Here is a 115,343-nt window from a genome sequence, read left to right as displayed (position 1 = left end):
CTCGACGGTCTCCTTCTTCCGGTCGCTGGGCGGGACGGTGGGTGTGTCCGTGCTGGGAGCCGTGCTCGCCGCGCGAGTGACCGACCTGACCGTGCTCGGCATCACCACGGCCGGCGTACCGGTCCCAGCCGGTGGCGACGCCGGCAGCGTCGGGATCGGGAGCCTCAACGAACTGCCCGACGCCCTCGCCGACATCGTCAGGGCCGCCTACGGCGATGCCACCTCGCAGATCTTCCTGGTCGCAGCCGTCCTGTCGGTGTTCACCCTGATTGCGGTACTCGCCATCAAGGAGGTCCCGCTGCGGACGAAGACCGGCATCGAGATGCAGCGCGAGGCCGTCCGCGAGGCCGGGGCCGCGTAGGCCGGGCGCTTGGCTGCGCCGGCAGGCCCACGAGCCTCGATCGAAATCGGCGGACCGGCCGCGTAACGGTCTCGGCGTCCACGGCGCTGAGGGGGCGGACGGTCAGCGGTTGCGCTCCCCCATTGCTCCGCACCTTCCGTCCCCGACCGACGTGGAGGACGCGTGCGCGCTGCCGCGGGCGAAATGGCCCCGCCCGGGCCCCAACCGGACCCTGCCGATCCCGACCTGGACGAGGCACTGTGTGCGGCCCGTCGCGGCGACGAGGCGGGGTTCGTGGTTCTGTACCGGGATCTCCAGCCTCGGCTGCTGCGCTACGCCACCGTGCTGGTGGGCGGCGAGGCCGAGGACGTGACGGCCGAGACATGGCTGCAGGTCACGCGCGACCTGCGAGGCTTCGTCGGTGATCTCGACGGGTTCCGCGGCTGGGTGAGCACGATCTGCCGCAACCGGGCGATGGATGCGACGCGCACGCGAACCAGGCGTCCTGCGTCGCCGGCCGATATCGCCGTTCTCGCCGCCGTGCCCGAACCGCGACAACCGTACGACGCGGGGATGGAGGCGCTGTCCACCCGTTGGGCGATGGAGCACATTCTGGCTCTGCCACAGGCCGAGGCCGAGGCCGTCCTGCTGCGCGCGGTCGTCGGGCTCGACGCCCCGGCGGCGGCCCGGGTGCTCGGCAAGCGCCCCGGCACCGTAAGGGTCGCTGCGCACCGCGGCCTCCGGCGGCTCGCGCGCCGGTTGGAGAACGACCGGTGGTCAGCAGGTGACGAGCATGCGTAACGGTTCAGGAGGCGACGGCGCTGGACGGGACGAGGTGCGTACCTCCGATCCGGTCCGGCTGACCCGCACCGCCACCGAACGACTGCTCGACGGCGGCGACGGGCCTGCCGACCTCCGTCACCTGCTCGACGTCGCCGCGGGCCCCGGCACGTCGAGTGAGCTTGCAGGCGAAAGCGCCGCACTGGCGGCCTTCGTCGACGCACCGAGAACCGCGTCGCTTCCCCGCCACCCGCCTCGCAGAGCATCGATGCTCAGCACAGTCGTGTCCAAGATCCTGGCAGCCAAGGCCATCGCCGCGATCGCCTTGGTGGCCGGCGCGACAGGGGGTATTGCGCTCGCCGCGCAGTCGACGGGAGTTCCCGAAGACCGACCCGTCACCGGCGCGCACACCAGCACCGAGGGACGCCCGTCCGTGCCTGCCGAGCCGGCCCGGCCGGACGGCTCCGACCGGCCGGCGGGCGCAGCCGGACAAGCGGGCGGACAGAGCAATCCCGCAACCGGGCCATCCCTGGCCGGCCTCTGCCACGCCTGGACCACCGCCGCAGCCGACGACGCCGGCAAGGCCGCGGAGAGCCAAGCGTTCACCGCGCTGGTCGCCGCCGCGGGAGACCCCGACGCGGTTGCGGCCTACTGCGCCGACATGCACGGCACTTCAGCGTCCGGGCAGTCCGGCAACGCTCCGGGCAGATCCGAATCGGCGCCAGGCCATACGGGCACCGCATCCGACGCCACCGCATCCGACGGCTCCGGTGCGGCACCGGGCCACTCCGGAAGCGCTCCCGGGCAGGCACACGACCCCTCGCGGCCGGACCACTCCGCCGGGGCTCCCGGGAGGGCGGACGACAAGGGCGACAAGATCGACAAGGAGCAGAAGCCGGACCCGTCGGAGCGCGACGCCCCGAACGGGGCGAAGTCATCACAGCAGTGACGTGCTGCTGACCGGCTCGGCCGTCGGCGCGGAGCACGATCAGCCGACCCACCACCGAGTACGTGCGAGGAGTCATAGAACCCGCGCCCGGCACGCACCCGGGCGGGGCGCAGTGTCACCGGGTGGGCGTCACCCACCGAGCGTCGAGGTCTCCACGACTCGGCATCGGGTGACCCCGATGACCGACTCGGCCACGCGAACCGCCGCGTTCCGGTCGGAGGGGTCCCTGCGCTCGTCGAAGATCGTCACCTCGCCGTCCCGCACCGTCGCCCGCCAGCGGCCCACCCCTCCACACAGATTGAGCCTGCGTCGCACGTCGGCCTCGATCAGGCCGTCGTCACGGGCGAGGGCGTGCACGAGGTCCCGGTAGGTGATCACGCCGATCACCACGCCGTCCTCGACGACGGGGAGGGACCTGATGTTCGCCGAACGGAGCACGGTCAGCAGATCCGCGACGCCCTCCTGCGGATGCGCGGTGAGCACGTCGCGCTCCATCACATCCGCAACCGCGTCGCCGGGATCCCGGTCCTCACGCTCGTCCAGGGGAAGCCGCGGGTCGGGCGGGAAGCGATCCTCCAGAAGTTCCGCTTCGCCCACGACGCCGACCAGGCGACCATCCCCGGCCACCACCGGCAGGCACGTGAAGCTGTGCGAGGCGAGCAGGGCCGCGGCGTCCTTCACCGGCATCTCCGGTGGGACGACGACGGCTGGGCTGGACATGATCTCGCGAATGCGCATTGTCGCCTCCTGGGAATCGCCTCGATCCGGACGCTAGGCGCGACTCGCCCTGCCCACACGGAGGCGTGAGGCTCCCGGGTACACGGACCAAGGACCCGGCTCCACCAGGTCGTTCGCCGACCCCACACACCGAGCGGTCCCGGCACACGCGTTCGGCCATGTGTGCGGAAGCCCCACCGTGTGTGCCGTCGATCATGCTTCTGCTGTTGCGGGCTCGTGCGCGCGTTCGGCTGCGCGCCCGCCGTAGCGGCGGTCCAGCAGCAGCACCGCCAGCCCGGCCGCGAGCACCGGGACGGCCATCGCGTAGAAGACCGCACCTGCCGACCATTCGGCCGAGAGCGCCGCGCCGATGATGATCGGGCCGAGGATCCCCCCGATGCGGCCGATCCCGAGCGCCCAGCCGACCCCGGTGGACCGCATCGAGGCCGGGTAGAACACCGCGGCGAGCGCGATCAGGCTCTTCTGCCCACCGCTGATCGCGCAGCCGGCGAGGAAGTTCGCGATCATCAGCACCCATAGCGGGGCGCCGAACGCGATACCGGTGGCGGCGACGAACACGGCTCCCGCAAGGTAGAACACGCCCAGCGCGCGGTAGGCACCGATCCTGTCCATCGCAGGCCCGGTGATGAACGCCGCGGCGATGCCGCCCACGGTGGTGAGCGTCGTGGTGGTGACCACCACGCTCATGTCGTAGTCGAGCCCCTGAAGGATCGTCGGCAGCCAGCTCTGCAGTGCGTAGAACTCGGCGAGGTTGATCGCGAAGACGAACCAGAGCAGGGCGGTGCCGAGCACACGGTCCCGGGTGAACAGGCTGCTCAGAGCGGCGCGCTTCCCGGAGTCCTCACCGGCGACGTCGAACCGCGGTGCTGCTGTCGGCGCGAGCGTCGGATCGATGCGCCGAAAGATCCGGTGGACGCGCTGTGGGTCCTGGCCGCGGCGGAGCATGAAGACCGGCGACTCGGGCAGGAAGCGCAGCAGCAGCGGCAGGAGGACGAGCGGGGCGATCGCTCCGACCCAGAACACCGAGCGCCAACCATGGACCGGGATCAGCCAGCCCGCGACCAGACCGGCGACGACGAAGCCGAGCGAGAACCCGCAGTAGATGGCCAGGACGAAGGTCGCGCGCAGGCGCTTCGGGCTGAACTCGCCGGTCATCGCGACACAGCTCGGCGCTGCGGCGCCGAGACCGAGACCGGTGAGGAACCGCAGGACGACCAGTTCGGTGACGCCCGCGGACCAGACCGCCGCGAGCGTGCACACCGCGAACCCGGCCACGGCGACGACGATGACGCGCTTGTGGCCGAACCGGTCCGACAGCGGCGACAGCACGAGGTAGCCGATCATCAGCCCGACCAGGGCGGAGGAGAAGATCGGGCCGAGCACCGCGGTGGGTAGGCCCCACTCCTTGGCGATGTGCGGCGCCATGTAGCTGATGGCCTGGGTGTCGAACCCGTCGAGGAACATGACCAACCCGCACAAGCTGATCACTGCGTACTGGAACCGGCTCACGCGGCGCTCGTCGACGAAGCCGGGCAGCCGCAGGGTGGATGGGTCGAGGGACATCGTTGACCTCGCTCCGGGGTCATGGCGGACCCCTGGATGTGGTGGGAACGGGAAATCAGCCGGCGACGGGCTGGGCGTCGCCGGAGGCGACGAACGCGTCGCAGAAGAAGCGATCGGGATCGAGCCCGGCAGCGGCGAAATCCGCACGTGCTGCGGCCGTCATATCGGGGTTGCCGCACGCGTAGACGTCGTGGGATCCGAGGTCGGCGTGGTCGGCGAGCACCGCGCGGTGCACGTACCCGGACCGCCCGGGCCATGCCGGATCGGGCCGCGAGAGCACCGGGGTGAAGGAGAACCAGTCGTGCTTCTCCGCCCACCGGCCTGGCAGCTCGGCGAGGTAGAGGTCCTCGCGGGATCGGGCGCCCCAGTAGAGGTGCAGGCGCCGGTCGCCGCTCCGCTTGATCTGGTCCTCGACCATCGACTTCACCGGAGCGAATCCGGTGCCGGTCGCGACGAGCACCACCGGCCGGTCGGAGTCGTGGTCGAGGGCGAACTCGCCGAACGGCAACTCGACGGTGAGGGTGTCGCCCTTCGTGAGCCCGTCGAGCAATTCGCCGGAGAACCGGCCGCCCGGCACGCGACGGACGTGCAGCAGTGCCCCGTCGTTCTGGTGGGGCGGGTTCGCCATCGAGTAGTTGCGGGTGTCGCCGCCGGGCAGGCGCACGGTCAGGTACTGCCCCGCCCGGAACTTGACGCGGATTCCCGCCGGAAAGCGCAGGGCCACCGCGGCGACGTCGGGCGCGGCCGTCGTGATCTTGTGGACCTTGGCCTCGACGACCCGCCGGGCCGGGGGCTCGCTACTGACGATGCGCTGCGGGGCGATCTCGACGCTCGAGACCGGCCGGGCCTGGCACAGGAGCACGCCCGTCGCGGGGCCCTCGACGGTGCCACGGCCCCTGACCTCGCACGTACCTGCGGTGACACCGCCCACGCACGTCGAGCACACACCCTTGCGGCAGGAGTAGGGCATTGCGTAGCCCGCGCGCTCGGCCGCGTCGAGCACGGTCTCGCCGGGCTCACACTCGAAGACGATCTCGCTTCCGGCGACCCGGACGTCGTTGCTCACGCCGGGACCTCCACGTGGCGGCCTCCGACCAGCCGCACAGCGCACAGCACGGCATCGGGATCGGCGACGCCCCTGCCCGCGATGTCGAACGCGGCACCGTGCCCGACGCTCGAGAAGATGAGACCGGCGCCGACGGTCAGCGCCGACGCGGTGCGGCCCGCCAGGAGCTTGATGGGGACATGGCCCTGGTCGTGGTACATCGCGACGAAGGCGTCGAACTCGGAGCGTCGGTCGGGACCGAGCATCAGGTCGGCTCCGAGCGGCCCCGCCGCGTCGGTCCCCCGCTCGCGCAGCGCAGCCACCGCCGGGACCGTGACGCGGTCGTCGTCGCGGCCGAAGAGGCCACCCTCTCCGGCATGGGGATTGATGCCGAAGACGCCGATCCGCGGGCTGACGACGCCGGCCCCCTCCAGGTAGGCGGCAGCGGCGCTCGCGGCAGCCGCGACCAGCTCAGGAGTGAGTCGAGCGATCGCGTCGCCCAGCCGCTCGTGCAGGGTCGCGTGCACGATCCGCAGACCACCGCCGACCAGCATCAGGAAGACGTGGTCCCTCGGCACGCACGCCAGGTCGGCCGAGGAGACCCGGGTAGCCCCCGAAGGGGATGCCCGCCGCGTTCACCGCGGTCTCCGAGTGCGGGCAGGCCACGATCGCCCGCCCGATCCTCGCCTGCACCGCGCCGACGGCCGCGCGGAGATACGCGACGGTTGCGGCGCCCGCTTCCGCGCTGACCGTGCCGGGGAGCAGTTCACCGTCAGGAAGCGCCTCGACCGCCAGGACGTCCACCGCGTCGGCGACGGGGACGGCCGGAGCATCGATCTCGCGCAGCCGCAGCTCGGACTGCTGCACCCACGGTGCGACGACGTACGGGTCCGCGACGAGCACGGGTGCGAGGTGCGGCTCACCCGCAAGCGCGACGGCGGCCTTCACCGCGATCTCCGGACCGATCCCGTTCGGGTCGCCGACGCTGAGCAGCACGCGGCTCACAGCGGGAGTGCCAGGAGGGTGTCGATGCGCGAGCTGTCGCAGACCACCACCCGCTCGGACAGCGCCGGCCGATCACCGTCGAACGCGTACCGGTCGAGGTAGCGACCGGAGGCGAAGAGGTCGGTGGCGCCGTCACGCATGATCCGCACGACGAGGAACGGTGTCTCGCTGCGCACCTCGCCTGCGGCGTCGGGGCCGTCGTCGAGGAGGAAGGGCTGGCCGAGGATGTGGCGGTAGGAGTGCCGCTCGTAGATGTTCGCCTCGCGCAGCGCCGTGACGCGGTCGACGAGCATGCCGCGGCTGTCGGCCCAGATCAGCCCCGCCGGAAGCCCTTCGCGGTGATTGTCCGCGGTGGTGACGGTGTAGAAGCACTTCTCCGTGAAGAAGTCAGGCCATTCCTCGAGACGGTCGGAGTCGATGCAGCGGGCGTAGGCGGCCTGCGCCTGCGCGATGGCCCGGAAGGCGTCGGTCATGCCGGCACTCCTTCGCGGCGGATCCCGGTGCCGATCCCGGCGCCGATTTCCATGGCCGCCAGGTAGGCCTTCCAGAACCCCCGGATAGACGCCTCGGTCACCCGGCTCTCGCTCGACGTCGCCGACGCCCCGCCCATCTCGACGACGGCGGCCTGGTCGCTCGCGCCGGCCACCCCGCGTTGCACGAAGCCGCCCACACAGCCGTCCTCCATGGACACGTAGCCTGCGGATCCGACGAGGTTCGACTGCTTGAGGCGCGCGGTGCGCTGCTCGGGCGTGTCCTCGGCGAATCCGAGCAGGGTCCAGTTCAGCTCGGTCCGGTCGACGGCGCGCGGCAGGATCTGGCGCACCGCCACCGAGTTCTGGATCTGCTGCAGAACGAACGCCGGGAACGTCGACAAGATCTGGAGAGTGGTGTCGTCGCCGACCTCGCTGAAGCCGTCCAGCAACGAAGGATCGGCCAGCCGGAAGCCGCTCTCGGAGCGGATGTTCTGCTCGGCGTAGGAGGCGTCGCGCTCGGCGTCGCGGTCGACCGCCGAATAGCTGACGTGGTGGCCGCCGTTCTCGCTGACGATGATCCCGCCACGCTGCGAGAGCCGGTTGAGCTCGAACGTCGTGAAGAACAGATGCAGGATGCTCGCGTGGTAGGAGTCCTTGACGTTCTCCACGTAGAGCTTCCAGTTGTTGGGCAGCATCTGGGTGTAGCGCCCGATCACCACGGGCGTGCGCCCGCCCAGCACCCGCTCGATCCGATCCATGATCTCGTCACCGAGGTAGTCCTCGATGTCGTCCACGTCGTCGGAGAGGCTGCCGAAGACGAGTCCGTGCACCACGGCCAGGCGCAGCTTGCGCGGTGCGTGGTCGGACTTGCAGAACGACTCCGGCATCCCGCCTTTGCCCTTGATGCCGCCCTCGAACGCGACGCCGGTGAGATCGCCCTGCAGGTTGTAGGTCCACGCGTGGTAGACGCAGGTGAAGTCCTTGGCCGTGCCCCGGTTGTCGAGGGCGAGCAGAGCCCCGCGGTGCGCACAGCGGTTCTCGAAGGCGTAGAGCTCGCCGTCCTGGTCGCGAGCGACGATCACCGGCAGGTCACCGAGGTAGCTCGTGCGGTACTGCCCGGGTGAGGCGACCTCCGCCTCGAGACAGAGGTAGTTCCAGCACGGCCCGCGGAACAGCTTCTCCTGCTCCGCCGCGTAGACGTCCTCGCGCTGGAAGACCCAGTACGGAACCCGGGTAAGGGTCTCGGGCCAGTCCGGCAGCGCTGCGGTGGTGGGCACAGCGCACCTCCTCTTCAAGGCGCGGCGCCTTGACCGGCGCCTTCCATGTTCGTATAACGAACACTGTGGTGGTTTCTCGAACAGTAGAGGCAAGCGACTCCGGCGATGTCAAGGACGCCGGAGCCGGGCGAGCACCCGAGGGAATGGCAGGCCTCGCCAAGGGGCTCGCCGTGATCGAAGCGTTCGGGAGGACGTCCTCGCAGCTCACGGTGGCCGATGCAGCGCGGCTGACCGGCGTGACGCGCGCCGCGGCACGGCGCTGCCTGCTCACGCTGACCGATCTCGGTTATCTGGATCACGACGGCAAGTACTTCCGTCCGACCCCACGCATGCTGCGGCTCGGCAGCGCCTACCTCGACACCGCGTCCCTTCCGGCGCTGGCCAACCCCCACCTCGTGGCCGCGCGCGACACGCTGAACGAGTCGGTGTCCCTCGCGGTGTGGGAGGACGGCTGGTCCGTCTTCGTCGCGCGTGCCGAGGTGGAGCGGATCGTCTCGACCGGCGTCCGCATCGGCGCCCGGCTTCCCGCCCACTGCTCGGCCACCGGCCGGGTGCTGCTCGCCGGCCTCGGCGACGAGGAGGTGGCGAGCTACCTCGCCCGCGGGGGCCGGGAGCGGCGCACGATCCGCACCGTCATCGACCCGGACGAGCTCACCCGCCTGGTGCGCTCGGCCCGGGTCGACGGCTATGGCACGAGCGACGAGGAGCTCGAACTGGGGATGCGCGCGGTCGCCGTCCCGGTTCACGACGCACGCGGGCGGACGGTTGCCGCGATCAGCGTCAGCGCGTCCAGCGCCCGGGTGAGCGCCGAGGAGATGCACCGCGACTTCGTGCCGGTACTCGCCGCGCACTCGGCGCGTCTCGGCCGGATGCTCTGACGCCCCAGCCCGTCCGCGAGCCTGTTGCGCAGGTTGATCAGCACAGCGCGGGCCACGAGACCCGGGGCGAGCAGGGCCGCGGGGTGCTCGAGCATGACCGTGACCGCACGGAAGCGCCGCGCGACCACCACGTCGGTCGCCGACGCGGTCTGCACCTCGGCCCGGATCCAGCGTCCGAGCCGCTCCCGCCATGACGGCGAGCCGTCGGGGTGGTGGCGGGCTTTGTCCGCGGCGGTCGAGATCTCCCACGCCGCATCGACGACCACCCTCTGCATCGCGAAGAACGACCGCGCCGGCGCGGTCAGGTGCGGGCTCGACTGGAGGTACGCCGCCAGACAGGACGCGTGCAACGCCGCCGACGACAGCCCCTGCCCGTAGACCGGGTTGAACGAGGCCACGGCGTCTCCGACGGCGATCAGCCGGGCCGGCACGGAGTCGGCACAGAAGTCGCGACGGCGGCTGTCCGCCTGGTGAAAGGTCTCGATCGGCCCGACCGGATCACCATCCACGGCATCGCCGAAGAACGACGGCAGTTCCGACCTGCAGAGCGCCATGAACTCGTCGACGTCGCTTCCGGTCGGGTCCTCGCCGGAGCAGGCGAGCGTGATCTGCCACCGGTCGTCCTCGATCGCCTTGAGCGAGGCGACACCGACCCGCGACACGGGGCTGCCGGGGCGGTGGCGGGCGACCACGTTGGCGACGTCCGGCAGGCCGGGCTCCCTGCGGAAGAATCCGGTGGCGTAGTTGACGTCGGTCGGCACCCGCCGCAGCGGTGGGCGTTTCCATCCGGCGTGCTCCAGCCAGTCGCTGAGCCTGCTGGATCGGCCCATCGCGTCCACCACCAGATCTGCCGACTGGACGTGCTGGACCCCGTCCCGCCGGTACCGCACGCCGGTCACGGCGGTGGCGTCGATGTCCAGCCCGCAGGCCTGGCCGGTGAGGAACCGGACGGTGGGCAGCGCCAGTACACGATCGCGGAGCTGCTTCTCCAGGAACGGCCGGCTGCAGCTCAGGACCACGTCCTCCTGAACGTTGACCCGGCGCAGACCGTCCGAGAAGGCGGCGGAGTGCGCCGGATCGACGAGCACCGCACCCAGCGCGGCGGCCTGCTCACCGAAACCCGGGAACCACCGCTCGAGCTGGACCCGGCCACCCGCGAGCACGAGGTGGATCTGCAATCCGTGCGGCACGCCCCGGCGTCCGCCACCGGCCGGTGCGTCGCGTTCGATGATCAGCACCGACCGCGCGTGATCGGCCAGCACACGCGCAGCGAGCAGCCCCGCCACGCTCCCCCCGAGGACCACGGCGGTGTCGACCAACCGGACGGGGTGCGCCGGTGGAGACGTGGAGCTGAGCTGCGCGAACACCCGCCGCGGTCCTGTGCGCATTCCGGCCTCCGGACGAGGACGACAAACAATTCGCCCGGGATCACTGCGCCGACAGAACCATTTCCCACCGCAGCCGCAATTCGCGCGCCCGAGATATCTCAGGGTAGGTGAGGATCAGGGCGTGCACCGCTGTGACTGTTCACACGCAGGCCCCATTTCGTCCGCCTATATCCGGAATGGAACCCACCCGCAGCCGGTCGGATCGCCGGGGCCGATCACCAGCTCACCGGCAGCTCGTAGACGCCGTAGACGAAACCGTCGGTCTTGAACCGGAGCTGCTCGCGCTCCACGGCCAGGCGCAGCGTGGGAATGCGCCGGTAGAGGGTGCTGTAGACGACCTGCAGCTCCATCCGGGCGAGCGGCTGGCCGAGGCACTGGTGCACCCCGAACCCGAACGCCACGTGGTGGCGCGCGTCGCGGCGGATGTCCAGCCGGTCGGGGTCGGCGAAGGCCTCCGGGTCCCGGTTGCCGATGTCGTTCGGCATGATCAGGCCCGTGCCGGCCGGGATGTGCTGCCCGGCCACCTCGATGTCCTCCAGAGCCACACGGCGGCGACCGCCGTGGGTGATGTTGAGGTAGCGCAGCAGCTCCTCGACCGCGCTCGCCACGACCTTCGGGTCATCGGTCTCACGGAGGATGTCGAGCTGGTCGGGGTGTTCCAGCAGGGCGATCGTGCTGAGAGCGATCATGTTCGCGGTGGTCTCGTGGCCGGCGATCAGCAGGAGCACCGCCGTCGCGGTCGCTTCCTGCCTGGTCAGCTCGCCCGACTCGATCCGCGCCGCGAGACCGGACAGCAGGTCGTCTCCACGATCGGCGAGCTTCGCGCCCACCAGCGCGTCCAGGTAGCCGGCGAGCTGCCCGTGCGCGGCCGCCCGCTGCTCGGGCGTGGAGCCCCGGTTCACCAGGGTCCGGGTGATGCTCTGGAAGAAGTCGTGGTCGTCGTAGGGCACGTCGAGGAGATCGCAGATCACCAGCGAGGGCACCGGGAGCGCGAACGCCTCGACCAGGTCGACGGGCGTGGGGCCGGCGAGCATCGTGTCGATCGCCTCGTCCACGATCTTCTGCACCGCAGGCCGCATCGCCGCCACCCGCTTGACGGAGAACGCCGCACTCACCATCCATCGCAGCCGCGCGTGCTCGGGGTCGTCCATCCCGATGAAGCTGAGGGTGCCGTTACCGGGAGCCTGGCGCGGGTAGCCCGGCCGATCCATCTCGGCACTGACCTTGCGGTTGGCCAGCACCGTCCGCTGGTCGGCGTACCTGGTGACCAGCCACGGCGTGCTGCCGTCCCACAGCCGCACCCTCGCCATCGGACACTCCTGCTGCAGTGCCTTCAGCGTGGGCGGTGGGTCGAACGGGCACTCGGCCGCCCTGGTCATGGGGTAGTCGGGAATCTCGGCAAGGTTCTTCTCGACCGAGCTCACTGCGCCGCTCATCGCTGCTCCTCCAGGCCTCTCCATGCACCACCGGCTCGACGCCGATCGATATGTGCACCGTACACATGTTATGCATCGTGCATAAGGAGTGCGTGATGCATAAGGTTTTGCTATGCATCACGCACCCGTCGCGACGGGAGAGCTGACGGCGGGAGGACCGGACGTGACACCTGAGATCGACAGACCGGCGCACCTGGTGGAGTACGAGACCATGCTGCTCGGGAGGCACCTGCACCTGTCGGCCCCGCCCACCCGAGAGGGCGGCCGAACCATGGAGCGCAGCGCGTACATCCTGCTCAGCCGCATCCGGGTGGAAGGCCCGATGTCCATCGGGCAGCTCAGCGACGCGTTCGGGCTGGATCCCTCGACGCTCAACCGCCAGACCTCCGCCGTGCTGCGTGCCGGGCTGGTGGAACGCATCCCCGACCCGGACGGCGGGATGGCCCGCAAGTTCCGCATCACCGCCGAGGGCGAGCGCCGGCTCGATCAGGAGCGCGGTGCGCTCGTGCGACGGATGGAGGAGGTGATGTCCGACTGGGACCCCGAGGACATCGCCACCTTCGCCGCCTGCCTGAAGCGGTTCAACACCGGCATCGAGCGCGTCAACGGGCGACCGTGGCCACGCCCCGCGCTGAGCGAACCCGACCCCGCCGCACGGTGAGGCGTCAGACGACCGCGGATGGCCCGATGCGCAGCCGGATGCCGTTACCGGCCAGCGCCCGGCGGAACCACCACACCGACAACGCGATGCCCATCGCCACCACCGAGTACGAGCCTGCGGTCGACACGAGCAGGAAGTTCCCGACGGTCTGCGTGGCCAGCACGACGATCGTGGTCACGCCGTTGATCAGGAACACCAGCGCCCACAGCAACGAGACGCGCTTGAAGAACCGCTTGATCCCCGGATGCCCGCTGATGCCCTTCGGCAGGGCACAGAAGTCGTCGGCCAGCTTCGCCAGCAACGGACGGTCGAGCCCGATCGTCACCAGCAGCATCAGCGAGAAGACGAAGTTCTGCACCGTGGGCTGCAGGAAGTAGAGGAACGCGCTGCCCGTCTCCAGCCCGACCACCGTACGCACCACCAGCAACGCCGTGGTGATCAACAGGATCGTCGGCAGCTTCTGGCCCGCGACCAACCGCCTGCCGATCGCCAGCCCCGCCCACCCCAAGCCCGCGATCAACCCCGCGTTGAACCCGACCTCGTTGAGCAGCACCCAGAACAGGGCCAGCGGCACCAGCGTGAATTCCAGCAGCGGCCGCCCCGCCTGCCTGAGCATCTCCCTGATCGGAGGAAGGTGAATCGTCGTGCGGTGCTCCACCATCCGGCTGCACTCCTCTGATCGCAACGGGCCGCCCTCGTAGTACACGGACCGCTGCGAGTTTCGGTTGCACCTCCGACGACACATTTTCGACGCTGCACGTGCCACCAGCGGCGATCGCGGAGACACGGCTCGCTTCGCACCCTGAACCGGGTGTCGCATTCGGCGCGATCGGTGATGAGCCGGACTAATCCGCGGGACGGAAACGGGGGACGAAAGGGGCCACTCTCACCCGGTTGCGGAGAGCCGGGGAAGCAGCGCCTGTCACGCCCCGTTCTGCCTCGCCGCCGATTCGGTGATCCGGCACAGCAGGGCGGGTGTGTCGAAACGATCGAGTACGACCTCGACGAAGGCGAGAGCGCCGGCGGCGCCCTCGCAGGCGGCCAAGGCCTTGTCGAGCTCCGACGTGGTCTCGACCCGATGCACAGATGTCCCGTCCGGGGCACCGAGCGCCGCGGGCAGGGCCGTCCAGTTCCAGTGGGCCACGTCGTTGTACGGAGCCTTCGGTCCGCGGATGGCACGCTCGACCGTGTAGCCGTCGTTGTTGAGCACGATCACCACCGGATCCAGGCCTCGCCGGAAGAACGCGCCGAGTTCCTGGATGGTCATCTGCGCCGCGCCGTCACCGGTCACGAGCACGAGGCGCCGTTTCCCGCCTGCAGCGAGCTGAGCGCCCAAGGCGGCGGGCAGGGCATACCCGATCGATGCCCACAGCGACTGCGCGATCACGTCGACACCGGACGGGAGGCGCAACGGCGCCAGCCCGTAGGACGAGGTTCCCTGGTCGACCACGACGATGTCGCCCGGACGCAGGAACCGCTGAACTCGTTCCCAGAACACCGACTGTGTGAGAGCACCGCACGGCGACGGCTCCTCCACGAACGGGGCCGGGAGCGCCTCCCGCACGGGCAGCGGGGCACGGTCGGTCAGGATCTTCCCGAGCGTGACGAGCGCGTTCGCCATCGGGAGCCCGTCGACGATCTCACCGGCGACGTCGACCCGGGCAGGCTGCACGTCGATCAGCCGTGCCGGATCCAGCTTCACGGTGAACCCGCCCGAGCTCAGATCGGCCCACCACAGCCCCACGCCGATGACGACGTCGGCGTCCTCCACTGCGGAGCGCACGGCCTCGTCGCTGACCCCTCCGACGTAGACCCCCAGAAAGCCCGGCGCGCTCTCGTCGATCAGGCCCTTGGCCGCCACGGTGACCGCCGAGGCCACGTTCTTGACGCCCACCAGCGCATCGAGTTCGGCGGTGACACCGTGGCGCGCGAGGTGGTCCACCAGCACGACCACGCTCCTCGCCGATTCGAGCATCGCGGTCGCGGACTCCGCGAGAGCGGACACGGGCGCCGCCAGGTGCGCACCCGCGGACGGGGTGCTCGCGGTGAGCGTGATCGGGGTGTCGACGAGATCAGCGGGCACGCTGATGCTGCCCGGGCGCTTCCGCTCGAGCACCACGGAGAGCACCCGGTCGATCTCCATGGCGGCGGTCTCCTCGGTCAGCACTGCCGAAGCACACGTCACCTCGTCGAGGGCCCGGACGAAATGGTCCATGTCCCCGTCGAGGAGGCTGTGGTGCACCGGCGCGCCGGCCTGCCGCACCGCCGTGGCCGGTGATCCGACGATGTGCAGGACCGGCACAGCTTCGGCGAAGCTCCCGGCCAGGCCGTTGAGAGCGGAGAGCTCGCCGACCCCGTAGGTCGTCAGCACGACGCCGAAACCGCCGACGCGGGCGTACCCGTCGGCCGCATAGGCCCCGTTGAGCTCGTTGGCCGTGCCCACCCACTCCAGATCCGGGTGATCCACGACGGCGTCGAGCAAACGGAGGTTGTAGTCGCCGGGGACGCCGAAGACGTGCCTGGCACCCGCAGCCGCGAGCCGGGACAGCAGGTACTCGGCCACGGTCGGCGCATTCGTCGCCCGGGCAGAAGGTTCCGTGGTCACACTCGCTCCTCGAGGCCCCCTCTCGGGCGGCCGATCAGCAGGCGCCTGCGGGCATGTTCTCATTATTTGATGAAATGGCTCCAAATCCTGATGGTAGGCGGGCACAGGGCGGCCAGCAAGACACCGCCGGCAATGGCGGTTCGGAATCAGATAGAAACGGCGAAACGCGGCGGATTCCCGATTGCTGCGCCTCTGCGAATTACGCGGACACTGCCGCGATCCTGCTCACCGGCCGTGGTGCAGGGCGTCCTCGAGTTGTGCCGCCGCCGCCACTACGGCATCCCCGAACCGGGCTCCGGGTCCCTCGGCGGCTCGGGCTATCGGCGCGGACACACAGACGGCGGCGAGCACCTCGCCGTTCTGCCGCACGGGGGCGCTCACCGAACACAAGCCCGCTATCCGTCCGGCCACCGACTCGAACCACCCGGGGTGATCCGGCTCCGGAGCAGGCGCTTCGAGGGCGAAAGCTGCCGATCCCCCCACGGAAATGGGCAGAAGTGCCGAAACAGGCAATGACGCCCGCAGTTCCTTGTCGGCCTCGATCGACACCACGCACAGCCGTCGAACTCCACGCCGCACCCACAACTGGCACGATTCACCGGTCTGTCGAGCCAGCGCGACCAGAACGGGTTCGGCCGTGCGCACCAGCGGTGACGAGGGGAACCGCTGGCCCAGCCAATGCCGCCCCTCGGCATCGCGCCGCAAAAGCCCGTGTACGACCATGGCGCGCACCAGCCGATGCGCCGTCGGAACCGACAGCCCCACGTGCCGCGCCAGCTCACTCGACCTCAAAGGCGTGGTCTCGACCGCGTCCAGGATCGCCACCACGCGATCCAGCACCCCGACTCCGGTTCCCCGCGCTTCGGCCGGCGAGCCAGACGATGCGCTCATCCCGTCGAGCAGGAAATCGTTGGTCACATTGTGATAATAATGCGGCTGCTCCCCTACCCTGCGCACGCGCAGCATGGCGCCATCCGCCACCGGCTGCACCGCACCCCGGTTGATCCCGTTCGCCCGAATGCCCCGGTAATTCGGTTCGACGTCCTCGCCGCCTCCGCTACAGTCCCGGCCGTGATCCAGAAGCAGCTGTACGGCTGAACGGGCTTCCCGCCGCACCCGCCCGCACGCCGGGCGGGTCCGCGTCCTGCCTTCGTCCGAACAGCAGACCTGGAGAATCCTCGTGTCCCACATCCTGATGGTGAGCGTCGGCGCCCACGGCCACGTGAACCCGAACCTGCCGGTGATCGCCGAGCTCGTCGACCGCGGCCACCGCGTCACCTACGCGATCCCCGAGTCCTTCGCCGCCACCGTCCGCTCCACGGGCGCCACCCCACTCGTCTACACCTCGGGCCTGCCCGACGAGACGCGCGGCGAGCAGTGGCCCAGCGACCCCATCGAGGGCATGTCGATCTTCTTCGACGATGCGGTTCGCGTCTTGCCGCAGCTGGAGGCGGCGCTCACCGACGACCGGCCGGACGTCGTCCTCTATGACATCGCGGGCTACCCGGGCCGGGCCCTGGCTCACTGCTGGGGCCTCCCGCTCGTGCAGCTCTCCCCCACGCTCGTGGCCTGGCGGGGCTACGAGGAGGACATGGCCGACGTGCTGACGTTCCTGGGCGAGCCGGAGTACGAGCGCTACCAGGCGCGGTTCGCGCACTGGCTCGCCGAGCTGGGGATCGACCTCGACGTCGACACGTTCAGCGGTCGCCCGCCGCGCTGCATCGTGTTGATCCCGCGGGCGATGCAGCCCAACGCCGACCGCGTCGACGACGACGTCTACACCTTCGTCGGGCCTTCGCTGGACCGGCGCCCGCACCAGGAGGAGTGGCCGGAGTCGGAAAAGCCCGTCCTGCTGGTCTCGCTCGGCTCCGCCTACACGGACCGAGCGGCGTTCTACCGCGACTGCGTGGCGGCGTTCGGTCCGCTGCCCTGGCAGGTCGTGATCGCGATCGGCTCTCATGTCGACCCGGCCACGATCGGCCCGCTGCCTCCGAACGTCGAGTTGCATCGCTGGGTCCCGCAGGTCGCAATACTCGCCCGCGCGCAGGCCTTCGTGACGCACGCGGGGATGGGTGGGTGTTCCGAAGGGCTCTACCACGGAGTTCCGATGATCGCCGTACCGCAGGCCGTCGACCAGTTCGGGAACGCGGCAATGCTGGAACAGCTCGGGGTCGGCGTGTCCATCCCGGCGGAGTCCGCCACTCCCGAGGCACTGCGAGAGGCGCTGCTCTCACTCGTGGGTTCGATCGACGTCTGGGATCGCCTCACGGTGCTCCGCGACGAGTTGCGCGCGGCGGGCGGTGCCGGCGCCGCGGCCGACATCGTGGAGGCGGAGTTGGCGAAGGCCCGGATCTGATCTCACGCCGCGGCCGGCCGGCCGCGACAACGCTCGTGCCCTGACCATGCTCGACGGTCAGGGCACGTGCCGTTGAGCGTGCATACGGCCGTCAGCCGACCGGCGGCAGCGCTGCCGCCCCGGCGTCCGCCGCAACTCACCATGACCGGCGTGTGAGGCCGGCCCCTCCGCGCCTCGCGACCCGAGAACGGCACGGCGCACTCTGCGCGAGGCCGCCCCGACCAGCCATTCCAGCGGGCCCTGCTGCTGCCTCGCCAACGCCCGCCACAGCACCTCGAACAGGAGCCCTCCGGCGATCAGCGACAGGAACAGCACGACGGGTTCGTGCTCCAGCACACCCGCGACCAGCACCAGCACATGTGCCGAGTAGAGCGTCAGCGGCATGGCTCCCGCCGTCCTCACCGGCCACAGCAGGCGTGCCAGCACCGGGACGTGCACCACGAGCAGCGACGCCCCGAGGACCGCGATCGCCGCACCGAGGGCGTGGACGTCATGGATGAGAACCATCCAGCTCTGCCGATGCGGCAGCGGCAGCATCGACCACAACATCCCCGCGGCCGCGGTTGCGAGCCCTGCGAGAAGCAGCCGGTACGCGACCTGGACGGACAACAGATCCAAACGGCCGATGACGAGCCCGGCACAGATATAGGCGAGGTAGGCGATCACCGGGTAGAAGCCGGTCAGGAACAACCCGATGACCAGCCCGTCCGGATCCGTGACCAGGGTGGCGAATGTGGGGTTGTCGACCGGCCTCGGCACGGCGCCTGCGATCGTCGCGGTGATCATCGGCGCAGCGACGAGCAACAAAACGGCCGCGATGCGCGTCAGCATCCATGGCCGCAACCCGAGTAGCGGAATCGAGAGCAGGAAGAGCACCGCGAAGCAGGGAAGGACGATGTCCGCACGACCGGTGAACCCGAGCCCCAGACCGATCACGGCGACCAGCACGGCGTGTACCGCGACGCCGGCCGATCGCGGCCCTCAGCCCGCGGCCACCGGCTCGGCGTTCGCGTTCACCGGGCGATAGGCGAGCACGACGCCTCCGCTGCGGAACTGGGTCGACCCGGCCAGCTCGAGAGTGGCGGCGATGCCGTCGCGGAACAAGCGCTGCCCCTCGCCGCGGATGACGGGAGAGACCCAGAGCCGGTACTCGTCGAGCAGGCCGTGCTCCATGAGCGCATCGGTGAGCCGCCCGCAGCCCCAGATCAGGATGTTCTTGCCGGGCTGCTCCTTCAGCTTCGTCACCTCGGCGACGAGGTCGTCGCCCGGGATGAGGGTCGAGTTGTCCCATGCGGTCAGAGCCGAGGGGTCCAGGGTCGAGGAGACCGCGTACTTGGCGATGCTGTTGACGTGGTCGGCGAAGGGGTTGCCGCCCATCGCCGGCCAGGCCTGCGCCATGCCCTCGTACGTGACCCGCCCGAGTAGCAGGGCGTCGGCACCGAGGGTGAGCTCCATCGCGTAGGCCTGGGCCTCGTCGTTCATGTACTGCATCGACCACAGGTGCGGGTTGTCGATGTAGCCGTCGAGGGTGGTGTGGGTCGAAGCGATGATCTTTCGCATTGTCGTGCTCCTGTCGGTTGGTGTGCGGCTCACTCTGCCGACGATCGCTTACGGAAACCTTCTCGCCGGTTTACGGCCCGCGTGAGCAGGCGGTTACGGTGGCCGCCGTGCGATTCGGGGTACTCGGGCCCGTGGCGGCGTGGACGGCCGATGGCCTGCCCGTCGCGGTTCCGGGGCTGAAGGTCCGCGCCCTGCTGGCCGACCTGCTCGTCCACGAGGGGCGGCCGGTGCCCGCCGACCGGTTGATCGACGATCTGTGGGGCGATCGACCGCCCTCCAACCCCGCTGCTGCCCTGTCGGTGAAGGTCTCCCAGCTCAGAAGGGCACTGGAGGACGCCGAGCCCGGCTGCCGGGACCTGGTCGTCCACACTCCTGCCGGATACCTGATCCGGGGCACGACCGACACCGGCACGTTCCGGTCGTTGCTCGCGGAAGCCGCAGGCACGTCCGACCAGCGGACGAGGGCAACTGTGCTGGCGGACGCGCTGGCGATCTGGCGCGGGCCCGCGTTCGCCGACTTCGCGGACGAGCCGTTCGTCGCGGCGACGGTCGCGGGCCTGGCCGAGCAGCGACTCACGACACAGGAGGAGTGGGCGGAGGCCCGGCTCGATCTGGGCGAGCACGCCGCGATGGTGGCTGAGCTCAGCGCGCTGCTGGCCGAGCATCCCATGCGGGAGCGGCTGCGCTCGGCACACATGCGCGCCCTCTACCGCGCGGGACGGCCGGGCGAAGCCCTCGCGAGCTACGACGAGCTGCGGGTGTTGCTCGCCGACGAGCTGGGGCTCGACCCCGGCGCCGAGCTGACCGCCCTGCAACGCGCGATCCTGAGCCAGGATCCGGCGCTCGCCGCGCCCGCCACCCAGGCGCCGCCATCCCCTCACCCGGGAACGAGGCTGCCCGAACCTCTCACCGACCTGATCGGGCGCGAGGCCGCCGTCGCCGACGTGTGCGGCCGGATCGAGTCCGACCGGCTGGTGACGCTCACCGGCCCGGGCGGAGTGGGCAAGACCCGGCTCGCGATCCAGGCGGCACGACGGCTGAACGACGCGTTCCCGGACGGAGCGTGGCTCGTCGAACTGGCCGCGCTCGACCCGGTCGCGGACCAGGACGCGGTGCCGCTGGTCGCCGAGACGATCATGACCGCGCTGGATGTCCGGGCCGGGATCGAGTCGGGCGCGCCGGTGTCCGCCGTCGAGCGGCTCACGGAGGCATTGCGTCCCCGCAGGCTGCTGATGGTGCTGGACAACTGCGAGCACCTCGTCGAACCGGTCGCCACGCTGGCCGAGCAGCTGCTGCGCACCGTTCCAGGGCTACGGCTGCTGACGACGAGCCAGGAGCCGCTCGCGCTCGCCGGTGAAGTCGTGTGGAACGTTCCCCCGCTCGACGTGCCCGACCGCGCTGCGAAGCTCCCGGAACTCGGGCGGACCGGCGCCGTACAGCTGTTCGTCGCCCGTGCATCCGCCGCGACCAGGGGGTTCACGCTCGATGCGGAGACCGCTCCCGCCGTCGGGGTGCTCTGCCGCAGACTCGACGGCATCCCCCTCGCCCTCGAACTGGCGGCGACGCGCGTGCGGGCGCTCGGCGTCCAGGGGCTCGTGGACCGCCTCGACGACCGGTTCCGGCTGCTGGCCACGGGTCACCGCGGCGCGCCGCCGCGCCAGCAGACCCTGCTGGCGATGATCGACTGGAGCTGGGACCTCCTGACCGCTCCCGAGCAGACCGTGCTGCGCCGCCTGGCGGTGCATGCCGACGGCTGCACGCTGGAGGCCGCCGAGTATGTCTGCGCAGACGTCGAGCTGAGCGTGCTCGACCAGCTCGTCCGCCTCGTCGACCGGTCGCTGGTGGTCGTCGCCTCCGGCCCGGACGGGCCGCGGTACAGGCTGCTGGAGTCGGTGGCTGCCTACTGCCTCGACCGACTGCGGGATGCGGAGGAGACCCAGCACGTCCGGCTGCGCCATCAGCACTTCTACACCGATCTCGTCGAGCGGGCGGAGCCCGAGCTGTACGGCTCCGACCAGCGGCGGTGGCTCCGGCGCCTGGATGCCGAGACGGCCAACCTGCGGTCCGCTCTCACCACAGCTGTCCGGGACGGCGACGCCGAGGGCGCTCTGCGGCTCGTCAACGCGTTGACCTGGTACTGGTTCCTCCGTGGAAGGGTCCCGGAGGCCCGGCGGTGGCTGGCCGCGGCGCTGGGCGTAGCCGGCGCGGACTCCACGGCCACAGCACTGCGAGCCAGGGCCATGGCCTGGCACACCGGTATCGGATTTCTCCACGGCGACCTCGCCGACCGGGACGAGCGCCGCCGCGCCGCGCTGGAGCTGTACGAAGACGCCGGGGATCCGGCAGGCCGGGCCCGTGTCGAGTGGTTCCTGGCCTACGCCGGCATCGACCTCGGCGACCTGGCCGTGGCCGAGGAGCTGGTGGAGCGGGCGCTGCCCGTCTTCGAGGAGCTCGGCGACCGGTGGGGAACGGCGGCGGCGCTCGCCTGCCGGGCGAAGCTCGCACACATCCGCGCCGACGTGGTGGCCCTCGAACGCGAGGCCGGGCGGAGCGCCGAGCTGTTCGGGGAGGTCGGCGACCGCTGGGGGAGGCTGGAGGCCACCAGCTGGCTCGGTGCGCTGGCCGAGATGACCGGCGACCATGATCGGGCGGAGCGGGAGCACCGCGAGGGACTGCGACTGGCCGAGGAACTGGGTCTGCAGGCGGAGGTCGCCGGCCGGTTGGGCTGGCTCGGCTGGATCGCGCTGCAACGGGGAGACCACGCGACGGCAGTGGTGCATTGCGAGCAGGCGCTGCGGCTGGCCGTCGCACAGGGGCACCGGCCCGGGCGGATCTTCGCCATGCTCGGGCTCGCCTTCGCCGCTCGCCGGGACGGCCGCCTCGATCTCGCGGAGACCCACCTGCTGGGCCTGCTGAGCCTGACCCCGCGAGAGGACGCCGAGCAGACCCCACCCCCGCACCTGCCCATGGTCATGGCCGAACTCGGTTTCGTCGCCGAGCAGCGTGGCGACGCGGCAGGCGCCGTCGCATCGCACCTCGAGGTCCTCGACCTGGCGGCGCGATTCACGACGGGCCGCGACTTCACGATCGCGGTGGACGGGCTGGCGGGCGCGATGGCCGTCGCCGGGCACCACGACCGGGCCGCTCGGCTCCTGGGCACGGCCGACGCGATGCGTGGCGCGAACGGCCAGTCCGCATCGCCCACCGAACGCGCCGACATCGATCGGATCACCACACTCGTGCGGGCGGCGCTGGGTGAGCAACGTTTCGCTGCCGAACACGCCCGCGGAGCCCGGCTCAGACGTGACGACGTGCGGGCCCTGGTCGCCGTGTCACCACTGCCCGCTGGGAGGGCGTGAGGCGCGGCGCGCGGCGGGAACCATTAGTCCGGACGGAGACGCGGAAGGTGCACCGCCGCAATGTCGCCGCTGTGGTTGCGAGGATCGCGACATTGCGCGAATACGGTCGCAGACTCGACGAACCGCCCTCGACACGCCCACGTGGACGGCTGATTTTGTCGATATCTTGCCTTCGGAATGACCGCACGGAAGCGGCGGGTCAGTAACGTCGTCTTCGTGCAGATCCTCCTCGCGGTCGCCCTCGCCTTGGCCTCCGCCGTCTGCTATTCCGCATCCGCGGTGCTCCAGCACCGGGAGGTCGCCGACCATCAGTCGGGAGGTCTCCATCTGGTGGCCCGGCTGGTGCGGCGGCGCGGGTGGTGGACTGCGATCGCGGCGAGCTGCCTCGGGGCCCTTCTGCACCTCGCCGCGCTGGGTTCGGGCGCTCTACTCCTGGTGCAGCCGCTCGGGGTCACGGCGCTGGTGTTCGCCCTGGTGATCCACGCCCGGATGACCAGAACGACCCCCGACCGCCCGACGTTGCTCGGCGCCGCATGCATCGTGTTCGGTCTACCTGCGGCGCTGTCGGCCATCCCCCGCCACTCAGCATCGGTCTCGCCGGTGCTGGGGTACTGGGTCGTCGCGGCGGTCGTGGCAGTGCTGGCCGTCGTACTGGCCACGGGTGCCATCGCGATCAGGCACAGGTTGCCTCGTGCGGCGCCGGTCCTCTATGCGGTGGCCGCCGCGCTGTGCTTCGGATTCACCTCGGGCACGGCGAAGGCCGTGTGGCTCGGCCATACCGCGCCGACCGTCATCGGCGCGGGCCTGTTGGCGGCCGCCGCCGGAGTCGTCCTCACCCAGCACGCGTACCGCGACGGCGGTCTCGGCGCTCCGCTCGCCACGCTGACGCTCGTCGATCCGCTGGCCGCAGGCATGGTGGCCGTTCTGGCGCTCGGCGAGCCGATCTCCACCACGCCGCTCCATCTCGTGATCGGCCTCGCGGGAGTCCTCGCCACGGCCGTCGGCGTCGTCCTGCTGTCCCCGCGGAGCGTGATCGCGCCGCACGCGACCGCAGCACGCGCGTCCCTCGCGGGCCCGGAAACCGCCCGTTCAGCGGCATGACCGCCACGCCGAACAGGTGCACGGGTCACTGGTGCACCGGCGGCGAGATCACAGGCGGCGACTCGGGCTCCTTCGGCGCGCGCACTCGGATCGCCTGCTGCTCACGACTGTGGCCGGCCAGCCGGGCCGCCGTGCGCAGCGACCGGCGCGGTAGCTCGAGCAGGTTCACAGCGGTGCGATACGTCGCGCCCGGGACGCTGAGCGAGCGCTGCTTACGCAGGTCGCTCAGGCAGCGGTCGACGACGTCGGCCGGCTCCAGCCAGAGCGGCGACTTCGCGGATCCGACCGGCCGTCCCGCCTGGATGTGCCGGCCGGTGCGCATCTGACCGGCGCAGATCGCAATCGCCTGGACGCCGGTACCGACCAGCGACGCGGCAATGGAGTCCGTGAAGCTCATGACCCATGCCTTGCTGGCGCTGTAGGCCGAACCAGGGTTACCCAGATAGCCCGCGAAACTGCCGACGTTGATGACAATGCCCTGGCCACGGCTGAGCATGCCGGGTAGCGCGGCGCGGGTGAGCTGCAGTACCGCGGTGATGTTGACGTCGATCTCGGATTGGAGCCCAGCGGGAGTGGCGCGGTCGAACAATTCGTGGGTGCTCACACCGGCGTTGTTGACCAGAACATCCACCGGGCCACCCACTTCGCCGTTCAACCTCCTCTCCACGATCGCACGCTCGGCCGGCACCGCCAGGTCCATGGACAGCACCTCGACCTCGACCCGGTGTTCAGCGCGGATTCGGCCCGCCACGCCCTCCAGCCGCTCTCGGTTCCGCGCGACCAGGACGAGGTTGTGGTCTTGGGCCGCCAGCCGCTGAGCGAACGCCGCGCCGAGCCCTGTATTGCCACCTGTTATGAGTGCAGTGGACATGGCCGGGGACCGTATTGAAAACGTCCTGAATGGAAGCTGAGAACTGAAAGGACGCTGAGAATCGACAGATCTTCGACGTATTCACCCGTTGGCGACGACATCAACCACCACCCGGTCCCGATGACACCGACCGAGACCGAATTCCTCGATTCGGTCGACCCGCCTCGCACTCGAACGGCTCGGGCCGGCGCACCGCGCTGACGGTGCGTATCCCACAGGCCGCTTCTTCTCGGCGGAGCGACACGTCCGGCTCATGCACCGACGGGGCCCGAGCGGCCCGCGAGCGTCGTCGACAGCGTGCCCCACCTGCGTCGCTGTCAACGTCGTTGAAGATTGTTGACCTTCATTGAAGCCGTCCTTAAGGTCCGTGGGGTGGCCGGGGCCGGGTACCCGGTGGCGAGGAGAAGCCGGATGACCGCGACCGAGCACCACGGATCACCGGACGACGACGCCGGCACGCACCGGCCGCACACCGGTCGACCACGGTCTCACGTCCACGAAGGCCGGGCCGTGGAATCAGGACGCAATGGCTGAGCCCGACGGCGTCACGACAGGCGCCACCGAGCACCAGTTGCATCGTCGGCTGACCGGGCGGCAGCTGACGATGATCGGGCTCGGAGGAGCGATCGGCACGGGCCTCTTCCTCGGGTCCGCACTGGCGATCTCGCAGGCGGGACCGGCGACGATCATCGCCTTCGTCGTCGTGGCGCTGGTTGCGCTGGTGATCGCCTGGGCGTTGGCCGAGATGGTCACGGTGCACCCCACGGCGGGGGCTTTCGGCACCATCGCGCATTCCTACATGGGCCGATGGGCCGGCTTCGTCACCCGCTGGACGTACTGGACGATCCAGGTGATCGCCGTGGGCGGTGAGGTGATCGCCGCCGGGATCTACGTGCAGTACTGGTGGCCGACAGTGCCCCTGTGGCTCGCCGTCGTCGTGTTCTCCGTAGCGCTGATCGTCGTCAACGCCGCCACTGTGCGCTTCTTCGGTGAGTTCGAGTACTGGCTGTCGATGATCAAGGTCTCGGCGATCGTCGTGTTCATCCTGCTCGGCATCCTGCTCATCACCGTCGGCCTGCCGGGTGCGCCCGCGACCGGGGTGGACAACCTCACCTCCGACGGCGGGTTCTTCCCCATGGGCCTCAGCGGGGTCTTCCTCGCAATGGTGTTCGTCGTCTTCAGCTTCATCGGCACGGAGGTCGTGTCCGTCACCGCGGCCGAGGCGGAGAACCCGACCCGGGACGTCCCGCGAGCCGCACGTCAGATGGTGGTCCGGCTCGCCATCTTCTACGTCCTCGCCATCGCCGTGGTGCTGACCATCGCGCCGTGGTCGCAGACAGCGCAGGGCGGCAGTCTCGATGCCAGCCCGTTCGTCCGGGTACTCGACGCAGCCCAGGTGCCCGGCGGCGCCTCGCTGATGAACTTCGTGATCCTGACCGCCGCCCTGTCCAGCGCCAACACCAACCTCTATCTGACCACACGCATGCTCCACAGCCTGGCCGGGCACGGCTACGCACCCGCCGCGCTCGGAAAGGTCAGCCGATCGGGAGCACCTCGAAACGCCCTCGTGCTGTCCACGGCAGGCCTCGCGATCGCCGCCGCGCTCTCGGTCAACCAGGGAGCTGACGCCTACCTCGCCCTCTTCGGCATCTCGGTGTTCGGTGCGCTGGTCGTGTGGATGATGATCCTGGCGTCCCACGCGCGGTTCCGGCTGCTGCGCCGACAGCACGGACTGCCCGACTCTCCCGCCCGCATGTGGGGAGCGCCCGTCACCACCGGCCTCGCGTTCCTGTTCCTCGGCGCGGTACTCGTCTCCACCGCGTTCATCGACGGCCTGCAGATCGCCTGGAAGGTCGGGATTCCGTTCTTCGCCCTGCTCGTCATCGCCTACTTCGTCACGGCCTCCCGCCGCGGCGACTCCGCGAGCAACGACCCGCTGCGCGACGAGCTCGCGCTTTCGGGACGCGGCGCATCCCGCGGTGGCGCCGGCGAGCCCGAGGCAGCGACCGGTCGTCCGGACGACGCATGACGATGCGCAGGTCGTGATCGGCCCGGCGTCCCACTAGCGCCCGCGTAGAGGCCAGGATACGTAGGTCTCGTGCCGCGCTGTGCCGCCCGGACCGGCGCCCAGGTGGCTGCAGACCAGATGCAACTCGTCGACGGTCCACGCCCGACCCTCGAACTCACCCAGCGCCGCAACGGCGGGCTGCAGGTCAGCCCCGTCCCGCGCCCGGGCAAGCGTGAGGTGCGGCCGATACGGCCGGTCCTCGACGGACAATCGAGCACGCCGGGCCGACGCGCGCACGGATGCGGCCAGGCAGCGCAGCCGGTCGGTGTCTCCCCGCACCCTGATCCAGAGGACCCGATTCCCGAAGCGCCCCGCGCCACCCAGTGACAACACGAGCGGAGGGTGTCGAGCGGCAACGCGCCCCAGCCGCTGCGCCAGGTCCGCCGTCGCCACATCTGCGACCTCTCCGAGGAAAGCCAGGGTGAGGTGCCACTGGTCCGGGAGAGCCCATCGCAGCCCTGGCTGTTCAGCACGCAGGGCCTCGCTCGCGGTCCACAACTCGGTGACCGCGGCGGCCGACGGCGTCAGTGCGACGAACAAGCGCACGGCCTCATCCTCGCAGCTGCTCGGCGAAAGCTGTCGCCGCGCTCACAGGTTTTAAACGATCAGCATCGTCTATATTCAAGATCGTGCCCGAGCAGACGCCCTCAGCCCCGCCGACCGCCCATGACGCGCTCGCGGTGGCGAGCCGACGCCAGTTGCTGGCGGCGCTGCGGGAGTCCGCGACACCGGTGGACGCGCGGATGCTGGCCCAGCGCACCGGTCTGCACGTCAACACGGTGCGGTTCCACCTCAACGTGCTCATCGAGGCCGGGTTCGTGGCCCAGCACACCGGGACCCGTTCGGGCCCGGGACGCCCCCAGGCGTTGTACGCGTCCGTGACCCCGGGCGTGCAAACCGGTGGCTACCAGTTGCTGGCCGAGATCCTGGCCGGGCGACTAGAGCAGGAGGGCGGGCACGACAACCTGCCTGAGCAGGCCGGGCGCGCGTGGGCCACAACGGTGTCCGACCCCGCTGCTCCCGAGGTGCCCGACTCTCCCGCCCCTGAGGCGTCCGCGGTGTCGTCCTCGTTGTCGGTGGCGACGGATCGGGCGGTGGCGCTGTTCACCGAACTGGGCTTCGAACCCGTCGCCGTCCCCACCGCCACCGGTAGCCGGATCGAACTGCACGCCTGCCCGTTCCTCGACGTCGCCCGCCGTCACCCCGGCGTGGTCTGCGGCGTGCACCGCGGCCTACTCGACGCCACTGTCGAGGGCGCCGCCGACGGTGGCCTCACGACCACCCTCACACCTTTCGCCCGACCCGGGATCTGCATCGCCGACCTGATCCCCCGCAACTAACCCGCTCTTCTCGTTCCAGAACGGTCCGCCGGACGCCCGAGGCGAACCGGTGATCCCCCCTGCGTTCTCATGGAGGAAGTCATGTTGTCCCCGGCCAACGAAGAAATCGTGCGGGCCACCCTGCCCGTCGTGCGCCAGCACCTGGAGACCATCACCGGTGTCTTCTACGACACCATGCTCGCCGAACACCCCGAACTGCTCGATGTGTTCTCCCGCAGCGCCCAAGCCACCGGCGCCCAACGCCAAGCCCTCGCCGGCGCCGTCGCCGCATTCGCCGCCACCCAGATCGGAGCCGGGGCAGGCCTCCCGATCGACGTCATGGTCGAACGCATCGCCCAGCGTCACGCCTCTCTGGGCATCCGGCCGGAGCAGTACACCATCGTCGGCCACTACCTTCTCCACGCCGTCGCCACCGTCCTCGGCGACGCGGTCACCCCCGCCGTCGCCGCCGCCTGGGACGAGCTCTACTGGCTGTTCGCCGTCCGCCTCATCGGGCGCGAAGCCCGCCTCTACGCAGAAGCCGGGGTCACCTCGGAGCAGCCCTGGCGGGAGTTCACCGTGGCGCACCGCCGCGACGAGGCCGACGACACCGTCTCGTTCGTCCTCACACCCACCGACGACCAGCCCGCACCCGCCTTCACTCCCGGCCAGTACGTCACCCTGGCCGTGGACCTGCCCGGGATCGGGCGCCAACTGCGCCAGTACTCACTCTCCCAAGCCCCAGCGGGTGGAGCGCTGCGTATCACCGTCCGCCGCGCCCGCCCCGCCACTCCCGACACCCCCGCCGGCCTGGTCTCGTGCTTCCTGCACGACCACGTCCGCGAGGGCGACCACCTGCAACTCAGCGCCCCCTACGGCGACCTGACCCTGCGCCCGGGCACCCACCCGCTGGTCCTGATCAGCGCCGGGGTCGGCATCACCCCCATCGCCGCGATCCTCGACCACATCGCGCGTACCCAACCCACGCGCGACGTCGTCGCCGTTCACGCCGAGAACGACGCCACCCGCCACCCCCTGCGCGCCGACATCATCACCAGCGGCTCCCGCCTGCGGTCTTTCCGCCACCTCGTCTGGTACGCCCACCCCACCAGCACCGAGCCCGCACCCGCCGGCATCGAACTCCACACCGGCCACGTCCAACCCGACGACATCCCCATCCACCCCGACACCGAGGCCTACCTCTGCGGACCCGTTCCTTTCATGCAAACCATCCGCAGCAACCTGCGCCAACGCGGCCTGCCCACCGAACAGATCCGCTACGAAGTCTTCGGCGCCGACCAATGGACACCCACCCAGGCGGCCTAACCGGAGCCCGGCGCAGCCGCCTCTGCCCGACCTGGCCGGCGCCGAGGCTCACTCGCCGGCTTTGCGCACCCGCGTGTCGCTCGCACGCACCCGGGACCCGTCGGGTGCGGTGTACACAAGCCTCGGCACCGGCTCGTCGGTCGCCACGTCGACCAGCCGGGCGTGCTTCTCCCCCGGCTCGTAGGCGTGGTCCTGACCCCACTGACGCAGGCTGATCACGAGATCGAACAGATCCTGCCCCTTCTCGGTCAGCACGTACTCCCGGTAACTGCTGCCGTCCGACGCCGGCTGCACGCTCAGCACACCCGCCTCCACCAAGTTCTGCAGACGCCCGCTGAGGATGTTCCTCGCCACTCCCAGGTTTCGCTGGAACTGGCTGAAGCGCCGGATGCCGTCGAAGGCGTCACGGATGATCAACAGCGACCACTTGTCGCCCACGATGTCGACCGCCCGCGCCACCGGACAGCCCGGGCTCGTCCACGTCTTCGCGCTCACCGGTGGCGTCTCCCCCTCATCCTGGTTGCGAATCAAGACCACCTTGCCCTAACCTGGTTTCAGTTTACTACCACCTGGACGGTCGTGACGATCTCCTCATCCCGGCCAGGCCAGGCAGGAAGGAGATCGATGAGTCCACACGCCGTCGAATGCGCGAGGGCGATGTGAGGCTCAGCCGAGCATGTGATCGAGGTCAGCTTTCAGAAAACCCCACCCCTCACGGAAAGGAGTACTTGGTGACAAGTGCGAAACCACGGATTCTGGTAACCGGAGCGACCGGGCGCGTGGGCGGCACCGGCCGCCACGTCACCGCCGAACTGCTCAGCCGAGGAATACCCGTCAGGGCCATGGTTCGCCGGCTCGATGAGCGATCCGAAGAACTGCTCGGCATGGGAGTCGAGATCGCGATCGGCGACCTCGCCGACTACCCCAGCATCCTCGCAGCGCTGGAGGGAATCGAGGCCGCTTACTTCTCTTACCCGGTTCGCGCGGGAATCACCGAAGCCGCCGGGCTTTTCGCAGCCGCCGGGCACGAGCAGGGTCTGCAGCGAATCGTCGATCTGTCCTTGGACGCAGCCTTCCCGGCCAGCCGCAGCCCACAGGGACGGGCCCAATGGGTGACCGAACGGATCTTCGAGTGGGCGGGATATGGAGGCACCCATCTGCGGGTCGCGGCCTTCTTCATGGAGAACCTGCTCTCCCTGCACGGGAGCCAGATCCGCGAGCTCGGCCAGATCCGCAATTCGTTCGGTGACTTCGAACCCTCCTGGATCGCCGCGTCGGACGTCGGCGCGATGGCTGCAACACTCCTGGCCGATCCGGGTGTGGTCACCGACCGCACCACCGTGGTGGGCGCAGCGGAGCGCGCCAGTCACGCCGCCATCGCCGGGATCATCAGCAAGGCGACCGGCCGTCCCGTCCACTACCAGCCCATCCCGCCGGAGGAATGGCGCGAGCTGATCGCGAGCACCACGGCGGGACAGGCGGATCCCACAGCCGCCGCGCACCTGTCCGCCCAGAGCATCACGCTGCGCCGGCACAACACCCACCTGGTGACGGACGACATCCAGCGACTGACAGGACGTCCCGCCGTCACGCTCGACGACTTCGTCGAGCGAAACCGTCAGAAATTCATGCCTGACCCCGGCGCCGAAAAATAGACATGGGAAATCTTCTCGCGAATTCCAGCGGCTCGCGAGCATATCGAGGGGTGGCGGCATGGACGGAATTGCCGACATGGGGGGTACCCCGGGCTGGGGGCCGACTCGTCCGCCCGACCGTGACGAGCCGCTCTTCGCCGAGCGCTGGCAGGGCAGGGCGTTCGCGTTGGCGCTGCTGTCGCAGCACCTGGCCGGATTCAACGTCGACGCCTTCCGGCACGCGATCGAGCGTCTGAACCGTTCCGCCTACCTGGACCAGGGCTACTTCGGTCGCTGGCTCAACGCCTCGGAGTTGATGCTCACCGACAGCGCGATCCTCGCCCCCGGCGCGGTCGACGCCCGCGCCCGCAACCTACGCGGCGAGCACGCCGAGGAACCGCCGATTCCCCGGCCGGCCAAACCCGACTACGCACCCACCGCCCCGGGCGCGCTGCGCCCCGTGGACGCTCCGCCGGCCTTCACGGTGGGCGAGCGGGTGCGCGCCAAGAACATCTCACCCGCCGGGCACACCAGGCTGGCCGGCTACGTCCGCGGGCACACCGGAACCGTCCAGCTCATCCAGCCCAGCGCACTGCTGCCCGACACGAACGCGCACTTCATGGGCGAGAACCCCCAGCACGTCTACACGGTGCGGTTCGACTCCCACGAGCTGTGGGGCGGCGGCGCCGAACCCTTCGCCGTCACGATCGAGCTCTACGAAAGCTATCTGGAGAAGACCCCATGACCACCGGAACCAGCGCGCCCATTCCCGCGGCGTTGCGCACCGAGGCCCTCGAGCAACTGCTCACCGAACGCGGCCTGATCGACCCGGTCGTGATGGACGGACTCATCACCGAGTACGAGGTCAACATCGGCCCACTCAACGGGGCCAAGGTCGTCGCGAAGGCCTGGACCGACCCGGTCTACCGGCAGTGGCTGCTCGACGACAGCACCGCCGCTATCGACGAACTCGGCTTCATCGGGCGCCAGGGTGAGCACATCGTCGTCGTCGAGAACACACCGACCGTCCACAACGTCGTGGTCTGCACGCTCTGCTCCTGCTACCCCTGGTCGGTGCTCGGCCTGCCCCCGAGCTGGTACAAGGACCCCGCCTACCGCGCACGCGTCGTCAAGGAACCACGCACCGTGCTCTCGGAGATGGGCCTCGACCTCGCCGACGGCGTCCGGATCACCGTCCACGACTCCAGCAGTGAAGTGCGCTGGCTGGTGCTGCCCGAACGACCCGCCGGCACCGAGAACCTCTCCGAGGAACAGCTCGCCCGGCTCGTCACGCGGGACGCCATGGTCGGCGTCGCCAAGGTGGAAGCGCCGTGAGCACCCGCTGGACGTCGACGGCCCCGCCGCGCCACCGCGCGCCAACGGCGAACTGGTCTTACTCGCCGACTCCGGCACCGTGCACGCCGACGACGTGACCACACGCGCGCACACGCCGGCCCAGCGCCCCAGCGGTCACGACCACCCACACATGCACTGACGACTGCTCACGCCCGACAGATCACCATCGACGCGTCATTTGACCTATCCACCTGGAGATGCACTGTGAACGCTGCCGTCGCAACCAGCATGCTGATCACCGAGACACCCGAGGAAGGCCGCGAGCTGGCGATCAAGCTGGCACGGTCCTCGATCAAGGCCCTGCAACCCGACGCCGAGGTGCGGAAGGCCCTGCGTCCGGTCTACGCCAACAATGCGAGCGACCTGATCGCCGCCTCGCAGGTCATCGCCACCGAGTTCGCCACGATTGCCGCGGCCAACCAGTACTGGCGACGATGACCAGCGATTCAGCGGAGTGCAGGTAGCGATTCCGTCAGGCTGATCGGCCGGCTCTGTCGATCGCTGCGTGCAACTCCTCGTCGTAGAGCTGCGCCAACCCCGTCAACGCCGCCGGGGCATCACCGGAGAAGGCCGGACCGTGCATCAGCGCCAGCGTCGAGGGCGCCATGTCGGCGAGTCGTCGGACCGTCGGGGCGGTATTCGGGGTGAGGGCGGTGTAGTGGTACTTCGCCTCGGCAGCCATCGCGGGTTCGACGACGTCCGATTCGGACAACGCCGGTTGCCTGCCGGAGGCCGTGAAGAGATCGCCGCACAAGAGGGTTTCGCTGCGTTCCTCGAACAGGAGGCCCGCCTCCCAGCCGTGGGGCACGTGCGACGTGTCGATCCATCGGACGCTCTTGCCGCCCAGGTCGACCGACTCGCCGTCGGCCACGACTCGCGGTGGCCTGTCGGCGAGATCGTTGAGCGACAGCATCACACCGAGACGCCCGTACATGACCTCGGCGTGAGGCGCCACCGCCAGCCACTCGTTCATCGAACCGCATTCGTCGGACTCGACATGACCGAAGCTGATCCACCGCAGACTCTCGGCCGGGATCACACGATCGACCGCCGAGCGGACCAGCGGAAAGAGCTGCCGCGCTCCACAATGGAACAGCAGCGGCTCCTCGGCAACCAGCAGGTACTGGTTGAACACGAGGTTTGCCTGCTCGACATAGGTGGAGATTCGGTAGACATCAGGGCCGATTTCGTCGACGAGCGTCTCCATCACAACACCGCCGATACAGTGCAGGGTCCGTTCACTTCCCCAGTATGACCGAAGAACGAGATTTTGTCATAGGAACTTGGGGCAGTCAGCGACCCTCTGCACGCTTTGCTGACCCTTGTCATGATTTGTCGTGGCGGCTTGCGGCGGAGCGACATGCAGTTGCAGGACAACGTCATATGCCTTCTGAAGGGATGCCGAAACCCGACGGCGAGCGGCCGCCATCGGCTACGGTGCCGAAGAGGTGACCGAATCTCGACACCACGAGGAAGAATTCGACGCGGCGCTGAACATCACGCTCGTCGTCGCGGTTTCGCTCATCCGATCTGCGCATCGTCAGCCGATCCCAACGACCGTCCGGCTACGGGGCACTGCCGGAAGATCCTTCGAGACCCGAGGAGCAACTGATGAAGATCGCCGGCGCGACGGCGCTCGTCACGGGTGCCAACCACGGTCCGAGGAGGCATCCGAACTGGTCCCGGCGGAGGTGATCCATGAAAGAGCTCGCCGGCGACCGCTTGATACTCGCATTTGACATGTGGCCCCGGTGGTCCGAACCATGGTCTGGCGCACGATGACCAGCACCGCGTGACCCGACCTCTGCGCCGTCTCGCAGGTAGGGCGCATGACACCCACGGCATGCAGGGAAGCCAGAGCGCCTTTCGGGCGGTGGGCTCATGATTCCGAACAAGGACGTCGACTCCGCACTGTCCGAGTAGACCGCCCGCCGCCGAGGCGGCTCTCGTAAGCTGCCTCACGGCCCGAGCGGGACATCGCCTGTGCAGTGATCACACCGGCCGCCGAACCACCGGTCAAGCTCCGGTCGCACCTGCTGGACCGGGGAATGACCGACTGTTACCTGCGCACCCGCCTGAAATGCGTCCGCCGCGATGCGAGAAGTTACTGACTGACCGGTCCAGTCTATTCATTCCAGTTTGCCCGAATAGAGACCGATTTTCTCAAGAAGTAGTGCCATGAGTCACTGCCCGAAAGTGGACCGACTGGTTCGGACTAGCTAGCATGCGATCAACGCATAGAGATGCATGCATGCCTGAGACGACGCTCCACTGCGGGCTCACCGGGTCGATCAGCATGGGAGTGCTGCAAGAGCACCGGCAAGCTCCGCAAGGAACTGGTCGGCCGCCACGTGCCGGGACGGCACCAAAGGGACCGACGCGCAGAATTAACCACTCCCGCCATTCCCATCTCGAAACCGCGAGCCCGTGCCGGACCCGGGTGGGACTCGCAGAAACATCACGAGATACATTGGAGGTTTGCAGAGATGCCCGAACCGACAAGTACGGCGTTGCGCCCGGCGGCATCGACGGATGCCGGGAGCAACCGTTCAACCTTCGGCCCGCGCCGCGGCTCGACCGTTGACGTCGAGCGGAAGCTTGCGGACCTGCTTGCAAATATCGTGAGTGCGGATCAGGTACCGGTCGACTGTCACTTTTTCGACAATCTGGGTGCCGACTCCCTGCTGATGGCTCAGTTCTGCGCCCGGGTTCGGAAGCGGCCAGATCTTCCGGATGTGTCGATGACGGATGTTTATCGCCACCCGACGATCAGCAGCCTGGCGACGGCATTGACCGGTGCGACGCCGGACGCCGTCGAGAAATCTGTGCCGACGACCGCCGACCGGGCGACTGCGCGGCTACGGGCCGGTCCTGCGAAGGTTCTTCTGTGCGGCACCCTCCAACTCGTGATCTTCGTCGCGTACTCCTGGGGCGTCGAGTACGTGGCGGAAGTGGGCTATGAGTGGATCTCCACCGGCGCGGGCCTGGTTCAGGTCTATGTGCGAGCCATCGCGTTCGGCGACGTCAGCATCCTCGCCCTCTGCGTTCTTCCGATTGTGATGAAGTGGGTACTGATCGGACGGTGGAAGCCTCAAGAGATTCAGATCTGGAGCCTGACATATGTCCGTTTCTGGATCGTCAAGACGCTGATTCGGGCGAATCCGCTGCTGCTGATAATCGGCGGAAGATCACGTTCCAGCACGACTTCGCCAATCCTGAACTTCTATCTCAGAGCACTCGGCGCGAAGATCGGCCCCGGTGTCGCGATCTTCACCAGAACCCTGCCGGTATGCACCGACCTGCTCACGATCGGACAGAACACGGTCATCCGCAAGGACTCGTTCGTCTCCTGCTACCGGGCCCAGAGCGGAGTGATCCAGACGGGTCCGGTGACGTTCGGGAAGGACGTTTTCGTCGGTGAGACCTCGGTCATCGACATCGGCGTCTCGATGGGCGACGGAGCGCAGCTCGGCCATTCCTCCTCGCTACACACGGGGCAGTCGGTGCCGGCTGGAGAGAGTTGGCACGGCTCACCGGCTCGGCAGACCTCGGTGGACTATCGCGTGGTGAATCAGGTGAACGGAGGTAGGGCGAGAAGCGCTCTCTTCGGCGTCTCGCAGGTCGTAACCACGTTAGTGGTGGCCATGCCGGTAATGGTCGGGCTCGTGGTCCTCGCTCTCGCCGAGATCCCGGAGCTCAACAGACTCCTGGGTCCTGAGCCGTCGGCATTCATGGGATTGACCCTCTACCACGACATACTCTGGGCTTCGCTGGTGCTTTTTGGCGGTTACTTGATCATTGGTCTACTGGTCGCCGGCACGCTTCCGCGTGCGCTGAACCGCCTGATCAAACCAGACACGATCTATCCCCTCTACGGCTTCCACTACGGCATCCACAAGGCGATCGCGCGAATGACAAACAACAGGTTCTTGACGATGCTCTTCGGTGACAGCTCCTATATCGTCCACTATCTGAAGTGGGTCGGGTACGATCTGTCCACCGTTGTTCAGACCGGGTCGAATTTCGGCGCAGAACTCAAGCACGAGAACCCGTATCTGACAACCATCGGGAGCGGAACGATGGTGGCCGACACCCTGTCCATCATCAATGCAGACTTCTCGTCGAACTCATTTCAACTGTCCCGCGTTTCGATCGGAGCCCACAATTTCATCGGAAACATCGTGACCTACCCGGCTCAGAGCCGAGCCTGCGACAACTGTCTCATCGCCACGAAAGCAATGGTCCCGCTCGATGGTCCGTTTCGGGAAGGCATCGGACTACTGGGCGCACCCGCCTTTCAGATTCCGCGATCAGTGGACCGGGATACGAATGTGAATCACCTGGGGCGCGCCGAGCAGCGACACCGTCTGGCCGCCAAGAACAGGCACAACATCGGAACCATGGCGCTGTATCTGCTCGTGCGCTGGCTCTACGTCATCGGAATCCTGCTTCTCGGCTCGGTCGCGACGGCGTCTAGCGCTCACTGGGAGGACCAAGTAGCGACTGCACTGTTCGGCGTCGTTACTGTGCTGTTCACGATCCTCTACTGGGTGCTGGTGGAGCGCCTTGTCATGAGCTTCCGAGACCTCCAGCCGCGGTTCTGCTCGATCTACGACCGCGCGTTCTGGCGCCACGAGCGGTACTGGAAGGTGCCCGCCCAAACCTGGATCCAGTTGTTCAACGGCACTCCGTTCAAGGGCATGGTCTGGCGCATGCTGGGCGTGAAGGTCGGCCGCCGCCTCTTCGACGACGGCCTCACCATGACCGAACGCACGCTCGTCACCATCGGCGACGACTGCACCCTCAACCTGACCAGCAACTTCCAGTGCCATTCACAGGAGGACGGCGCGTTCAAGTCCGACCGCTCCACCATCGGCGACCGGGTCACCCTCGGGATCAACACGTTCATCCACTACGGCACCAACGTGGGCGACGGCGCCGTGATCGAAGCGCACTCGTTCCTCATGAAGGGCGAGGAGGTCCCTCCGGGTGCCCGATGGCACGGCAACCCCGCAGCGCATCATCAGGACGATCGTGACATGGCCGGCGCGGCGGCCACGGTCCATGCGGAGGGCTGAGCGGGTGTCCCGTTCGGAACGCGGTGTGCCCACGCGGCGGACCCGAATCGAAGGCATGGACCTGGCAAGGGGAATCGCGCTGCTCGCCATGATGGCGGCCGACGTGTTCGATCAGGTCGACGACAAGCCCCCGCCCGGTGCGCTCGCACAGACGGTCAGGTCTGACGCCGCGGCTGCCTTCGTGGTGGTCGCGGGGATCAGCCTCGCGCTCAGCTTCGGTGGCGATCAGCCGTTGCACGGGCGCGGCAGAACTGTCATCCGCGCGGTGATCGCTGTGCAGGCCGTACTGATCGTGGTGATCGGCCTCGTGCTCGGGTTCAGCAACCACACGACCGTCATCCTCACCTCCTACGGCCTCCTCTGCCTGCTCACGATCCCGCTACTCGGTTGCCGCCCCAACCTGCTGGCGCGCATCGCGGCGCTGGTGATGGTCATTGCGCCGCTCATCGCGACCGCCACGCTGGACAGCGGCGCTGCGGGATCCGAAGGTAATCTCACATTCACAAGCCTGATCGTCGGCCCGTCCGGGTGGATCACCGGCCTGTTCGTCACGGGTTCCTATCCCGTTCTGTCCTATCTCGCTTTCATCATCGCCGGAATGGCCATAGGCCGGCTGGACCTGTCATCGGTACAGGCCGTCGCCCGTCTGTTTGTCGGCGGGCTCGCGCTCGTGGTCGTCGGGTTGGTGTGCCGACTTGCCTTGCCGCCAGACCCACCGGTCTGGCACAGCTTCGTGCACAACCTCGAAAGCCTCGGTTCTGGCGTTGGTCTGGTCGGTGTCGTTCTTCTCCTGGTGCGCATTCCGGCGATGACGTGTCTGCTGCGGCCGATCACAGCAGCCGGGACGATGGCGCTCACGCTCTACAGCGGCTACGTTCTGATCCTCGCCACAGGCGTGCTGGAGAACATGCGCGTCGAGCAGTATCTCGTGCTGCTTGTCGGCGCGTTGCTCTTCGCGGTGTCGTGGCGACGGTTCGTGGGGGAAGGGCCGCTGGAGACGCTGGTGTTGGAACTGACACACTGCGTTCGCCGTGTCCTCGTCACACAGAATCGCCCGAATCGTATGGAGTAGACGTCGAATTGCTGGCGCTCTCCGAGAAACCCACGGAGCTCTCCGCCGGGCCGGCCGAGCCTGCTTGTGTGAGCATTCGATCGGCTCCATGATTCTTCGGCGGTTCCTGGCGGGCGGATCATGACGACACCCCATGAATCCGACATCGAGGAGCACCCGATGCGCTGGAGCAGCTACGCCGGGGCCGACGGCCTCGTCCGTACCGCCGTCCGGCACGAGGACCGCCTTCATCCCGCGCCGACCGGCACGAGCCTGGTCGAGCTGCTCGGCGACGACGGCATTCGGCTCCGTGAAGCCGCGGAGGCGGCGCTACGGGAGCCGGACGTCGACCCCGCGACGGTCACGCTGCTGCCGCCCGTCCCGCGTCCGCCGTCGATCCGCGACTTCATGGGGTTCGAGGAACACGTCGTCACGGCCAGTGCCGCGATCTGCCTGCAGGTCGACCCGCTCTGGTACTCCCAGCCGGTCTTCTACTTCACCAACTCGGCCGCTCTGCGCGGTGCCTACGACCCAGTCGCGATCTCACCGGGCAGCCGGGCGTTCGACTACGAGCTGGAGGCGGCCGCCGTCATCGGGCAGGAGGGCTCGGACCTCACGCCGGACGCGGCCGCCCTGCACATCGCGGGATACGTGCTCTTCTGCGACTGGAGCGCCCGCGACCTGCATGGCGAGGAGATGAAGCTGAACCTCGGGCCGGCGAAGGGCAAGAACTCGGCGTCGAGCTGCGGACCCTGGATGCTCACCCGGACGAACTTCCCGCAGCGGCCGAGATGACAGCGTCGGTGAACGGGAAGCCGTACAGCGCCGGCCGTCTCGACGCCGTGTACTGGTCCTTCGGCGAAATGATCGCCTATGCCTCGCGCGGCACCCGCGTGGTGCCCGGTGACCTGATAGGCAGCGGTACGGTCGGCACCGATCACATCCTCGAACTCTCTCTCGTGCACGGCGCCGACGCCTGTCCCTACCTGGTGCCGGGCGACCGCGTCCGTCTCGAGGTCGACGGGCTCGGCGCGATCGACGCTCCGGTGGTCGAGGGAGCACCCGTCCACCCGCTCCGGAAGGAGGGCCCATGAGTTCCCAGACGCACGACATCACCGTCCCCGCTCCGCCCCAGTTGCAGGAGGTGTCGGACGGGATCTATGCCTACGTCCAGCCCGACGGCACCTGGTGGATCAACAACACGGGGTTCGCCGTGGGTCCGCAGGGCGTGGTGGCGGTCGACTCCTGCTCCACCGAACGGCGCACCCGCGCGCTCGTCGACACGATCTCCTCGGTGACCTCGGCCCCCGTTCGCACGCTGGTCAACACCCACCACCACGGCGACCACACCTGGGGCAACGCGCTGTTCGGCTCCGCCACGATCGTCGCTCACGAGCGCGCCCGGGAGGAGATGATCGCGTTCGGCCCGCCCCGCGAGCTGCCGTTCTGGGAGAACCCCGACTGGGGCTCGTTGCCGCTCGACCCGCCGTTCCTCACCTTCACCGATGGCGTCACGCTGCACGTCGGCGACCTGCGCGCGGAGGTCCGGCATGTCGGCACGCCCGCGCACACCACCAACGACTCGCTGGTCTGGTTCCCCGAGCGCTCCACGCTGTTCTGCGGCGATCTGATCTTCAACGGCGGCACGCCGTTCCTGCTGATGGGCTCGGTGGCCGGCGCGATCGACGTTCTGGAGACCGTCGTCGCCCCGCTCGGTGCAACCACGACGATCCCCGGTCACGGCCCGGTCTTCCACGACCGGGCACCGCTCGACGCGAGTCTCGACTATCTGCGGTTCGTGCTCGACATCGCCGAGCGCGGCCGGGCCGCGGGCGTCACCCCGCTCCGGGCGGCACAGGACACCGACCTCGGCCGCTTCGCCGACTGGCCGGACGCGGAGCGGATCGTCGGCAACCTGCACCGCGCATACGCCGAGCTCGCGGGAGTGGAGCGCGGCGGACCGATCGACGTCATCGCCGCTCTGTCCGACATGGTCACCTACAACGGCGGGAAGCCCTTGACCTGCAGGGCCTGAGCCGAACACGGACGGGAACGAACCCCGCTTCCCGCGGGTTACTCACTGACGAGCGACTCATCCGAGTCCTCCCGGCTCCCGACGAATCGAAGGCCCGACTGATGCCCGTGACGCTCTCCATCCTCGATCTTGCACCCGTTGCGCCCGGGCAGACGGCGCGGGAGAGCTTCGAGGGGAGCGTGCGGCTGGCCCAGGCCGCTGAGCGGTTGGGCTACCGCCGAGTCTGGTACGCCGAGCACCACAACATGCCCACGATCGCGTCGTCGGCCACGAGTGTCCTGATCGGGTACGTGGCCGCGCACACGTCCACGATCCGGCTCGGCGCGGGCGGCGTGATGCTGCCGAACCACGCTCCGCTGACGATCGCCGAACAGTTCGGCACCCTGGCCACGATCTATCCGGGCCGCATCGACCTCGGCCTCGGCCGTGCTCCGGGTAGCGACCAGGTGACCATGCGTGCGATGCGGCGCGACGTGACGTCGTCCGACCGTTTCCCCCAGGACGTGGTGGAGCTGCAGGGCTACCTGCAGGGCCAGTCCCGTGTGCCGGGGGTGCAGGCCGTGCCCGGGGCGGGCACGAACGTGCCGTTGTACATCCTGGGGTCGTCGCTCTTCGGAGCTCAGCTCGCTGCCGCATTGGGCCTGCCGTACGCCTTCGCCTCGCATTTCGCGCCCGACGCGCTGTTCGACGCCGTCGCCACCTACCGGCGGGAGTTCCAGCCGTCGGAGCAGCTCGCCGAGCCCTACGTCATGGTCGGTGCGAACGTCATCGCCGCCGACGACGAGGACGACGCGCAGAAGCAGTTCGAGACGGTGCGCCGCGCACGCGTGCGGGGGATGCTCTCGCGCGCACCGGGCACCCCGGACTACACCGACGCCCAGATCGACGCCTTTCTGACCACGCCCAACGGGCAGCAGATCGCGAACATGATGAAGTACACCGTGGCAGGCACCGCGCCGCAGGTCTGCCGCTTCCTCGAGAACTTCGCCGAGTCGACGCAGGCCGACGAGCTGATCATCGCGCACCATTCGCAGGACATCGACAACCGGCTTCGCTCGGCCGAGTTGACGGCCGGCGTGATGCAGGGCACGGGCGCCTGAGCACCGACTCCGGGTCGGGCAGCTACCGGGCTGCCGCGTTCTTCTTGCGCTGCCGGTAGCCGCGCATCGACGCCTGCGAGGCACACCCCGGGCTGCAGAAGCCGGCCGAGGAGTTGCGGGTGCGGTCGAAGAACCCGAAGTGACACGGCGGGTTGCGGCACGCCTTGACCCGGGGCCAGGCCCCGGATTGGGCGAGCTCGGTGATCCCGGCCAGCACCGAGGCGAGCACCCCGGGCACGCCGGTCTGACCGGCCCGCAACGTGACCCCCTCGGCGCCGATCACGCTTGTCAGCGGATAACGACTCGCCACCCGCTGCAGGTAGCTCTCGGCCTCGGCGAGCGGCTCGCCGAGGCTGCCCGCCTCCCCGGAGTGCGCGAGAAGCAGCGTCACCAGTGCGTCCCGCAGCTCATTTTGGGTGGATCTCCCGGGCGAAGAATGCCGCGGCCCGGCGCAGGATCTCGTTCTCGGTCTCCAGCCGGAACTTCTCCCGCCGCAACTCGGCCAGCTCGGAGCGGTCCTGGCTGCTCAGTCCGGGTTTGCGGCCCTCGTCGATGTCGGACTGGGTGATCCAGTTCCGCAGTGCCGAGGGGGAGACCCCCAGCTCCCGGGCCACCTCGGTCACCGACTTGTCGCTCTCCCGAGCCATCTGAACGGCACGGCGCTTGAACTCCGGCGGGAACGGTGCAGGCATCCGAACTCCTTCCGTGCTGACCATCGTCAGCCACAGACAGGTGTCCGCGAAACCGAGGCAACCCCATTCGGCCATGTGTGCGGTGGCCACCGGATGTGTGCGGTCGAGGTCAGTAGGCGCGGCCGATCAGCACGGTGTGCTTTGCCGGCATGCCGGTCATGAGGCAGGTGGGTGCCGGCGGGTCGGCGTCGACGATGCAGCGGATCGTGGCGCTGGTGGCCTCGCCGAGCGCCTGCTCCGACTCCTCGGTGCCCGACCAGGCGGCGAGGAAGAGCCCGCCGTCGCCGACGCGCTGCGTGAACTCGTCGAAGTCGGTGACCGGGTAGGTGTGCTCCTCGCGGAACGCGCGCGATTCCGCGAACAGCGTCCGCTGGATCTCGTCGAGGAGGCTCGCGGCGGCGCGCGCGGCGCCGTCCAGCGGAACGGAGCTCTTGCTGCGGTTGTCGCGGCGGACCAGCGTGGCCTGGCCGGAGGCCAGCTCCCGCGCGCCCAGCTCGATCCGGACGGGCACGCCCTTCAGCTCCCAGTCGACGGAGCGGCGTCCGAACGAGGTGTGGGTGCGGGCGTCGAGATGCGCGCGGACGCCGGCGGCACGCAGCGCCGCCTCGACACGCGTGGCCGCCTCCGCGACCTCGCTCCCCTCGTCCAACTGCATGACCACCACCTGGTGCGGCGCGATCGCCGGGGGCAGGCGCAGCCCGTGGTCGTCGCCATGGACCATGATCATTCCGCCGATCATCCGGGTGGACGTTCCCCACGAGGTGGTGGCGGCGTAGCGGCGCTCGCCGTCCGCGTCCAGGTACTGGATGTCGAAGGCGCGCGCGAAGTTGTGGCCCAGATTGTGGCTCGTCCCCATCTGCAGCGCCTTGCCGTCGCGCATCAGCGCCTCGCAGGTGAAGGTGTGCTCGGCGCCGGCGAAGCGCTCCCCCGGCGATTTCTCTCCCACCACGAGCGAGATCGCCAGCGACTCCTCCATGAACCGCCGGTAGACCTCCAGCATGCGCTCGGTCTCCTCCACCGCGTCCTCATAGGTGGCATGGGCGGTGTGTCCCTCCTGCCACAGGAACTCGGTGGTGCGCAGGAACAGGCGCGGCCGAAGCTCCCACCGGACCACGTTGTTCCAGAGGTTGAGCATCAGCGGAAGGTCCCGGTGGGACTGGATCCACTTGGCGAAGTAGTGGTTGATGACCGTCTCGGACGTGGGACGCACCACCAGCGGCTCGGCGAGCTGCTCCCCGCCACCGTGGGTGACCACGGCCAGCTCCGGGGAGAAGCCCTCGACGTGCTGCTTCTCCTTCTCCAGGAAGCTCATGGGGATGAACAGCGGAAACGCGGCGTTCTGGGCGCCGGTTTCCTTGATCCGCCGGTCCATATCGGCCTGCATGAGCTCCCAGATCGCGTAGCCCCACGGTCGAATCACCATGGTCCCCCGCGCCGGACCGTTCTCGGCCAACTCGGCGCGAGCAACGACGTCCTGATACCAGGCGGGGAAGTTCTCCGCCTGCGGGGTGAGTACGGCTTTGGCCACGGTGCTGCCTCTTCTTGCGTGCCGATTGGCACGTCGTGGAATGCGGGCTGACGGACAGCAGCGACGCTAGCCGAGCGGGGCAACCCCTTATCCGACGACGACCCGCAGGGGCCCGGACGTTCGCCCGACCGGCGGCGCAGCGCAGCCGGTCGAGGTCCGCCGAGGGGGCGTCACCGCACCTTTTCGACCCCACCTGCCGACGTCATGGAAATTCGCCAATAATCCGCGTAACGGCCGCCCCGGACCAACAACTCGTCGTGGCTGCCTTCCTCGACGATCCGGCCGCCATCCAGAAAGACGACGCGATCGGCGCGGCGGACGGTGCGCATCCGATGCGCCACCATCACCACCGTCCGGCCCGCCATCAGTCGCTCGATACCGTCGTGGACGGCCGACTCGTTCACCGGATCCAGCGCGGAGGTCACCTCGTCCAAGAGCACGATGGGCGCATTCTTCAAGAGCGCTCGCGCGATCGAGACACGCTGGCGCTCACCTCCCGACAACAGCGCTCCGCCCTCGCCGACATTCGTCGCCCATCCGCCGGGCAGTCGCTCGATGACCTCGTCCAACCGCGCCGCGGTGGCCGCCGCCCGCACCTCGGATTCCTCGGCATCGGGACGACCGAGACGCACGTTCTCCTCGATCGTGCCCTCGAAGAGATAGACGTCCTGGAAGACGATCGCAATCTGCGCCATCAACACTTCGGTGTCGATCGCGCGCACGTCCACACCGCCCACACGCACCACGCCCGCGTCCACGTCGTAGAACCGCGCGAGCAACTGAAGCAATGTGCTCTTACCCGCACCCGACGGTCCGACAACGGCAAGCCGCTGTCCCTCCGGCACGGACAACGACACGCCGTCCATCACCATGCGGTCGCCGTGCCGGAAAGCGACGGACTCGAACTCCAGGTCATGGCCGACCGGGTGGATCGGTTCGCGAGCCTCCGGCAGCGGCTCGGTGCGCAACACCGTGTCGAGCCTCGTCAACTCCGAACGTGCGCCGCGGAGTTGGCCGCCGATATCCGACAGCGACAACAGTGGATCAGCGCAGCGGGCGGCCAGAACCAGGATCGCCAAGACCTCCGCCACACCGACGTTCCCGCCGAGCGCGAGGTAGGCGCCCAGCACCAACAACACGGTGAATACCGCCTGCACCGTGAGTGCCAAGCCGAGTACGCCGGGCAGCGCCGACACGGTGGAACGGCGGGACGCCCGCTGGATTTCCCGCAACGAGTCGTCGAGGAACCGGAAGCGTTCGACGGTCCGGCCGCCGGCTCGCAGCACCGGCTGGGCCTGGAGATACTCGATGACTCGCCCGGTGGCCTCATGGCCGCGTTCGGCGCGATCGGCGTCGGCGGCGTCCATCGAGCGTCCCGCCCAGATCTGGATCGCCGCCACGACCGGTACGGCGACCAGGGCGGCCAGCCCCATCTGCCAGTTGAAGGCGAGCATCACGACGACGATCGTCAGGGGCGTCACGCCTGCGGAGATCAGCGGTGCGAGCAGATGCGCGATCGCGCTCATCGCCTGCAGGACACCGGTGCTGGCCAGGACGGACACCTCCCCGACGCGGCCTGCGCTGTACCAGCCGATGGGGAGTCGGGCCAGATGATTGCCGAGACGCTGATACATGCCGTGCAACAGCGTGGTCCCGACTCGGAATCCGGACAGATCGCTGACATAGCGCAGCACCGCGTACACCGCGACCACGGCCCCGAACGCGATCAGCCAGGGCTGCGCATCCGCGGGATTGCTCCCGAACAGTGCCCGCAGCACCGGAACCAGCAATGCATAGGACAGACCCTCGACCACCGCGGTCGTCGTCATCAGGACCACGGTGCGACGGACCGGCGGGGCGTATTCGTGTCCCAGCACGCGCAGCAGCATGCGAATCATCGGAGTTCGTCTCCTTGCAGTGCGCCGACGCGGGTCTCGATCTCGGCGGCGACCGCGGATCGGTGGGATCGCCAGAACGCGGCGAACTTTCCGTTCTGTTCCAGCAGCTCGGCGGGCTTGCCACGCTCGACGATCGACCCGTTCTCCAGCACCACGACGGTGTCGGCGTCGGCGACCGTCTCCAGACGATGGGCGATGACCAGAACCGTCCGGTCGCCGTCCAGCGTCGTCAGGGCCCGGCGCACCGCCTGTTCGGTCTCGGGGTCGGCGAAAGCGGTCGCCTCGTCGAGCACGAGAACGGGTGTGTCGGCGAGCAGTGCGCGTGCGATCGAGATCCGCTGTGCCTCGCCACCGGACAGCCCGACCTCCTCACCGATCACCGTCTCGTATCCGCGCGGCAGCTCGAGAACTCGGTCGTGAATGTTCGCCTGCCGGGCGGCGCGAACCACATCGTCGAGATCGGCATGCGGTACCGCCAGCGCGATGTTGTCCGCGACCGACGCGCGCAGCAGGCGAACGTCCTGGAAGACGAAGGACACCATCCGGTAGAGATCCCGGCCGGCGAGCTCCCGCAGATCGACACCGCCGAGCGCGATCGAACCGTGGGTCGGGTCGAAGAACCGCGGCAACAGCTGAACCAGCGTGGACTTTCCGCTTCCCGACGGCCCGACGACCGCGGTGACCGTGCCGGGCTCGAGCACCAGGTCGATCCCGCGCAGCACCTCGTGATCGGCGACGTAGCCGAATCGAACGTCACGCAGTTCCACCCGGTGACCCTGTGGCGCGACCGGGTGCGCGGGCTCCGGCAGCGAGGGCACCCCGAGCACGTCGCGGATCCGGCCGACCGCCCGCCGGGCGTTCTGCAGATCGTCGAAGCCGTGCCCGAGGACCTCCACCGGAGCGGTCAGCCCCAGTCCGAGCAGCAGGAAGGGCAGCAGGTCGGCCGGCGCCATGCCACCGGTCGTGATCAGAGCCGCGCCGCCGATCAGCACGACGAGCAGAACGAACGGCGGCGACAGCACCGTCTGCATTCCCGCGGCGATCCCGGCAAGACCGTGCACCATCCGGTAGAACGAGCCGACGAAGTCGTCGACGGCCGTGCGGAATTTACGGTGGGCACGCTCGCCTCCGCCGAACGCCTTGACCACCGCGATGCCCTGAACGAACTCGACAACTGAATTCGCAATCCGTGCCATGGCGCCGTCGAACTCCGTCTGCTCGCGCAGCCGGGTCGGGGTCATCATCAGAGGGACCAGCGCCACTGCCAGCACCACCGGAATCAGCGTGATCAGCGTGAGCCGCCAGTCGATGGTGAACAGATAGATCAGCGATACCAGCGGCACCACGAAGGCGGAGACGAGCTCGCCCGGCGTGTGGGCGATGAACGGGTGCACAGCACTCACATCCTCGCCCACGACCTTCGCCAGCTCGCCCGTCCGGCGCCGGGAGAACCAGCCGATCGGCACACGCCCGAGCCGGACGGCGAGTTGCCGGCGGAACGACAGTTGCGCCCGGCCGTCGAGAAGATGGCCGATCCCCGACGATGCGGCCGTGAACAGCAGCCGGACGAACAGGCCGACCACACCCGCGATCACGACGAACCGGACGTGAGCGTGATCGACCGGGCCGGGTGACAACAGGGTACGACCCAGTTCGACCACCGCCAGCAATGGCGCCAGCCCCGCGATTGCACCGATGATCTGCAGGATGACAACGGCGGCGAGATTCGGGAGATAGGGGCGCAGCAGCGCTCCCATGCTCTGCACCGCGGGAGAATGGGAATCCGATGGGGATGTGGACTGCTCCCTCGCCTCGGCAAGGTCGGTGGCGTTCATCGCTCTCTCGTCTTCGTCGATCTCGGCACGACCAGGCACCCGACCACGCCGATGGTGAATGAGGACAGGGCGTCGCCGTCGTCCAGCGGGATCGTCATGAGCCCACTGTCGCGGCCGGTGCGCGCCGATCGCTTGGACAAATGTTCCGGTCAGCCGCAGCGCGTAGCCCCGTGACCGACGACCTCACACGGCCAGCGCACGGCGCAGGGCTGCGGCGAGTTCGGCGTTCTGTCGCTGAGACACCTCGGCGGACAGGATCGCCTGCGACCCGTGGAAGGTGCCGGGCCACTGGTGCAGCTCGACCGACACGCCCGCCTGGAGCAGGCGCACCGCGTAGGTGATGTCCTCGTCGCGGTTCGGGCAGAACTCCGCGGTGGCGATGTGGGCGGGCGGCAGGCCGGACAGGTCGTCGGCGCGGGCCGCCGCCGCGTACGGCGATGCGGGCGCGGAGCCCAGGTAGTGCCGCCACCCATCGGCGACCTTGTCGCGGGTCAGCCAGGGCGTCTCGGTGAAGGTGCGCGCCGACCACGTCTCCTGCCGGTCGTCGAGCCCCGGCTGGTTGAGCAGTTGGAAGCAGATCGGCGGCCCGTGCTGGTCACCCGCCCGCAGCGCCACCGCGGCCGCGAGACCCGCGCCGGAGCTGTGGCCGCCGACCGCGATCCGCGCCGGGTCGATGCCGAGCTCGGCGGCGTGCTCGGCCGCCCAGACCAGCACGGCGTAGGCGTCGTCCAGTGCAGCAGGGAACGGATGCTCGGGAGCCAGCCGGTAGCCCACCGAGATCACGATGACGCCGGACAGGCCGGCGATGCGGGCGGCCCACGGGTGCTCGGTGTCCACATCACCCATGACGAATCCGCCGCCGTGCAGCCAGACGATGGCGGCCTGGGCGCCGTGCGGGCGATAGATCCGAACCGGGACACCCGGATCGGCGGGCACCGTGCGGTCCTCGATCTCCATCCCCGCGGTGTCGGGCGCCGGCACCGCGGCGGCCAGACCGGCGAAGCTCTTACGCGCCGTGACCGGGTCGGTCAGGTCGGCGCGGGGGAACAACGGGATGAAAGCTTCCAGTTCGGGATCCATGCCGACAATCGTCGCGATCGATCATCAGAAGATCACCCGCCATCCGTCGGGCAAATCGCCTGGATCACGCACCAGGCGGCGCATAGCCTCCTGCCATGGAGGCACTGGCCGAACGGCTGTCGCAGCTGGATTCGCAGGTCGAAGGTGCGATCCGGGTCGTGATGTTCTACGACACGCTGATGCGCCGGCGGGTGGATCTCCCCGCGCTCGCCCGCGCCTCGGCGGGCCTTGCCGAGTGCGTGGCCGGGATTCGGCTCCGCGGCACGGGACGCGCGATCCGCGTCTCGCCCGAGGGCACGGAAACGTCGGCGCCGGCGGCACCGGCGTCCACCTCCGCGCCGATCACACTCGACGAGGAGGAGATCGGCACGGTGTGGCTGGAACGCCCCGGTCCGCCCAGCCCGCTCGACGAGGTGGTGCTGGACCGGCTCGCGATCGCCGCCGCGGCGGTCATCGAGAAGTACGGCCCGGCCCGCACCACAATGGCCGACCCCGCGCTCGTCGAGCTGGTGATCAGCTCCGAGAGCGACGAGGCGGCCAGAGCCCGGGCGCTGCGGCTACTGGGTTTCGCCGCCGACCTTCCCGTCCACGTCGTCGCCGTGCGGTCGCAGCTTCCACTCGAACAGGTCGGCCGCCTGGTCTGCCCGAACCGCCCGGTGAAAGCGGCACCGCTTGCCGACGTGGGCGTCCTCCTGGCCACCACAACGGACGCGACCGGGTTTCCGGTGGGTGTGCGCGCAGGCATCGGCGCCGCCGAGAGCCCCGACCGCTCGTGGCGGGAAGCCCGGATCGCGCTGCGCTTCACCACCCCGAGACAGCCGATCGTCCACTTCGACGGGCTGGGGGCGTTGGCGCTGCTCGCGCACGTGCCTCCGGACGCCGTGCGGAACAACGCGGACGTGGCGGCGATCGCCCGCATGGCCGTCAACGCGGAAGATCTGGACACCTTGGACGCCTATTGCGCGACCGGCTCGCAACGCCAAGCCGCCGACCTTCTGCACCTGCACCACAGCAGCGTCGCCCGCCGGCTGGAACAGATCGGAAAGACGCTGGGCATCGACCTCGCCGAGCCCACCGGACTGACACGGGCCCGGCTCGCCCTCACCGCATGGCGGCTGCTCGACGACTGCTGAGGTACCGATTCGTCAGCCCGTCCGGCGATCAGAGATCGATGGTGGCGATGAGGGGGCGGTGGTCGGAGGCCGGCGTGTCACGGCGGCTGTTGGGGTCGTCGTCGATGGAGTCCGGAGCGGGGCCGGCGGTCAGGTCGCCGTCGTCGACGTGATGGGCGACGAGGTGGCTGGCCAGGACGTGGTCGATCAGCTCCTTGGTGCCGCGGTAGATACGCGAGTAGCGGTTGTCCGCGGGTCGGATGCGCGCCGCGAGGTTCCACAGCCGCGCACCGTCGCCCTGGTCCGGGGTGTCATAGCCGCGAGTGCCGATCTCCGAGCCGGGCGGCCCGTACAGGATCTGTGTGGTGGCGGCACCGGGCTCGTCGTTGAGGTCACCCAGCACCAGCACTGCCCGCTCCTTGCCCTTCCCGTCGAGAAGCTGAGTGGCCGCGTCGCGAACGGTGGTGGCTTCCGCGGCGCGGCGACCCAGGGCGTAAGCGCCGTAGCGGGCGCGCAGCCCTTCGTCCCGGGTGGAGAAGGCACCGCCGGGGAAGGTGAGCAGCTTCGACTTCAGGTGGCAGGTGATGAGGGTGATGGATGTGCCCGCAGCGGTGGTGACCGTGCCGACGAGGGCGGGTCGGCCCATCGCGTCCACCGCGTCTGCGGTGTCGTCGACCTGGATCGGGCGCAGCGGTGCGGGGAACGTGGACACCTGGTGGGTGTCGCGGAGCTCGAGCTTCGAGAGGAACCCGACACGGATCCCGCGCTCGTCCGGGTCGGCGGTGGCCAGGTGGGCGTACCCGGCGAGCTTGTCGGCCAGATCCTGCAGGGCGGCCGGCTCACCGACCTCCTGGACGGCGAGCACATCGGGTGCCAGCTCGGTGATGGTCTGTGCCAGCGCCGAGAGTTTGGCGTCGTAGGCATCCTGTGTCGTCGGGCCGGCAGGACCGCCGGGGCGGAAGAAGTTCTCGAGGTTCCAGGTCCCGATCCGCACCATGAGCGCGCCCCCATCACTCCGCCAGCCCTGATCGCTACTGACGAGAGTGCCGCGCGCCGCCCCGACACCGGCTGAACGCGGCATGAACACCCTGCCTGCCGTGCTCCTCCCCCTCGGCGCCGGTCAGTGGCCGACGGCGACGGGAAGCCCGGCGCGTCTCCACTCGGGAAACCCGTCCTCCAGTCGTGCAGCGCGATATCCGCGCTCGCGCAACGCGCGCACCGCCTCGTCCGCGTAGACGCAGTACGGGCCCCGGCAGTAGGCGACGATCTCCAGGTCATCGGGCAGGCCGCGCAGCCAGCGATGCAGCTCGTCGACCGGCACGGAGCAGGCGCCCGCGATGTGGCCCGCGGTGTACTCGGCGGCCGGGCGGACGTCCAGCACGAGCACGCCGCCGTGGTTCATCCGCTCGACCAGCGTGGCCCGGTCCACGGCCTCGAGCTCGCTGCGATCACCCAGGTAGGCCAGCGCGAGCCGGTCCAGCCCCGCCGTCCGTTCCTCCGCGACGGCACGGACGGCCGCCCACATGTGCTGTACGTGCTCTCCACCCAGCGCGTAGTAGATGCGCGTGCCGTCCCTGCGCGTGTCGACGAGCCCGGCGCGAGCCAAGGTGCGCAGGTGGTGGGAGGTGTTCGCGACGCTCTGGCCGATCTCGCCTGCGATCTCCTCGACCGAGCGCTCGCCCTGAGCCAAGAGGTCGACGATCTCTGCCCGCCTGCCGGACCCCAGCGCAGCGGCCACCTCAGCGAACGCGGCGAACAGTGCGTCCTTCGCCAAGCGGTCGCCCATGCCGCGATCGTCGATCCCGGCATGGCTTCCTGTCAAGTTCACACGATTACTTGACAACGCCGCCGCCAGCCGCGCATTCTCAAACAATCGCTTGAAGATCCGAGAGGTAGGGCATCGATGGGGGACACACCGGTCGGTCCCGGCGTGCTGTGCAAGCAGGTCCCGATGCCGGTCGAGGCGATGCGCGACATCGACCTCTGGACCGGTTGAATCGCTAGTGGGCTGCCCCGTGCGGGCCGGCAGGCGATTCCCGAACAAGCACGTTTCACCGATGTGCACGTAGGTGCCGCGTGGGACACCTCCGTGGCCACCCGCGGAGAGGCGAACGCCCGGGCGTTCGACGTCCACGGATTCCCCTTCCTCCCCCACGCTCCGAGGTGATCGCATGCGTGACTCGAACGACGTGACTGTGGCGGCTTCCTCGGAGGCGGTGCTCCCGCTCGTCGACACCGGGTTGGGCAACTCGACCTACGTGGTGGACCTCGGCGACGGCGGCGCGCTCGTGGTGGATCCGCCGCGTGATCTGCGTGCGGTCCGGGCGGCGATCGGCAAGGCGGGCTTGCGCATCCGGTTCGCCGCCGACACTCACCTGCACGCCGATTTTCTCTCGGGCGCCCGGCAACTGGCCCACGACGACGGCGCGCAGGTGCTGGCGTCGGCAGCCGGAGGCCGCCAGTTCGGCCACCGCGGCCTGACGGACGGGGACGAGGTCGATCTCGGCGGGCTGGTGCTGAGCGCCATGGGCACCCCCGGGCACACCGACGAGCACCTCTCGTTCCTCGTCAGCGACAGCGGCTCTCCGGTCGGGGTGTTCACCGGCGGATCGCTGATCGTGGGCTCCGCAGCCCGCACCGACCTGCTCGGACCCGAGCGGACCGAAGAGCTGGCCCGGGCCCAGTTCCGCTCGCTGCAGCGGCTGGCGCGGCTACCGGACCCGACAGCGGTGTGGCCGACGCATGGCGCCGGTTCGTTCTGCTCCGCGCCGCCGGGCGCCGAGCGGACCTCCACGATCGGGCGCGAGCTGGCGAGCAACCCGCTGCTGCGGATCGACGACGAGGACCGGTTCGTCGAGCAGTTGCTCGGATCGCTGGGCAGCCACCCCCCGTACTTCCTGCGGCTGGCCGAGGTCAACCGGCGCGGGCCCACGCTGCTGGACGCCACCACGGCAGGCCGGCTCCCCCAGCTCCCGGTATCGGACGTGCGACGGCGGCGCGCCGCTGGTGCGGTGCTGGTCGACGTTCGGCCCGTTGCCCACTACGCACGCGCCCACATCCAGGGGGCGGTGTCGATCCCGCTGCGCGCCCAGTTCGCGACCTGGCTGGGCTGGATGGTCGCCGCCGACGTCCCCATCGTCGTGGTGCGCGACCCCGACCAGGACCTCGTCGAGCTGATCTGGCAGGCCCTCAACATCGGCGTCGAGCGGCTCGTCGGAGAGCTGGCGGGCGGCACCGACGCCTGGGCCGCCGCCGGACTCCCCACCACTGGCATCCGCCTGCTCGGCCCCGCCGAGATCGACCAGCAGCACCGGGTGCTCGACGTCCGCCAGGAGGCGGAGTTCACCTCCGGGCACCTGCCCGGCGCCGTGCACGTCGAACTCGGCTCGCTCACCCACGTCACGGCCGCACTGACCGACGTGCCGACCGTGGTGATGTGTGGACACGGCGAACGCGCGGCCGGCGCGGCGAGCCTGCTCGAACGCGCCGGGCACCACGAGGTGGCCGTGCTCCGGGGCGGGCCCGACGACTGGGCCGCCGCCACTGGCGGTGAGCTCGTCCCGGGCCCGTGAACGAGCTCGCCACGGGTCGCGACCGCGCCACCCACGGGCCGGTCCGGCTCGGGCTTCGCGAGAACCTGCCCCAGTTCGCACTGCTCGCGCTGGTCAACCTGCTGGTCGGCGGCATGGTCGGGCTCGAACGCACCGTCACCCCGCTCGTCGGATCGCAGGCGTTCGGGCTCGGCGACCTCAGCATCGCCCTGTTCGTGGTGGCCTTCGGGGTCACCAAGGCGATCACGAACCTCGTCGGCGGCGCGATCGTCGGCCGCTACACCCGCAAGACCGTGCTCGTCGCCGGTTGGGTCGTCGGGCTGCCCGTCCCCCTCATGCTCGCCTACGCCCCGTCGTGGGGATGGGTGATCGGCGCGAACATCCTGCTCGGCATCAACCAGGGCCTGACCTGGTCGATGACCGTCAACATGAAGATCGATCTCATCGGCCCCGCGCGGCGCGGCCTCGCCCTGGGCATCAACGAGACGGCCGGTTACCTCGGCGTGGCGATCACCGCCCTCGCCACCGGCTACCTCGCCACCGCCTACGGCCTGCGACCCGCTCCCGAACTGCTCGGCGTCGCCTACGCCGTCGCCGGGCTCGCCCTGTCGATCACGCTGGTCCGTGACACCGCGGCACACGCCCGTCTCGAGGCAGCCCATCACCACCCGTCCGACGAGACGGCTCCGGCCCCGGGCATGCGGCAGATGTTCGCCGAGGTCACCTGGCGCAACCGCAGCCTCGCCTCGATCAGCCAGGCCGGGCTGGTCAACAACCTCAACGACGGGCTCGTCTGGGTGCTGCTCCCCGTCCTGCTCATCCAGTCCGGTGTCTCGCTCAGCGGAGTCGGCGTCATCAAGGCCGTCTACCCGTTCATGTGGGCCGCCGGCATGATCGCCACCGGGCTGCTCGCCGATCGCATCGGACGCAAGCCACCGATCGTCGCAGGCATGCTGATCCAGGCGATCGGCCTCGTCGTCATCGTCGTCGGGCTCTCCGAGGCGTTCCTCGCCGGGATCGCCGGTTCGTTCCTTCTCGGCGTCGGCACAGCTCTGGTCTATCCCGCCCTGCTCGCCGCGATCAGCGACAGCGTCGACCCCAGGGCCCGTTCTGCGGCGCTGGGCGGCTACCGCTTCTGGCGAGACCTCGGCTACGCCGTCGGCGCGCTGGTCGGCGGCATCACGGCCACCTTCACCTCGCTCGGCACGGCTGTCCTCGTCGCCGCGGGACTCACCGCCGCCTCGGGCCTGTGGTGCCAGATCGGCACACGCGAGACCCATCCGCGACGGGCGCCGAAACCCGTGGGCCTTCGGCACTGACCGCTCGTGCTGGGTCGTTCCCTACCTGAACCGGGGGTCCACACCCGGCGATCGGGGGGAGCGCTCGATGGTTCCGACCGCTGCCCAGGACGCATGCTCACCCACTGAGAAGCCCGCCGGAACCGGCGAACCACCAGTCGTCGCCCGGCCACCTGACGCTCCGATCTCCGCTGCGCCACGATGACCGAGGAATCTGCGATGACCCCATTGACGCAGGTCGCACCCCCGACCCTGCCGGCCGCCCGGCCGGTGCCGCGCTCGTCGCGCGTGATCGGGGTGGACGTCGCCCGCGGCGTCGCCTTGTTCGGGATGCTGGCCACGCACGTCGTCGCCGTCGTCAACGAGAAGGGCGATCCCACCACCGCCACGGTCATCGCCGCCGGGCGGTCCGCGGCCACCTTCGTCCTCATCGCCGGCGTCGGCCTGGCGTTCATCTCCGGTGGCAGGCACGTCGTGCAGGGACCTGAGCGCACCGCCGTGGCGGGCGGGCTCGTGGTGCGGGCCCTGCTGATCGGTGCGATCGGTCTGGCGTTGGGAGCGCTCGCACCGTTCAACGACGTCGAAGGGATCCTCCCCTTCTATGCCCTGCTGTTCCTGCTCGCCATTCCGTTGATCGGCCTTCCTCCGCGGCTACTCGCCGGGATAGCGGCCGGGTTCATCGTCCTGGGGCCGGTCGTGCTGGTGGCGACTGCGCCTCTCGGGCTGCCCTACGCCCGCACCGAACTCGATCCCGGCTTCGGCATTCTCGTGCAGGATCCGCTCGGGTTGCTCGTCCAACTGCTCGTCACCGGCGAATATCCGCTCCTGGTCTACCTCGCCTACCTCTGCGCGGGGCTCGCGATCGGGCGCCTCGACCTGACCTCCCGCCGGGTCGGATGGTGGTTGCTCGGAGGTGGGGTCGCCCTTGCCGTCGCGGCCCGTTCGGCGTCCGCGCTGCTGCTGTACCCCTTCGGCGGGCTCGACGCGTTGCTCTCCACCGGGGCATCCGATGTCAGCACGCTGCTGTGGGAGGCGCAGGTTCTCCTCGCCGAAGCCCGGTCGCCGATCTCATGGTGGTACCTGGCGCTCCCCGCCCCGCACTCACACACGCCGGTCGATCTGCTGCACACCCTCGGCTCGGCCGGTGCGGTGCTCGGCGCGGCGCTGCTGCTGACCCGCGTGCCCGTCCTGGCCCGCGCGCTCTCGCCCGTGGCGGCCGCCGGCGCCATGGCCCTCACGCTGTACTCCGCACACCTGGTGCTGCTCGCCACCGGCGTGCTGCGGGGCCGGCCTGCCGCGCTCTACCTCCTCATGGTGCTGGGCGCGATGGCGTTCGCGATGGTGTGGCGACGATGGATCGGGCAGGGGCCGCTCGAGCGGATCGTGGCCGCAGCGGCTGGCGCCACCCGTCGGCACCTCGCGGCTCGGCTCGGTCGCCGAGGTGCCATCAGAGGCTCATCGGCACGGCGGCCAACTGTTAGAGGCGCAGCCCAGTTCCTCGTCCCCCTGGCCTGCGCGGGGCTGCTGCTCCTTGCTTTGGTGGGCGGTAGCCGCATCGGAGCGCACCAGGACGAGGCCGTGGCGCCCGTCGCGGACACCGAACCCGTGCCGGCCGCCGCTGCTACGCCAGTGCCCACCGCCCCGCCCGGACCCGCCATCGATGCGGAGGCCGCCGGACCGCAGCCTGACGAGGAAACGGCCCTGGAGGAGGACGAGGCGGCCGGCGACACGGTCGACGAGGAGGACTGACGATCCGGACGGGCGCCGATTACATCACGTCGGATGCGCTTGACACTCCTGTCCGACCCGCTTGTGCTGGAGCTACGCCACCTTCCGCCGCGGTTGGCCGGACTGCCGCCCATAGCTGGTGATCGCACGTTCGTGCGATGTCGGGCGGACGCTTGTGCGGCCACTGTGGAATGTCACGCCGCTGTGGACCGAGAGAGGACATCGGATGAGCGAGCACATCGCGGACCTGGAGAGGTGTGTCAGCGTGGGCACGCACCCGGCCCCGCCCCGCGTCGCCGAGGTCTCAGTGCGGGCAACCCGATGACGGAACCGCAGGCCGTGCTCGCGCCGCTGTCCCGTTCGGCGGTGTTCCTCGTCGTGACGGTGCATCCGGATCAAGCGAGCCGCACCCGCGTCCGTGAGTTCTGCGCCGACCTGCCCGGCCTGGTACGCACGGTCGGCTTCCGCGACCTCGACGCGGGCCTGTCCTGCGTGGTCGGGTTCGGTGCTCGCGTGTGGCCCGACCTGTTCGGAATCACCGCTCCCACGGCGCTGCACCCGTTCCCGGCCATCCGCGGGCACCGCCACGACGCCATCGCCACCCCCGGCGACGTGCTGTTCCACGTCCGAGCCCGGCGGCAGGACCTCTGCTTCGAGCTCAGCACACAGATCCTCGCGGCGCTGCGCGGCGCCGTCACCGCCGTCGACGAGGTGCAGGCGTTCCGCTACTTCGACAACCGCGACCTCCTCGGCTTCGTCGACGGCACCGAGAACCCGACGGGCGAGGCCGCGACGAGCGCCGCGATCGTGGGCGAGGACGACCCGGTGTTCGCGGGATCGAGCTACGTCATGGTGCAGAAGTACCTGCACGACCTCGACGCATGGGACGCGCTGGACGTCGGGGCGCAGGAACGGGTCATCGGCAGGACGAAGCTCTCCAACGTCGAACTCGACGACGACGTGGCCCCCGCCAGCGCACACAAAGTGCTCACCACGATCACCGATGCGGACGGCCGGGAGCGCAAGATCGTTCGCGACAACATGCCGTTCGGCAGCCCGGCCGCCGGGGAGTTCGGCACGTACTTCATCGGCTACGCCGCCGACCCCGACGTGCTCGAACAGATGCTCCGGAACATGTTCCTCGGCGACCCACCCGGCACCTACGACCGCATCCTCGACTTCTCCCGTGCCGTCACGGGGTCGCTCTTCCTCGCACCGTCGGTGCCGTTGCTCGATCAGCTCGCGGACTCGCCGCCATCGACGTCGCTCACCATCGGATCCCTCAAAGGACGGACACTGCCGTGAACAACCTGCATCGCGACCTGGCCCCGATCTCCGACGCCGCCTGGCAGGAGATCGACGAAGCCGTTGCACAGGCGTTCACCAGCACCGTCGCCTGCCGCCGGGTGGTCGACGTCATGGACGCGGACGCGACGACCGCGGCGATCAGTACCGGGCACCTGCGGGCGGTCGAGTCACCGGGCGGCGCCGTCCGGGCGCGGCAGCGGCTGGCGGTGCCCGTGGTGGAGCTGCGCGTCGAGTTCGAGCTCGACCGCTCCGACCTCGACGACGTCGAGCGCGGAGCGCAGGACGGTGACTGGACTGCGGCCAGTGACGCGGCCGTCGCCCTCGGGCTCGCCGAGGACCGTGCCATCGTCGAGGGCTACCCGGCGGCGGGAATCACCGGCGTGCGCGAGACGAGCCGGGAACGCACCGTCCCGTCGCCGACGGAGGTGACCTCCTACCCGGACGCGGTGGCCCGCGCGCTCGCCCTGCTCCGCGACGCCGGTGTGGCCGGCAGGTACGCCCTGCTCCTGGGTGAGGAGGAGTGGGTGCGGGTCACCGCCAGCACCGAGCACGGCCTCCCGGTCACGGAACACCTTCGCCGCCTCCTCGACGGCGACGTCCTCCCGGCCCGCGCGCTCGAATCGCCCCTCGTGCTCAGCGCCCGCGGGGGTGACTTCGCACTGCACCTCGTCCAGGACGTCTCGGTCGGCTTCCTCAGCCACACCGAAACCACGGTCCGGCTCTACGTCGAGGAGGCGTTCACCTTCCTCGACTACACGGCGGAGGCCGCCGTGCCGTTCGTCGCCCGGACGACGTGAGCACACGTCCGGGACGGTCAAAGACGTCGGCTGAGGAATAGCTCACATCCGATCACGGGTTTGCCGAGCATGACCGCCACGCAATTCGACCCGCACGCGCTGCTCGCCGAAAGCCGGCTCGGTGTCCTGGCCACCATCAAGTCGGACGGTCGTCCACAGCTCTCCCCCGTCACGCCGTTCTACGACCGGGACGCCGGCGTGATCTACGTGTCGATGACCGAAGGACGTGCCAAGACCGCGAACCTGCGTCGGGACCCGCGGGCCGCGCTCGAGGTGACCAGCCAGGACGGCTGGTCGTGGGCCACCGCCGACGGCACGGCCACACTCATCGGCCCGGGAACCGACCCCCACGGCCCCGAGGTCGAGGCACTGGTGGACTACTACCGCAAGGCCGCAGGCGAGCACCCGAACTGGGACGAGTACCGAGCGGTGATGGTGGAAGACCGCAGAGTCCTGATGAAACTGAAGGTAGAGAAGACATACGGAGCCCAGATCCGCTGAGTTGTGGAGCCGTAGCGCTGTCGTGGGCACCCGCCCGACAGCACTACGGCTCCACAACGCTCAGTTCTGCAGGTTTGCTGCGAACAGCTCTGTCAGCGCTGTCCAGTGGCGTTCCTCGGCGTTCGGGTCGTGGGTGGGGTTGTCCGGCACCGCGAAGCCGTGGGCGGCCGGGTACTCCTCCATCGTGTAGCGGACCCCCGCCGACTCGAAGGCTCCCTTCAGCCGCTCGAACTGCTCGGCCGGGAACGAGTCGTCGTTCTGCGCGGCCGCCACGTACACCGCGGCGCGGACGCGGTCGGCCAGCAGGTGCGGGCTGTCCGGATCGTCGGTGGCGGCGAGCCGGCCGCCGTGGAAGGAGGCCGCCGCGCCCACGCGCTCCGGATGCCGTCCGGCCACGATCAGCGACGTGCGGCCGCCCATGCAGTACCCGGTGGTCCCCACGGTCGTCCCGGACACCTCGGGGCGGCCTCCCAGAAAGTCGAAGAACGCGTCGGCGTCACGGGCGATCGCGTCCGCGTCCAGGCTCTGCATCATCGTCATCAGGCGCGCCCGCTCGGTCGGGTCCGAGAACACTGTGGCCACGTCGAACGGCGCCCAGTCACCGGACCGGTAGTAGAAGTCCGGCAGCAGGGTGACGTAGCCGGATGCGGCCAGGCGGTCGGCCATGGCTCGCATGGTCTCGCGCACCCCACCGGCGTCCGCGTAGAAGATCACCGCGGGCGCGGGGCCGCCCCCGTCCGGCACGTGCAAGGTGGCGGGACAGTCGCCGTCGGGGGTGGGGATGGTGATCTCCGTGCGGGGCATGCGGGCTCCCAGGTCTCACGTCTGCGATCGGGTCGAAGGTCATGCTCTACGCCGACCGCACCACGCTCAAGTGATCAGCCCCGGCCACCACGCCGACACCGATCGCCAATCTAGAACGTGATTCGATTCACAGCGCACGGGACCGTCGAACCGGATCGGCGTTCTGTCGCTTTGATGGCGCCATGAGTACGGTCGGTGATGTAGGCCACACAGTGGAGGCTCTGGCATGACGATGACCGAACCCGCAGCCACCGCAACGGCGACCGAGCATGTCGACGTCCTCATCGTCGGCGCCGGGATCTCCGGCATCGGGGCCGCCTACCACCTGAAAGATCGGTTCCCCGGCCGGTCGTTCGTGCTCCTCGACGCGTTGGACGGCCACGGCGGCACGTGGTGGACACACCGCTACCCCGGCGCCCGATCCGACAGCGACCTGTTCACCTTCGGCTACGGGTTCAAGCCCTGGCGTGGCCCCTCGATCGCGAGCGCGGAGGAGATCCTCTCCTATCTCGACGAGGTCATCGACGAGAACGACCTGGCCGGCGCCATCCGCTACCGGCACCGCGTCACGTCCGCGCGCTGGTCCACGGCCGACCGCCGCTGGACGGTCGAGGTCACGCGGGTCGACACGGGCGAACAGTTGCGCTTCACCACCGACTTCCTCTGGATGTGCCAGGGCTACTACCGCCAGCAGCAGGGCTACACGCCCGACTGGCCGGGCACGGACCGCTACCAGGGCCGCGTCGTGCACCCCCAGCAGTGGCCGGACGACCTTGACTACGCGGGCAAACGGGTCGTGGTCATCGGTTCCGGGGCCACCGCGGCCACGCTGATCCCGGCCATCGCGCAGACCGCCGAGCACGTCACGATGCTGCAGCGGTCACCGACGTTCTTCATCTCCCGCCCCCAGACGCACGAGCTGGCCGTCACCCTCCGGGCGCTCGACGTCCCCGAGGAATGGACCCACGAGATCCTGCGGCGTGCCCACGTCGCGCAGCTCGACGAGATCACCCGGATGTCCTTCGAGGCGCCCGACGAGCTGCGCAAGTTCCTCATCGAGGAGATGCGCCCGCTCCTGCCCGAGGGATTCGACATCGAGAAGCACTTCAGCCCCCGGTACCGGCCGTGGCAGCAACGTCTCGCGGTGGTCCCGGAAGGCGATCTTTTCGCCGCCATGCGCGAGGGCAAGGCGTCGGTGGTCACCGACACCATCGAAACGTTCACCGAGACCGGTATCCGGATCGCCTCCGGGGAGGAGATCGAGGCCGACATCGTCATCACGGCCACCGGCTTCAACCTGTCCGTCTTCGGCGACATCGCATTCACCGTCGACAACGAGCCGGTCGACTTCACGGAGCGCGTCACCTACCGCGGGATCATGATCAGCGGCGTTCCCAACATGGCCTACGTGTTCGGCTATTTCCGGGCCAGCTGGACGCTGCGCGCCGACCTGGTGAGCGGGTTCGTCTGCCGGCTGCTCGCCCACATGGCGGAGAAGAAGGCCACGGTGGCGGTGCCGACGCTGCGGCCGCAGGACGCCGACATGCCGCTGCTCCCGTGGATCGACCCGGAGAACTTCAATGCCGGGTACGTCATGCGCTCCCAGCACCTGATGTTCAAGCAGGGCGACCGCGAGCCGTGGTCGCACCTGCACGAGTACGCGCAAGAGCGCCAGATGCTGCCTGCCGCCGACCTCGATGACGGGGCGCTCGCCTACAGCTGACCCTTCACGCTCCCCACCTGCAATACAGGAGACCCCGTGCCCGTCGATCCGCCCATCGCCTCACTGCTCGCCCAGCTCGCCGAGGCAGGTGCCCCTCCCCTGTACGAGGGGACGCCCGAGGCCGGGCGCGCCCAGTACCTGGAGCTGACCCACGGGGCGCGCAAGCTCGAGCATGTCGTCCCCGTCGGCAGCATCGAGGACGTCACGGTCCCGGGAGCAGCAGGCGAGCTGAAGGCCCGCATCTACCGCCCCGAGGGGGAGGGCCCGTTCCCGACCGTCGCGTTCTTCCACGGCGGCGGCTGGGTCATCGGCGATCTCGACACCCACGACAACGTGGCCCGCACCGTCTGCCGGGGCAGCCGGGCCGTCGTCGTCGCGGTCGACTACCGCCTGGCGCCCGAGCACCCCTTCCCTGCCGCGGCGGACGATGCGGTGGCCGCGGCCCGCTGGGTCGCCGGAAACCTCGGCGCGCTCGGCGGCAATGAGCGCCTGGCCGTCGCGGGCGACAGTGCGGGCGGCAACCTCGCCGCCGCCGTGGCCCAACAGCTGCACTCCGACGGCACGCCGCTGGTCGGGCAGTTCCTGATCTACCCGGCCGTCGACGCCGAAGGCGAGTACCCGTCGCGGGTGCAGAACGCCAGGGGCTACATGCTCGAGCAGCCGAGCATGGATTGGTTCTACGGCCACTACGCAGGCACCTGGGACGACGCGAAGGACCCGCGACTGTCGCCGCTGCACGCAGCCGACCTCGCCGGGTTGCCGCCGGCGTTGATCGTCACCGCGGAGTTCGACCCGCTGCGCGACGAGGGCGAGGCCTACGGCAACGCGCTGCGCGCTGCGGGCGTGGAGGCCGAGGTGCGGCTGTACGACGGGATGATCCACGGCTTCTTCGACATGGGAGCCGTCTCGCCTGCCGCACAGGCAGCCATCGACGAGAGTTGCGCGCGGTTCGGCGAGATCCTCCGCGGCTGAGCCACCGGCTTCACGGTCAGCACGGTCACGCGCATCCATCACCCGCGGCGGTCATCTCACGCAGTAGTGCGCAGGTGGCCGTGGACTGCACCGGCGTGAAGATCACCATGTGCAGGTCGGCCGGGTTGGAGAATCTCAAGCGGTGGCGTTCCAGGTGCAGGTCGCCGACCGGGTGATGGATCAGGCGTTCGGGATGGGTGAACCCGGCGAGATCGTGCTCCTCCCAAGCCGCAAGGAACGTCGGGCTGGCCCGGATGAGCCTCTCGACCAGGTCGGACGTGGGCGGTTCGAACAGACCGGCACCGGCTTCGGCTCGGAACTCGGCAAGGAGACACCGGCCGACGAGCTCCCAGTCGGCACACAGTTCTCGGACCGAATGATCGGTGAACATGAGCCACAACAGGTTCCGGTCCGCCTCGGGGACTGTGGCCACGGCCGGGTAGAGAGCCGCGTAAGCATCGGTCCAGCCCAACAGTTGCCAGTCGGTGGAGGCCACGTACGCCGGAAGGCCGCCGAGCATGTCGAGCAGCCGGCGGACGTGAGTCGGAACCGTCGACGAAGTCCGTTCTGCGAGGGGCGGCGTGTCCGAGTACCCGGCCAGAGACAGCACATACGAGTGCTCCGCGGCCGACATCCGAAGGGTGCGCGCAAGTGCGTCGAGCACGCTTCTCGACGGTTGGGTCCTGCGTCCCTGCTCGAGCCACACGTACCACGTGACACTCACGCCGGAGAGGACGGCCACCTCCTCCCTGCGCAGGCCGGCGTCGCTTCCCCCTCTGGTCGGGGGCAGGCCTACGTCGTCGCGGGCGAGCCGGCGTCTGCAGGCCTTGAGGAACTCGCCCAGCGCGCGGCGGCGTTGCGTCTCACTGTTCATCGGGTCTCGGACTCCCAGCTGGTGCTGCCCGAACCCCGGTTATCCGGTCCGGTCCGAGCCGCCCCTCGAGATCCCGCGCCACGGCCACCGCCGCCCCATCTGCACCCATCTCCTACCCCCTCCCATCGCTAGACCGAAAACCTTACGATCTGAGTAAGACTGTACTCACTAGAGTCCGACTCCAGCCACCAGAGCGCTACGCTGATCACGTGAACGAGAACTCCGGCGACGGCCGCCACGACCGGAAGGTCAGCCGCCGGGAGGAGTACGCCGAGGCGACCAGGCGCGCGATCGTGGACTCCGCACGCCTGCTGTTCGGACAAAAGGGCTACTTCGCGACCAAGGTGGACGAGATCGCGGCCACTGCTCGCGTCTCCCCGGCCACCGTCTACACCGTCACCGGAGGCAAGCAAGGGCTGCTCCGCACGCTGATCGACGTATGGTCCGCGGCACCCGAGGCGGCTGTCGCTCGCGATCGGATCGACCAGTTCGACGACCCCGCGGATCTCCTGCAATTCCTCGCGACACTCACCCGCGAGATGCGCGAGGACTACGGCGACATCATGCGGGTGGTGCTCGCCGCCGCACCGCACGACCCGACGGCCGCCGACGGCCTTGCCACCGGCACTGCCCGCTACCGCGGCTTCCTCGCGGCGGTGGCCGAACGCCTCGCCCATCTCGGCGCCCTCCGCGAGGGCGTCGATACCGACGAGGCCCTCGACATCCTGTGGTTCTACTTCGGCTACGCCGGGTTCTTCACCTTCGTCGACGACAACGGGTGGACCTACCCCAGAGCCGAACAGTGGCTCCGCAACGCCGCGAGCCGAGCACTGCTCTGAGGCTTCATCGTTCCGCCTGGTCCGAGCCAGGCGGGTTGCCGAGCTTCCACAGGAGGGAAAGCAGGTTTCCCACCCCCCAGTGCTCGGTGATCTTCCCATCGACGACCCGCATGGCGTCGACGCTCTCGAACTGCACTTTGCGGCCCACGAACTCATACCCATATCCACCCAGACGGCACTCTCTCACCAGTTCCAGCGAAGAACAGCCGCCACGAGAAGGATGCATGTCGAAAATGCCATGAGAACCAAAAATCCGACGGTCAGGATATTTGAGTCGTCGAGCAGGAGGCCGACGATACACAGCGCGAGTGACAGCAACGCGAATGACCATGTGAACCACACAAGAATCCTCACTTCCGCTGACTCCACGGGTGGATCACCGAGCTTTTTTTCGACATTGAGCCCGACCGCCTAAGCGTGGAATCGATGGTGCGCAACGAACGCCTGCTTCCTCCAATTCAAGGATCCCTCACATCCATGTTGTACTGTTTTTTGCTGGTCGCCACGTCGCCTTGCGGTGCACTGACCGCGGTGGCGGTCTAGCCCAGTCTGCTCAGCCAGAGCGGCAACTCGCCCGAAAAGGTCCCGACCGGACCTGCGGTTGGTCGCCCCCTCAACGACCAACCGCAGGGCGGCGTTTTGCCAATATGGCCAGTTCGAGCGAATCCGGATGCTGCCGAGGAGCTGTGTGGCTCAACATCTCGTGTGCCCGAGATTCAGTGCGCCGTCCAGCCACCGTCCATGTTGCGAATCGCGCCGGTGATGAAACTCGCGTCGTCCCCGGCCAGATATGCGACCAACGACGCTGCCTCCTCCGGCTGCGCGACCCGCCCCAGGGGATGGGCTGCTCGGAACCTCCTCTCAATTTCGTGATTACGGCACAGAACATCGGCGTGTCGACGGACCCAGCGCGATCGCGTTGACGCGCAGGCCCTGCGGCGCGAGCTCCAGCGCGGCAGCACGAGTTAGCCCGAGCACGCCGCGCTTGCCGGCCACGTATGAGCTAACGCCCCCGCTGGACCCTACGACGCTCAGCACCGAGGCATTGTTGATGATCGTTCCCCCACCTCGGCGCAGGATCGCGGGGATCTCATGCCGCATCGCGACAAACGTGCTGGTTAGGATCCCCTCGATGTCTGCACGCCACGACTCCACGGTGCGCTCGGCGATCGGCACGGTGAGCCCGGGGATACCGGCGTTGTTGAAGGCGACGTCCAGACCCCCGAAACGCTTCTCCGCGGTCCGGACGGCGTTGACGACGTCCTCCACGACGAACATGTCGGCGCGAACGACCAGCGCCTCACCACCTGAATCCTCGATCTCCTCGGCAACCCGTTCCAGCTCCTTCTCACGCCGAGCGGCGAGAACAACCCGCGCGCCCTGCGCAGCGAGTGCCTTCGCCGAGGCCTCACCGATACCCGAGCTCGCGCCGGTGACAAGCGCCACTTTTCCACTCAGCCGCTGCGGGGACGAAGGTTGCGTGGTTGTCACGGCACCATTAGCCATGAGAGGACTCCGTCTGTGCAGGCGGGCGGTGTCGCGGTGGGGCACCGACTCTGCGATAGAGCCCGAGCGCTTGATTCAAATGGCTGATGGCCGTCGGTGCGTTGGTGACTCCTGAGATGCGGCGGGCTTCCTCCAGATCCGACGAAGGCATAGTCGCGTGTCACGAATCCTCCATTTCTCGCCAATTAAGGCGCCGCGCTACAACCTCTGGGTCAATCAGGTATATCGACGTGCGGGCAGTCGGGATATGAAGCACGTTCGATGAAGCGTCCATCGAGCGCGCCTTGGCCACATCGAGCGCCGGTGTCGAGCCCTCCGCTTCACCGAGCCGACATCAGATGCCGCGATCGGCGGATGGGACATGGTCATGGAGGATTGTTTGCGGAGAGTACGAAACACAGGCAACGGCCAGGTGCCGGGACGGCCGCTTCGACGCCGCGGCCTGCGACGTCCACCCGCAGCCCGTGGAAGCCCTCACGCAGCCAGAGAAGCACGTGCGACGGTTGGCGGAACCGCCACGTGATGGTGCTGCGGCGTGTGGTCGACGAAGTCGTCGGCGAAGAGCTCCTCGAAGACGTCGAAGTCACCGTTGTTCTGCACTTCCTCGGTGTTTCGGCGAACAACGGCCTTCGCCGCCTCGCTCTCCCCACCATCGTTCATGGAAACTCCCGATACGCTTTGCCCGCTTCCCGATACTGTTCGGCAATCTTTCTTTTCAGGTCCGGGTCCCGGACGATCAACCATCGACGGCTCTCCTGATTCGCTCCGGATGGCGCCTGCTCCGCAACATCGATCATGTGCAACAGGATCTCGCCGGACACCCCTCGTTCGAGATCGAGATGCTTGCGCACAGCCCGAGTGGTGCCGAGAAGTTCGTCGACCTGCCCGACATCGAATTCAGCCACGTTGCTCACTCAGCTTCCATATCCCGTCGTGACGACTACGACGATCGTGATGACAGGCAACTCGCCCGGCACCGGCTACCCCCCGACAACCCAGTGACGGTGCTCGACGTCCGCGCCGGAAACCGCATTCTCGACAGAATGCGGCCGGAGACAGCTCCCTGGATGTAGGAGCATCTCAATCCGGAAGACGACGTGATTCGAACGGCGACACGTCTACATACTTCCTTTTGATATCTCCGACGGCAAAGGCGGCAGGGCAACTAGTATTGAAAGTAACACGGAAGTGTGATCGCCAGATAATGTCCGATATCACCCGAACCGGAGGGGCTGATGGATCCAGCAGATCACTACAGCCCGGCCACGACCCACTGAGGTGGAGCAGGATAAATACGTCTGCGGTTATATCCGCTCCCACGCATCGGTCCGAGGCGTGGCGTTGACCATCCCGGCACCGCCACCGGGAAGGAATATCTTCTTCCGCAGAGCGATCCGGCCCTGCAGCAATGGGACGGAGGACGGCGGTACCTGCGCCGCGATCAGCGAGACGTGGAAGCTCGAACCAGCCCACCGCATACCTGCCAGCATCACCTCGAGGACTCCCGTCAGCCCCCGAGGATGACGTCCGCTGGCGGTGATGCGCCGGGTACGTGTGCTCGCGATGCTGCTCCTGCGGTGCAGAGACCCGTCACGCACCTTGCGCGGGCGGCCGGAGAAGGTGAGGAGGTCAGCGGCATGAGCCAGCGGGAACCCCGTAGTCAGGCGCGCAGCTCGACCGACCACACCCTGGCGCACTGGCTGGCCGCAGAGGACGAGGGCGAGGACGCCGGCCGGCTCGACCCCGACAACCGGCTCACCTGCCACGTGCACGGCCGGTGGATCCACCAGTGCGTGTCGTCACCACTGCACGTCAACCCGGTCACGCGACACCGCTGGTGTCGCGCTTGTGAGACGGAGCTGCCGGTCGCCGTGGACGAGCTCGCGCGAACGGTGACCATGCGATGCCCACGCTGCAACCAGGGCATCAGCGCGGCCACCGCCCGACTGTTGGCGGCCTGCCGTGCCAGCCTCAGCCACGTCAGCGGCAAGGCTCGGCCCCGCCTCGTGGCGTGAGTCGCCCTGGTCAGGCCCCGGGCCGATAACGCGCCGCGGCCACAGCAGGCAGGCGCCCGGCATGTGGCCGCCGCCCGGGACCGCGTCGCGATGCCTCCCGCGACCGGCGCAGCCTCATCCCGGGATCGACGAAAGGGCCTCCGCCAACCGGCCGGTGCGGGCTCGGTAGTCGGCCCGCGCGGCCAGGGCGGCGTCCAGATCGACCGCGACGAACCGGGTGCGGGTGTTGGGTGCCGACTGCGCGACCACGTCGAGGTCACCGGACAGGACGGTGGCGACCATCATGTAGCCACCACCCGAGACCGCGTCGCGATGCAAGATGATCGGCTCGACGCTGCCGGGCACCTGGATCGAGCCGATCGGATACGGCGCGTCCACGATGTTGGACGGGTCCTGCCCCGCACCGAACGGCGCTTCGCGCTCGACGGTCTCCAGTTCGGCGCCCTTGTAGCGGAAGCCGATGCGGTCGGCCACCGGTGTGAGCGTCCACGTGGTGCCGAGGAAGCTCTCCCGGCCCGCGACGGTGAGGCGGTGGTCGTACAGGCCCATCATCACGCGTACCTCGACGTCCTTGGAGTAGGACGGACGCAGATCGAGCGGCACGCTACGCCCGGGCTTCGCGCCGGACGACGAGCCGACGGGGAGCTTGTCGCCGGTCTGCAGCGGGCGCCCCGCGAAACCGCCGAGAGCACCGAGGCCGTACGTGGAGCGGCTGCCGAGTACCTGAGGCACATCGATTCCGCCCGAGACGGCAAGGTAGGCGCGCGCGCCCGCCGTCAGGTAGCCGAAGTCGAGCACGTCACCCGCGGCCACGGAGAAGGACTCCCACAGGGGCCGCTCCTCGCCGCCCACCCGTGGGGTCATGTTCGCGCCCGCCACCGCGACGACCGCGGAGGACTCGAATGCGAGCTCCGGCCCCATGTAGACGATCTCCAGGGCCGCGGCACCCGCCGGGTTGCCGACGAGCAGGTTGGCGGCCCGCAGGGAGTACTGGTCGAGCGCGCCCGACGGCGGGATGCCGACGTCGTAGTAACCGGCACGGCCTGCGTCCTGGACGGTCGTGGACAGGCCCGGCTTGCGTACCTCGATCACCGCAGCACCTCCAGCAGCCGGGCGTTGTAGCCGTCGGGGTCGTCGAGGAACTCCTGGAGCGCGAACTCCGTCGGGGCCGTCCGGATCCGGAACGTCCCCGCCTCGACCTCGGCGACGTGCGCGTCGTACTGCTCGCGGTCGATCGGGGTGTACTTCACGATGTCACCGGGCCGGAAGAACACCATGAAGTCGGTGAAGTCGGGCAGCTGCTGGGTGGGGTCGTAGATCGGCGCCGGGGTGATGCCGAACATCTGGTAGCCGCCCGCACCGCGCACCGAGTAGATGCAGGCGAAGCAGCCGCCGTAGCCCACGGTCTGCTTCGGGGTGTCGGTACGAGGGCGCAGGTACTTGGGCACGATGATCGCCCGCTCCCGGGGGACCATCTGGAACTTGAACGGCAGGCCCGCCACGAACCCGACCATGGAGACGAACCACGGCGAGCCGGCGTGGGCGTCGATGAACTCCTCCACCGACGCGTAGCCGTTGATCCGTGCGGCGTACTCGATGTCGGTGGCGTCGGGATCCTGGTGGCGGTCGCGAAAACGCATGAGCGTCTCCGTGGTCCACGGGTCGCGATAGAGGACCGGGATCTCGACGACCCGGGTGGGAAGCGCGAGGTCGTGCGCGTCGCCGACCTGCTTCTCCAGGTCCTGCAGCAACCCCAGCAGCTTGTGCGGCTCGAGCACGTCCGGGTCGTAGCGAACCTGGTAGGACGCATTGGCCGGGCAGATCTCCAGCACGCCCTCGGGGTGGTTCTCGCGCAGCGCCTTCGTGATGGCCATGACGCGGAAGTTGGCCTGCAGGCTCATCTCCTCGGCCAGCTCCACGAACACGAACTCGTCGCCGCCCCAGCTGTAGCGGGCGGCCTGCACGTCCGTCACCGTCACGTCGCCGCCTCTTTCCGTTCGGCCAACCAGTGCTCCAGCGCGCCGGTGTGGAAATCCGCCGCGGCGAACCAGTCCTGGCCGAGGATCTCCGCGCCCAGCGCGGCGGTGGTGGGCACACCGTCCACGGCGAACTCCCCCAACGCGCGCCGCCCGCGCCGGATCGCTGACTCCCGGTCCTCTCCCCAGACGACGACTTTCGCCAGCAGGGAGTCGTAGAAGGGGGGAACCGTGCCGCCGGGCTCCAGCCAGGTGTCGACACGCACCCAGGGACCTGCCGGCAGCACCAAGCGTTCGATCTTGCCCGGCGAGGGCATGAAGTCCTTCTCGGGGTCCTCGGCGCACACGCGGAACTCGATCGCCGAGCCGCGCGCGACGATCGCGTCCTGCGCGAACCGCAGCGGCTCCCCCGCCGCGATCCGGAGCTGCTCGGCCACGATGTCGATGCCGGTGATCAGCTCGGTGGTCGGGTGTTCCACCTGGATGCGGGTGTTCATCTCGATGAAGAAGAACTCGCCCGTCTCGTCGTCGACGAGGAACTCGGCGGTGCCCGCACTGCTGTAGCCGACCTCCCGGGCGAGCCGCACGGCCGCCGCGGTCATGGCCTGCCGCACGCCGTCGTCGATGCCGGGGGCGACGGCCTCCTCCACGACCTTCTGCCTGCGGCGCTGGAGCGAGCATTCGCGTTCGAACAGGTGCACGACGTCTCGTCCGTCACCGAGCACCTGCACCTCGACGTGCCGGGCGCGACGGAGGAACCGCTCGAGGTACATCGCACCGTCGCCGAACGCACTGGCTGCCTCCTTCGACGCAGCGGGGAACGCCGAACGCAGCCCCGCCTCGTCCGTGACGACACGGATGCCACGTCCACCGCCGCCCGCCGCGGCCTTGAGCATGATCGGATAGCCGATCTCGGCGGCCGCTTTGACCGCGGCGTCGACGTCCGCGACGCCGCCCGGCGTGCCGGGCACCGTCGGGACACCCGCCGCGGCGGCCACCTGGCGGGCCCGAACCTTGTCGCCCATCTGCTCGATCACCGCCGCCGACGGGCCGACGAAGGCAAGGCCCGCGTCGGCGACCGCAGCAGCGAACGACGCCCGCTCGGAGAGGAACCCGTAGCCGGGGTGCACGGCGTCGGAGTCGGTCTCCCGGGCGGCGTCGAGGATGGCGTCGGCGAGCAGGTAGCTCTTACCGGCGGGCGGCGGTCCGATCTCGACGGCGGCATCGGCGAGCCGGACGTGCGGGGCCTGCGCGTCGGCCGTGCTGTGCACCGCCACGGTGGAGATACCCAGGTCACGGGCTGCACGAACGATGCGGACCGCGATCTCGCCGCGGTTGGCGACGAGCAGGCGCTTCACCCCTGTCCGTCCGCGGATGCCTCGATGATCGCGACCGGCTGCCCGGCGTCGACCACGTCCTCGTTCTCCACCAGGAACTCCACGACCGTGCCCGCCGCACCCGCAGGCACCTGGTGGAAGGACTTCATGACCTCGACGAGGCAGACCGTGTCGTCCGCGCCGACGGTCTGTCCTTCGGCGGCGAACGGGCCACTTTCCGGATCGGGCCTCCGGTAGAACACGCCGGGGATCGGCGAGACGACCTCGTGCCGGGCCATGGGGCTCCTCTCAGGCTGACATGTGCGGGCGCAGAGCTTCGTGGACGGCCTTGGCGACGTCCACGGCGTTCGGGGTGTCGGAGTGCACGCAGACGCAGTCGGCACGCACCGGGATCTCGGAGCCGTCCAGGGCCGTGGCGACTCCGTCGGTCACCGCGCGCACCGCTCCCCGCGCCGACGCGGCCGGGTCGAACGGCTGGTGCACGCGCGTGATGATGAGCGAGCCGTCGGGACGGTAGTCGAGGTCGGCGTAGTACTCGGAGATGAACCCCGCACCCCGCGCGCCCCAGACCTGCTCGTGCACCGTGCCCGCCATGCCCATGAGCGGCACGCCGAAGACGTCGGCGGCGTCGGCGAGAGCCTCGGCGACCTCCGGGTCGCGCGCCGCCATCCCGTACAGGGAGCCGTGGGCCTTGATGTGGTTGAGCTCCATGCCCTGGCCACGTAGGAAGCCGGACAAGGCGCCGACCTGGTAGACGACGGCCGCGGTGAGCTCGTCGCGCTCCAGCTTCATCTCACGGCGGCCGAAGCCCTCGCGGTCGGGCAACGACGGATGGGCTCCGACCCGGACGCCGTGCTCCTTGGCCAGCGCCACGGTCTGCTGCATCACGCGCGGGTCCGAGGCGTGGAAGCCGCAGGCCACGTTGGCGACGGTGATCCACGGCATCAAGCCCTCGTCGTCGCCGCAGCGATAGATGCTGAATGCCTCGCCCATGTCGCAGTTGATGTCCACCATGCCGACCTCCTCCCTTCAGGCAGTTCCGCCATCCTTGCCCACTGCGCGAAGCCCCGCCACACCCGATGCAGGCCCACACGTCGCAGTCAGGCACACATCGCCACCAAGGGCACGAAAGATCAGGTCGCCGGTCGGCGCACCGCGGCATCCGTGCACGACCACCCGGTTCACCGCCGGAGCCTCGGCGAGTCGACCTGGAGCATCTGCAGCGTGAACGGGACCACACGCCGCGATCGGCCGCCCAGCGGAAACGGGCGAATTGACATATCTGCGCGCCTGCGCCTCGGCATCGACAGCGACTATTGCGCCTGATGAAGTGGGGCCGTTCGACGGACCCGAGGGGGATGGCGTCATGGGAGTTTCGAGATATCGGCCGAGCCCGGCATTCGGCCGACTCGGCATGCTGGCGACGGTCGGCGCAGGCATTGCGATCGAGGTGTACGACCTGGGCATCTACGCCACATTCTCCGTATTCTTCGCCTCACAGTTCTTCGCCAGCGGTGACGCGGGAAGCGACCTGATCAGCACGCTCGCCGTCTTCGCCGTGGGGTTCGTCGCCCGCCCCTTCGGCGGGCTCTTCTTCGGGTGGATGGCCGACCAGGTCGGACGGCAACCCGCCATGACCCTCTCCGTCGTCACTGCCGCGGCGGGCAGCCTGATCATCGGGGTCAGCCCGACGGCGACCACGATCGGCATCGGTGCACCGATCGTCCTGCTCCTGGCCAGGCTCATCCAGGGATTCGCCCAGGGCGGTGAGCTGCCGGCCGCACAGACCTACCTCGCCGAGATCTCTCCGGCCTCCCGGCGCGGCCGGTGGTCCAGCCTGAACTACGTCTCCGGCTCGCTGGGTGGCCTCTTCGCCACCGCTCTGGGCGCGGTTCTCGCCACGTTGCTCAGCCGATCCGACATGACAGCCTTCGGCTGGCGAATCCCGTTCCTGCTGGGCGGCGTCCTCGGGCTGTTCGGCGCCGTCATGCGCAGACGACTGGACGAGACGCCGATCTTCACCAGTGCTGCCGCCCCCGGCCGGCGCACCTCACCGTGGCGGCAGATGGGCGCCCGGCCGGTGCTCCTGCTCCAGGTGATCGGCCTCACCGCAGGCGTCACCGTGGCCTTCTACACGTGGAGCGCGGCCGTCCTGCCGTTCGCCATCGAGCAACGGCACACGAACCCAGCCGCCGCCCTCTGGGTAACTGCCGCCGCCACCGTGCTGTTCACCGTGAGCCTGCCGTTGTGGGGAGCAGCCGCCGACCGCGTCGGGCGCCGCCCGATACTGCTGGTCAGCATGATCTCGACCGCTGTGTTGCTCTTTCCCCTGCAAGGGCTGATCCAGGGCCAGGCCTGGCAGCTCTTCGTGGCAGCGGCCGTCGCAACGGTGCTGCTCGGGGGCACCCTTTCCATCCTCCCGGCCCTGTTCGCCGAGCTCTTCCCCACCGGCATCCGCGCCTTGGGCCTGGCCGTTCCCTACTCACTGACCGTCGCAGCATTCGGCGGCACCGCGCCCTACCTCCAGGCCTACCTGGGACAGCACGACGCCGGCGCCGCCTTCTACTGGTGGGTGATCGCGCTGATCGCGATCACGGTGGTCACGGTCGCGCTCTCGCCGGAGACCCGCAGCCGCGAGCTGGACGCCGTCGGGTCCGCTCCGGCGCGCAGCGCGGCTCGCGCCCGCGACCACCCCTAGCCGGCTACCGCGACGCGAGATGCTGCATCAACACCTGTGTCTTGGTCGTCTGCTGCCGTGACATCACGATCTGCCGGTCGGCAATGAGCTCGCGCAGGCGCGCGGCTACTCGGTGGGAGCGGGTCGGGCGGCATTTCACCGACAGCTCGACGACGTGTGAACCGTCCGGATAGATCCACGACTCCACATCGATACGATTCTCGAACTCCCCCGAGGTCAGCCGCACCACGTTCACCGGACCGAGGGCCACCAGATCATCGATGTCGAACCCGTCACCGGCAGCGGCGCGAAGGAGCGCGCGTTGCCTCCTCGAGAGCAGGCGCTGAGCGGGGTGTCGCCGTCCGATCGAGTCCAGCACCATCCCGGCGCGCAGGCGCCGCTTGATCGACGCCGACCAGATCGCCACATCGGGGAGGACGTCCAGCTCGAGCGCAAGGCCTCGAACACGCCTGCTGACCTGCGGCTCCGTGTGGCGCAGCTTCACGACGACATCCTCGTCGACGCCGTCGGTCACGCGGGTCCGCACGATGATGCCGCGCCGGTGCAGCGCGAGGTCCGGCGTGTCGAGGTAGTAGACGAGCCGGAGCTGCGGCCGATCGACTCTCACGTCGAGCACGGACAGGGCCCGTTCGAGCTCGACGTCCAGGATGGTCTTCAGCTCGACCCGCTCCACGCGTCGACCCGCTCCCAGGGCAGCCGTCAACGAGCCCCACGGCAAGGTCGGATCGGCCGGTCGAATACTCACAACCGCAGCCTGCCCGCACATTCCCCGGCCAAACCGGCGTACGAGCGCTCTCCGGACGTCGCACACCCGAATCTTGACGAACTTCCTCGAACCCGACTGATCAACCGGCCAGGCGGGGTATCCCGCTGCGCTGAACGGCCCCTGAACCGCGGCGTCGTCAGGAAATCGTCAAGGTTCCTTTCCCGGAGACTCCGGCGGTCGCATGCTGTCGAACCCTCGACTTCGCTGCCATCGGGCGCGAGGTGATCGCGAGCAGAGAGCAGTCGAGGTGAAGTCATGGGTACGCGCGGCGAGCTGAGGATCTACCTCGGGGCGGCGCCCGGCGTCGGCAAGACCTACGCGATGCTCGGTGAGGCCCACCGCCGCGCGGGACGCGGCACCGCCGTCGTCGTAGGTCTGGTCGAGCCCCACGGCCGCTCGAAGACCGCAGCCTTGATCGAGGGACTGGAAGTACTCCCCCGCCGCCGGCTCACGCACCGCGGCGTCGTCCTCACCGAGCTCGACGTCGATGCCGTGCTCGCCCGCGCGCCGCAGGTCGTGCTCGTCGACGAGCTGGCGCACACCAACGCGCCCGGTTCGCGGAACGCGAAGCGCTGGCAGGACGTGGAGGAGATTCTCGACGCAGGCATCACCGTGCTCACGACGCTCAACATTCAGCATCTGGAGTCGCTCAACGACGTGATCGAGCGGATCACCGGCGTGCACCAGCGGGAGACCGTGCCCGACGAGGTCGTACGCCGCGCCGAGCAGGTCGAGCTCGTGGACATCACTCCTGAGGCGCTGCGGCGCCGGTTGGCGCACGGCAATGTCTACTCGGCCGAGAAGGTCGACGCGGCGATGGCCAACTATTTCCAGCCCCGCAACCTCACGGCGCTGCGCGAGATGGCCCTGCTGTGGGTGGCTGACGAGGTCGAGGTCGCACTGCAGCGCTACCGCGCCGACCAGCACGTGACCGACGTGTGGGAGACCCGCGAGCGGGTCGTGGTGGCGTTGACCGGCGGGCCGGAGAGCGAGACCGTGCTGCGTCGGGCCGCCCGGATCGCCAAGCGCTCCAGCTCGGCAGAGCTCTTCGCGGTGCACGTCCTGCGCGGCGACGGGCTGGTCACCGCACCGGTCAGCGCACTCGCGAACCTGCGCCGCGTAGCCGAGGACGTCGGAGCCTCGTTCCACACCGTGGTCGGTGACGACGTGCCTGCCGCGCTTCTCGACTTCGCCCGCGGTGTCGACGCCACCCAGCTCGTGCTGGGCACCTCCCGCCGGTCCCGCGCGGCCCGCCTGCTGGTCGAGGGCATCGGCACGCGCGTGGTGCAGCGCTCGGGGCAGATCGACGTCCACATGGTCAACCACCCCGAGGCCGGCCGAGGCATCCGGCTGCCCCACCGGTTCAGCGCCGTCTCCCTCACCCGCCGCGCCACGGAATGGGCACTCGGCGTGGTCCTACCGGTGGCCGCAACCGCGGCCGGAATTCTCGGCCAGAGTGTGTTCGGCCTGTCCACCGACGTCGTGTTGTTCTTCCTCGCCACGGTCGTCGTCGCGCTCGTCGGCGGGCTCGGCCCCGCCCTGTTCGCCGCCGGTGCAGGTGCTCTGCTGCTCAACTTCTTCCTCACCCCGCCGCTCTACACGCTCACGATCGCCGAGCGGGAGAACGTGATCACCCTGGTGGCGATGGTTCTGGTCGCGGTACTGGTGGCGCTCGTGGTCGACCGGGCCGCGCGGCGCGCCCAGCAGGCCGCCGCCGCAGGGTCCGAGGCGGCGCTGCTCGCGTCGCTCTCACGCACGGTGCTGACCCGCCCCGAGCCGCTCCCGCGGCTGCTGGACAAGCTGCGCGAGGCGTTCGGGCTGACGACGGTGGCGATCCTCGAGCGCCAGGACGGGCACTGGACGACGTCCGCATGTTCCGGACCGCCGGACTGCGCGCGCCCCGAGCAGGCCGACGTCGACGTGGCGGTCGAACCCGACGTGCACCTCGTCGGCCGCGGCACCCCGCTGCCGGCCGCTGATCAGCGCTTACTCGAAGCGGTCGGCGGTCAGGCGCTGCTCGCCCTACGCAACCAGCAGGCCACGCGCGAGGTGGCCGAGGCGCACCGGCGCGCCGACGCGACCGAGCTGCGCAGCGCACTGCTGTCCGCCCTCGGCCACGACCTGCGCACCCCGCTGGCATCGATCAAGGCGTCGGCCAACAGCTTGCGTGACCGCGATCTCCGGCTGTCCGAGCATGACAGCTCGGAGCTCGCGGCAACGATCGAGGAATCGGCCGACCGGCTCACCGCTGTGGTGAACAACCTGCTCGACTCCTCGCGCATCGCGACCGGGGCCGTGGCACCGGAGCCGCGTCCGGTCGGGCTCGACGAGGTGGCGCTGCTGTCGATGCGCGGACTCGACCCGACGTACCGGCCTGCGGAGCGCGTCGGGCTCGAGATCGACGAGCGGCTCCCCGCGGTGCTCGCCGACCCGGGCCTGCTCGAACGCGTCGTCGTCAACGTCGTGGACAACGCGCTGCGCCACGGCGCCGGCGCCCCCGTCAAGCTACGGGCCAGCAGGTACGCCGACATGGTCGAGCTACGCGTCGTCGACTCCGGTCCCGGGGTGCCCGCCGACCGGCTCAAGCGGATGTTCGCCCCGTTCCAGCGCCTCGGCGACCGGGGGAACAGCGGGCTCGGCCTCGGGCTGAGCGTGGCGCGTGGCTTCACCGAGGCCATGGGCGGCACCATCACCGCGGAGGACACACCGGGCGGTGGGCTCACCATCGTGATCAGCCTGCCCGCCGCGCCGCATCCCGCAGCCCTGCCCTCGTAATCCGCCCCTGTCGGACCTATCGGACGTCAAGAACGCGCAGGGATCTCCGCATCGGGCGTCAACAAGCCGCCGATGCGCCTTCCGGGCGCCAAGCCCCGCCGCGCACCCTCACCTGGTGGACGTCGGCGGCCCGCCCAGGGCCGATTCACGTCGACCTCTGGCCGCAATACCACGGGAGCCACCCATGACCAGCTCGCACGTTCTCCTCGCCGTGCTGCTCAGCGGCTACTCGACCATCGCGGTCCTGAGCGCCCGTGTTGTCCTCCGCGAACGGCGCGGGAGACGACGCGAGCACCCGCTGCACGTGGGAGCCGGCAGCCACCGGGAGCCGACCAGACCCTGGTAGCGCCACGTCATGTGGTTTCGGGCAGGATCCGTTTGAACGGCGTCAAGGCAGGTACTCAGACGCCACCGGCGGCGAGACGCTGTCCGGAGCGCGAGAATGCGCGTGACGGTCCGAGAGGTGACTTGCATGTGTGCCGACTCTGCTCCATCCAGGGAGCGGACAGCTGAATTCGTCCTGCACCGGCCTCTGGGACTGACGGCAGGCATGGCCCGACGGCTCCACGTGTACGTCGATGACGAACGGGCCGCGAACCTACATATCGGCGCGACGACGCGCATGCCGGTGGAGGCAGGCCCGCATCTGCTGCGGGTTCGCTGTTTCCCCCTGATCGGCGCCGATCTGCCGGTCATCCTCTCGCCGCACGAGAGCCTGCGGGTAGCGATCTACATCGACGCGTTCGGCGAGCTGAGGATCGACATCGCACCTGTGGACGCACAGGCGCGACCGCAGGGGGCCACCGGACGCTGACACGGTCGAGGCAGGGCGCTGCCTCGCGGTACGCATCTCCGACGAGCCCGGGCCACGTCACCGAGGTGGCCCGGGCTCGGTCGCGGCGGGCGGCTACTCGGTGGCGAGTGCGAGGACCGTCGCCAGGAGCACGTTCGCCCCGGCCTCGACGTCCTCCCAGGTGGTCAGCTCGGCCGGCGAGTGGCTTCGACCGTCGACGCTCGGCACGAAGATCATGCCCGTGGGGGCGAGCCTCGCCACGTTCTGTGCGTCGTGCCCGGCGCCGGAGGGCAGGTTCAGGGTCTTCATGCCCTGATCAGCCGCCGCCGTCGCCACGAGCTCCTGCATCCGCGGGTTCAGGGGAACCGGGTCCGTGATGCTCTCGCGGGTGTAGCTCATCTCCAGGCCATGGCAGTCGGCGACGTCACGCGCCGCGGACACGATGGCCTCCTCCAACTGCAGGATCCGTGTGCGATCGGAGTCGCGGAAGTCCAGCTGGACGCGCGCGAGGCCCGGCACGACATTCGCCCCGCCAGGCTCCACGTGGAGGATGCCGCACGTGGCGACGGCGGTCTCGCTGACCGACCGGGCCGCCTCCGGCAGGCGCACCAGCAGATCACCGGCGCCGCGCAGCGCGTCGCGCCGCCGCGGCATCGGTGTGGTGCCGGCGTGGTCCTGGCGGCCGCGGAACTCGATGTGGCCGCCTCCCATCCCCACGATCGCCGTGACCACCCCGATCCCGGCGCCGGCCGACTCAAGCACCGAGCCCTGCTCGATGTGCAACTCGACGTAGGCGTGGACGTCCCCGGGGCGCACCGCCGTCCGGGTCGCCGCGGCAGGGTCCCAGCCCATGCCCTCCAGCGCGTCGACCAGCAGGTCACCGTCGCGCCCGCGGAGGCGGGCGAGCTCGTCCGCTGTAAAGCCGTGCGCCACGGCCGTCGAGCCGAGCAGGTGGTGGTAGCTGCCTTCCTCGTCGGCGAAGACCACGGCCTCGACCGGACGTCGCAGGGGCACGTCCTCCTCGGCCAGCCTTCGCACCACCTCCAGCGCGGCCAGCGACCCGAGCGCACCGTCGAAGCGGCCCCCTTCGGGCACGCTGTCCAGATGCGAGCCCGCCCAGACCGGGGGCGTGCCGGCGGCCGCGTCCCGAGCCTCCAGCCGTATGAAGACGTTGCCGATGCCGTCGGTGCGCAGCGCCAGCCCGGCCTGCTCGCACTCGTTCACGAGCCAGGCCCGCACCTGCCGATCAGCCTCGGAGAAGCTCGTTCGGCTGACGCCGCCGCTCGCCGTGGCGCCGTAGCCGGCGACATGCTCGAGGTCGCGACGCAACCGCGCCGCCGACACGGTGGGCACGGGAATCCCGGAACTGGTCATGCACGCTCCTGACTGGTCTGGTCGTCGACGCCCGACTTCCGGGCGTCGACGGGTGCAACCCGTACATCGTCACACCGGCCGGGTCGCATCGTGACCGATGAGGCCGGCTGCTCGTTCGGCGATCGCGCAGACCGTGGCGTCGGTGTTGGCGGAGACGATCGACGGCATCACCGACGCGTCGGCTACACGATGGTGTTGTCGCACCAGCCGAACCCCTCTTCCAGCCCGCTGCTCACGTCGTCGGCCGGCATGTGCCCCACCTGGACAGCGGCAGCCGAGCGCAAATCGTTCTCCGACAATCGGGAAGCGAGCACACAACCGGCCGTTCCGGCTCCCACAACGACGTAGTCGTAGGCGGGCACTTCCCATCGACGGTTCATGAACCCACCGTCGCAGAATCGACGGGAGCACGACAAGGAATCAGCAGTCAACATTGTCGTAAACCGATCGTCCAGCGCACGCCGGCTGCGCCCAGAACCGGCCTGCCGGGCAGCATAGCCATAGCACCGGGACCTCCCGAAACTGTTGACGAAACAGAGTTATCGGGCCGTAGTGACGACCGGTCGGCGACAACTGACTCTGCGTGACCTGCCCTGCGGAGCATGTCCTCGTGGTACCGGTCACATTGCAGCACCAAAAACAGGTGGATACTGTTCTGGATTCAACCGGATACGAATCTGCCGCCCAGGGGGCTTCGATGAAGCTCGGAACATCACTTCGGTTCGTCTTTCCCACGTCACCGGAAACCTTCGAGCATTTTCGGGTTGCACTCACGGCATTACCGCCGGGCGGCTTCATCGAACGACCCATGGGAGCGATGTCCACCCGCGAACAGGCCACGAACCTGCTCGCTGTCGCAACCGCGGCCCACGATGCCGGCCTCGACATGTTGGTGGTCGGCGACAGTCATGCCGTTCCGTCGGCTTACGCCAATGCCTTCTCCCCGGTGCCGACGCTTGCGCGCTTGATGCCCGTAACGGGAAACATGACGCTCGGGGCGGTGCTGCTGGCCCCGTTCTACGATCCGATCCTGTCGGCAGAGCAGATCGGCACGATCGCCGCATTCTCCGAAGCGCCACTCGTGGTCGTTCTGGCGCTCGGGCAAGGCAAGGGCCGGTTCGCCGCCTTCGGCATGGCCGAGCGCACCCGCGTGGGCCGCACCGAGGAGTTCGTCACCGCGTTGCGGGCCCTGCTGACCGGCGAGCCGGTGACCATGGAGGGCCGCTACCACCGGCTGAACCACGTGCAGACCGGACCACTACCGCGCGTGCCCGTCTCACTCTGGCTCGCAGGCACGGTGCGTGCCGCCGCCGAGCGGGCCGGGCGGCTCGGGGACGGGTGGCTGGCCGGCCAGAACTCGACCCGCGCGGAGCTCGCGGAGCAGCTGGACGCATACCGGGAGACAGCCGTCCGCCATGGACGCACGCCGCTGCCCGTGCTTCGCCGTGACATCTATGTGGGCGAATCCGACCGCGAGGCCGAAAGCGTGGTGAGTCGGATCCTCGCGGAGGGCTACCGCGGCGGAGGCATGGATCAGCTGCTCGTCGGATCCGCCGAGTCGGTGGTGCAGCAACTCGAGGAGTACCGCGCCATGGGCTTCGACCACGCGCTCGTACGGCACATCGTGGGCGACCACGCTCTGATGCTGCGATCGTTCGAGCGGATCGGAAAGGACGTGCTGCCGCGGCTGCACGCCCTCGAGCCGCTGGCGTAGCCGAGACCCCGACGGTCCGGGCACCACGTCTCCCTCACCGGTACCGCAGCACACCGGACAAATCAGTCGTTTCGCCCGAGATCCTTGACAACGTCGATGTAGTTGACCAAGGGTAACGAAGACAATCGGCTCCGCGGGAGCCCTTCTGAGAACGAGTCCGACCGGCCCACAGCCGACTCGCCCGGAGGTCTTCGATGGCGAATTCCGATCGTTTCGAAGAGTCGTTGCGGCCGCGATTCCGACAGCCCCGAGGCGTGGAGCAACGCGGTATCGAACCGGTTCCGGAAGAAGCCCGCACCACCCACTGGGGCGACATATTCTCGATCGTATTCAACTTCCTGGTGAACCCCGGGATGATTCTGATCGGCGGCCTCGCCGTCGCCGGCGGACTGTCGTTCTGGGGCGCGGTCATCGCCGTCACACTGGGCATCGCAGTGGCATTCGTGCCCTACATCATCGTGGCGACGATCGGCGTCGACCACGGCGTCCCGGGCCAGGTGAGCACCCGGATGACGTACGGGGTCATCGGTTCCCGCTGGATAGCGTCCCTGCTGCGGGTGGCCGTCACGACATTCCAGTTCGCCTTCCAGACGATCGCCGGTGCACTGGCGATCGTCGCGGTCCTTCATGCGTGGCTGGGAATCTCGCTCCCCCTCGTGCCGACGAGCCTCGTTTTCGCCGCCTTCCAAGTGCTCATCGCCACCATGGGCTACGGCCCACTGAAACACCTTTCTCGCATTGCATTACCACTGAAGGTCGTCGTCCTCGGATTCTCGCTGTACCTGCTCGTATCGCACGACGCTCCTGGCTTTCATCCGAGCGAGGTCCTCTCGTTCAACGGCTCGTCGACGCTCGGCTGGGTCGGGATCGCCGTGTGGGCGAACTCCGTGGCAGCGGCATGGCTGACGATGGTGACCGACGCAGCCGACTTCTGCCGCTACTCCCGCACGCGTGCCGACATGTGGATCGGCACGATGGCGGCCGCGATCCTCGGGGCACTGCTGTCGGCGGTGCTCGGGGCCTACGGAGCCGCAGCCACGCTGGGCACGGTCTCCAACCCCTTCGACGTGATCTCGGGTATCACCACGTCGGGCGTGGTGTTCGTCGCGCTCCTGATCGTGGTGGTACTCGACAACTGGACGATCAACGTCCTGAACCTCTATACGGGCGGCCTCGCGATCGTGAACATGATCCCGAGGCTGGGACGGTTCTGGTCCACCCTGGTCGCGAGCGCCATCGGCATCGCCATCTCCGCGTTCCCCGCGATCATCGACGGGTTCAACACCATCTCCGGTGTGGCCATCGGTTGCCTGTTCGCCCCGATCGCGGGAGTGCTGGTCGCCGACTACGTCGTGGTCAAGCGGTGGCGCATCGACGTGCCCCAGCTCTTCGTACACGGGGGCCGGTACTGGTATCTGCGCGGCACCAACCCGGTGGCGGTCCTGTCCACTGCGATCGGAGCAGTCCTGTATTTCCTCCTCCCGGAGGCGGTGCTCCGATGTCTCGTCACCCCGATCCTGACCGGGCTGGTGTTCGTCGTGATCACACGACTGCTCGTCACGCGGTTCGAATGGGCACGCGTGGCAGCCGAGCCGATCTCGGTGCCGGCGCGCGCCGCGGCCGCCGAGGATGCAGGCGCCACGGTCCGGCCCTGACCCGAGCCACCGCAGCGCAGGAGGAGAAAGGTAACGGCGATGAGCACCGCAACGAGCGCTGACACCACGATCCGAGGCGGCGAGGTCGTCATCGACGGCTCGGTGGTTCGCGCGGACATCGCGATCGCCGACGGGATCGTCACCACCATCTCGTCCTCCCCGATCGATGCGCACCACGTGATCGACGCGCAGGGATGCCTGGTGCTCCCCGGCGGGATCGACGGGCACGTGCACCTCTCGCCCGCCGAGCTGACCGACGGCTCGTACCCGTGGGTCGACGATTTCGAGAGCGGCACCAGGGCAGCCGCCGCGGGCGGGGTCACCACCGTCGGCAACATCACCTTCCCGCGTCCCGGCGAGGCACTGGCCGATGCGTGCCGGCGGGTGGCCGACGACGTGCGGGCTCAGGCCGTCGTCGACGTCCTGCTGCACCCCGTGGTGACCGAGGAGCAACACCTCGACCCCGGCGAGCTGACGGCGCTTCAGGAGCTGGGCCAGACCAGCATCAAGGTCTTCGCCACGCTCGGCGCCTTCCAGACCCGGCGCCGCCAGTACTACCGCTTCATGGCCGAAGCCGGCAGCCGCGGCTTTCTCACGATGGTCCACTGCGAGGACGACGAGCTGATCAGGCACTGCACGGCGTCGCTGTTCGAGCGCGGGCCGGCAGACTTCCGCCACTTCGGCGAGTCACGCCCCGACGCGGCGGAGGAGGCCGCGGTCGCCCAGCTCATCGCCTTCGCCGAGGTCTCGAACACGCCGATCTACGTCGTGCACCTCTCCAGCAGGCGGGCCCTCACCGCCTGCTCGGCCGCCCGCGCCCGCGGCGTGCCCGTCTACTACCTCTACCTCACCGAGGATCTCCTGCAGCGGGAGGACGGGGCGAAGTACATCGGCCAGCCACCGCTGCGACGGCAGGACGACGTCGACGCCCTCTGGGCCGGTTTGCGGTTCGGCACCGTCGACACCGTGGCGACGGACCACGCTCCGTGGACGCTGGAGCAGAAGCTCGAAGCCCGAACCTCACTGGAGCGGCTCCGGCCCGGTGTCGCCGACCTCGAGACCGTGCGCCCCATGCTCTTCTCCGAAGGCGTGCTCACCGGCCGCATCTCGTTGGCACGCTTCGTGGAGCTCACCGCAACCAACCCGGCCCGCCTCTTCGGCCTGTATCCCCGCAAGGGGACGATCGCCCCGGGATCCGACGCCGACCTCGTGATCTGGGATACCGACGAGACGCGGGTCGTCGACGGGAGTCGCGGGGAGAGCCGTGCCGGCTACTCCCCCTACGACGGCACCTCCGTGCGCGGCTGGCCCCGCGACGTCCTGAGCCGCGGGGAGATCGTCGTGTCGGGAGGGAAGGTCACGGGGCGCAGCGGGCGAGGCAGCCTGCCGGCCCGCGGCAGCTCGGCGCCGCGCTGAACCGGTTGAAGCGGCTGAAAGGGATCAATCCGGCGCGATCGCGCTACGATCTTGCGGTGCCACGTGTGATCCCGCCGCTGGTCAAGCCGCGCGCGAGGGAGCACCTCGGATGACTCTGTCGCCGGCACTGGTCGAGCAACCGGACGGTTCCTGTCCATCGCAACGGCGGGAGGAGAAGCCCTCAGATGGGTGTGGAATCGATGGCGCCTGACGAGAACGAGAACGGGTCCGTTCCCGGTCGGAGAATCAGCACGGTGGTGCGTGCCGTGGTCACCCAGGCCGCTCCCGAGGAACTGCCGATGGTGGACGGTCTCAGCGGGGCGACCGACGAGGTCATCGTCGCTCGGCTGTCCCAGGGCCCGGCGCGCGACGAGCGGCTCGGGTTCGGGCTGGAGGACGTGGCGGTCCTCGTCAGCCCGGTGCTCTACATAGCCCTCGACCAAGCCGTTCGGAAGATCGTCGACGACTCGATCGACGGTGCTCGGCGCAGAGCGCCCCGCTGGGCGCGGTGGTTTGCACGGCGTGGGAAGGCTGCACCGACGGTTCCGCCGGCGCTGTCCGCGCACCACATCGCGGAGATCCGCGACCAGGTCACCGCTCTCGCCAAGGAGCGGGGAGTGCCGGCCGACAAGATCGAGCGGGTCCGTGAGGCCCTGGTCGAGGTTCTGTCGAACGACGCCGGGAACGGATCGGCCGGGCCACCGCCGCCTGTCTGATGTCGCCACACCGCGCTGACGCGCTGACGGACTCCGGCAGCGTGGACGATCCGGCTGAGCCGGCCGCGGGAGTGCACGCGCTCGGTTCGGGCACCGGGCTGCGCTTCGTTCTGCTCGTGGTCCTGGTCGCCGCGAGCACGGTCGCCATGATGCGCACCCACATCGTCCTCCTGCATTTTCTGGGCGACCCGAACAACGACATCGCCGGGTGCAACATCGCGGCCGGGTTCGATCCCGGCGGATCCTTCATGGGAAACCTCTCCGCAGTCGGCGGGAGGAACTCCGCAGCACTCAACGCCTGCACAGAGCGGTACGGGATGGCGTGGTGGGCACCGATCGGGGCGGTCGGGGGCGTTTTCCTCCTCGCGGCTGTGCTCTGCTGGGTGACGCCGCTCTGGAGGATCCGGCGGCGCGGACTGCGGCCCGTCGACCCGTCGTCGGAGGCCGGACAGGCCCTGCGGACTCTCGCGGCCCGTGCGGACGTGCCATCGGCGTGCTTCGTCGCGGACTGGGCCTCCGGGTCGATGAACGCCGTCGCCTTCGGTCGTCCGGGCAACATGTACGTCTCGCTCCCGGGCGGCCTCCTGCTCACGAGGACGACCGATCCCGGCCGTTTCGCCGCGATCGTCCTGCACGAACTCGCCCACCTGCGCTACCGCGACGTGGGGATCACCTACGCCACGATCGCTCTCTGGCGTGTCTTCGCGCTGACGATGCTCCTGCCATCGCTGGCCCGCTACGTCGAGCTGTTCGTCACCAGCCGGTTCTTCCTGACCGACTCCCCGAACCACATCTACCTGGCCAGCTCGGGCCCGGACTACGCCCGGTCCATGGCGCTGTACCTGTTCACCGCGCTGCTCGTCTACCTGTCCCGATCGGACATTCTCAGAACACGCGAGCTCTACGCCGATCGGCGCGCCGTGGACTGGGGTGCCTCTCGCTCGGTATGGGACGAAGCCGGCCGGGATCCGCACGACGTTCCCCGCTCACGACGCCCGGTCATCTCGGCCGTGGCCGCCCTCGTCGCGACGCACCCGAGCTGGGCGCACCGGGCGCAGGCACTACGCGATCCGCAACACCTCTTCCGGGTACCGGCACTGCCGACATTCCTGACCGGCGCCACCGCCGCGTTGATCGCCGGCCATCTCCAGTACGGCTCCGAGGTCGCTACGAGCCCTTTGGTCGCGCACGGCACCGCGGCACTCGCCGGAGCGCTGCTCGCCGGCACGACATGTCTCACGCTCTGGCGACGGGCCGCCCACGCCGTGGCGGCCGGGCGCAGGACCCCGTCAGGTGTCAGGGCCGGGATCTGGCTCGGCGCCGGAGTGGCGACCGGGACGCTCTTCATCGGCACAGCGCTGGAACGTGGTCACTGGCTACCGACAGCACCGTGGTTCGCGCTTCTCATGGGTGTCGTCGCGGCAGTCGTGACGTGCTGGACAGCGCAGTGCGCCCGCCTGCTGATCACAGCCGTGCCGACGCGTTCGGTACGGCCGCCCGCGGCGGTCGGCCTCCTGGCCACCGCGGGCGTCTTCGCGTACTGGCTGACGTCCTGGAACGCACCCTCGCTGTTCCGGCCGGATGTCGTTGCCCACGCGGCCCTTCGCCCCGGCGGCGTGGTTGTCGGCGAGTCATCACTGGTGACAGTGATCATGAGCTCCCTGGCGGTGGCCACGATGGAGCTCGGCCCGTTGCTGGTGTGGTCGACCACGGCTCTCTGGCTCGTGCCGCTGACCGCATGGATCGGACCCACGGCAGGGAGTTGGCTGGTCCGGAGCGGGCTACCGTCGCTGTGGCGGATGCTCGCGGCCGGCACGGCGGCCGGTCTCCTCTCCGCAGGCCTCGCAATCGCCACTCTGCTGGTCCCGCTCGGCTCTCGGGACATCTCCTCAGCGATGACGTACCTGGCCACGGTCCTGGCAGCACTCCTGGTGGGACCGCTGGGGGCCGCGGCGCTGTCGGCGGCGGTCCGGCCCCGGGACGGCGTGCTCGTGGGGGTGATCGTGGCGGGCACGGCCTGCCTCGTGGGCAGCGTGGGGATCATCCTGCTGACGTTCGGGCTCGGCTGCCTCGCGCAGCAGCCGGACGCCGGCACAATCGCGTCGTGCGTCCAGGTCGTCACCGGGACCTGGCCGGTCGTCGGCTCGGTCATCCTGATGGCCACCGGGCTCGGAGTGTTCGCCGCGGCGGCGGTGGCGCTGGTCGTGTCGGGGATCGCCGCGGCGGTCCGCCGGCTTCTCCGGCGGACCGACCAAAGCGTCGTCGTGACGGGTCGGGAGCGCTCGCCGTCGACCGTTCTGGTGATCCGCCGAGCGGTCGTCGTGTCGACCGTCGTCATCGCCCTCGGGCTGAACGCACTGACGGGCACATCGATGATCGGCGCTTACGTCCCTTCTACGTCGGCCACCACAGATGGCCCCGGATCGGCGAGCGCCCTCGCCCCGACCACACAACAGGCCCGCCGCGCCCAGGTCGTCGCCTGGATCCGCTACGGCGGGAACGACCTCCGGATCAGGCTGGCCGACTCATTCAAGGAACTCGGGAACGGCCTGGGGCTGATCCGCGACGACGAGGTGGCCGGCCTCCTGGCAATCCGCTCCGGATGCGCCGCGATCGGTAGGTGGGCGACCGACGCGAGGGCGTACTTCACCATCCCCGATCCCGACCAGCAGGCCCTGTGGGAGCAGGCACAGTCGCTCGCGGAGCAGGCGAGCGCGGCCTGTCTGTCAGCCGTGGACGCCAGGGACCCCGACGGGCTCGAGGCCGCCATCCGCCAGGTCAACGAGGCCGGGGAAATCGCGGGATCGGTGATCCGGTGGATATCCGCGCAGCTGAGGTGACGGGCGACGCGCGGCGCCTGGAAGCCATGGGAGTGGCCGTCGGCCCGCTCGCGCACGTGCCGGGCGGCGGTGGGGAGGTGGAACAGGAGACATCCCCGACGCGGGCGCGACCCAGGCGATCACGACTCTTGCGATCTCATGACAGACAGCTAAGGTTAGGCGATCCTAATTCACGGAGGAGTTGCGTGATCTCGCCAGCCGTCCAGCCGGGCCCCGACCCCGCCGAGCGCGCCCGCACCGTGCTGTCGCACGCCGTTTCTTCAGTGATCGAGGTGGGAGCCGATCTGCGTGTCGTACTCGACGCCCTCGCGGTCGACACCGACGGCTCTCTCGTGTTGCTGGTGAACGAGAACGGACCGCTCGCGGAGCGCGTGGCCGGTCAGATCGTGCCCGCCACGGTGTGCAGCGCCCTCGTGAGCGGAGTACCCGGCCCCGACCGCCTTCTCGGCTCCGTGACCGTGCACGGCACCATCGAGGTCGCCGACGACGTCCGCGCCGCACTGGAGGTGCTCCTCGCGGCCTACTGGGACCGGCCGGCCGAGACGGTGCTGCGGCCCGACGCGTCCCTGCTTCTCCGGATCACGGTTGCCCAGCTGCGCCTCGATGGCGAACCGGTCGATCCCGACGCCTACGCCCGTGCCACCCCGGACCCCCTGGCCGCCGAGAGCGACGGCGTCGTCGAACACCTGCTGACCGCGCATCCCGAGCAGGTGGTGCAGCTCGCCCACCTGCTCGACCCCGCCGTGCTTCAGGGCGCACACGCGGTGGCGCCCATCCGCGTCGACCGGTTCGGGGTCACGTTCCGCATCGACTGCCCGGCCGATACCCGCCGCGCCCGACTGAACTTCCCGGCGCCCCTGCGCGGCCCGGCGGAGCTGCCCACCGCCATGAGGGGCCTCCAACGCCGGGCCGCGCAGGTGACGGAGTGCCCGTTCAGCGGAGACCAGCGCACCGGCTGAGCATCCGTCGGTGAGCCCCGGCCCCGGATAGCGCGACTGTCCACGCTGGAAGGTTGAACCACAGCATCCCGACGTCGCGCCCGATCGTTGTCCCGCTGATTTCGAGCGATGCAACGGCTGTCGTACGCCCCCGCCGGGGGATCGTCTGCCAGCGCGTGGCAGGACTCGATCCGCGGTAACGCCGAGCAGTCGGTCAGCGAAAGTCCGGATAGCCGGGTTTCACTCCCCGTGACCGGGGGTCACCCCGGTGGCACACGCGCGGGTCGGAACCGGTCGGTATGCCAACACAAACACATACGGCACGATGGTCAGGTATCACTCGGAAGAAGGAGCGTGAGGGTGTAGTGGACACTCCTCGTGTGCGCAGGTGCGGCGCGGCGACGCGCGTCCCGGCTCCGGACCGTCCCGCGCGGTCCCCGTCCGGCTAGATCGTCGTCCGTCGCTCTGCGGCCAGATCGTCCGGTTCGCTCCCCGCCCGGCGAGATGGCCCGTCCCCAGTCCACCGCTCCCCGTCCGGCTCGCTCGACGCCGGCCCCCGCTCCCCGTCCGGCTCGCTCACCGTCCGGCCCGCCATCGAGGAATCCGCCATGAGCACCCAGCCCGAATCCGCTGCCGCACCATCGAAGCCCGCCCAGCTGATGTCGGTAACCTCCGTCCGTGACGGTCGCCGGGCACAACCCGGCACGCCCCCGGCGGCCGACGGGGCCTTCCAGCCGATCCAGGTCGTCACCGTCGACCTCGCCGAACCTCTGAACGGTGTCAAGCGCCTCCCGTCGAAGAGCGGCATTCCCTACTGCGGGGTGCGGGTGCTGGTGCTGTTGCACGACGTCCCGATCGGCGTGGTCTGGCTCGACTTCGAATCCGATCGGATCGCACCGGCGACGCTCGCCGAGGTGATCTGCGCCGAGCTCGAGGACCACGTCAGGGCTCACCTGGTCCGTGACGGCGTCGAGCTGGGAGCAGAAGGCCCGAAGGTCGATCCCGAAGGATTGCTGCTCGGCTTCGCCGGCCCCTGCGCCGTCGTCCCGTCCACGATCCCGCAGGCCCGGGCGAGCGTCGTGCTCGCCACGCGTGGACGTCCGGCGTCCCTCCCGCTCGCCCTCGACGCCCTGCTGGAGTCCGACCACCCCGACTTCGAGATCGTCGTGGTGGACAACTCGCCGAGCGACCCCCGCACGGCGGACCTCATCTCCGAGCGCTACGCCGACGAGCCGCGCATCCGGCTCGTGCCCGAACATCGCCCCGGTCTGTCGTACGCGCGCAACCGGGGTCTGCGCGCCGCCACGGGCGACATCATCGCGTTCACCGACGACGACGTCATGGTCCAGCCGTCGTGGCTCGGCCGCATCAGCGCCGAGTTCGCGGACCCTGCGGTCACCTGTGTGACGGGGCTCGTCGAGCCCGCCGAGCTCGAGTCGTTGTGGCAGTGGTGGTTCGAGTGCGCAGCCGGGTTCGGCCGCGGCACCGAGCGGCGCGTCTACCACCTCACCGCGTCACCCACGTCATCCCCGCTGTTCCCGTACGAGCTGGGCAGCTACGGCACCGGCGCGAGCATGGCGCTGCGGAAGAGCGCACTCCCGCCGGGCTGGGAGTTCGACGAGGCACTCGGCGCGGGCAGCCCGGCCGCCGGTGGTGAGGACCTGGACCTGTTCCTGGACGTGCTCACCCTCCGCGGCACGCTCGTGTACCAGCCTGCGGCGTTCTCGTTCCATCGCCACCGCGCGGACGGGGCCGGGTTGCAGGCGCAGATGCGCGGTTACGGGCGAGGGCTGACCGCGCTGCTCGCCAAGCGGCTGCTCACACGTCCGCAGGAACGCGCCCTTCTTCTGAAGAAGGCAGCCGCGGGCGTCCGTCACGTGTTCGGCCCGGAGTTCCGCACGGGATCGAAGGACTCGGTCGCGGCGGCGCCGTACCCGCGGGGGCTGCGTCTCCAGGAGGCGCTCGGGATGATCCAGGGCCCGGCGACCTACCTGATCGGCCTGCGCCGGGCCCGGCGCCTCAAGAAGGTCTGGTGGCCCGACTCTCAGTACCACTCTTCCCAGCGGTCGTAGCTGCCGGCGAGCGCGGCGCGGAACAGCCGAGGGGTGTCGATGCGGGTGATGAACGTCCGCGGAACGGTGCCGGCCGGTCGGGTCTCGACGGCCTGCGCGTACACGACCTTGTACCCCGCACCCTCGGCAGCGGTCCGCGCCGCGTCCGTCCAGTTGCGCGACTGACCGAACGGGATCGCGAACTCGTCGACGGTCAGCCCGAGCATCTGCTCCATCCGCTGCCGCGACACCTCTAGTTCCTCGCGCGCCTCGGCCGCTCCGAGCCTGCCGAAGTCGGGGTGGGTGGCGGAGTGGCTCGCGAGGCTGATGCCGTACTCCTGGAGCGCGCTGACGCCCTTCCAGTCCAGCACGTGCTGGTACTGATCAGGGTGCTTCCCGTCGGCCCACCCGCTGACCACGAACATCGTCGCGGGGATGCCGTGGTGGCGCAGCACCGGAGCGGCGTTCTCCAGAACGCTCGTGACGCCGTCGTCGAACGTCAGCGCCAACTGCTGCTTCTCGGGCTCGGCCATCACCTCGGCCGGTGTCGCGAAGGTCCAGCCGTCGTCGGCCGCCAGCTGCAGGTGCCGTTCGAAGTCGCGCGGGCGGACGTCGTTCACGCCCCACGACGGTGTTCCGATCGAGTGGTAGGCGAGGATGCGGCCACGCCGTGCCACCGGCGCCCACTCGAGCCGTCGCCTGCTGAGAGCCCAGCGCTCGACGCCCAGGCGCCCGGTCACTGCACAGCCGTACGCGACCTGCGCCGCCTTCGTGCCGGCCAGCGCCTGGCGGATCGCCGCAGTACCGATCCGGGCCTTGCCGGTCGACGCCCCATCGGCCGAATCCGCGTTCATGTCGCAGCCACCTCTCCTTGTTCCGGGCCGTCGCTCCAGGACGTCCAGCGGGCCGGTCGGGTTCGGTACCGGCTCTGCGCGCCGCAGCCTATGGCCCGGCCGGACCGGGTCGGGGCGTGGCCGCCGCTGGAGCAGGTACCGCGCGAAGCTGAAGATGCACTGAGAGCCCAGAGCCTTCGCTCAGCGTCTCCACAGCGAAGGATGAAGATCCTTCATACGTGCTAAGTACCCAGCTACCCCAGAACGCCCGACGTGCTCCGTCGCTGCCCGGACGAGAGACGCTCGGCACGGGGCCGCTGGCCGTGGTCGTCGTCGTCACGGTGCTGTCGGTGGTGCGCGCGTTGGGTCCGATGGCCTACCCGGGCGACATCTGGCGGCAGGCCGACACCGCGTCGATGGCACGGAACTTCGCGACGGGCGGGATGAACCTGTTCTTCCCGCAGATCAACTGGGGCGGCGCGGGGCCCGGGTACGTCGAGACCGAGTTCCCGCTCATGCCGTGGCTCTCGGCGGCTCTGTATCAGGTCTTCGGGGAACACGAGTGGCTGGGCCGGCTGGTCTCCCTCGCGTTCATGCTGATCGCGACGGCGGCGTTCTGGGGACTGGCGCGACGGCTGCTGCCGATCGGCGCTGCCCGCTGGGCGTTGGTCGCCTTCGCCGTCTCCCCGGCCTTCATGCGCTACGGCACCGCCTTCATGCCGGAGGCGACGGTGCTGGCCTTCTACCTCCTGGCGCTGCTCGCGTTCTGCCGCTGGGTGCAGGAGGATCGTGGGATCTGGCTGGTGGGCGCTGCCGCCGCCACCTCGGCCGCGGCGCTGGTCAAGCCGACGTCCCTCCACATCGGACTGGTCATGGGCGTCTGGCTGGTCCTCGCGGCTCCGGCGCGGCTCCGGCGGCAGTCCGTGTACGTGGCCGGTGTCGCGGCCCTCGTGGCGCCGGCGCTGTGGCTGTGGCACGCCTCCCAGTTGCACGCCGCGTACGGCAACACCTTCGGCGTGATCTCCGGCGGCGACAGCAAGTGGGGCAGCTTCGAGCTGTGGCTCTCCCCCGCCTTCTACCTCGGCAACCTCAAGACCGAGGCGATCTTCATCTACGGCGTGGTCGGTGTCCCGCTGGCCGTCCTCGGAGCGGCATGGCTGTGGCGGCGACGGACGGCGGCGTTCCCGCTCGTGGTGGCGGGCGCCGGCGCACTCGTCGTCTACTACTTCGCCGTCGGCCGCTACAGCAGCTCCGACCTGGGAATCCAGTACCACGTCTATTCGCTGCCCTACGCCGCGATCTGCGTCGGTCTCGGCCTCGCCACAGCGGCGGCGTGGTTGCGCCCGCGGCTGTCGCCGCTCGGGTTCGCGGTCGTCTCCGGGCTTGCGGTCGTCGCGCTCGCCGCGCAGTCGGTGAACGTCCTCATCGGATCGATGACCTCCACGACGGGCACGTTCGGCACGTGCGCCGCCGGCCTGACGGCGGTCTCCGCGCCGAACCAGCTCGTCGTGGTCGGCACGACCAGCCTGAGCACGGAGAGCGGCGTGGCCAACAACTTCCAGGAGCCGGTGATCTTCTACCTCGCCGATCGGAAGGGGTGGAGCCTCGCGGCCGACCAGCAGGACCCCTCCCGTCTCGCGGAGTTCCGGCAGGAGGGCGCTCGGTTCTACGTGGCACCCGACGACGATCTCGTCCCCGCCGGCGGTGCGCTGTCGCACTGGCTCGCCGCGAACGCCACGCAGGTCCGGTCCAGCCAGTCCGACGGGTGCGACGTGTGGGCGCTCCACCAGCCGGGCACCGCCTCCTGACAGGCCTCCGGAGCAGGATGATCCGGTCATTCTGGGGGGTTGTACGATCGCGCGGTGCTCCTCGACGACACCCAACTCGTCGATGGAGGCACAGCGCAGTCAGGCCCGCACGCCCCTGCCGCAGCGGTGTCGGCGAGGTCGGGAACCGGTAGCGGCCAGAGGTCGCGGCCACGGTTCCGGAGAGTCCAGCTGGCATGACGCAAGGCAGTAGCGCCCCTCCCGGTCGGCCGGACCTGGAAGCCACGGTCCGCCTGATGGCGGTCCGACCCAGGTCCGACGAGTCCCTGCCCAGCGGTCAGCACCGTCGGCGTGGCCGGCGCATCCCGCTCCCCGGCGGGCTCGAGCTGAACGCTGTCGCGCTGATGGCCACATCAGGGATGACCGCGCTGTTCGGCCTCGTCTTCTGGGGTGTCGCCGCGCGCTACCCCGCTGAGGAGGTCGGCCGCGCGTCGGCGCTGATCAACACGGCGATGATGATGAGCGTGGTGGCCAGCCTCGGCACCGGCCTGCTCTTCACCCGGTTCCTCGGATCGGCCGGTGAACGATCACGCAGGATGGTGCTGGCGGGATACGGGGTGACGGCGCTCATCGCCGCGGTGCTCGGTAGCGGCTTCGCGCTCTTCTTCGCCGACGACACGCTCTTCGGCTCCGGGGCCGAGCGCGCCGCGTTCCCGCTGCTCGTCGTCGTGCTGGCCCTGTTCGCGCTCCAGGACTGGGCTCTGATCGGCCTGCAGGCAGCCCGCTGGGTCCCGATCGAGCAGTTCCTGTTCTCGGCCGTGAAGCTCGGCCTGGTCGCGATGTTCGCCGTCACCGCGATGCGCAACGGCATCGTGCTTGCGTGGGCGACGCCCGCGGCGCTGGCCGTGCTGGTCATCACCCCGACTCTCCTGCTGCGGGTGTTGCCCCGGCGCAGCTCCAAGGAGGGCGCCGTCGCACTGCCGAGCAGGCGTGCCCTCGGCGCTCTCTTCCTCGGCGAGTACGCCACGGGCGCCACGTCCGTGATCGTGCCGCTGTGCATGCCGCTGATCGTGGTGTCTCTGCTCGGCACCGAGGCCAACGCCTACTACGCGCTGCCCTGGTTGATCAGCGAGGCGGTCACGGTCCTGCTGTGGAACATCGCGTCGTCCTACATCACGGAGGCGTCGAACGACGTCCGGCAGGGGCCCGCGCTGATGCGCCGCGCGTGGCGGCTCTCGTGGCTCATCGGGTTCACCGGCACGCCCTTCCTGCTGATCGGCGCTCCGTGGTTGCTCTCCCTGCTGGGCGACACCTACGCCGAGGAGGGCACGTCCCTGCTGCGGCTCATGGCCGCCGCGCTGCCCTTCACGATCGTGCACGGCATGTACATCTCGGTCTCCCGGGTGAAGCAGCAGATGGGCCGGGTCGTGGTCCTGCAGACGCTGAGCGCCGTGATCGTCGTCGTCCTCGCGCTCGTCCTCGTCAGGCCGCTGGGCGTCGACGGGGTGGGTGTTGCGTACCTCTGCGCAGAGGTGGTGGGGTGCGCCATCGCCGCGGTGCCCCTGATCCGCGCGTTTCGTGCCGACGCCGATCAGGGTGCGCAGGGAGAACTTGAGTCCGAACCGGTGACCGAGCCGCTGGGCAGGGTCAGAGCGGAAGGAATTACGTGAACCCGACTACGTCGGTGAACAGCGAGCAGGTAGCTCGCCCGCTACGCATCCTCGTCGCCGTCCACCAGCTCGACCTCGGTGGCAGCCAGATGAACGCCGTCGACCTCGCGTGCGGCGCTGCCGACCGGGGCCACGACGTGCTCGTCGCCGGACCCGACGGTGCCCTGGTCGACGTCCTGCGCGACCGCGGCGTGCGCCACATGCACGTCCAGCTCGACACCATGGAGCGGGCCGCGGCGTCCTACCGCAGGCTCTCCGAGCTCACCCGCATGTTCCGCCCGGACATCCTGCACGCCTACGAGCTCACCCCGTCTCTGCTCACCTTCTTCGGGCCGCACCGCAGCGAGGGCATCCCGATGACGATGACGATCAACAGCATGTCGGTGCCGGACTTCATGCCCGGGACGGTGCCCCTGCAGGTCTGCAATCCCGTGATCGCCGCGGCCGTCCGGCAGCGGAGCGGGGCGGTCGGCGTGCTGGAGATCCCCACCGACTGCGTCGGGCAGACCCCGGACTTTCCCGGCGACGATTTCCGCGCCGAGATCGGCGTCGAGGACGACGAGCTGCTCGTGGTGGTCGTGAGCCGCTTCGCTCGCGTCCTCAAGCAGGAGGGGTTGGAGACCGCGATCCGGGCGGCCGGCCGGGTCGCACCGCGCCACCGGATGCGTCTGGTCCTCGTGGGCGACGGCCCCGCGATGCCCGATCTGCGGGCCCTCGCCGACCAGACCAACACGCGGTTCGGCCGCGAGGTGGTGGTGCTGACCGGTCAGCGTCCGGACCCACGCTCGGCCTACGCCGCTTCCGACGTGATGCTGGGCATGGGCGGCTCGCTCCTGCGCGCCATGGCCTTCGGCAAGCCGTGCGTGGTGCAGGGCGAGCACGGCTTCTTCCGCATCCTGGACGAGGAGTCCTCCCGCGAGTTCCGGTGGCGCGGCTTCTACGGCATCGGCGACGGCGGAACCGGCGAGGACACCCTGGTCGAGCAGCTCGATCAGCTGCTCGGCGACGAAGCGCTCCGCAAGGAGAACGGCGACTTCGCGCTGGCGCTCGTGCGGCAGTTCTACAGCCTCGAGCACGCCACCCAGGTGCAGCTGGACTGGTACGACAAGGTCCTCGCCGAGTACCAGCCGCCGTCGCTCGCCGAGGTGGCCCGCACGGCCAGCGCGGTGGGCACGTGGGTCGCCGAACGCGCCGTGAACCGACGCCGCGGCACTGCACAGGAGGACTACTTCAACAGCGCTGAACGGATCCGGCCCGGGTTCATCTCCGGTGTGCCCGAGTGGTTCGACCCCGAGCCGGTCCGCTTGGTCAGCGGCGACGCAAGCCCGATCCCGCACGTTCGTGCGGCGTCCCGCATGCGGGGCAGGCCAAGTCGTCTCCCAGTCGCTCCCCGCACGCACAGACCCAACCCTTGATACGGGCCGGGTTTCCGGCAACGAAGGCGTGCGCGGGAACGTCCCGCGTGACCACGGCTCCTGCGGCGGCGAACGCGCTCTCCCCGATCTCGATGCCGCAGACGACCACGACACCGGCGCCGAGCGAGGCTCCGCGGCGCACGGTGGTGGGAAGCAGTTCGTCGGCGCCACGCCGGATTGCGGCGCGCGGCCGCAGATCGTTGGTGAACAGCACGTTCGGACCGAGGAACACCTCGTCCTCACACGTCACGCCCGAGAAGACGAGGGTGCCGTTCTTGACCGTCACGCGGTCGCCGAGAACGGCTCCGTCCTCGACGAACGCGCCGTCGCAGATGTTGCAGTCACGCCCGACGCGCGCACCGGCGAGGACGTGCGCGAAGGCCCAGACGCGGGTGCCCGCGCCCACGTCGGTGCTCTCGCAGAGCCCGTGCGGGTGGACGCGGACGCCCTCCTCGGCGAGGGTCACCGCCGGACCGCCGCCGCGAGGACGGACACCACGCGCTCCTGCTGCGCCGCGGTGATCGCGGGGAACATCGGCAGGGAGATGATCTCGTCGGCGAGCTGCTCGGTGACCGGGAAGGTGCCGAGGTCATAGCCGAGGTGCGCGAAGGCCTCGGTGCGGTGCACCGGCACGGGGTAGTGGATGCCGGCACCGATCTTGGCCTCGTAGAGCTCTGCGAGCACCCGCGCGCGATCGGGCACGCGCACCACGTACAGGTGCCAGACCGGCTCGTTGCCCTCGGCCACCACCGGCGTGACCACTCCGTCCACATCGGCCAGCAGCTCGCCGTAGCGAGCGGCGGCGGCGCGACGTGCGACGTTCCAGGCGTCGAGCCTGCGCAGCTTCGCCGACAGGACGACGGCCTGCAGGGCGTCGAGCCTGCTGTTGAACCCGAGCACGCTGTGCTCGTACTTGCGGGGCGAGCCGTGATCACGCAGCAGATGGACGGCCTCGGCGAGGTCGTCGCGGTCGGTCAGCACCGCGCCCGCGTCGCCGTAGGCACCGAGGTTCTTCCCGGGGTAGAAGCTCGTGGCCGCGATGTCTCCGAGCTTGCCTGCGGCCACCCCGTTGCGCCGCGCGCCCTGCGACTGCGCGGCGTCCTCCAGAATCGCGACACCGTCGGGAAGCACCGCTCGCAGCTGCTCGACCGGAGCCGTCTGCCCGTAGAGGTGCACGGGCAGGACGACGCGCGTGCGCTCGGTGACCGCAGCGGCCGTGGCGTCGACGTCGATGAGCGAGGTGTCCTTGGCACAGTCCACGAGGACCGGCGTGGCACCCGCCCGAACGACCGCTTCGGCCGTGGCGATGAAGGTGTTGGCCGGCAGGATGCACTCGTCGCCCTGACGGACGCCGAGCGCTCGCAGCGCCAGCTCCAGCGCGTCGGTGCCGTTGCCGACACCGACGCAGTGCCGGATGCCGGACCACGTGGCGTAGTCCGACTCGAACGAGGCCACGCGTGGGCCCCCGACGAACGCGGTGTGCGCCAGGACGTCGGCCCAGCCGGCGGCGATCTCATCGGCCACCTCGGCGTGGGCGGACGCCAGGTCCAGGAGCGGCACCGGGTCTGTGGTGGGGAGGGTACTGGTCACGAGTGTTCCTCGGGCGTAGTCGGATGTGTCATCAGTGGGACGGCACGGCGCTCTGCAGGCCGATCGCCGCGGCGAGGGCCGCTACGACGACGTCCTGATCGGCGTCGGACAGGTCGTGGTGGAGCGGAAGGATCAGCGTCCGAGCGGTCAGGTGCTCGGTGACGGGCAGCGGCCCGTGCGGATGCCCCGCGTACGCGGGCTCCAGGTGGGCGGCCATGATCCCCCGGCGCGCTGACACGCCTGCCTGGGACAGCGCTGCGAGCACCTCGCTGACAGGCGGTGCCGCGTCGGGGAGCTCCACCCAGAAGGACTGCACGTTGGTCGTGCCTCCCTCGGGGTCGCACACCGTGCGTAGCCCGAGCGGGGCCAGCAGAGCCCGGTAGCGGTCGGCGCGCTCCCGGCGGTGGGCGACGATGGCGGGCAGGCGCCGCAGCTGGACCAGTCCCATCGCTGCCTGCATGTCGGTGAGCCGGTAGTTGAACGCGGTCTCCCCGTACTCCTCCACCGTGTTGCGACCGGACGCGTGCCGGTCCGCCGCGGACACGCTCATCCCGTGTTCACGCAGCCGCCGCAGCCTCGCTGCCCGCTCGGCGTCGTCGGTGGTGATCATCCCGCCTTCGCCGGTGGTGATCAGCTTGCGGGGGTGGAACGACCAGGCCGCCATCAGGGCGCCGTGGCCGACCGGCCGTCCGGCCAATGTGGAGCCCGCCGCGCAGGCGGCGTCCTCGACCACGGGGATCTCCCCGCACACCGCACGGATGGCAGGCACGTCGGCGGGCACGCCTGCCTGGTGCACCACCATCACGGCACGCGTACGCGGTGTGATCACCGCCGACACCGTGTCCGCGGTCATGTTCCCGGTCAGCGGGTCGACGTCGGCGAAGACGGGTACCGCGCCGCAATACCGCACCGCGTTGGTCGAGGCGATGAACGACAGGGACGGGACGATCACCTCGTCGCCCGGTCCGACGCCGAGCACGTACAGCGCGAGGTGCAGCGCCGTGGTGCACGACGACGTCGCGACACCGTACGCCGCGCCGACGGACGCAGCGAACTCCTTCTCGAACTCCGCCACCCGCGGCCCTTGGGCCACCCAGCCGGACCGAACGACGTCGGCGACGGCCTGGGCCTCCTCCTCACCGAGGAGCGGACGCATCACGGGGATCATTGGTCACCTCTCTGCGAGCGGGGGCGCATCGGCTCAGCCCGCGACTGCCGGCTGGGCGGCGTGGCGCCACCAGGTCACAAGATCATCCAGGCCGTCCGAGAGACCGATCTCGGGGGTCCAGCCCAGGTCCCTGGCAGCGGCGGAGATGTCCGCGAGGCGCCGGGTGACCCCGTTGACCGCCCGCTCCGGACCGTGCACGGCCTTCAGGTCGGAGTCCATGACGGCGAGCAGGGCGTCGGCCAGGCCCTTGAGGCTGGTCTCCGTGCTGGTGGCGATGTTGTAGACCGTGTCGGTGACATCCGCCCGCGCGGCGAGCAGGTTGGCCCGGGCGATGTCGCGGACGTGCACGAAGTCCATCGTCGCCGCGCCGTCGCCGAAGATCAGCGGAGCCTCGCCGCGGGAGATCCGCTCCATCCACCGGATCAGGACCTCGGTGTAGAGCCCGTGGGTGTCCATCCGGGGGCCGTAGACGTTGAAGTAGCGCAGCGCCACGTAGTCCAGCCCGTTCATGGCGTGGAAGCTGCGCAGCATGCCCTCATTGAACGCCTTGGCGGCGCCGTAGAAGGTGTCGTTGTTGTAGGGGTGGTGCCGTTCGGTGGTCGGGAACGACTCGGCCAGCCCGTACACCGACGCGGACGAGGAGGTGATGACCTTCTTGACGTCGGCTGCCACGGCGGCCTCGATCACGGTGAACGTGCCGTCGACGAGGGACTCGAGCGCGAGCCGCGGCTGCTCGGCGCACTGGGTGATGCGCAGCGCAGCGAGGTGGAACACCACGTCGATGCCGGAGATGACATCACGCACGAGTGCCGGGTCGTTGATGTCGCCGGTCACGACGGTGAGGCGATCGCCGCCGACGGCCTCCGCCTCGGCAAGGTTCTCCATCCGCCCGCGCGCGAAGTTGTCGAGGACGACGACCTCTGCGGCGTCGGCCTCCAGGAGCAGGTCGACGACGTGGGAGCCGATCGTGCCGGCACCGCCGGTGACGAGGATGCGCTGCGCGGCCAGAGGCTGGCCGGTGCTGGTGGTCACAGGGAGATCTCCTGGGGGGAGCGCGTGTGGTCGGTCAGGACGGGCATGAATACACCACCCTGCTGCAGGCTCGCCGTGGCGGCCTCCAGCAGGGCCAGCACCTGGAGTCCGGAACGGCCGTCGGTGAGCGGCGCACGCTGCTCCGTGATCGAGGCGGCGAACTCCTCCATCACCGAGCGCAGCGCTTCCTTGTCCTTCAGCGCCGGCGCGACCATATCGCCCGTGCGGTAGGAGACGATCGTGGCGGCGCGGTCATCGCGGCCCAGCTCGGCCGGATCCGCGCGGTCGACGCCCCGGTCGTACACCGACAGCCGCTGCAGCGGGTTGAGGTCGTCCCACACCACGGTGCGCGCCGAACCACCGATCACGATGGTGCGGATCTTCGTCGGGGACAGCCAGTTGACGTGGATGTGGGCCATCGCGCCCGTGTTCATCTGCACGTTGAGATGTGCCAGGCACGCGCGGCCTGCACCGACCGGGTCCGAACCCTGAGCCGAGACCGCGACCGGCGTGACGTCATCGGGGAGGATCGACAGGAAGATCGATAGGTCGTGGGGAGCGAGGTCCCACAGCACGTCGACATCGTGCTGCACGAGGCCGAGGTTGATGCGCACGGAGTCGAGGTACTGCAGGGTTCCCAGGCCGCCGCCACGGATCAGGTCCCGCAGGTACTGGGCCGAGGGCGTGTAGCAATAGGTGTGATCGAGCATCAGGACGAGTCCGCGCTCCTCGGCGGCCTCGACGAGCTCCCGGCCCTCCACGAAGCTCGCGGCGAGCGGCTTCTCGACCAGGACGTGCTTACCGGCCTCGATCGCTGCCATCACCACTGCGTGGTGGGTGGCGGCCGGCGTCGCGACAGCCACCGCGTCCACCGCCGGGTCGGCGAGCACCTCGTCGAGCGAGGCGGAGGCGCGGACGGTGGAGTACCGCCCGAGCACTCGGTGGGCTCGCTCGATGTCGACGTCGCACAGGTACTGCAGCTGGAACCCTGCAGTCGCCTGGGCGTTACGTACGAGGTTGGGACCCCAGTACCCGGCTCCGATGACGGCGAGCCCGATAGGACGCTTCTCCACGCGTTCCTCCTCCGGCGCAACCTTTGCGCCAATCGCTACAGCAGCAACGAGCCACGTCATGATCCGTTGCCGTGACGCTGGTCGCCCGGCAGTCGCCCACGCCCCGACGTGCACGGGCCGCGGCGGGCTCCCTCTGCACGAGCTCTCACGGGGGGCGATGCCCGAACCTGCGTCCCGGCCAGGGGCAGCGGGTGGCTCGACGTCAACAGGGACGGACCCTGCCTCGTCCCTCCGACTGCCGGACCCAGGTCCGCCGGGCCGGAGCGGGGTGCAGGCGCCGGACGGCGCCGATCTCCGGGCACAGCGGTGCGGGTGCAGGAATCAGAGCGTGGTTCATGACAGGACACGTGCGACGGCACACGATCGGATCGGCACCCGGGTTCGGTTGGATCGCCGCTCGTCCATGGCCGTTGCGCGCACATTGAGCCTATCGCCGTGATCGCGGAACCGTTACTTTCCGCATACTCATCACGATTGCACCGGACCGACTGCGCCGGGTAGCGGGCGGCTGGGAGCAACGCCGTCGCGACTGATCGAAAGATCAGGAAGATCGCCGGCGCGTGGACCGGCCGGAGATGGCCGTCGAGTGGGCCTGTGGCGACGATGTCGCGCAGGTGTCGGAGTCACGTCGCCATCGCCTGCGCTCGACCGTGACGACGTCGACTCCGGCCCGGACGAGCGGTCCGGACCGGAGTCGACGTCGATCAGCGGGCCGGCGAACGGCCCGGGATGGAACCCGCCTACTTCTTCTTTCCGGTGAAGTTGCCGATGCCCTTCGGGTTGAGGTGCCCGATGTTGCCGCTCTCCGTGCCCGCCGAGGGGTCGATCACACAGTCGATGAGCGCCGGGCCGCCCGAGGCCAGTGCCTCGGTGAGGGCCGCGGTGACCTCGGCAGGTGTGGTCGCGCGGTACCCCTTGCCACCGAACGCCTCGATCATCAGGTCGTGGCGCGCCTCGGACATCAGGGTCGTCGGCGCCGGGCCGTCGCCCAGGGGGTTGACGTCATCGCCGCGGTAGACACCACCGTTGTTCATGATGACCGTGACGACCGGCAGCTTGTAGCGGCAGATCGTCTCGAGCTCCATGCCGCTGAACCCGAACGCGCTGTCGCCCTCGACGGCCACGACCGGATCGCCGGTCTCGACGGCGGCGGCGATCGCGTAGCCCATGCCGATGCCCATGACGCCCCAGGTGCCGCTGTCGAGGCGGTGACGCGGCACGTGCATGTCGATCACGTTGCGGGCGAGGTCCAGGGCGTTGGCGCCCTCGTTGACGATGTAGGTCTCCGGGCGCTCGTGCACGACGTCCCGGATGGCCTTCAGGGCACCCATGAACTGCATCGGGTGCTTGTCGACCTTGAGGCGCTCCGCCATCTTGGCGACGTTCTGGGCCGAGCGCGCAGCCAGCTCCTCACGCCAGGCGGTGGGGGCCGAGATCTGGCCGGGCTTGGTCCGCTCGGCGAGCGCCTCGAACACCGACTCGATGTCCCCGACGAGCGGGGCGGCGATGGGCTGGTTGCTGTCCATCTCCGTCGCCTCGATGTCCACCTGGACGAACTTGGCGTCGGGGTTCCACTGCGGGGCCTGGCCGTGGTTGAGCAGCCAGTTCAGCCGGGCACCGACGAGCATGACGACGTCGGCCTTCTTCAGCGCCAGCGATCGGGCGGTGGCCGCCGACTGCGGGTGGTCGTCGGGCAGCAGGCCCTTCGCCATGGACATCGGCACGTACGGAATGCCCGTGGACTCGATGAACTCGCGGATCTGGTCGTCCGCCTGCGAGTACGCGGCGCCCTTACCGAGCACCACCAGCGGCCGCTCGGCACCCGCGAGGACCTCGATCGCACGGTCCACCGCGTCGGGCGCGGGCAGCTGGCGCGGCGCGGGGTCGACGAGACGGCTCAGCGTCTTGGCGCCCTTGTCCGCGTCGATGATGGAGCCGAGCACCGCGGCCGGGATGTCGAGGTAGACACCGCCGGGACGACCGGAGATCGCGGTGCGCAGCGCGCGGGCGATGCCTCGGCCGATGTCCTCCACGCGGCTCACCCGGTACGCGGCCTTACAGAACTGCTGCGCAGCGGCGAGCTGGTCCATCTCCTCGTAGTCGCCCTGCTTCAGGTCGACGACGTGCCGCTCGCTCGATCCGGAGATCTGGACCATCGGGAAGCAGTTGGTGGTGGCGTTCGCGAGGGCGACGAGCCCGTTGAGGAAGCCCGGTGCGGACACCGTCAGGCATACGCCTGGTTTCTTGGTCAGGTACCCGGCGATCGCCGCCGCGTGTCCTGCGTTGCTCTCGTGCCGGAAGCCGACGTAGCGGATGCCCTCCGCCTGGGCGAGACGGGCCAGGTCGGTGATCGGGATGCCGACCACTCCGTAGATGGTCCGCACGTCGTTGAGCTTGAGCGCGTCGACCACCAGGTGATACCCGTCGGTGGGCTCGGCCGGAACGTCGGCGTTCACCGCGGTCTCCAGCTCTGAAGGGGCGGTCATTGTCCGAGGTCCTCCTTGGGTAGTTAGGCCTGTTCCGATGCTGCGGATCACTTTCCGCAGCGCGCGTCCCCGCGTCCAAGACCTATAGCCGACCAGCTGATAAACAACATCTATCGATTCATGATCGTCGCTGGTCCCGCAGGTGTCCGACTTCCTTGATAGACGCTCGCTATCGGCCGGTCGCCGGTGCGTATTGGACGGGCGCTCCCCGTCCACGCAGGCTCGCCCGTGACGGCTTTCGCGGACCTGGCGTGAGGAGGTGCTGGTCATGGCCGCTCCGACGGCATCGGTGCGCGACGCGGACCGGCACCGCACGCCGGCGATCACGGGCCTCACCGATCTGCTCGACCGTCACGTGCGCCATCGTCCTCGTGCCCGGGCGCTCGTCGTCACCGGGGACCGGATCCATCTGTCCTACCACGCCCTCGCCACAGTGGTCGATGACGTCGCCGCACGACTCGGCGACACCGGGCTACACCGCGGAGACGCGATCGGGCTCGTCGGCGCCAACACCGCCGAGTTCGTCGTCGCGCTCCTGGCATCGGCGCGGGCCGGGCTGGTGGTCGCTCCGGTGGACCCCGCGTTGCCCGCGTCACAGATGTCGGCCCGGCTCGAGGCGTCGGGGGCACAGGCGGTGCTCCTCGGTCCGCCACCGGCCGACGCCGGCCCGATCGCCCAGGCCGACGTCCCGGTATGGAGTCTGGACCTGCGCATCTCCCCTGCCGGCACGGCAACGGCTGTGCTCGACACCGGGGCGCGGGTGGTGCGACGGGTCCGGGGCGGGGGCGCGGAACTCTCGGCCGACGACGCTCTCGTCCTGTTCACCGCGGGAACCAGTGACCAGGCCAAGATGGTCCCGCTGACACACGCCAACGTCGCCGCCTCCGTGCAGAGCATCTGTGCCACCTACGAGCTCGGACCGGATGACGCGACGGTCGCGGTGATGCCGTTCTTCCACAGCCACGGGTTGTTCGCGGCGCTCCTCGCCTCACTGGCCAGCGGCGGATGCGTGTTGCTACCCGAGCAGGGACGGTTCGCAGCACCCACGTTCTGGGACGACATGCGGGCCGTGGCCGCCACCTGGTTCACGGCGGTCCCGACCATCCACGAGATCCTTCTCGACAGGTCGGCGCACGAGTACCCGGGACCGCAGGTCGTGCCTCTGACGTTCGTGCGCAGTTGCGGTGCACCCCTCAACGCGGCCACCCAGCGGGCGCTGGAGCGCACGCTCGGTGCGCCGATGCTGTCGGCGTACGCGATGACCGAGTCCACACACATGGCGAGCAGCGAGCCGCTGCCGCACGACGGGCCGCTGAAGCACGGGTCGGTCGGCCGGCCGACCGGAGTGGACCTTCGTGTCGTGGACCAGAACGGGCACACCTGCCCGGCCGGAGCGCAGGGCGAGGTGTGGGTGCGCGGCCGCACGGTGGCCCGCGGTTACCTCGCCGACCCGGCCGGTACGGCGCACAGCTTCCGCGACGGGTGGCTGCGCACCGGCGACCTGGGCTCGCTGGACGAGGACGGCTACCTGTTCCTCACCGGACGCATCAACAGCCTCATCAACCGCGGCGGCGAGACGATCTCGCCCGAGTACGTCGAGGACATCCTCGCCGGGTGTCCCGGTGTCACCGAGGTGGCCGTGTTCGCCATCCCCGACGCGACCGTGGGGCAACGGGTCGGCGCCGCCGTGGTCGTGTGTGAAGGTGAGGGCATCGGGGCCGAACAGATCCTGCAGTACTGCCGTCAGCGGCTGTCCGCCGCCGAGGTGCCCGACCGGCTCGAGGTCGTCGACGCCCTGCCGCGTACCGCCGAGGGAGGGCTCGACCGGCGCGCGGTGGAGGCCCGGTACGCACACTGAGACCGCGGACTCCGGTCTCACATGACGCGGTGCTCGTTCGGCAACGGCTGGTCGAACAACTCGGCCAGCGACAAGCTCGTTGCCGCCTTCACGAACGCCCGGGCCGCAACCGAACCAGGGGTCGCCGCATGAATCGCCACCGAGACCTGCGCCCTGACGACCGGGTCGACCAGGCGGACCGCTCTCGTCCTGCCGATCACCGGCATCGCGCGCAACCACGTGTGCGGCACGATGCTCGCCCACCCGCCTGCGCCGACGTGCGCATAGAGGGAAGCGACCGAGTCCGTCTCCACCTGCGGGGTCACCTCGACCCCGCTGTCGGTGAATGCGCTGTCGATGACCTGGCGGTTCCTCATGTCGGGCGTCAGCAACGCGAGCGGCAACTGGGCCGCGTCAGCCCACGTCATGGTGTCGGTCGGGGGCACCAGCTGGTCGGCCGACACCAACACCACGTACCTCTCCTCGTAGAGCGGCACCACTTGCAGGCTCTCCCGGTCGTCGGGAGCGAAGTGGGCGATCGCGGCGTCGAGCTCGTACTCGCGCAGCTGCCGGTGCAGGTCCGACGTCGCCAACCGGGAGCTGACCTGCACCTTGGCCAGCGGGTGCGCCGCGCAGAACGCGGCCACGGGAAGCGCCAGGGTCGTAGACGCCGTGGGTTCCGTCCCCAGCCGCAACGTCCCGGTGATGCCCGATTGAACGGCGGCCACCTCGGCCTTGAACGCGTCCTGCTCGGCGAGGATCCGCTTGGCCCACACGACCAGCCGTTCGCCCTCCGGGGTGAGGCCCTCGTAGTTGTGGCCACGGTTGATCAGCGTGACGTTCAGCTCCCGCTCGAGCTTGGCGATGGCCGCCGAGAGCGCGGGCTGCGACACGTAGCAGGCTTCCGCCGCCCGCGCGAAGTGCCTCTCCCTCGCCACCGCCACGAAATACTCCAGCTGGCGGAACAGCACGAGCGACTCCTTTCTACCTGGGCACCACGCCGTACCAGGCCGCACAGCTCGGTTGCCCTGGCGACACCGTCAATCATCCTGTGAACGCAGGAGACGACGTCACCGCCTCCGGCCTGCCGAACCGTCGACTACGAGGAGAGCATGCCCCAACGTCCGGGAACCGGTTCCACGCAACCGACGAACATTTCCACGCGGCTGGTGGTGTGGGCACCATCGGCCCCGGAAACGGCATGATCGACCCTGACGACTTCCGTGGCACGTGTTCGAACTGATGGGTGCGACATGCGAAGAGGAGGCCATCCGCGAGAGCCCGGAGCAGGCCGTCGTGCGCTGCCGGTCCTCGCTGCCGTTCTGGCCGGTGCAGTGGGGCTCGCCGTCATGTTCGACGTGGCGACGCACGAAGCCGCGGGGAGCGACGCGGTCGTAGGCGCGGCCACAACGGCCGGCGTCGCCGCCCATCCGTTGCGGATCATGCCTCTGGGCAACTCCAGCACGGTGGGCGTGGGCAGTCTCGGCACGGCCGGATTCCGTGGCCCGCTCGAGTCGCTCCTGGCTCGTGACGGGATCGCGTTCGTGATGGTGGGTTCGCAGCAGACGGGTCCTCCGTCGGTGCCCGACCGCCACCACGAGGGTCACCCCGGATGGACGCTGGTGCAGATGCAGCCGCTGGTAGCCGGTTGGATGAGGGCGCAGCGCCCGGATGTGGTGCTTCTGCAGGTCGCCACCAACGACCTGAACAGCGGTGTGAGCGCTCAGGTCACGGCCGCGCGCCTGGACAAGCTGCTGGACACCATCCACGGCGTGTCGCACGCGGCGGTGTTCGTGGCAGGCGTGTGGGCGCCGCTGCGCGATCATCCCCAGGCCCGCGCCGAGTACGAGCGGCTGGCCGCCGCGGTGGTGGCCCGGCACGCGAGGCGAGGCGAGCCGATGACCTTCGTCGACACGTCCACGCTGCTCGGACCCGGCGACCTCTCCGACGGCTTGCACCCGAACAGGAACGGCTACCGCAAGATCGCGGCGGTGTGGGACAGGGAGATCCGCTCCTTCGTGGCGCGCCGGCACTAGGCACCGAGGTCCTCCACCCCGGGTCGGCACGTGCGGCACGGCCGGTAGCCGGCCGCCACAGCAGCGGCGAGGGTGGTGAAGCCCTGCCGGTGGGCCGGAGTGATCCGGCGGGCGTCACGACAGCTCGGGAAGCAGACGATTCCCGTGGTGTCGCTGGCCAGGTAGTGCACGCCACGACGGGCGAGTGACTGGATCCCGTCGAGGTTGACTGCCTCACCGCGCAGCAGTTCCTCCTTGTGCACGGACCCGAAGATGTACTGCCCGATCGCACCATCGGCGCGCACGACGCGGTGGCACGGCACGAGCAGCGGCACCGGGTTGCGGGCCAGGACGGTTCCCACGGCACGGACCGCCCTCGGGCTGCCGGCCTCGCGAGCCACCCAGTTGTAAGGGCGCGTCTGTCCCGCCGGAATGCGGCGGGTCGCGCTGAGCACGGCCTGCTCGAACGCCGTCAGGCCGGCCAGGTCGAGGCGCAGGTCGCGGTCCGTACGGCCGCGCAGCGCCGGCAGTACGCCGGCAGGCACCGTCCTGGCTTGCTGCAACGGCCGGGCGAAGCGCGCCCGATACTCCTGCCCGAACTCCTCGACGTCACCGTGCACCGACTCGAACGGGCACACGAACTGGACGCCTGCGTCCGTGAACGCGACGAATACCTCGCCGAGCCGGCTCGGTGCGCTCGCCCAGCGGGCGAAGACCCTGTCGGGCAGCGTCACGGGCGCGGACGCAGCCAGCGAACCGAGCGCGCTGATGATCTGCCGGTCGCTGTCGAATCGCGAGTCATTGGTGGTCATCGACGTCTCTCCCCCGCTGCGAGCATCGGCTGTGCCGTGCGGTTGACGGTCACGGGAACCACCCGGGGCAGCGCGTCGGTGCCGCGCGGGCCCGGGACGGTCATGGTCTCGGTGAGCAGTGCTCGGAGTCGCTGTAGTCCCCGTGAGATGTGTGATTTGGCCGTTCCGTCCTTGCAACCCAGCACCTGCGCGACCTCCGCGGTGGGCAGGCCGACGACATGGCGGAGGACAACCGCCGTGCGCTGCACCTCGGGCAGCTCGGCCAACGCACTACCCAGCTCGCGACGGGTCTCCGACCGCTCTGCCTGCTCAGCGGGCCCCGCCGCGGAGTCCGACTCGTCACTCGGCTCCGACATCGGCGGCGGAGCGGGCCGGCGGACGGCATCCCGGGCGCGGTTGCGCGCGGCGTTCCTCAGGATGATCATCAGCCACGGGCGTACCGACAGGTCACGGATCCGCTGGGCGTTGTAGCCCCGCAGAGCCCGGTACGCCCGCAGCAGGGTGTCGGCCGCGAGGTCCTCCGCGTCAGCCGCCCCGCGTGTCAGGTTGTGGGCGACGGAGAACACGAGGTCACCGTGCATGCGCACGAGTTCGGCGAACCCGGCGTCGAGATCGGCGACCAGGTCGCGGGACAGCTGGTCTTCGACCGGGCCGTCGCCGGGAGAATCGGCCGAGGCCGTCCCGCCGTCGTTGTCTTCGACCATGTCTGACAGAACACCGCCTCACGGCAACGGTTGCAGCGACGCCCCGAGAAATTGCGGCCGCCTGCCGTCTCGGACCCGTCGGGACACCATCGGGCCCGCATCCGCCCGTCTGCAACCGCTGCGGCACTTCGGGGTTCTGCATCGCCGAAGCCGGGAGCACTCCCGGCCACCGGAAGGAGACGATCATGTCCACCCCAGCAGCGCACCCGACGGTCGTCCACGACACCCCGATCGGCCGGCTCTCCCTGTCCGCGTCGGACGCCGGGATCACCCGCGTACGGTTCCGCGCGACGGCCATTGACGCGCCTTCAGAGCGTGAGGCGGGGTCCGAGAGAGCGTGGCAGTGGCTCGACCAGGCACGGCGCCAACTCGACGAGTACTTCGCCGGAACGCGTACCCGCTTCACCGTGCCGATCGACCTGGACAGGCTCGACCCGAGCGTCGCTCTGTGCTCGAGGCCCTCGCCCATGGCGTCGACCACGGTGAGACCACCACCTACGGAGCCCTGGCCGCGGCCGTCGGCCTCACCGGGGACGGCCCTCGCCGTGTCGGCGTCGCCATGGCCCGTAACCCCGTGCCGATCCTGGTGGCCTGTCACCGGGTCATCGGCGCCGACGGCGATCTCACCGGCTACGCGGGCGGCCTCGGGGTCAAACGGGCGCTGCTCGACCTGGAGAGCCGCGACCGCCGACCGGCACAGCTCGCCCTGTCCTTCACCGACCGAGGCTGACCCGCGATGTGCTCCGGGATCACCCGCAGGGGCCGCCGCGAATCGATTGACAATCGATAGATAGCGAGCGATACTCGATGCATGATCGCAGAGCACCGAGCGGTAACCCCGCTCCGGGTATTCCTCGTGCTGTTGTTCGGGATCCTGCTCGTCTTCCAGACCCTCTCGCTGCCCGGAGGTATCGCGCACATGGCGCAGGAGTCCCCGCGCGATGCGCACCTGAGGTGGCCGCTGACCGCCCTGGCGGTGTTCTGGGTGCTGTGTGTCCAGGTGGTGATCGTGGCCACCTGGAAGTTGCTCACCATGGTCAAGAACGACCGCATCTTCACCAAGGCGTCATTGGTGTGGGTGGATGTGATCGTGTGGGCCATCGTTGCCGCGTGGGTGGTGCTGCTGGGCGTGTTCGTCTGGGTCGGTTTCCAGGCCGACGACCCCGGAATGCCGATGGTGCTGTTGCTGATGTTGATCGGCGTCGCTGTGATCGGGCTCCTGATGGTGGTGATGCGTGCACTGCTACGGCAAGCCACCACACTGCGCACCGACATGGAATCGGTCATCTGATGCCGATCGTGGTGCGCATCGACGTCGAACTGGCGAAACGCAAGATGAGCGTCGGTGAATTCGCCGAGCGTGTCGGGCTCACGCCCGCGAACGTGGCGGTTCTGAAGAACGGCCGCGCCAAGGCCGTGCGCTTCAGCACGCTGGAAGCCATGTGCCGGGTACTCGAATGCCAGCCCGGCGATCTGCTCGAATGGGTCGAGGCATGAAGGCCGCGCCCTGATCCACCACGGCACACTGCGTGGCGATCATCCGCGCCCGCGCCTACCGTGGCGCGGGCGCGGGCGTCGTCGCACCGAGCCGCTCGATCCGGACACGCCACATTCACCGCCCGGCGCGCCGGGCAGTCCACATCGCCTTTGACGGTCACATCGCCGCCCGCGACGCAGCCATCACGTCAAAGGAGGCAACCAGCCATGATCGACGTGCATCACCGCACCACCACCGTCAACGGCCACGAGATCTTCTATCGGGAGGCCGGCCCCGCCGACGCACCAGTTGTGCTGCTCCTGCACGGCTTCCCCACCAGCTCACGCATGTTCCGCAAGCTCATTCCCGCACTCGCCGACCGCTACCACCTCATCGCGCCCGACCATCTCGGCTTCGGGCATTCGGCCACACCTTCGGCGGACGAGTTCACCTACACGTTCGACGCACTCACCGACATCACCCAGGGCCTGCTCGACCAGCTCGGCGTCGACCGATTCACCATGTACGTGCAGGACTACGGCGCGCCCATCGGCTGGCGCCTCGCACTGCGCCAACCCGCCAGGGTGCAGACCATCATCAGCCAGAGCGGCAACGCCTACGACGACGGCTTCGTCCCCGACTTCTGGGCACCGATCTGGGCTTACGCGCAAGCCCCCGGCCCCGACACCGAACGACCCCTCCGCGGTGCGTTCGAGCTCGACGCCATCCGCTGGCAGTACCTCACCGGGGTGCCCGAGCCCGACCTGGTCGACCCCGACACCTGGCTCCTCGACCACTCCGGACTGCTCCGCCCCGGGAACGACCGGATCCAACTCGACCTCTTCCGCGACTACGCCACCAACCCGCCGCTCTACCCCGCCGTCCAGGAGTACTTCCGCACGAGTCAGGTGCCCACACTGGCGGTCTGGGGCGCAGGCGACGAGATCTTCGGTCCCGACGGCGCGACCGCCTTCAGGCGCGACCTTCCCGACGCCGAGATCCACCTCGTCCAGGGAGGTCACTTCCTGCTCGAGAGCGCCCTCGACACGGTGACCGGGTACATCCGCGGGTTCCTCGGCCGCACCCTCACCGGAGACTCTCCTCAGCGTTCGGGCTCGAAGCGGTAGCCCATTCCCGCTTCGGTGATCAGATAGCGGGGATGGGCGGGGTCCGGTTCCAGCTTCCGGCGTAGCTGGGCCATGTAGACCCGCAGGTAGTTGGTCTCGGTGCTGTGGGTGGGACCCCAGACCGTCCGCAGAAGCTCCCGCTGCCCGACGAGCTTGCCGCGGTGGCGCACCAGCAGCTCCAGCACGCCCCATTCGGTCGGGGTCAGCCGCACGTTTCCGCCGTCACGGATGACCTTCTTGGCTGCGAGGTCCACCGTGAAGGCAGCGGTCTCGACCACGGGCTCGGAGGCCGCGCCGCTGTCGGCGCTCCACACAGCCGACCGGCGTACCGCCGCACGAAGCCGCGCCAGCAGCTCAGCCATCCCGAACGGTTTGGTGACGTAGTCGTCGGCGCCCGCGTCCAGCGCCTTCACCATTGCGCCGGAGGCGTGCCGTGCTGTGAGCACGATGATCGGCATCCTGGTCCAGCCGCGGAGGCCCGCGATCACCTCGGTTCCGTCCATGTCGGGCAGACCCAGGTCGAGAACGACGACGTCGGGATGGGCGTCGGCCGCGGCCCGCAGCGCGGACCTGCCGTCGGGGGCGACGATCACGTGGTAGCCGTGCGCCGTGAGGTTGATCCGCAGCGCGCGAAGGATCTGGAGGTCGTCGTCGACCACCAGGATTCTGCGCGCGGTCACTGGCACCGGTCCCCGCCCTCGAACTCGGGCAACGAGACGACGACCGTCAGGCCGCCGCCCGGCGTGTCCTCTGCAGTCAACGTGCCTCCCATGATCGTCGTGAGGCCACGGGCCACCGACAGCCCGAGACCCACACCGGTGGCGCCGTCCCGGTCGCTCGGCCACGCCCCGCCCAGCCGCTTGAACGGCGCGAACAGCGCGTCCCTCGACTTCTTCGGCACCCCCGGCCCGGAGTCGGCGATACGCAGTTCGACCCGGCGGGCGTGCGCACTCGCCCGGAGCACGATCGGCGCGTCGCCTGCGTAGCGCAGCGCGTTGTCGACGACGTTCGCGACCACGCGTTCGAGCAGACCGGGGTCGGCGAGGACATCAGGCAGCGTCTCGTCGATGTCGACCTTCACCCGGCCCATTCCTTTCAGCCCGACGAGGGCCCGGCTCGCGACCTCGTAGTAGCCGACGGCCGTGAGCAGCGGTGTGACTGCGGCGGAGGCGAGGCGGGAGGAGTCGAGCAGGTTGTCGACGAGCCCGGTGAGCCGGTCGGCCGACTCGTCGATGGTGGTCATCAGCTCGCGCTGATCGGCTCGAGGAAGCTCGAGATCCGGGTCGAGCAGGCTGCCTGTCGCCGCCTTGATCGAGGTCAGGGGGCTACGCAGGTCGTGCCCGACCGCCGAGAGCAGCGCGGTGTGGGGCTCCGTCGCCTCGGCGCGGCTGCGTGACTCCTCGGCGGCCGCCGATGCCCGCTGACTCCGTAGAGCGAGGAGCGCCTGGCTTCCGACCACCTCCAGCAGCCTGCGGTCCGCTGCCGCGAGGGAGCGCCCGCTACCGACGAGGTGCAGGTTCTCCTCGACCTCCACGTCGACGTCCGCCTCCTCCGGTGTCATGCACCCGTTCCGGCCCGACGACGTGACACACCGCCAGTCGTCCGGCCCGGTGCGCTCCAAGATCGCCACCGAGTGCAGGCCGAACGCCTCGCGCACCTTCTCCAGCAGGCGTGGCAGCGGTTCGGTCCGAGTGAGCACGGTGCGGGCGAACGACGCGAGCAGCGCTCCCTCGGCGCGCGCCCGCGCGGCTTGCTGCGCGCGCCGGGCCGCCCGGTCGACGACGAGCGCAACGAGGGCGCCGACCAGCATCATCGCCAGCACGGTGACCAGGTTCTCGGTCTCGCCGATGGTGAGGGAGTACAGCGGCGGTGTGAGGAAGAAGTTCAGCATGAGCCCGCCGAGCACCGCCGCGAGAAGGGCGGGTCCCAACCCGCCGACCAACGCCACGAGGACCGTCGCCAGGAAGAACATCACGACGTCGCTCGCCATGCCGAGGACTCCCTGCAGCATCGCCCCGGCGACGGTCGCGACGCTCGGGAGCAGGGGCGCGAGCACCCAGCCTGCCGCCAAGCGGGTCGGCGACAGGACGGTGTGGAACGCCGGCAGGTGCACGCCGCGCCCCGCCCCGGCGTGAGTGACCATGTGGACGTCGATCGAGCCGGAATCCTGGATGACCCGCGAGCCGATCCCCTCGTCGAAGATGCGGGCGATCCGGGAGCGCCGCGATGTGCCCAGCACCAACTGGGTGGCGTTGGCGCCTCGGGCGAAGTCCAGCAGCGCGGTCGGCACGTCCTCCCCGCCCACCACCGTGTGGAAGCTCGCCCCGACGTCGTCAGCGAGCGCGCGCAAACGTGGGACCGCCCCGGCCGGGGGGCCGATGAGTCCGTCGCCGCGCAGCACGTGCACGGCGAGCAGGTCGGCCGCGCCGGAGCGCTTCGCGATGCGGGCGGCCCGGCGGAGCACCGTTTCGCTCTCCTTGTCGCCCGTGAGCGCGACGACCACCCGTTCCCTGGTCTCCCAGGTCTCGGTCACCGCCTTGTCACGGCGGTAGCGCTGCAGGGCCACGTCGACCTCGTCGGCCACCCAGAGCAGGGCCAGCTCGCGCAACGCGGTCAGGTTGCTCGGCTGGAAGAAGTTGGCGAGCGCCGCGTCCACCTTCTCCGCCGGGTAGACGTTGCCGTGCGCCATCCGCCTGCGCAGGGCCTCCGGTGTGATGTCGACCAGCTCGATCTGATCGGCCCGGCGCACCTCGTCGTCGGGCACCGTCTCTCGTGGACGGATGCCGGTGATCCGCTCCACGACATCGTTGAGCGATTCGAGATGCTGGATGTTGACGGTCGTCAGGACGTCGATCCCGGCATCCAGGAGCTCCTCGACGTCCTCCCAGCGCTTGGCGTGGCGCGACCCCGGGGCGTTGGTATGGGCCAGTTCGTCGACCAGGACGACCTCGGGCGCGCGTGCCAGCACACCGTCGAGGTCGAGCTCGTCGAGGCCCGGATGACCACCCACCGGCCGGCGTGGCACGACGTCCAGACCGGCGAGCAACTCGGCCGTCTTCGTCCGGCCGTGGGTCTCCACCAGCCCGACGACCACATCGGTGCCCCGTTCGAGGCGTCGGCGTGCCTCACCGAGCATCGCGTACGTCTTACCGACCCCGGGCGCCGCACCGAGGTAGATCCGCAGGTCACCGCGTCGTGTTGTCATATCGGCCGTCCTCACCGGAATGCACAGCGTGCGCGGAGACCGCCGCTGCGGTCTCCGCGCACGAAGGGATCACTCAGCGGGTCGCCTCCTGCACCGCGAGGTTCAGCTCGGTGACGTTGACCGTCGGCTCCCCGAGGAAGCCGAGGATCCGTCCGGTACTCGCGTTCGCGACGAGGTTGCGGACCTCGTCCTGCGACAACCCGGTGACCCGGGCCACGCGCGCGACCTGCAGCTCGGCGTAGGCGGGGCTGATGTGCGGGTCGAGGCCCGAGCCGGACGCGGTCACCGCGTCCGCCGGCACGAGCGCCGGGTTCACGCCCTCCCGCTGGGCGATGAGCGCGCGGCGCTGGTTGATCGTGTCGAGCAGGTCCTGGTTGAACCCACCTTTGTTGGAACCGCCGGAGGTGGTGGTGTCGGCCGGACCCAGCACGTCCTCGGACGACGCTGACGGTCGGGTGTGGAAGTAGGGATCGGCGGCCGGGTCTGCGGGCACCGGGTCGACCCCGATGAGCGACGACCCGACGGGTGTGCCGTCGGCGGAGTAGATGATCGAGCCTTCCGCGTTGGCGGACAGTCCGGGAATTCGTCCGACCGCGTACACCACCAGCGGGTAGATGATCCCGCAGAGGATGGTGAAGGCGATCAGGACGCGCAGCCCGGTGGCGGTCTGG

Annotated in this window: 103 protein-coding genes and 3 pseudogenes (1 of these 106 running past the window's edge); 52 read left to right on the top strand and 54 right to left on the bottom strand. The window is 69.5% G+C overall.

Annotated features, from left to right (window positions below):
• From MMF94_RS00530 to MMF94_RS00520, 3 genes are all read left to right on the top strand, one after another.
• A protein-coding gene (locus MMF94_RS00530) for an MDR family MFS transporter (protein ID WP_338104138.1) crosses the window boundary here: on the top strand, nt 1-361 show its final stretch. It extends 1,274 nt beyond the left edge of the window; only the last 361 of its 1,635 coding nucleotides appear in the window; the start codon falls outside the window, past its left edge; it ends in the stop codon at nt 359-361.
• 162 nt (nt 362-523) lie between these two features.
• The gene (locus MMF94_RS00525; protein ID WP_241034182.1) at nt 524-1,141 is read left to right on the top strand and encodes an RNA polymerase sigma factor; all 618 of its coding nucleotides are present in this window, start codon (nt 524-526) and stop codon (nt 1,139-1,141) included.
• On the top strand, nt 1,134-2,069 hold the full coding sequence (locus MMF94_RS00520) for a hypothetical protein (protein ID WP_241034181.1): 936 nt from the start codon (nt 1,134-1,136) through the stop codon (nt 2,067-2,069). The genes MMF94_RS00525 and MMF94_RS00520 overlap by 8 nt, the downstream gene beginning before the upstream one ends.
• Nucleotides 2,070-2,198: 129 nt before the next feature.
• On the opposite strand, the gene MMF94_RS00515 is transcribed toward MMF94_RS00520, so the two are convergent.
• The 7 genes from MMF94_RS00515 to MMF94_RS00485 form a co-directional block, all read right to left on the bottom strand.
• A complete protein-coding gene (locus tag MMF94_RS00515; protein ID WP_241034180.1) occupies nt 2,199-2,807 on the bottom strand; it encodes a CBS domain-containing protein in 609 nt (202 codons plus the stop codon).
• Between the two features lie 192 nt (nt 2,808-2,999).
• Nucleotides 3,000-4,370: an MFS transporter gene (locus tag MMF94_RS00510; protein ID WP_241034179.1), complete on the bottom strand. Its 1,371-nt coding sequence runs from the start codon at nt 4,368-4,370 to the stop codon at nt 3,000-3,002.
• 55 nt (nt 4,371-4,425) lie between these two features.
• Entirely contained in the window at nt 4,426-5,436 is a 1,011-nt protein-coding gene (locus MMF94_RS00505) for a 2Fe-2S iron-sulfur cluster-binding protein (protein WP_277398629.1), read from the bottom strand.
• The gene (locus MMF94_RS00495) at nt 5,433-5,993 is read right to left on the bottom strand and encodes a 4-hydroxythreonine-4-phosphate dehydrogenase PdxA (protein WP_277398628.1); all 561 of its coding nucleotides are present in this window, start codon (nt 5,991-5,993) and stop codon (nt 5,433-5,435) included. The genes MMF94_RS00505 and MMF94_RS00495 overlap by 4 nt, the downstream gene beginning before the upstream one ends.
• Nucleotides 5,887-6,420 (bottom strand): 4-hydroxythreonine-4-phosphate dehydrogenase PdxA, encoded by a 534-nt coding sequence (locus MMF94_RS43240; protein WP_277398627.1) that lies wholly within the window; start codon nt 6,418-6,420, stop codon nt 5,887-5,889. Before MMF94_RS43240 ends, MMF94_RS00495 begins: the two co-directional genes overlap by 107 nt.
• Nucleotides 6,417-6,893: an aromatic-ring-hydroxylating dioxygenase subunit beta gene (locus tag MMF94_RS00490; protein ID WP_241034178.1), complete on the bottom strand. Its 477-nt coding sequence runs from the start codon at nt 6,891-6,893 to the stop codon at nt 6,417-6,419. The genes MMF94_RS43240 and MMF94_RS00490 overlap by 4 nt, the downstream gene beginning before the upstream one ends.
• Entirely contained in the window at nt 6,890-8,170 is a 1,281-nt protein-coding gene (locus MMF94_RS00485; RefSeq protein WP_241034177.1) for an aromatic ring-hydroxylating dioxygenase subunit alpha, read from the bottom strand. The genes MMF94_RS00490 and MMF94_RS00485 overlap by 4 nt, the downstream gene beginning before the upstream one ends.
• Before the next feature lie 68 nt (nt 8,171-8,238).
• Between MMF94_RS00485 and MMF94_RS00480 the strand changes: the two genes are divergently transcribed.
• Nucleotides 8,239-9,048, top strand: a complete 810-nt coding sequence (locus tag MMF94_RS00480) for an IclR family transcriptional regulator domain-containing protein (RefSeq protein WP_241034176.1) — start codon at nt 8,239-8,241, stop codon at nt 9,046-9,048.
• Nucleotides 9,049-9,380: 332 nt separating this feature from the next.
• Here MMF94_RS00480 and MMF94_RS00475 read toward each other — a convergent pair.
• Both MMF94_RS00475 and MMF94_RS00470 read right to left on the bottom strand, forming a co-directional pair.
• A pseudogene (locus MMF94_RS00475) lies at nt 9,381-10,436 on the bottom strand (FAD-dependent oxidoreductase); the annotation flags it as partial.
• A 215-nt stretch (nt 10,437-10,651) separates the two neighbouring features.
• Entirely contained in the window at nt 10,652-11,872 is a 1,221-nt protein-coding gene (locus MMF94_RS00470) for a cytochrome P450 (protein ID WP_241034175.1), read from the bottom strand.
• A 163-nt stretch (nt 11,873-12,035) separates the two neighbouring features.
• Between MMF94_RS00470 and MMF94_RS00465 the strand changes: the two genes are divergently transcribed.
• Complete coding sequence (locus MMF94_RS00465) at nt 12,036-12,533, top strand: MarR family winged helix-turn-helix transcriptional regulator (protein WP_241034174.1); 498 nt, start codon at nt 12,036-12,038, stop codon at nt 12,531-12,533.
• 4 nt (nt 12,534-12,537) lie between these two features.
• On the opposite strand, the gene MMF94_RS00460 is transcribed toward MMF94_RS00465, so the two are convergent.
• The 3 genes from MMF94_RS00460 to MMF94_RS00450 form a co-directional block, all read right to left on the bottom strand.
• A complete protein-coding gene (locus MMF94_RS00460) occupies nt 12,538-13,194 on the bottom strand; it encodes a DUF3159 domain-containing protein (RefSeq protein WP_241034173.1) in 657 nt (218 codons plus the stop codon).
• Nucleotides 13,195-13,455: 261 nt separating this feature from the next.
• Complete coding sequence (locus MMF94_RS00455; RefSeq protein WP_241034172.1) at nt 13,456-15,138, bottom strand: alpha-keto acid decarboxylase family protein; 1,683 nt, start codon at nt 15,136-15,138, stop codon at nt 13,456-13,458.
• 225 nt (nt 15,139-15,363) lie between these two features.
• Nucleotides 15,364-16,104: an IclR family transcriptional regulator gene (locus MMF94_RS00450; protein WP_241034171.1), complete on the bottom strand. Its 741-nt coding sequence runs from the start codon at nt 16,102-16,104 to the stop codon at nt 15,364-15,366.
• Between the two features lie 229 nt (nt 16,105-16,333).
• Between MMF94_RS00450 and MMF94_RS00445 the strand changes: the two genes are divergently transcribed.
• Complete coding sequence (locus MMF94_RS00445; protein WP_379660259.1) at nt 16,334-17,494, top strand: macrolide family glycosyltransferase; 1,161 nt, start codon at nt 16,334-16,336, stop codon at nt 17,492-17,494.
• Between the two features lie 57 nt (nt 17,495-17,551).
• On the opposite strand, the gene MMF94_RS00440 is transcribed toward MMF94_RS00445, so the two are convergent.
• Complete coding sequence (locus MMF94_RS00440) at nt 17,552-18,442, bottom strand: DUF418 domain-containing protein (RefSeq protein WP_241034169.1); 891 nt, start codon at nt 18,440-18,442, stop codon at nt 17,552-17,554.
• Nucleotides 18,443-18,475: 33 nt separating this feature from the next.
• Nucleotides 18,476-19,054, bottom strand: coding sequence for a dihydrofolate reductase family protein (locus MMF94_RS00435; protein WP_241034168.1), 579 nt, complete (start codon nt 19,052-19,054; stop codon nt 18,476-18,478).
• Nucleotides 19,055-19,161: 107 nt separating this feature from the next.
• Between MMF94_RS00435 and MMF94_RS00430 the strand changes: the two genes are divergently transcribed.
• The gene (locus MMF94_RS00430; RefSeq protein ID WP_241034167.1) at nt 19,162-22,413 is read left to right on the top strand and encodes an AfsR/SARP family transcriptional regulator; all 3,252 of its coding nucleotides are present in this window, start codon (nt 19,162-19,164) and stop codon (nt 22,411-22,413) included.
• Between the two features lie 177 nt (nt 22,414-22,590).
• Entirely contained in the window at nt 22,591-23,514 is a 924-nt protein-coding gene (locus MMF94_RS00425) for a DMT family transporter (protein ID WP_241034166.1), read from the top strand.
• A gap of 25 nt (nt 23,515-23,539) precedes the next feature.
• Here MMF94_RS00425 and MMF94_RS00420 read toward each other — a convergent pair whose 3' ends face one another.
• Nucleotides 23,540-24,385 carry an SDR family NAD(P)-dependent oxidoreductase gene (locus tag MMF94_RS00420; protein WP_241034165.1) on the bottom strand — a complete coding sequence of 282 codons (846 nt, stop codon included), beginning with the start codon at nt 24,383-24,385 and terminating at the stop codon, nt 23,540-23,542.
• A 526-nt stretch (nt 24,386-24,911) separates the two neighbouring features.
• On the opposite strand from MMF94_RS00420, the gene MMF94_RS00415 reads away from it, so the two are divergent.
• A complete protein-coding gene (locus MMF94_RS00415) occupies nt 24,912-26,414 on the top strand; it encodes an amino acid permease (RefSeq protein ID WP_241034164.1) in 1,503 nt (500 codons plus the stop codon).
• Nucleotides 26,415-26,447: 33 nt separating this feature from the next.
• Here the strand turns inward: MMF94_RS00415 and thpR are convergent, their stop codons facing one another.
• Complete coding sequence (thpR, locus tag MMF94_RS00410) at nt 26,448-26,999, bottom strand: RNA 2',3'-cyclic phosphodiesterase (RefSeq protein WP_241034163.1); 552 nt, start codon at nt 26,997-26,999, stop codon at nt 26,448-26,450.
• Between the two features lie 83 nt (nt 27,000-27,082).
• On the opposite strand from thpR, the gene MMF94_RS00405 reads away from it, so the two are divergent.
• Together MMF94_RS00405 and MMF94_RS00400 are read left to right on the top strand one after the other, a co-directional pair.
• Nucleotides 27,083-27,793 carry a helix-turn-helix transcriptional regulator gene (locus tag MMF94_RS00405; protein ID WP_241034162.1) on the top strand — a complete coding sequence of 237 codons (711 nt, stop codon included), beginning with the start codon at nt 27,083-27,085 and terminating at the stop codon, nt 27,791-27,793.
• An 81-nt stretch (nt 27,794-27,874) separates the two neighbouring features.
• Nucleotides 27,875-29,098 carry a globin domain-containing protein gene (locus MMF94_RS00400; protein WP_241034161.1) on the top strand — a complete coding sequence of 408 codons (1,224 nt, stop codon included), beginning with the start codon at nt 27,875-27,877 and terminating at the stop codon, nt 29,096-29,098.
• Nucleotides 29,099-29,146: 48 nt separating this feature from the next.
• Here the strand turns inward: MMF94_RS00400 and MMF94_RS00395 are convergent, their stop codons facing one another.
• Nucleotides 29,147-29,593 carry a winged helix-turn-helix transcriptional regulator gene (locus tag MMF94_RS00395; RefSeq protein WP_241034160.1) on the bottom strand — a complete coding sequence of 149 codons (447 nt, stop codon included), beginning with the start codon at nt 29,591-29,593 and terminating at the stop codon, nt 29,147-29,149.
• Nucleotides 29,594-29,742: 149 nt separating this feature from the next.
• Between MMF94_RS00395 and MMF94_RS00390 the strand changes: the two genes are divergently transcribed.
• From MMF94_RS00390 to MMF94_RS00375, 4 genes are all read left to right on the top strand, one after another.
• Nucleotides 29,743-30,753, top strand: a complete 1,011-nt coding sequence (locus tag MMF94_RS00390) for an NmrA family NAD(P)-binding protein (protein ID WP_241034159.1) — start codon at nt 29,743-29,745, stop codon at nt 30,751-30,753.
• Nucleotides 30,754-30,811: 58 nt separating this feature from the next.
• The gene (gene nthB, locus MMF94_RS00385; protein ID WP_241034158.1) at nt 30,812-31,477 is read left to right on the top strand and encodes a nitrile hydratase subunit beta; all 666 of its coding nucleotides are present in this window, start codon (nt 30,812-30,814) and stop codon (nt 31,475-31,477) included.
• Nucleotides 31,474-32,067, top strand: a complete 594-nt coding sequence (gene nthA / locus MMF94_RS00380; protein ID WP_241034157.1) for a nitrile hydratase subunit alpha — start codon at nt 31,474-31,476, stop codon at nt 32,065-32,067. Before nthB ends, nthA begins: the two co-directional genes overlap by 4 nt.
• Nucleotides 32,068-32,292: 225 nt before the next feature.
• A complete protein-coding gene (locus MMF94_RS00375; RefSeq protein ID WP_241034156.1) occupies nt 32,293-32,526 on the top strand; it encodes a hexameric tyrosine-coordinated heme protein in 234 nt (77 codons plus the stop codon).
• A gap of 34 nt (nt 32,527-32,560) precedes the next feature.
• Here the strand turns inward: MMF94_RS00375 and MMF94_RS00370 are convergent, their stop codons facing one another.
• Nucleotides 32,561-33,295 carry an oxygen-binding di-iron domain-containing protein gene (locus MMF94_RS00370; RefSeq protein ID WP_241034155.1) on the bottom strand — a complete coding sequence of 245 codons (735 nt, stop codon included), beginning with the start codon at nt 33,293-33,295 and terminating at the stop codon, nt 32,561-32,563.
• Between the two features lie 1,279 nt (nt 33,296-34,574).
• On the opposite strand from MMF94_RS00370, the gene MMF94_RS00365 reads away from it, so the two are divergent.
• The 5 genes and pseudogenes from MMF94_RS00365 (at nt 34,575) to MMF94_RS00340 (ending at nt 41,352) form a co-directional block, all read left to right on the top strand.
• Nucleotides 34,575-37,166: a Pls/PosA family non-ribosomal peptide synthetase gene (locus MMF94_RS00365; protein ID WP_241034154.1), complete on the top strand. Its 2,592-nt coding sequence runs from the start codon at nt 34,575-34,577 to the stop codon at nt 37,164-37,166.
• The gene (locus tag MMF94_RS00360) at nt 37,078-38,238 is read left to right on the top strand and encodes a heparan-alpha-glucosaminide N-acetyltransferase domain-containing protein (protein ID WP_241034153.1); all 1,161 of its coding nucleotides are present in this window, start codon (nt 37,078-37,080) and stop codon (nt 38,236-38,238) included. Before MMF94_RS00365 ends, MMF94_RS00360 begins: the two co-directional genes overlap by 89 nt.
• Nucleotides 38,239-38,358: 120 nt before the next feature.
• Nucleotides 38,359-39,311 (top strand): annotated as a pseudogene (locus tag MMF94_RS00355) (fumarylacetoacetate hydrolase family protein).
• The gene (locus MMF94_RS00345) at nt 39,308-40,252 is read left to right on the top strand and encodes an MBL fold metallo-hydrolase (RefSeq protein ID WP_241034150.1); all 945 of its coding nucleotides are present in this window, start codon (nt 39,308-39,310) and stop codon (nt 40,250-40,252) included. Before MMF94_RS00355 ends, MMF94_RS00345 begins: the two are co-directional and overlap by 4 nt.
• 101 nt (nt 40,253-40,353) lie before the next feature.
• Nucleotides 40,354-41,352 carry an LLM class flavin-dependent oxidoreductase gene (locus tag MMF94_RS00340; RefSeq protein WP_241034149.1) on the top strand — a complete coding sequence of 333 codons (999 nt, stop codon included), beginning with the start codon at nt 40,354-40,356 and terminating at the stop codon, nt 41,350-41,352.
• 22 nt (nt 41,353-41,374) lie between these two features.
• Here the strand turns inward: MMF94_RS00340 and MMF94_RS00335 are convergent, their stop codons facing one another.
• From MMF94_RS00335 to MMF94_RS00310, 6 genes are all read right to left on the bottom strand, one after another.
• Nucleotides 41,375-41,743, bottom strand: coding sequence for a CGNR zinc finger domain-containing protein (locus tag MMF94_RS00335; protein ID WP_241034148.1), 369 nt, complete (start codon nt 41,741-41,743; stop codon nt 41,375-41,377).
• Between the two features lie 16 nt (nt 41,744-41,759).
• Nucleotides 41,760-42,044, bottom strand: coding sequence for a transposase (locus tag MMF94_RS00330; protein ID WP_241034147.1), 285 nt, complete (start codon nt 42,042-42,044; stop codon nt 41,760-41,762).
• Between the two features lie 109 nt (nt 42,045-42,153).
• Nucleotides 42,154-43,572 carry a proline--tRNA ligase gene (gene proS / locus MMF94_RS00325; protein WP_241034146.1) on the bottom strand — a complete coding sequence of 473 codons (1,419 nt, stop codon included), beginning with the start codon at nt 43,570-43,572 and terminating at the stop codon, nt 42,154-42,156.
• Nucleotides 43,573-43,742: 170 nt separating this feature from the next.
• Nucleotides 43,743-45,470 (bottom strand): ABC transporter ATP-binding protein, encoded by a 1,728-nt coding sequence (locus tag MMF94_RS00320; protein WP_241034145.1) that lies wholly within the window; start codon nt 45,468-45,470, stop codon nt 43,743-43,745.
• Nucleotides 45,467-47,305 (bottom strand): ABC transporter ATP-binding protein, encoded by a 1,839-nt coding sequence (locus tag MMF94_RS00315; RefSeq protein ID WP_241034144.1) that lies wholly within the window; start codon nt 47,303-47,305, stop codon nt 45,467-45,469. Before MMF94_RS00315 ends, MMF94_RS00320 begins: the two co-directional genes overlap by 4 nt.
• 183 nt (nt 47,306-47,488) lie before the next feature.
• Complete coding sequence (locus MMF94_RS00310; protein ID WP_241034143.1) at nt 47,489-48,385, bottom strand: alpha/beta hydrolase; 897 nt, start codon at nt 48,383-48,385, stop codon at nt 47,489-47,491.
• A gap of 95 nt (nt 48,386-48,480) precedes the next feature.
• Between MMF94_RS00310 and MMF94_RS00305 the strand changes: the two genes are divergently transcribed.
• The gene (locus MMF94_RS00305; RefSeq protein WP_241034142.1) at nt 48,481-49,518 is read left to right on the top strand and encodes a PucR family transcriptional regulator; all 1,038 of its coding nucleotides are present in this window, start codon (nt 48,481-48,483) and stop codon (nt 49,516-49,518) included.
• A gap of 28 nt (nt 49,519-49,546) precedes the next feature.
• On the opposite strand, the gene MMF94_RS00300 is transcribed toward MMF94_RS00305, so the two are convergent.
• Together MMF94_RS00300 and MMF94_RS00295 are read right to left on the bottom strand one after the other, a co-directional pair.
• Complete coding sequence (locus tag MMF94_RS00300) at nt 49,547-50,494, bottom strand: endonuclease/exonuclease/phosphatase family protein (RefSeq protein WP_241034141.1); 948 nt, start codon at nt 50,492-50,494, stop codon at nt 49,547-49,549.
• A 123-nt stretch (nt 50,495-50,617) separates the two neighbouring features.
• Nucleotides 50,618-51,283, bottom strand: coding sequence for a metalloregulator ArsR/SmtB family transcription factor (locus MMF94_RS00295; RefSeq protein ID WP_241034140.1), 666 nt, complete (start codon nt 51,281-51,283; stop codon nt 50,618-50,620).
• 385 nt (nt 51,284-51,668) lie between these two features.
• Between MMF94_RS00295 and MMF94_RS00290 the strand changes: the two genes are divergently transcribed.
• The 6 genes from MMF94_RS00290 to MMF94_RS00265 all read left to right on the top strand — a co-directional run bounded on the left by MMF94_RS00290 (nt 51,669) and on the right by MMF94_RS00265 (nt 58,680).
• Entirely contained in the window at nt 51,669-53,069 is a 1,401-nt protein-coding gene (locus MMF94_RS00290; protein ID WP_241034139.1) for an MBL fold metallo-hydrolase, read from the top strand.
• Nucleotides 53,066-54,367 (top strand): MFS transporter, encoded by a 1,302-nt coding sequence (locus tag MMF94_RS00285; protein WP_241034138.1) that lies wholly within the window; start codon nt 53,066-53,068, stop codon nt 54,365-54,367. Before MMF94_RS00290 ends, MMF94_RS00285 begins: the two co-directional genes overlap by 4 nt.
• Nucleotides 54,368-54,565: 198 nt before the next feature.
• Nucleotides 54,566-56,095, top strand: a complete 1,530-nt coding sequence (locus MMF94_RS00280) for a heparan-alpha-glucosaminide N-acetyltransferase domain-containing protein (RefSeq protein WP_241034137.1) — start codon at nt 54,566-54,568, stop codon at nt 56,093-56,095.
• Nucleotides 56,096-56,395: 300 nt separating this feature from the next.
• Entirely contained in the window at nt 56,396-57,379 is a 984-nt protein-coding gene (locus tag MMF94_RS00275; protein ID WP_241034136.1) for a Dyp-type peroxidase, read from the top strand.
• Complete coding sequence (locus tag MMF94_RS00270) at nt 57,376-58,179, top strand: family 1 encapsulin nanocompartment shell protein (protein WP_241034135.1); 804 nt, start codon at nt 57,376-57,378, stop codon at nt 58,177-58,179. Before MMF94_RS00275 ends, MMF94_RS00270 begins: the two co-directional genes overlap by 4 nt.
• Before the next feature lie 69 nt (nt 58,180-58,248).
• Nucleotides 58,249-58,680, top strand: a complete 432-nt coding sequence (locus tag MMF94_RS00265; protein ID WP_241034134.1) for a PPOX class F420-dependent oxidoreductase — start codon at nt 58,249-58,251, stop codon at nt 58,678-58,680.
• 60 nt (nt 58,681-58,740) lie between these two features.
• On the opposite strand, the gene MMF94_RS00260 is transcribed toward MMF94_RS00265, so the two are convergent.
• The gene (locus MMF94_RS00260) at nt 58,741-59,484 is read right to left on the bottom strand and encodes a dienelactone hydrolase family protein (RefSeq protein ID WP_241034133.1); all 744 of its coding nucleotides are present in this window, start codon (nt 59,482-59,484) and stop codon (nt 58,741-58,743) included.
• A gap of 226 nt (nt 59,485-59,710) precedes the next feature.
• On the opposite strand from MMF94_RS00260, the gene MMF94_RS00255 reads away from it, so the two are divergent.
• Entirely contained in the window at nt 59,711-61,207 is a 1,497-nt protein-coding gene (locus MMF94_RS00255) for a flavin-containing monooxygenase (protein ID WP_241034132.1), read from the top strand.
• Between the two features lie 36 nt (nt 61,208-61,243).
• Nucleotides 61,244-62,179 (top strand): alpha/beta hydrolase, encoded by a 936-nt coding sequence (locus MMF94_RS00250; protein ID WP_241034131.1) that lies wholly within the window; start codon nt 61,244-61,246, stop codon nt 62,177-62,179.
• 25 nt (nt 62,180-62,204) lie between these two features.
• On the opposite strand, the gene MMF94_RS00245 is transcribed toward MMF94_RS00250, so the two are convergent.
• On the bottom strand, nt 62,205-63,053 hold the full coding sequence (locus MMF94_RS00245) for a helix-turn-helix transcriptional regulator (RefSeq protein ID WP_241034130.1): 849 nt from the start codon (nt 63,051-63,053) through the stop codon (nt 62,205-62,207).
• 209 nt (nt 63,054-63,262) lie between these two features.
• Here MMF94_RS00245 and MMF94_RS00240 point away from each other — a divergent pair, with 209 nt between their 5' ends.
• Nucleotides 63,263-63,892: a TetR/AcrR family transcriptional regulator gene (locus MMF94_RS00240; protein ID WP_241034129.1), complete on the top strand. Its 630-nt coding sequence runs from the start codon at nt 63,263-63,265 to the stop codon at nt 63,890-63,892.
• A 4-nt stretch (nt 63,893-63,896) separates the two neighbouring features.
• Here MMF94_RS00240 and MMF94_RS00235 read toward each other — a convergent pair whose 3' ends face one another.
• From MMF94_RS00235 to MMF94_RS00220, 5 genes are all read right to left on the bottom strand, one after another.
• Entirely contained in the window at nt 63,897-64,223 is a 327-nt protein-coding gene (locus MMF94_RS00235) for an ester cyclase (RefSeq protein WP_241034283.1), read from the bottom strand.
• A 385-nt stretch (nt 64,224-64,608) separates the two neighbouring features.
• Complete coding sequence (locus MMF94_RS43665; protein ID WP_379660256.1) at nt 64,609-64,854, bottom strand: SDR family oxidoreductase; 246 nt, start codon at nt 64,852-64,854, stop codon at nt 64,609-64,611.
• Nucleotides 64,766-65,443, bottom strand: coding sequence for an SDR family NAD(P)-dependent oxidoreductase (locus MMF94_RS00230; RefSeq protein ID WP_241034128.1), 678 nt, complete (start codon nt 65,441-65,443; stop codon nt 64,766-64,768). Before MMF94_RS00230 ends, MMF94_RS43665 begins: the two co-directional genes overlap by 89 nt.
• 429 nt (nt 65,444-65,872) lie before the next feature.
• Entirely contained in the window at nt 65,873-66,058 is a 186-nt protein-coding gene (locus tag MMF94_RS00225) for an ester cyclase (RefSeq protein WP_241034127.1), read from the bottom strand.
• Complete coding sequence (locus tag MMF94_RS00220) at nt 66,055-66,312, bottom strand: nitroreductase family protein (RefSeq protein ID WP_241034126.1); 258 nt, start codon at nt 66,310-66,312, stop codon at nt 66,055-66,057. The genes MMF94_RS00225 and MMF94_RS00220 overlap by 4 nt, the downstream gene beginning before the upstream one ends.
• Before the next feature lie 723 nt (nt 66,313-67,035).
• On the opposite strand from MMF94_RS00220, the gene MMF94_RS00215 reads away from it, so the two are divergent.
• Nucleotides 67,036-67,413 (top strand): hypothetical protein, encoded by a 378-nt coding sequence (locus tag MMF94_RS00215; RefSeq protein WP_241034125.1) that lies wholly within the window; start codon nt 67,036-67,038, stop codon nt 67,411-67,413.
• A 114-nt stretch (nt 67,414-67,527) separates the two neighbouring features.
• On the opposite strand, the gene MMF94_RS00210 is transcribed toward MMF94_RS00215, so the two are convergent.
• From MMF94_RS00210 to MMF94_RS00190, 5 genes are read right to left on the bottom strand one after another with little or no spacing between them, the layout of a single operon-like run.
• A complete protein-coding gene (locus MMF94_RS00210; RefSeq protein WP_241034124.1) occupies nt 67,528-68,505 on the bottom strand; it encodes a 5-oxoprolinase subunit C family protein in 978 nt (325 codons plus the stop codon).
• Nucleotides 68,502-69,392, bottom strand: a complete 891-nt coding sequence (locus MMF94_RS00205; RefSeq protein ID WP_241034123.1) for a 5-oxoprolinase subunit B family protein — start codon at nt 69,390-69,392, stop codon at nt 68,502-68,504. Before MMF94_RS00205 ends, MMF94_RS00210 begins: the two co-directional genes overlap by 4 nt.
• Nucleotides 69,389-70,747 carry an acetyl-CoA carboxylase biotin carboxylase subunit gene (locus tag MMF94_RS00200; RefSeq protein ID WP_241034122.1) on the bottom strand — a complete coding sequence of 453 codons (1,359 nt, stop codon included), beginning with the start codon at nt 70,745-70,747 and terminating at the stop codon, nt 69,389-69,391. The genes MMF94_RS00205 and MMF94_RS00200 overlap by 4 nt, the downstream gene beginning before the upstream one ends.
• Complete coding sequence (locus tag MMF94_RS00195; protein ID WP_241034121.1) at nt 70,744-71,004, bottom strand: acetyl-CoA carboxylase; 261 nt, start codon at nt 71,002-71,004, stop codon at nt 70,744-70,746. Before MMF94_RS00195 ends, MMF94_RS00200 begins: the two co-directional genes overlap by 4 nt.
• A 10-nt stretch (nt 71,005-71,014) precedes the next feature.
• Nucleotides 71,015-71,740, bottom strand: a complete 726-nt coding sequence (locus tag MMF94_RS00190; protein ID WP_241034120.1) for a LamB/YcsF family protein — start codon at nt 71,738-71,740, stop codon at nt 71,015-71,017.
• Between the two features lie 352 nt (nt 71,741-72,092).
• Between MMF94_RS00190 and MMF94_RS00185 the strand changes: the two genes are divergently transcribed.
• Nucleotides 72,093-73,424 (top strand): MFS transporter, encoded by a 1,332-nt coding sequence (locus MMF94_RS00185; protein ID WP_241034119.1) that lies wholly within the window; start codon nt 72,093-72,095, stop codon nt 73,422-73,424.
• Between the two features lie 4 nt (nt 73,425-73,428).
• Here the strand turns inward: MMF94_RS00185 and MMF94_RS00180 are convergent, their stop codons facing one another.
• The gene (locus MMF94_RS00180; RefSeq protein WP_241034118.1) at nt 73,429-74,169 is read right to left on the bottom strand and encodes a CYTH domain-containing protein; all 741 of its coding nucleotides are present in this window, start codon (nt 74,167-74,169) and stop codon (nt 73,429-73,431) included.
• Nucleotides 74,170-74,445: 276 nt separating this feature from the next.
• Here MMF94_RS00180 and MMF94_RS00175 point away from each other — a divergent pair, with 276 nt between their 5' ends.
• The 3 genes from MMF94_RS00175 to MMF94_RS00165 all read left to right on the top strand — a co-directional run bounded on the left by MMF94_RS00175 (nt 74,446) and on the right by MMF94_RS00165 (nt 77,779).
• Complete coding sequence (locus MMF94_RS00175; protein ID WP_241034117.1) at nt 74,446-76,965, top strand: sensor histidine kinase; 2,520 nt, start codon at nt 74,446-74,448, stop codon at nt 76,963-76,965.
• A 184-nt stretch (nt 76,966-77,149) separates the two neighbouring features.
• On the top strand, nt 77,150-77,311 hold the full coding sequence (locus tag MMF94_RS00170; protein WP_241034116.1) for a hypothetical protein: 162 nt from the start codon (nt 77,150-77,152) through the stop codon (nt 77,309-77,311).
• 222 nt (nt 77,312-77,533) lie between these two features.
• Nucleotides 77,534-77,779: a hypothetical protein gene (locus MMF94_RS00165; protein WP_241034115.1), complete on the top strand. Its 246-nt coding sequence runs from the start codon at nt 77,534-77,536 to the stop codon at nt 77,777-77,779.
• A 93-nt stretch (nt 77,780-77,872) separates the two neighbouring features.
• On the opposite strand, the gene MMF94_RS00160 is transcribed toward MMF94_RS00165, so the two are convergent.
• On the bottom strand, nt 77,873-79,132 hold the full coding sequence (locus MMF94_RS00160; protein ID WP_241034114.1) for a Zn-dependent hydrolase: 1,260 nt from the start codon (nt 79,130-79,132) through the stop codon (nt 77,873-77,875).
• Between the two features lie 182 nt (nt 79,133-79,314).
• Nucleotides 79,315-79,512 (bottom strand): GMC family oxidoreductase N-terminal domain-containing protein, encoded by a 198-nt coding sequence (locus MMF94_RS00150; RefSeq protein WP_241034113.1) that lies wholly within the window; start codon nt 79,510-79,512, stop codon nt 79,315-79,317.
• A gap of 428 nt (nt 79,513-79,940) precedes the next feature.
• Between MMF94_RS00150 and MMF94_RS00145 the strand changes: the two genes are divergently transcribed.
• The 7 genes from MMF94_RS00145 (at nt 79,941) to MMF94_RS00115 (ending at nt 90,483) form a co-directional block, all read left to right on the top strand.
• Nucleotides 79,941-80,846, top strand: a complete 906-nt coding sequence (locus MMF94_RS00145) for an LLM class flavin-dependent oxidoreductase (protein WP_241034112.1) — start codon at nt 79,941-79,943, stop codon at nt 80,844-80,846.
• A gap of 254 nt (nt 80,847-81,100) precedes the next feature.
• Nucleotides 81,101-82,501 carry a purine-cytosine permease family protein gene (locus MMF94_RS00140; protein ID WP_241034111.1) on the top strand — a complete coding sequence of 467 codons (1,401 nt, stop codon included), beginning with the start codon at nt 81,101-81,103 and terminating at the stop codon, nt 82,499-82,501.
• A gap of 39 nt (nt 82,502-82,540) precedes the next feature.
• Nucleotides 82,541-83,917 (top strand): amidohydrolase family protein, encoded by a 1,377-nt coding sequence (locus MMF94_RS00135; RefSeq protein WP_241034110.1) that lies wholly within the window; start codon nt 82,541-82,543, stop codon nt 83,915-83,917.
• Between the two features lie 185 nt (nt 83,918-84,102).
• A complete protein-coding gene (locus tag MMF94_RS00130) occupies nt 84,103-84,633 on the top strand; it encodes a hypothetical protein (RefSeq protein WP_241034109.1) in 531 nt (176 codons plus the stop codon).
• 41 nt (nt 84,634-84,674) lie between these two features.
• A complete protein-coding gene (locus tag MMF94_RS00125) occupies nt 84,675-87,473 on the top strand; it encodes a M48 family metalloprotease (protein WP_241034108.1) in 2,799 nt (932 codons plus the stop codon).
• Between the two features lie 185 nt (nt 87,474-87,658).
• Nucleotides 87,659-88,432: a DUF2470 domain-containing protein gene (locus MMF94_RS00120; RefSeq protein WP_241034107.1), complete on the top strand. Its 774-nt coding sequence runs from the start codon at nt 87,659-87,661 to the stop codon at nt 88,430-88,432.
• Nucleotides 88,433-89,019: 587 nt separating this feature from the next.
• Nucleotides 89,020-90,483: a glycosyltransferase family 2 protein gene (locus MMF94_RS00115; RefSeq protein WP_241034106.1), complete on the top strand. Its 1,464-nt coding sequence runs from the start codon at nt 89,020-89,022 to the stop codon at nt 90,481-90,483.
• Here the strand turns inward: MMF94_RS00115 and MMF94_RS00110 are convergent.
• Nucleotides 90,456-91,316, bottom strand: a complete 861-nt coding sequence (locus tag MMF94_RS00110) for a polysaccharide deacetylase family protein (protein ID WP_241034105.1) — start codon at nt 91,314-91,316, stop codon at nt 90,456-90,458. The genes MMF94_RS00115 and MMF94_RS00110 overlap by 28 nt on opposite strands.
• Before the next feature lie 218 nt (nt 91,317-91,534).
• Here MMF94_RS00110 and MMF94_RS00105 point away from each other — a divergent pair, with 218 nt between their 5' ends.
• From MMF94_RS00105 to MMF94_RS00095, 3 genes are all read left to right on the top strand, one after another.
• Nucleotides 91,535-93,103 (top strand): ArnT family glycosyltransferase, encoded by a 1,569-nt coding sequence (locus MMF94_RS00105; protein ID WP_241034104.1) that lies wholly within the window; start codon nt 91,535-91,537, stop codon nt 93,101-93,103.
• 254 nt (nt 93,104-93,357) lie between these two features.
• Nucleotides 93,358-94,731, top strand: coding sequence for a lipopolysaccharide biosynthesis protein (locus MMF94_RS00100; protein WP_241034103.1), 1,374 nt, complete (start codon nt 93,358-93,360; stop codon nt 94,729-94,731).
• Nucleotides 94,728-96,146 (top strand): glycosyltransferase, encoded by a 1,419-nt coding sequence (locus MMF94_RS00095; RefSeq protein ID WP_241034102.1) that lies wholly within the window; start codon nt 94,728-94,730, stop codon nt 96,144-96,146. Before MMF94_RS00100 ends, MMF94_RS00095 begins: the two co-directional genes overlap by 4 nt.
• On the opposite strand, the gene MMF94_RS00090 is transcribed toward MMF94_RS00095, so the two are convergent.
• From MMF94_RS00090 to oxc, 6 genes are all read right to left on the bottom strand, one after another.
• On the bottom strand, nt 96,040-96,612 hold the full coding sequence (locus MMF94_RS00090) for an acyltransferase (RefSeq protein ID WP_241034101.1): 573 nt from the start codon (nt 96,610-96,612) through the stop codon (nt 96,040-96,042). The two genes, MMF94_RS00095 and MMF94_RS00090, sit on opposite strands and share 107 nt — an antisense overlap.
• Nucleotides 96,609-97,736, bottom strand: coding sequence for a DegT/DnrJ/EryC1/StrS family aminotransferase (locus MMF94_RS00085; RefSeq protein WP_241034100.1), 1,128 nt, complete (start codon nt 97,734-97,736; stop codon nt 96,609-96,611). Before MMF94_RS00085 ends, MMF94_RS00090 begins: the two co-directional genes overlap by 4 nt.
• Before the next feature lie 31 nt (nt 97,737-97,767).
• Nucleotides 97,768-98,904: a DegT/DnrJ/EryC1/StrS family aminotransferase gene (locus MMF94_RS00080; protein ID WP_241034099.1), complete on the bottom strand. Its 1,137-nt coding sequence runs from the start codon at nt 98,902-98,904 to the stop codon at nt 97,768-97,770.
• A gap of 33 nt (nt 98,905-98,937) precedes the next feature.
• Nucleotides 98,938-99,936: an SDR family NAD(P)-dependent oxidoreductase gene (locus tag MMF94_RS00075; RefSeq protein ID WP_241034098.1), complete on the bottom strand. Its 999-nt coding sequence runs from the start codon at nt 99,934-99,936 to the stop codon at nt 98,938-98,940.
• Complete coding sequence (locus tag MMF94_RS00070; RefSeq protein ID WP_241034097.1) at nt 99,933-101,009, bottom strand: Gfo/Idh/MocA family protein; 1,077 nt, start codon at nt 101,007-101,009, stop codon at nt 99,933-99,935. Before MMF94_RS00070 ends, MMF94_RS00075 begins: the two co-directional genes overlap by 4 nt.
• A 740-nt stretch (nt 101,010-101,749) precedes the next feature.
• Nucleotides 101,750-103,495 carry an oxalyl-CoA decarboxylase gene (gene oxc, locus MMF94_RS00065; protein ID WP_241034096.1) on the bottom strand — a complete coding sequence of 582 codons (1,746 nt, stop codon included), beginning with the start codon at nt 103,493-103,495 and terminating at the stop codon, nt 101,750-101,752.
• Nucleotides 103,496-103,763: 268 nt separating this feature from the next.
• Here oxc and MMF94_RS00060 point away from each other — a divergent pair, with 268 nt between their 5' ends.
• Nucleotides 103,764-105,353, top strand: a complete 1,590-nt coding sequence (locus MMF94_RS00060; RefSeq protein ID WP_241034095.1) for a FadD7 family fatty acid--CoA ligase — start codon at nt 103,764-103,766, stop codon at nt 105,351-105,353.
• Between the two features lie 17 nt (nt 105,354-105,370).
• Here MMF94_RS00060 and MMF94_RS00055 read toward each other — a convergent pair whose 3' ends face one another.
• Nucleotides 105,371-106,303 (bottom strand): LysR family transcriptional regulator, encoded by a 933-nt coding sequence (locus MMF94_RS00055; protein WP_241034094.1) that lies wholly within the window; start codon nt 106,301-106,303, stop codon nt 105,371-105,373.
• A 282-nt stretch (nt 106,304-106,585) separates the two neighbouring features.
• Between MMF94_RS00055 and MMF94_RS00050 the strand changes: the two genes are divergently transcribed.
• Complete coding sequence (locus MMF94_RS00050) at nt 106,586-107,368, top strand: SGNH/GDSL hydrolase family protein (RefSeq protein ID WP_241034093.1); 783 nt, start codon at nt 106,586-106,588, stop codon at nt 107,366-107,368.
• On the opposite strand, the gene MMF94_RS00045 is transcribed toward MMF94_RS00050, so the two are convergent.
• Together MMF94_RS00045 and MMF94_RS00040 are read right to left on the bottom strand one after the other, a co-directional pair.
• Nucleotides 107,365-108,159 (bottom strand): methylated-DNA--[protein]-cysteine S-methyltransferase, encoded by a 795-nt coding sequence (locus tag MMF94_RS00045; RefSeq protein WP_241034092.1) that lies wholly within the window; start codon nt 108,157-108,159, stop codon nt 107,365-107,367. The two genes, MMF94_RS00050 and MMF94_RS00045, sit on opposite strands and share 4 nt — an antisense overlap.
• On the bottom strand, nt 108,156-108,863 hold the full coding sequence (locus MMF94_RS00040; RefSeq protein WP_241034091.1) for an RNA polymerase sigma factor: 708 nt from the start codon (nt 108,861-108,863) through the stop codon (nt 108,156-108,158). Before MMF94_RS00040 ends, MMF94_RS00045 begins: the two co-directional genes overlap by 4 nt.
• Before the next feature lie 185 nt (nt 108,864-109,048).
• On the opposite strand from MMF94_RS00040, the pseudogene MMF94_RS43660 reads away from it, so the two are divergent.
• The 5 genes and pseudogenes from MMF94_RS43660 to MMF94_RS00020 form a co-directional block, all read left to right on the top strand.
• Nucleotides 109,049-109,273 (top strand): annotated as a pseudogene (locus tag MMF94_RS43660) (hypothetical protein); the annotation flags it as partial.
• A 38-nt stretch (nt 109,274-109,311) separates the two neighbouring features.
• A complete protein-coding gene (locus MMF94_RS00035; RefSeq protein WP_277398626.1) occupies nt 109,312-109,593 on the top strand; it encodes a methylated-DNA--[protein]-cysteine S-methyltransferase in 282 nt (93 codons plus the stop codon).
• Between the two features lie 81 nt (nt 109,594-109,674).
• The gene (locus tag MMF94_RS00030; RefSeq protein ID WP_241034090.1) at nt 109,675-110,154 is read left to right on the top strand and encodes a DUF2975 domain-containing protein; all 480 of its coding nucleotides are present in this window, start codon (nt 109,675-109,677) and stop codon (nt 110,152-110,154) included.
• Nucleotides 110,154-110,360: a helix-turn-helix domain-containing protein gene (locus MMF94_RS00025; protein WP_241034089.1), complete on the top strand. Its 207-nt coding sequence runs from the start codon at nt 110,154-110,156 to the stop codon at nt 110,358-110,360. Before MMF94_RS00030 ends, MMF94_RS00025 begins: the two co-directional genes overlap by 1 nt.
• Nucleotides 110,361-110,567: 207 nt before the next feature.
• Nucleotides 110,568-111,467 (top strand): alpha/beta fold hydrolase, encoded by a 900-nt coding sequence (locus tag MMF94_RS00020; RefSeq protein ID WP_241034088.1) that lies wholly within the window; start codon nt 110,568-110,570, stop codon nt 111,465-111,467.
• Here the strand turns inward: MMF94_RS00020 and MMF94_RS00015 are convergent.
• The 3 genes from MMF94_RS00015 to kdpC all read right to left on the bottom strand — a co-directional run.
• Nucleotides 111,443-112,147 (bottom strand): response regulator, encoded by a 705-nt coding sequence (locus MMF94_RS00015; protein WP_241034087.1) that lies wholly within the window; start codon nt 112,145-112,147, stop codon nt 111,443-111,445. The genes MMF94_RS00020 and MMF94_RS00015 overlap by 25 nt on opposite strands.
• Nucleotides 112,144-114,672 (bottom strand): DUF4118 domain-containing protein, encoded by a 2,529-nt coding sequence (locus MMF94_RS00010; RefSeq protein WP_241034086.1) that lies wholly within the window; start codon nt 114,670-114,672, stop codon nt 112,144-112,146. Before MMF94_RS00010 ends, MMF94_RS00015 begins: the two co-directional genes overlap by 4 nt.
• A gap of 73 nt (nt 114,673-114,745) precedes the next feature.
• Nucleotides 114,746-115,343, bottom strand: a 598-nt coding sequence (gene kdpC / locus MMF94_RS00005; RefSeq protein WP_241034085.1) for a K(+)-transporting ATPase subunit C, incomplete at its 5' end; no start/stop codon positions are given.

Origin of the sequence: Pseudonocardia alaniniphila (genome assembly GCF_022524485.1) — a bacterium.
GTDB lineage: Bacteria > Actinomycetota > Actinomycetes > Mycobacteriales > Pseudonocardiaceae > Pseudonocardia > Pseudonocardia alaniniphila.
This window is presented reverse-complemented; position numbering and strand designations above follow the sequence as displayed.

Bases quoted from the DNA above. Each gene is read 5' to 3' on its own strand.
- MMF94_RS00310 (WP_241034143.1), bottom strand. From the start codon at position 48,385: ATGGATCCCGAACTGGAAGCTTTCATCCCGTTGTTCCCCCGCGCCGAC.
- MMF94_RS00100 (WP_241034103.1), top strand. From the start codon at position 93,358: ATGGCGGTCCGACCCAGGTCCGACGAGTCCCTGCCCAGCGGTCAGCAC.
- MMF94_RS00195 (WP_241034121.1), bottom strand. From the start codon at position 71,004: ATGGCCCGGCACGAGGTCGTCTCGCCGATCCCCGGCGTGTTCTACCGG.
- MMF94_RS00080 (WP_241034099.1), bottom strand. From the start codon at position 98,904: ATGATCCCCGTGATGCGTCCGCTCCTCGGTGAGGAGGAGGCCCAGGCC.
- MMF94_RS00390 (WP_241034159.1), top strand. From the start codon at position 29,743: ATGCGCGAGGGCGATGTGAGGCTCAGCCGAGCATGTGATCGAGGTCAG.
- MMF94_RS00340 (WP_241034149.1), top strand. From the start codon at position 40,354: ATGCCCGTGACGCTCTCCATCCTCGATCTTGCACCCGTTGCGCCCGGG.
- MMF94_RS00450 (WP_241034171.1), bottom strand. From the start codon at position 16,104: ATGCTGCGCGTGCGCAGGGTAGGGGAGCAGCCGCATTATTATCACAAT.
- MMF94_RS00445 (WP_379660259.1), top strand. From the start codon at position 16,334: ATGGTGAGCGTCGGCGCCCACGGCCACGTGAACCCGAACCTGCCGGTG.
- MMF94_RS00275 (WP_241034136.1), top strand. From the start codon at position 56,396: ATGACGGAACCGCAGGCCGTGCTCGCGCCGCTGTCCCGTTCGGCGGTG.
- MMF94_RS00400 (WP_241034161.1), top strand. From the start codon at position 27,875: ATGTTGTCCCCGGCCAACGAAGAAATCGTGCGGGCCACCCTGCCCGTC.
- MMF94_RS00520 (WP_241034181.1), top strand. From the start codon at position 1,134: ATGCGTAACGGTTCAGGAGGCGACGGCGCTGGACGGGACGAGGTGCGT.
- MMF94_RS00045 (WP_241034092.1), bottom strand. From the start codon at position 108,159: ATGACCACCAATGACTCGCGATTCGACAGCGACCGGCAGATCATCAGC.
- oxc (WP_241034096.1), bottom strand. From the start codon at position 103,495: ATGACCGCCCCTTCAGAGCTGGAGACCGCGGTGAACGCCGACGTTCCG.
- MMF94_RS00215 (WP_241034125.1), top strand. From the start codon at position 67,036: ATGAGCCAGCGGGAACCCCGTAGTCAGGCGCGCAGCTCGACCGACCAC.
- MMF94_RS00225 (WP_241034127.1), bottom strand. From the start codon at position 66,058: ATGAACGATGGTGGGGAGAGCGAGGCGGCGAAGGCCGTTGTTCGCCGA.
- MMF94_RS00245 (WP_241034130.1), bottom strand. From the start codon at position 63,053: ATGAACAGTGAGACGCAACGCCGCCGCGCGCTGGGCGAGTTCCTCAAG.
- nthB (WP_241034158.1), top strand. From the start codon at position 30,812: ATGGACGGAATTGCCGACATGGGGGGTACCCCGGGCTGGGGGCCGACT.
- MMF94_RS00115 (WP_241034106.1), top strand. From the start codon at position 89,020: ATGAGCACCCAGCCCGAATCCGCTGCCGCACCATCGAAGCCCGCCCAG.
- MMF94_RS00160 (WP_241034114.1), bottom strand. From the start codon at position 79,132: ATGACCAGTTCCGGGATTCCCGTGCCCACCGTGTCGGCGGCGCGGTTG.
- MMF94_RS00315 (WP_241034144.1), bottom strand. From the start codon at position 47,305: ATGAACGCCACCGACCTTGCCGAGGCGAGGGAGCAGTCCACATCCCCA.
- MMF94_RS00255 (WP_241034132.1), top strand. From the start codon at position 59,711: ATGACGATGACCGAACCCGCAGCCACCGCAACGGCGACCGAGCATGTC.
- MMF94_RS00330 (WP_241034147.1), bottom strand. From the start codon at position 42,044: ATGCCTGCACCGTTCCCGCCGGAGTTCAAGCGCCGTGCCGTTCAGATG.
- MMF94_RS00435 (WP_241034168.1), bottom strand. From the start codon at position 19,054: ATGCGAAAGATCATCGCTTCGACCCACACCACCCTCGACGGCTACATC.
- MMF94_RS00365 (WP_241034154.1), top strand. From the start codon at position 34,575: ATGCCCGAACCGACAAGTACGGCGTTGCGCCCGGCGGCATCGACGGAT.
- MMF94_RS00515 (WP_241034180.1), bottom strand. From the start codon at position 2,807: ATGCGCATTCGCGAGATCATGTCCAGCCCAGCCGTCGTCGTCCCACCG.
- MMF94_RS00235 (WP_241034283.1), bottom strand. From the start codon at position 64,223: ATGGTCATTCGCGTTGCTGTCACTCGCGCTGTGTATCGTCGGCCTCCT.
- MMF94_RS00060 (WP_241034095.1), top strand. From the start codon at position 103,764: ATGGCCGCTCCGACGGCATCGGTGCGCGACGCGGACCGGCACCGCACG.
- MMF94_RS00370 (WP_241034155.1), bottom strand. From the start codon at position 33,295: ATGGAGACGCTCGTCGACGAAATCGGCCCTGATGTCTACCGAATCTCC.
- MMF94_RS00280 (WP_241034137.1), top strand. From the start codon at position 54,566: ATGACCCCATTGACGCAGGTCGCACCCCCGACCCTGCCGGCCGCCCGG.
- MMF94_RS00510 (WP_241034179.1), bottom strand. From the start codon at position 4,370: ATGTCCCTCGACCCATCCACCCTGCGGCTGCCCGGCTTCGTCGACGAG.
- MMF94_RS00415 (WP_241034164.1), top strand. From the start codon at position 24,912: ATGGCTGAGCCCGACGGCGTCACGACAGGCGCCACCGAGCACCAGTTG.
- MMF94_RS00020 (WP_241034088.1), top strand. From the start codon at position 110,568: ATGATCGACGTGCATCACCGCACCACCACCGTCAACGGCCACGAGATC.
- MMF94_RS00260 (WP_241034133.1), bottom strand. From the start codon at position 59,484: ATGCCCCGCACGGAGATCACCATCCCCACCCCCGACGGCGACTGTCCC.
- MMF94_RS00305 (WP_241034142.1), top strand. From the start codon at position 48,481: ATGGAGGCACTGGCCGAACGGCTGTCGCAGCTGGATTCGCAGGTCGAA.
- MMF94_RS00290 (WP_241034139.1), top strand. From the start codon at position 51,669: ATGCGTGACTCGAACGACGTGACTGTGGCGGCTTCCTCGGAGGCGGTG.
- MMF94_RS00265 (WP_241034134.1), top strand. From the start codon at position 58,249: ATGACCGCCACGCAATTCGACCCGCACGCGCTGCTCGCCGAAAGCCGG.
- MMF94_RS00050 (WP_241034093.1), top strand. From the start codon at position 106,586: ATGCGAAGAGGAGGCCATCCGCGAGAGCCCGGAGCAGGCCGTCGTGCG.
- MMF94_RS00295 (WP_241034140.1), bottom strand. From the start codon at position 51,283: ATGGGCGACCGCTTGGCGAAGGACGCACTGTTCGCCGCGTTCGCTGAG.
- MMF94_RS00010 (WP_241034086.1), bottom strand. From the start codon at position 114,672: ATGACAACACGACGCGGTGACCTGCGGATCTACCTCGGTGCGGCGCCC.
- MMF94_RS00170 (WP_241034116.1), top strand. From the start codon at position 77,150: ATGACCAGCTCGCACGTTCTCCTCGCCGTGCTGCTCAGCGGCTACTCG.
- MMF94_RS00145 (WP_241034112.1), top strand. From the start codon at position 79,941: ATGGGAGCGATGTCCACCCGCGAACAGGCCACGAACCTGCTCGCTGTC.
- MMF94_RS00150 (WP_241034113.1), bottom strand. From the start codon at position 79,512: ATGAACCGTCGATGGGAAGTGCCCGCCTACGACTACGTCGTTGTGGGA.
- MMF94_RS00185 (WP_241034119.1), top strand. From the start codon at position 72,093: ATGGGAGTTTCGAGATATCGGCCGAGCCCGGCATTCGGCCGACTCGGC.
- MMF94_RS00025 (WP_241034089.1), top strand. From the start codon at position 110,154: ATGCCGATCGTGGTGCGCATCGACGTCGAACTGGCGAAACGCAAGATG.
- MMF94_RS00490 (WP_241034178.1), bottom strand. From the start codon at position 6,893: ATGACCGACGCCTTCCGGGCCATCGCGCAGGCGCAGGCCGCCTACGCC.
- MMF94_RS00110 (WP_241034105.1), bottom strand. From the start codon at position 91,316: ATGAACGCGGATTCGGCCGATGGGGCGTCGACCGGCAAGGCCCGGATC.
- MMF94_RS00130 (WP_241034109.1), top strand. From the start codon at position 84,103: ATGGGTGTGGAATCGATGGCGCCTGACGAGAACGAGAACGGGTCCGTT.
- MMF94_RS00300 (WP_241034141.1), bottom strand. From the start codon at position 50,494: ATGGTGCGGATCGGGACCTGGAACCTCGAGAACTTCTTCCGCCCCGGC.
- MMF94_RS00345 (WP_241034150.1), top strand. From the start codon at position 39,308: ATGAGTTCCCAGACGCACGACATCACCGTCCCCGCTCCGCCCCAGTTG.
- MMF94_RS00030 (WP_241034090.1), top strand. From the start codon at position 109,675: ATGATCGCAGAGCACCGAGCGGTAACCCCGCTCCGGGTATTCCTCGTG.
- MMF94_RS00425 (WP_241034166.1), top strand. From the start codon at position 22,591: ATGACCGCACGGAAGCGGCGGGTCAGTAACGTCGTCTTCGTGCAGATC.
- MMF94_RS00135 (WP_241034110.1), top strand. From the start codon at position 82,541: ATGAGCACCGCAACGAGCGCTGACACCACGATCCGAGGCGGCGAGGTC.
- MMF94_RS00420 (WP_241034165.1), bottom strand. From the start codon at position 24,385: ATGTCCACTGCACTCATAACAGGTGGCAATACAGGGCTCGGCGCGGCG.
- MMF94_RS00470 (WP_241034175.1), bottom strand. From the start codon at position 11,872: ATGAGCGGCGCAGTGAGCTCGGTCGAGAAGAACCTTGCCGAGATTCCC.
- MMF94_RS00040 (WP_241034091.1), bottom strand. From the start codon at position 108,863: ATGGTCGAAGACAACGACGGCGGGACGGCCTCGGCCGATTCTCCCGGC.
- MMF94_RS00175 (WP_241034117.1), top strand. From the start codon at position 74,446: ATGGGTACGCGCGGCGAGCTGAGGATCTACCTCGGGGCGGCGCCCGGC.
- MMF94_RS00320 (WP_241034145.1), bottom strand. From the start codon at position 45,470: ATGATTCGCATGCTGCTGCGCGTGCTGGGACACGAATACGCCCCGCCG.
- MMF94_RS00190 (WP_241034120.1), bottom strand. From the start codon at position 71,740: ATGGTGGACATCAACTGCGACATGGGCGAGGCATTCAGCATCTATCGC.
- nthA (WP_241034157.1), top strand. From the start codon at position 31,474: ATGACCACCGGAACCAGCGCGCCCATTCCCGCGGCGTTGCGCACCGAG.
- MMF94_RS00460 (WP_241034173.1), bottom strand. From the start codon at position 13,194: ATGGTGGAGCACCGCACGACGATTCACCTTCCTCCGATCAGGGAGATG.